The following is a 112,391-nucleotide window of genomic DNA, read 5'->3' on the forward strand; positions in this document are numbered from 1 at the left end:
AAGTTCATCACCTTTTTTAACATTTGCATAATCTGGTCGAATATCCATAAGGCTTGCAATTGACTTTCTCGACTTGCCAACTGCATAGCTTTGAAACAGTTCTCCAACTTGATAAAACAGCATAACTGCAACACCTTCAGGATACTCACCAATAAAAAATGCACCAATTGTTGCAATACTCATTAAAAAACTTTCATCGAAAACTTGACCTTTAAAAATATTTTTTACAGCTCTTTTTACAACATCTCCACCTACAATAATGTAACTTATTATAAAGAGAGCAATCTGTAACCATTCGTTATTTAAACTAAGCAATACTGCTGTAGCTAACACGGCTGCACCAATAATTATTCGCCATAGTCGTTTTGTCATACTAAATAGCCTCCTTTAAGCCTTTTTCATAGTTGTATCGGGTTCGATTTTTTTAACTATTTTTTCGGCCTCTGCTATTATTGTTGGCATTTTTTCATCCTCACCATCAATAACGAGTTTTGTGGTCATAAAGTTAACAGTAGCTTCTTTCACTCCATCAAGCTCATTAATAGCCTTTTCCATTTTTGCCGCGCAATTTGCACAATCTAAACCTTCAAGTATAAATTTCTTTTTCATTATTAAATCCTCCTAAATATTATTCGTTATTTAAACTAAGCAATACTGCTGTAGCTAACACGGCTGCACCAATAATTATTCGCCATAGTCGTTTTGTCATACTAAATAGCCTCCTTTAAGCCTTTTTCATAGTTGTATCGGGTTCGATTTTTTTAACTATTTTTTCGGCCTCTGCTATTATTGTTGGCATTTTTTCATCCTCACCATCAATAACGAGTTTTGTGGTCATAAAGTTAACAGTAGCTTCTTTCACTCCATCAAGCTCATTAATAGCCTTTTCCATTTTTGCCGCGCAATTTGCACAATCTAAACCTTCAAGTATAAATTTCTTTTTCATTATTAAATCCTCATAAATATTATTTGTAATTTTATTTTGAATACTACAAGTCTTTTTCAAATTTTCTTGAAGCATTGCTCATTTGAAATGAAGACTTAAATATATTCCCAAATATCTTCAAAAAATATTCTATTCTACCGCATTACTACTTCTCGTTGATATGAATTAGACCTTGGTCAAATATTTCTCTTACATGATCATCAACTAATGAATAATATACTACTTTGCCTTCTTTTCTGTTTTTCACTAAATTAGCTTGTTTTAAAACTCTCAGCTGATGGGAAATTGCTGATTGTGTCATGTTAAGTAATACAGCGATATCACAAACACACATTTCAGCTTCATGTAAAGCCCATAATATCCTGATTCGTGTTGAATCTCCAAATACTTTAAATAATTCTGCTAGATCATAAAGGCTTTCTTCTTGAGGCATTTTATCTCTAACTTGATTTACAATATCCTCATGAATTACATTGCAGTCACATCTTTCAATTGAATTAAATTTTTTAGTCATATTATGACCTCCTTTTAAATCATTTCATCTGAATACTTGGACAATCATTCATACGTTGTATATTTATTATATTATTGTTTTTCTCTTGTGTCAATAGTTATATGAGAATTTATTCAGGTGTTTTTTTATATTATTTAAAATATCTCAAAAACATCTACTAAGACATTTGTACAGTCCTTTCTCGGTATCCTGTTCCATACATATCCTTTAAACAAATCCTTAAAAATAAAGACTTCTCCTTCGTACAAGTTTTCGGTTTCTTTAATAGCTTCATCTAACAGCTTATTACATCACTCATGTGGTCAACTCCTTATCAATAACCTTATAAACAACATTTTTGATAATATCACATGTATAAATCATGTAAAAGTCAATGCAAAAACCGCCAATCAAGAGAACCTAACTCTTAATTGACGGTTTATATTAGTATTAAATCATACTTCCATTTCAATTCCAGATTTAAAGCATATTACAAAGTGGTCATCATAAACACTAACATTCTGGATAATCTTCCTTACTAGGGTATCATCATATGTTTAAAATATAAAACGAAATTTATTCAAACAAAACCATAAACTGAACTTTCAATCCAATCTTGTAGTAGGTCATATGTCATGTATTATATAAAGCAAAAACAGCCCTATATCTAGAGCTGTCTATTTGCTAATCTCGAATTCCAATCCTGATTTGAATATCACTTTAAGCTTCTTTTCATATACTACTATCTTATCTACTAGTTTCCTTACTAAATCTTCATCGTATCTTTCTATTTCTAATTCTTGATTGTCTAAAAATCCTTCTAATTCCTTTAGTCTACTTTGTTCATTCTTCTCCTCCGCTAAATCTAGAAGTATCTTTTCTTTCTCATTCCTTAGCTCTTCCACCCTATTTGCAAGGTCTGTGTAGTCTTTCTTGGCATTAGCAACTCTTAAAAGTTCTTCTTGAACCGCCAGCATTTCTTTGTCTATCTCTTCTATTCCACTACTTCCATCACCTGTGATGGCTTTTTCTATATTCTCTTTTATTATTTCTTTTAATTCACTACTTTCAGAAATAAGCTGATTGATGGCTTCCACAACCGCCTCTTGTAGATCAGTCTCTTTTATGGTTCTTGCATGGCAGGCATCTGGTCCATGGGTTACTCTTGTACAACATCTCCAAACAGTATATTTCTTTCCTCTATTATTCCATGCTATTCTCCTGTAAATATCCCCACATTTAGAGCAGTAGACAATACTTGAAAGAGCGTATTTGCTGGAATAAATTCTTCTCTTTCCTTTGCCGCTCACCATATTAGCTCGTCTATCCATTTCTTCTTGGACTCGCATGAAGATTTCTTTTGGTATGATGGCTTCGTGACTATTTTCTACATAATATTGAGGTGCAATTCCATCATTCTTTACCCTTTTCTTATTTAGGAAATCTACAGTATAAGTCTTTTGTAAGAGGGCATCCCCCATGTATTTCTCATTAGTTAATATTTGATTGAGGTTTGATATATGCCACTTCTTATTCCCTGCCCCATTTACTATCTTGTCTTTCTCAAGCCCTTCCTTTATATCTCGTAGGCTTGCTCCTTCTAAATATTCTCTGTAGATTCTTTTTATAATTTTTGCTTCTTCAGGAACGATGACAAGTTTTCCCTCTTCGTCTTTTGTATAGCCTAAAAACCTATTATGATTTACCTGGACTTGACCTTGTTGAAATCTATATTGAAAGCCTAGCTTCACATTTTGTGATAAGGACTGACTCTCCTGTTGGGCAAGAGATGCCATAATGGTAAGGAGGACTTCTCCCTTGGCATCCATAGTGTTGATGTTTTCTTTTTCAAAGTAAACTGGGATGTTATTCTCTTTTAGTTTTCTAATATACTTTAAGCAGTCTAGTGTATTTCTAGCAAACCTCGATATGGACTTTGTGATGATGTAGTCTATGTTTCCTTCCATGGCTTCTTCAATCATTTTATTAAAGCCAGCTCTTTTCTTGGTATAGGTTCCACTGATTCCTTCATCAGAAAAAACTCCCGCAAATTCCCATTCTGGATTTTTCTTAATATAGTTTGTGTAATGTTCTACTTGAGTGTCATAAGAAGTTGCCTGTTCATCACTATCTGTTGATACCCTTGCATAGGCAGCTACTCTTAGTTTCTTCTTTTCTGATTCCTTGATGGAATTTCCTTTTTTCTTCTTCGCTGGTATTACTATGACCTTGCTATTCATCATCTATCACCTCGATTAAATTGTACTTGTGGCTTGCTCGTTCAAAGGGATCTATGGGCAAATTCTCTTCCTTCTTATATCTAAACTTGCAAGGAACTTTAATAATCTCTTCTTCCTTTTCCCAAACTCGTCCCATGGCCACTGCCCTTTCCTTTAACATTTGACCTGCCTTTTCAAAACTTTCTCTATCTATTATCTTGGGATAGATTTCGTTTCCTAAATATTTTTCATTAGTCAACATTCTTTTGACACTGGAGCTGTTTTTCTTCAAGCCTGCAAGGTCTGCTGACTTTATAAGAGCATTGCCAGCAAGATAGTTTTTAAAGATTTTTCTTATATTCTCCGCTTCTGTTTCTTGAACTTCTAATCTTCCATCTCTTATGGTATAGCCATAGCATAACCTAGACATCTTCTTTCACTTCCTCTCTTAATACAAGTCCACACTTTAAATGAAAATCAAGAGTCTCTCTATTAACAACCTGAATGTGGTCTATAATTTCTTCAAACAAGTCACCTTCAAAGCGATCTGTCAGTTCACTTTTTCCTAAGATTCCTATTAGCTTTTCAAGTTCTCTTATTTCTTCATCATTTCCAAGGATGGCTTTTTTACTTCTTTCCTTTTCCCTGAGTAGATAACTTTCTTCACTTGAAATTTCACTGCTTTCTTTTGCGTAAATACTTGCATCTAAAACTCCCGAAGTTATTAGTTTATTTAGAACCTCTTTTCTTTCCTTTAGTTTTTCTAAGCTTTCTTCTATTTTATTTATCTTCTCTACTTCTTCCTTGCTGTCCACTCTCTTTAAGGATTCTAAAAGCGGTGTAAGGATATTATCTTTTCCAAAGATTAGCTTGTTTACTAAAGTCACAAATGCCAGTTTTATGTCCTTGTCTTTTATAAACTTCATAGAACACTTATTAATATTTTTAAGGTGTTCACTGCAAGTCCAAGCTATATATTTATTTTTGCCATTATAGTGGTGTCTTCTTTTAAAGGTTGAACCACACTCTCCACACTTGATTTTCCCCGATAGGCTATATCTATTTTGGTATCTTTTAGTGTTTTCTCCATTTCCTTTTGCTATAGCCCTTATCTTTATTAGGTCTTGTACTTTTTCAAAGTCCTCTCGACTTACAATGGCTTCATGGTTATCTATTATTTTATACTGGTCTTCTTCTCCCTTATTTTTATGCCTCTTGTAAGTATCGTCTGTATAGGTCTTTTGGTAGATGACGTCGCCTATATATTTTTCATTTTTTAAGATTCCATTTATAGTCGACCCGTGCCAGCTTGCTCCTTTTTGTCCTTTAATCTTTCTTTTATTTAGGTTCTCTGCTATTTTATGTGTTCCCTTACCTGCAAGATACTGTTCAAATATTTCTTTTATGATTTTTCCTTCTTCTTCATTCACTACCATCTTTCCGTCTATATTCTCATAGCCATAAGGTGGGCTTGAAATAATAAACGTTCCATTTTGAAATCTTTTCTTTATGGACCATTTGTTATTTTCTGATATAGACCTGGACTCACTTTCTGCAAGGGATGAAAGTATGGATAACATCAACTCGCTTTCCATGGTTCTTGTATCAATGTTTTCTTTTTCAAAATAGATACCAATGTTTAAATCAAGGAGTCTTCTTACGATTTCCAAACAATCTGTCGTGTTTCTTGCAAGCCTTGAGATGGATTTAGTTAGGATAAAGTCTATTTTTCCGTCTTCACAGTCTTTTAGCATTTTTAGAAGTCCATCCCTGCATTCTTTCTTGGTTCCAGTGATGCCTTCATCAAAGTATAAACCTGCAAAAGTATATGAATTGTCCTCTGCAATCATCTTTTCGTAGTGTGCCTTTTGCGTTTTAAGACTCACAAGCTGAGCTTCCTCATCAGTCGATACTCTTGCATAGGCAGCAACTCTTAATGTAGATTCTTCTTTTTGATTTGCTTCTATTTTTGTTATCTTTTTCATCCATTCAACCTCCTTTCTGCTAATGCTATATTCCCGTACAAATGAGTATATATCAAGTCTTATAGCAATAATTCTGAAAGAATAGGTCTGAATCTTTTAATGTTTTCTCTTCTAATTTTCCTATATTCTTCAAGGCTAATTTCATCTAAAAGAAAGAGATCCTGGATAAATTTATCCGATAGATAAAAGTTAAGCTCTGCCTTTAAATCACTTTCAGTATATTCAGTCTTTACAACTTCTTTTTCACCTTCAAACTTCTCTACTCTCATACTCCACCTCCTATATCACAGGCAAAGAAATCAAGCCTATTTTTAACCTAATTTTCTTTCCTCTATATTCCTTAGGACAAAGGAAGTGTTTTTGAGTAAAAATTAAATAATTAAAAAATTTAGATGAAAAAGATCTATCAGTATTCCTGTACGAATACCAATAGGTCAAATATAATATTTGATTTTTATGTAATGATTCTGTTCTTTAAGGAGGGTCTCAAACTTTCTCTATTTGGATACAATTTAATGCTTTATTTTTAGAATGAAATTTTGTGATTTTGCACATCCCTTTTTAAAAGTGTTAAAATGTATGTAAAATATTGATTTTTATCTACCAATATCAGATGAGTATTCTTTTACTATAAGGTTTTCTGTTTTTCAGTCTTCATGTATGCTTGTAAGTTCAAGGAACAAAAAAAGAGGACTCCTGCTCTTGGGCATGGTTAGTCCTCTAAAATGAATGAAACTCTTTCTGATAAGAATTATATTTAATTTTTTAACTGAGTTATCTAGCTTATAAACAGCGTAAACCAAAGAAAAAAGGTAAATTTACTTTAATTATATTTATTTGCATATTTCCCTCCATTCTTTTAAATAAACCCACTTATTATTCATTACTTGAATTTTTCAAACTAATTTTATCCATCCTATTTAATTCCCCAAACATCATTACTACACCAACTATTATCATAATTAAATCTACAAGTGGTTCTGCAAACCATACTGCTTTAACTCCAAATATCATTGGTAAAATAATCATAGCAGGTACGAATAAAAATAACTGCCTTAGCATGACTATTATGCCAGCTTTTTTAGCGTTTCCTATTGATTGGAAGAATGTTATAGTCATTACCATTACTCCATATAGGATAAAGATAGAATAAAATAGTCTAAAGTTCCCTATTCCCTGAGTTATAATACTTTCTTCTACTCCAAATAAAGAAAGTATATTCTTTGAAAATGCTAATGCTGGTATCCAAAATATTGATGCAAGAACTAATCCTCCGATAGAAAATACTTTCATAGCTTCTTTTACTCTGTCGGATTTTTTCGCTCCAAAATTTGTACCAACTACAGGTTGTAAACCTTGACTCATTCCCCAAAGTGGAATGAATGAAAAGGCATATATTCTAAGTGTTGCTGCCATCAAGATAGCATTTGTATCTCCGCCATATTTAAATGACATTTTATATAGCATTGTTTGTTGAATCATAAATAAAATTTGCATCATCATAGCAGATGACCCTACGCCAAACATTTCTTTTTTTATTTCCTGATCAGGTTTGATTTTATTTATTTTTACTGCTTTACTTTTATATTTGAAGTAATGGAGTGTTATTATCGCTTGAACAAATTGTGTTGTAATAGTTGCAAGTGCAGCCCCTTCTATTGCGTATTTTCCCATTAATTTCATTAGAATGGGATCAAGAATGATATTCAGTAAAGCTCCAAGTCCCATTATCATCATGGCTTTTTTCATTAATCCTTCTCCACGCATAACCATGTTTGCTGATTGAGTAAAGTTTACAAATAAAGAACCAATAAAAATTACTCGTAAATATCTGATACCATATTCTTTAATTTCTCCACTTGCTCCAACCATATCTAAAAAATGTGGTGCAAGTAAAATTCCGCCTATTGTAATAATTGATGAGAATAGAATAACCCAAAAGATTAAATTCCCCATAATTTTATCAACTGTTTTTTTGTCGCCCTTTCCTATAGCTCTTGATAAAACCGATGCTGAACCTACACCAATAAGTGTAGATACACCACTATTGAAAAATGTAAGTGGCATAGCTACACCACAGGGGGAAACGGACATTAGCGTGGAGGAATCCCGCCGCCTGCCCTACTTGCAAACCGGCGACGTCTTTATTTCCTCCTCGCACCTGGGCCGCACCACCTTCGCCCGCATCCGCATGGCGAGAACCACCTCCCCCCACACGGAAAATCCCTTCGACGAGCTGAAAAAGGTCAAGACCGCCTCCCAAGACCAACTCCTGAAAGCGGCGGCGGAACTCTTCCCCATCTCCACGGCCAACGACATCCTCGCCGTGCTGCCGGAGCTGGAAAAGCGCGGCCTCTCCTTTACCAGAGAAGGCCTTATCAGCGCCCTGGACCAATTGGCAGAAGAAGGAAAAATCCAACGCAGCGTGGATTTTTTAGGCAACAGCAAATACGAGATGGTGGAATAAGAAATAGCGTGGACAAACGGACATGGAGGGTGTCCGTTTTTTGTTGTAGAAAAGAAATCATGGGAATCATAGTAATAAGCAAATTTATTGACTATAATGGAGCTATCAAAGGAAGTGAAGGATAAGGAGGTAAAAATGAGAAAGTGGAGATTACTTGCGGTGATCTGCCTGTCATTATTTGTCATGGCGCCGCGTGCGGCATTTGCGACAAGCCATAAGGTAAGCACCGTCGATGAATTTAAACAGGCCGTCACAGATGCGGCAGATGGAGACGAGATCATCCTGAAAGACTTAAAACAACCGAAAGATTTTCAGGGTGTGGAAATTGCCATTAAAAAGAATCTGACCATTAAGGCAGAGTTGGAGTACGTGACCGAACCAACCATGTTTAAACCAATCAAAACAAACATCCAGGTGTGGGAGACGGCGATATTAAAAAATCTCAGCCTTGATGTTGCCGAAGGCAAGACATTGACTTTGTCTGCCGTGAAGATTTACGGAAATGAAGGCGTGGCCCCCATTCATGGTAAAGGGAATCTGACAGTCACCAATCTTTCCGGAATTATCGCCGCAAAGGACATGGCCGCCGTCAACCTTCCCGCCGGCACCGTAGAGGTGAAGGAAATTAAGGGAAAAAAGAATGTACCCACAGATTACAAAGAGATAATAGAAAAGGTCAAAGCAAGTGGTGTGACGGACTTTGGCTATCTTTATGTCAACAGAAAGAATATGGCTGATGTCAATAGAATCGTCGGCGGCGACGACGACACCAAGGCCAGCGAAGCCATTATCGCCAAGAACTTTATGATGACCGACACGAACAACCGAGGCTTTGAGATCAAAGCCGGAAACAGTAAGGAGGGCGAAGGAGCCTTTGCCATCCTTGCCGATAATGTAAATATAGACATTCGCCAGGCGAAACCGGGAGACTATACGAAAATTCTCATCAAAGGCGGTGACGGTCGCTACCCGGGAGGAGCCATTCGAGGGACGAATCTAAATATCGTCGCCGGCGGCACACCTACTGCCATGAACGGCATTCGCCCCGGTGCAGGCACCACGCCAAATCCTAGTATTGAACCGGGAAGCGACTATTATGTCGGCGTCGTGGAAGTGAAGGACGGCGGTAAGCTGGATCTTGGCAAGGGAATCGAAAAAAGCGGACAAAGCCATTTGGCGGGCTTCTATCAAAGTTACTTTCACGGTCCCACCATTCTCGCCAAGGGAAATGCCCAGGTGAACATCCACGGCGGCACCGTGACAGGCGCCTTGGGGAACCCGAAAAACGGCCAAGAGGCCCTCGCTCCTCGTGCCGTCATCGAAATGGATAAGGGAAAATTAAATGTGACATCGACAAATGTCGATACTGTCGTCGAGGGCGGATACGCGACCTTCGGAAACTTAGATGCCATGATTCTTTCTGAAGGCGACGTTCTTCTTTCCGGTGATAAGGTCTCCGTCATAGGGCCGGGTTTTCCCAACGTGCTCAATTCAGATGGTTACGCCGAGGCCAATGGGCCTAAGCGAGGTGCTGCCGGTGTAAAGACCACAGGCAATGTCACCGTCACTGAAGGTGCCAACGTCAAGGGCGGTACCATTAATAATCTTTTGATTGAAGACGACGCGCTTAAAAACGAGTATCGCACGGGCTCCGGCATCGTCGGTGCCAATAAGGTCACCATTAGTAATGGCGCCATCGTTCAAGGTGACGGCCTCTTCACCTATAAAAAGGGAGAATTAGAAGATGATTTAAAATATCGAGCATACAATCTATCCTCCGGCTACGGCGTAGAGGATGTCAAGGAACTGGTCGTCGTTGACGGCTTTGTCCATGGCGGCGATTCCAATTCGACAAAGGATCAATGTACGCCACAAAGTGTTTGTTCGGGACGCGGCACGGCGGGCAGCGGAATTAAAAACGTGCCTAAGGTCGAAATCAAAGGCGATAGCCTCGTCACCGGGGGCTCCTCTGTAGGGGATGTCAATGAAGATAACATTAGGAAATATTTCTTTTTCGGCAAGCTCGAGGCGGGTCACGGCATTGACAATAGTGGCATACAAAATGACGTCGTTAATATCTCCGGTTCCGCCAAGGTTTACGGCGGCAACAGCGGCACGAAAGCCGGCCACGGCATTGTCGGTTCGGATAAGATTGTAGTCGCAGATGATGCTCATATTTCCGGCGGTGCCTGCCGAAAACTGGTTGACGGAGCACCTGCAGGGAGCGGTATTTACGATGCTACTGACGTTACCGTCACCGGCGGCGTCGTAGAAGCGGGGAACCACGCCTTCCAAAACGACTACGACTACATGAAAAACATGATGGATAAAACGACGAAGGGAAAGGACTATGCAGGTGCCTCTTCCGATGCCGTGGCCATTCACGCCAAAGGTTTGGTCCTCGTCGACGGAACGGAGAAGAAGCCGGAAATAAAATCCCACTTCAAATCTGCGCCCGTCGTGAAACTCGTGAAGGATGATGCGACTTTTATTCTCGGAAAAGGCATGGCCAATGCGGGAAAAGATTCATCGAACTTAGTCGAAGGCGGACGTTACCACGTGGACATCTTTAAGGACAACGAAGTGAACACCGTCACGCTCGTCAATGGAGCGGACGAAACCCAAGGCCTTCGCTACAAGGACGCTTCCACCCCTCTCTACCGCGTCCTCGATAAAGACGGAGATAAATACGTGGACGCCACTGTGAACGGAGCGATACCCATCGAAGTAGCGGGCTATAAACTTTATGCTAAAGATACGCCCATGGATCTGAAATTCCTTTCCTACGGAAGGAAGATGAAAGATCAAAAGGAAGCTTACGGTTTTATCGAAGAGAAAGATGCAAGCAAAAAAGCCATCACAAAAATGGTGGGCGACAACTTGTTAATCGATAAACCGACGCCGCCCACACCTCCGACGCCGGATAAGCCGATAAATCCGGACAAACCGGTGACGCCTCCGACGCCGGGAACTCATTACAAAGGCGGATCCATGATTATGCCTGAAGTCAAGCTGAACACCAGGGATCACTTTGCCTATCTCTTCGGCTATCCGGACAGCACCTTCCGTCCCGACAAATCCATGACTCGGGCGGAAGTGGCGGCTATGTTCGTTCGCCTCATGGAAAAAGCACCGGATGCTTCCGCCGTGTCCTTTAAGGACGTGGCTCCCAGCGCCTGGTATTACGACTACATCGCCAAGGCAGAAGCGGCGGGCATATTAAAGGGCTACGAAGACGGCAGCTTCCGTCCCCAAGGAGAAATCACCCGGGCGGAATTTGCGGCCATCGCCACCCGATTCGACAAACTTAGCCCGGCGCCTATCGCCTTTACCGACGTGGCGAATGATTACTGGGCTCACGACGCCATCGCCGCCGCTTACGGCAAGGGGTGGATCGCAGGCTACGAAGACAACACCTTCCGTCCCGCACAAAATATTAAGCGCTCGGAAGTGGCGACCCTGACCAATCGGGTTTTGAATCGTTACGCCGATAAGGACTGGGTACAAGCCAATCGACAAGCCATCGTAAACTTTACGGATGTAAACGAAAACCACTGGGCCTTCTATCCCATTACGGAAGCCACCAATGGCCACGATTACACGAGAAAATCCGACGGCAAAAACGAAACGTGGATTCGATTAAATCACCTCGAACGTCGCTAATAAGAAACGGGCATCATCAGGTGCCCGTTTTTTGTATGAAGTTTTCATCCACGAAAAAAAGCGCCCCGCCGGACGCTTTATCGTGAAGAAAGAGTTATCATATGGCGCTTGAAGAATGAAATTTTCATAAAAAAAGTAGTGTAAATATATTTTTAGGGGGTAAAATCCTAATGTATGACGTGGGGGGCGGGTGAAAAAAGTCGAGAAATCCTGCAATTTTTCGAAAAAACAATGGTCGGAACGCCTTTACAACGGAAAAAGCCTGTGCTATAGTAAAACTATACACAAGCGGTACGGTTTGTTGTTCCGGTTAATTATCGTTGCCTTGTGGTCTTGATACTCTCTGTTATTTGCTTTCATATATGACGACAATCTATCAATGTATTCATTAATTCTGTTTCCCAACTCATTTGTTAAGTCCTTGTATTCTTCATCAGTCAAAAATATATTTTTATATATTCCATAAGGCTTTTGCCCTTTATTAAAATCATTATTTCTTAACTCATTATTACTAATATTGTTATAGTTACCTTCCGATTTTCGGAAATCTTGAAGTCTGTTATTCGGAGTTCTTGAATTCCGATTATCGGAAGTCTGGACTTCTGCTTTTCGGAAATCTGGATTTCTATTATTTGAATCATAGAAAACACTCATAAAATCCTTAACATATATCCTATTTGGTTTTCCAAGTCCTTGTCTTTTCTTTTCTATCAATCCAATTCCTGATTTTGTATCAAGCTCATTTATAATCTTTAATGCTTTATCATTAGCACAGTTAAATTGCTGTTTAATAGCATCCATTGTGTAGTAAATAAAGACTTTTCCATCTTCATCTATCCAGCCATTTTTATATGAAAGACCCATTCGATTAAGCATATATGAATACAAAACTTTAGCTTCAATAGAAATGCTCTCAAAAATCTCATCTTCCATTAATACCATAGGTAACCTAATGAAGTTATAAATCTCAGATTGCCTATTATAAAAATAATCAAAATTCATTCCTGCCTCCTTTCTTTGAAATAAAAAAAGAGCAGCCTTATTTAAGCTACTCTTGTAGAAAGTATAAAATGGGTTTTATCTTATTATATTTTTCTTTGTGTCTCCTCATACCAGTTGCAAAACTACTCTTACGTCCATGTAGTTTTTTTGGGTCTTTTTGACGTATCCTTCTTCATCTTTATCGAAGACAAAATGCTTATAAAACTGCTTAAAATGCAGGATTTCTATATTTACATCTTTTGTATCAACGCTATAGTCTCCACATGCCTCGAGTCGTCACTATGGATAAAAATTTCGTTTTTATGTTTTCGCAAACATATCATCGCCTTTTTTAGTATTTTCCTCGTATTGGCAAACATATCATGGATGTTTTTATACTAGTACGTATTCAGGAACATATCGAGTTTTATGTTTTTGATATATAATACACATTCTATAATGTAGAATTTACTCATTTACGATATTTTTTTATTTTATCTGCATATTTGCTTAGAAGCTCTTTTGAATATACTTTACTTTGGTTAGATTCTCTCACTTCGTTCCAAAGAATTGCAGCAACTTTCATCTTATTAGAAAATTTATCACTACGTTCATCTAAGTTAAAATCTTTTACAAACTGGTTCCATTGGTTAGTAGAATTATCATATTTTGCGTAATCAGAGTCTCCATTATATACATCAAACATATCTTTAATGGTAAAATTTTTGTCGTTCTTTCTTTTTACTTTTCGCCAAGCTTCTGCCATATTCGCATTAAATTTAAATGGCTTAATTCCAGTTTGCTCTGAAAAATAGTCCCTAAATTTTTGATTGAATGAAAATCCACATTCCAGTAATGGGGTATTTAGCGTTATATTATCAGTTATCTTTTTATTTTTATTCCTTGAAGATTTTTTTATTTTATTTCCCTTAAAATATTCTTCTATAATATGATTCAGTTCCTTTTTTGTTCCTCTATATTCTAATCCAAGAGTCTTGCAAACTTTTGATAACTCCTCTCGATACCAATAGTATCTGTTGAATTCTTCAAATGATTTTATATCTTTAAAGTCAGGTCTATTTTCTAACATACACTTTCCCTCAAATCTTTTTTTCTATTGGTTTGTCATCAATACTACCGCCTCCACATGGGCCGAACGCGGGAACATATCGATCGGTTGCACGTGCTCTACCCGATACGCATCGCCCAGCAGGCGAATGTCGCGCGCCAAGGTGGCGGGGTTGCAGCTGACGTAGATGACGCTGGCGGGAGCGGCTTCTTGTATGCTCTTGACGACGGTCTCATGCAGGCCCGCGCGGGGCGGATCGCATACGATGACGTCGATGGGGCCTTCTTCTACCAATCGAGGCAGTATGTCCTCCGCGGCACCGGCGATGTAGCGAACGTTTTTGACGCCGTTTTCTTCGGCGGTTTTGCGGGCGTAGTCGACGGAATCGGCGGAGATTTCGACGCCGACGACTTCTTTTGCCTCCTCGTGCAGGGGCAGGGTGATCATGCCGATGCCCGAGTAGAGTTCTACGACGGTATCCGCGCCTTTGACGGCATCGGCGACGCCGCGGATGATGGCTTCGGCGCCTTCAGGGTTTACCTGAAAGAAGTTGGTGCCGGCGATGCCGTAGCGGTAGCCTGCGAGTTCTTCGGTAATGGCCGCCTTTCCATAAATATGGGTGAGGCGTTCTCCGTAGTGGCCCTTTTTCGATTTGCGTTCGGAGTAGTAGAGGCCGCTTACGCCGTGCTCTACGGCAAAGGCGACGGCGGCGGTTTTGGTTTTTTCGCGCAAGGGTTGATCCCCTACGAGGATCAGGAGCACTTCGCCCGCCCGATTGGTGCGGATCCCCACAAAGGAAAGCGCGTCCAAGAATTTTTGTCCCGTAAGGGCGAAGAGGATGCGATTGCCGCTATCGGTCTGCATCATACAGCGCTTTACCGGCACGGATTCGCCGTTTTTGCCGTAGAGGCAGAGTTTGCGGTCGCGCACGTGAAACTGCATATGGTTTCGGTAGGCGCTGTCGCCGCCCCGCACCAGGACGTCCTCGACGTGTGTGGGCTCGTCGCCGATGCGCGCCAGGGCATCTTCGATGCGCTTTTTCTTCCACGCCAGTTCCGCCTCTCTGGAGAGTTCCAGAAACGCACAGCCGCCGCAGTCGGTGTACGGACAGGGGTTTTTGGCCCGCAAGGCCGACTTTATTAGGGTGCGGAGAATATGCGCCTCGTAGAAGCGCTTTTTCTTTTTGGTGATTTCGACTTCTACCACATCGCCGATATGGCCGCCGTCGAGGAAGACGACGGCGCCGTCTACCTTGCCGATTCCCCTTCCCCTATGGTCGTAGTCGACGATTTCGAGTTCCGCATGATCGAAAACTTCCATTATTTGCGTCTCGTTTCTTGTTTGCCGGGCACGGCTTTGCCTTCTTTGTAGAGTTTTCCGACGGCGCGCTTGAATGCCTTTTTCGTAAGGCCGGTGATGCGCATAATCTCTTCGGGATCGGATTTGTCGCCCACGGGCAAGACGCCGCCGTATTCGCCCATCATATCGTAGAGGACGTCGGAATCCTGCTGCATTTCGATATGAGCGTAGTCGCGGAGGCTCAGGGTGAGTTTGCCGTCGTCGAGGACGGTCTGTACCCGCGCCTCTACGGCATCTCCCGCGCGGTATATGCCCTTGAGCTCCTGCTTGGGCACCATGCCGTCGAAGGTGTCGTCCACCGCCACCAAGGCGCCCATGTCGCCGGTATGGTAGACGGTGCCTTTTACGGTATCGCCGCGCTTATAGGGGCTGTCGGTCCGTAGGGCGTCTTTGATCTGCATGCTCATCGCCAAACGCTCGGATTTGTCCACATACATGGTAAAGAGGTAGCGCTCTCCTTCGGCGATGCGCTCGGTGGCCTCGGAGAAGGGCAGCAGAATGTCCTTGGGCGCGCCGATGTCGACGAAGTAGCCGATTTTGGACTTATCCAATACTTTGAGGCGCTTTACCTCCCCCACCTGAATATAGGGGGTTTCGAGCATGCCGGCGATTTGTCCATTGTTTTCCCTATACAAAAATACCGGTCGGATCTCGCCGTCTTTTGCGCGCATTTTTCCGTGGATCGGCACTTCGTTTTCTCCTTCTCTCGCCCAGAGGTATTTTCCCTTTTGCACGAGCTCCATATCTTGTACGATTCCCAGTTTCATTTTCGTCCTTTCTCCAATAGCGCCTTCGCCATGGTCTCATAAATTTCTTTGCCCCGGCCCGTTAGCGTCGATCCCAATTCGTAAAATGCGTGGGTGGAATCGGCGCTCTTCAAGAGGGCGTCGAGGGCGTAGTAGCTGAATGCGTCGTGTCGGCCCAATTCTTCTACGATTTTCCGCGCCTGCGTCTTGTGGCTCAGGTCAGTGAATTGGGTCAGGTATATGCCGAATTTTACGGCTTCTGTTACTTCGCTGTCGCGCATTAGGAGGATGCTTAGGCCCAAAAAAGGGCGGTCCATTTGGTCAAAGGCGTAGAGCCAGTTTTCAAAATGGGATTTTGCCTCCATGGCGCGGTGCTTGCGAAAGTAGTTTTCGATGTGTGGAATGCTGAAGGGTTCCCGGGCAAAGTATTCCATTATGCCCACGTCCAAGGCGTCGGTGGACACACTTTGGACTGTCTCTTCGCCTTTTAGGACGGCGAGTTCGTAGCTGCCGTCCTCGGCGGAATCCAAGGGGATGTCTTTTACGACCTTTTCGTATACGGTCTTCGGCTTTTTTCTGAAAGTAAACATAGCGCCTCCTCGTATCATTTTCCCACAGCAAAGCCGCTTTTGCAATTCGCCCGCGCGCGTTCGAGGCGCCTTTGCCGACGCGTACCAAACCCTGCTTCGGGTATAGGTGAAATGTATCCCATACAGAAACAGAAAGAAGGAACCATGGAAGATCGAATCATTTTGGAGGGACTGACGCAGAACAACTTAAAAAACATCAGTCTGTCTCTTCCCAAAGAAAAGCTGATCGTCTTTTGCGGTCTATCGGGCTCCGGCAAGAGTTCGGTGGTGTTTTCCACCTTGGCGGCGGAGAGCCGGCGGCAAATGACGCGCAATTTTTCCCAGTATCTGCGGCGCCATATGCCGCTCTTTCCCCGCCCGGAGGCGGAGTCCCTTCGGAATCTGAGCCCCGCCTTGGTAGTGGAACAGAGGCCCATCGGCGCCAATGCACGCTCCGATCTGGGGAGCTATACCGAAATCGGCCCGCTGATCCGCCTGTTGTTTTCCCGTGCCGGGGTCCCCTCGTTGGGCTCGGCCACCGACTATTCCAAAAAATCCGCCGTGGGGCGCTGCCCGACTTGTGCGGGAAAGGGGCTGATTGTCGAGACGGATCTCTCGAAATTGGTGGATGAAGACAAGTCCTTACGCGACTACGCGGTGCGCTTTAAGCCGCTTTCCCCTTCCGGCTGGCAGGGGCGTTGGATGATCACCGGCGGCACCTTTGATCCCGATCTGCCGATCCGCGACTGGCCCGAAGAGAAGCGCCGGCTATTTTTTTATGGCCCCGAGGACGCGGAATATGTGATTATGCCCTTTCATACCAAAAACGGTCCCCATCAGGCGAAGTGGGACGGCCTGGTGCCGCGCTTCGAGCGGCTGTATGTGAACCGCGATATTTCGGATCTGAAGGAAGTCGATCGCGACGACGTACTCGCCATGACCCGGCACAGCACCTGCCCGACCTGCGGCGGAAGCGGGCTGAATCCCAAGCTCTTGACTTCGAAGGTCGCGGGCAAGCATATCGTCGAAGTCAACGAACTGGAACTCACCGAACTGGTGCGCTGGCTCGATGCCGTGGACGACCCGCTGGGCACGCCCATCGCCAGAGAAGCCGCCGAGACGACGCGACATCTGATCCGCCTGGGGCTCGGCTATCTGCGCCTTTCCCGCGCGGTGGCGACGCTTTCGGGCGGCGAATCGCAGCGGGTAAAGATCGCCCGCCAGCTGGCATCGAGTTTGAACAATCTTACCTTTATCTTCGACGAACCCACCACGGGCCTGCACGCGAGCGAGGTGGCGGGGCTCGTAAAGGTGCTGCGGGATCTGGTGGATAAGCACAATACGGTCGTGGTGGTGGAACACAATCCCATGGTGATCGAAGCCGCCGACGAATTGATCGAACTGGGCCCCGGCGCCGGCGACGAAGGGGGCGAGCTGCTCTTTCAAGGGCCGCCCGAACGCCTCCCCAAACAGACGCCCACGGGTGTCTATCGCAACCGGCCGCTTGCGCTCAAGCCGTCGTATCGCAGCGCGAAGGACGCGTTTTCGATCGAACACGCCCGGGTACACAATCTCAAGGATCTGTCCCTTACCATCCCCAAAGGTGTTTTCTTCGCCGTCTGCGGCGTTTCGGGCTCGGGCAAGAGTTCGCTGATTCTCGATGCCTTCTACCCCGCGCACAGCGAGGACACCGTGCGGATCGATCAGAAATCCATCGGCATTTCCTCCCGCTCTACCCTGGCGACCTATATGGGGATTATGGACGACATCCGCAAGATCTTTGCCAAAGCCACCGGCAAAGACCCCGGCCTGTTCTCCTTTAACTCCCTGGGCGCCTGCCCGGATTGCGGCGGCAAGGGCTATCACGAGCCGGATATGGCCTTTGCCGATCCCGTAAAGCTGGTGTGCGAAAGCTGCGGCGGCCTCCGATATTCCGACGAGGCGCTTTCCTATACCTACCGCGGCAAAAACATCGTCGACTTTTTGCGCCTCACCGCCAAAGAGGCCCTTGCCATCGCCGAAAACGACAAGATATTGCACCGCTTGAAGACCCTGGAGGCCGTGGGCCTCGACTATCTGCGGCTGGGACAATCGACGGCAGATCTTTCCGGCGGCGAGCTGCAGCGCTTAAAACTCGCGAGCCGCCTCCAATACGAAGGGAAGATCTATCTGATCGACGAACCCGCCACGGGGCTCCACCCCCGGGATGCGGAGCATATTCTGCGCCTGTTCGACACAATAGTCGATCGGGGCAACAGCCTGATCATTATGGAACACAATCTCCGCTTTCTCGCCGCGGCGGATTGGATCATAGAACTGGGCCCCGAAGGCGGAAAGCGCGGCGGGCATCTGCTCTTTGAAGGCACGCCCGAAGCGCTTCTCCGTGCCGATACGCCGACGGCGCATTGGTTCAAAAAGAGAGTGCGGCAAAAATAAAAGTGCTCCGGCAAAGGCCGAAGCACTTTTGTTTTTTATTCGCATTACATTCTCTGCGCCACATGTCCGATGGTATCGGCCACCCATTCCCGTATGTCGGGCATATGGTCCCGCGCATAGGCGACGGAACCCTCGGCGGCGCTCACTACGTCTTCTACCCGGGCGCCGTCGGTCTTGTAGTACAGTCTTTGCAATGTGCCGTTGGAAAATAAGTACGCCATCAGGAGAAAGAATACGAGCAGGCGGCGGATGCGGCGACGCCGTCTCTTTCTGCGCTTTTTCTCCCGTCTTTCGTCGATAAATCCGTAAGCGGTATCCATTTCTCTCCTCCTTTGCTATGAGTATAACAGACAATATCCAACAAATAGCAAAGAGAGGGAGAACCTCCTTCTACTTTGCCACATCCACCGCGCCTTCCGCGTCTATGGCTTCGATCAATTCATCGGGGCGAAAGCGACAGACGGCGTAGGCCGAGCCGCAGGCGGGGTAGACAATGTCGTAAGTGCGAAGGCTCTCGTCGACATAGAGCTTTACGCCTTCCTTTACGCCGAAGGGCGTGACGCCGCCGACTTCGTGGCCGATTTCGTCCGCCACCTCTTCGGGCGACAGCATTTTCGCCTTGGTGCCGAAGGTCGCCTTAAACTTTTTGTTGTCGACCCGCTTGTCCCCCGCCATCACGATCAAAATCGGCGTGCCGTCTTTGTCGCGAAAGGTAAGGGATTTGGCGATCTCGCCTTCGGTAACGCCCAGGACTTCTGCCGCCATAGAAACGGTGGCGGTCGAGTCTTCGGTTTCTATGAAATGTGCCGTGAGGCCCTTTTTTTCTAAGAATGCATAGGCTCTTTCCTTCGACATACTGCCCTCCTATTTGTTCTTGTTGGATTTGTACCGCCGGTTGGAATCGAGAATGGTCTTTCGAATGCGGAAAGACTTGGGGGTGATCTCGATCAGCTCGTCGTCTTCGATAAATTCGATCGCCTCTTCCAAGCTCAGGTCCTCGATGGGAGAAAGGCGCAGCGCATCGTCGCTGCCGGCGGCGCGGACGTTGGTCTGCTTCTTGGTTTTGGTGACGCTCACCTCGAGGTCGAGCCCCTTGGGGGAAGAGCCCACCACCATGCCCGCATACACTTCTTCGCCGGGCTCTACAAAGAGATCGCCGCGGTCTTGGGCGTTGTGCAGACCGTAGGCGGATGCCACGCCGGTGTCGAAGGAGATGATGGAGCCGGTCTTGCGGCGGGGAATGTCGCCCTTATAGGGGGCGTAGTTTTCGAATTCGGAGTTCATAATGCCGTTGCCCTTGGTGTCGGTCATAAATTCCTGGCGATAGCCGATCAGGCCGCGGGCGGGAATGCGAAATACCAAACGGCTGTACCCGCCGCTGGGTTCCTGCATGGTGAGCAGCTCGCCCTTTCTGCGGCCGAGTTTTTCGATGATGGAGCCGATAAATTCCTGCCCCACGTCGATGGTGACTTTTTCCATGGGCTCGTGGCGCTTGCCGTCGATTTCCTTAAACAGCACTTCGGGCTTGGAAACCTGAAATTCGTAGCCTTCCCGGCGCAGGTTTTCGATTAAGACCGAAAGGTGCAACTCGCCCCGGCCGCTGACCTTAAAGGCATCGGTGGAGTCGGTGTCTTCGACCTTGAGACTCACGTCGGTCTCCAGCTCCCGGTAAAGGCGGCTGCGAAGCTGTCTCGAGGTGCCAAATTCCCCTTCTCTGCCGGCAAAGGGAGAGTTGTTGACCGAGAAGGTCATCGCCAATGTCGGCTCGGAGATTTTGACGAATTCCAGCGCCTCGCCGTGTTCCGGATCGGTGATGGTGTCGCCGATATTGATGGATTCGATTCCGGTCACCGCGACGATATTGCCGGCGGAGGAGCCATCGGTCTCGACGCGGTCCAAACCTTCGAATTCGAAGATCTTGTTGATCTTCACCTTGCGTCTGAGCGTCGGCCGGGCGGCGTTTACGAGGAGCATTTCGTCGCCCTTGTCGATGGTTCCGTTTTCGATCTTGCCGACGCCGATTCGGCCCACATAGTCGTTGTAGTCGATGGTCGAGATCAAGAGCTGCGCGGGTTGATCGACATCGTCGGTGGGCGGGTCGATGTGCTCGAGGATCGCATCGAACAGGGGCTTCATATTTTCCCCTTTGGTTTCGGCGTCTTCGCTCGCCCAACCTTGTTTCGCCGAGGCGAAGATAAAGGGAGAGTCGAGCACGTCTTCGTCGGCTCCGAGTTCGATAAACAGATCCAGGACTTCGTTCACCACTTCGTCCGGACGGGCGCCGTCTCTGTCGACTTTGTTGATGCAGACGATCAAATCGAGGCCCAATTCAAAGGACTTTTTGAGGACGAATTTGGTCTGGGGCATGGGTCCTTCAAAGGCGTCGACCAAAAGCACCACGCCCGATACCATTTTGAGCACCCGCTCTACCTCGCCGCCGAAGTCGGCGTGGCCCGGGGTGTCGATGATGTTGATCTTCGTGTCCCCGTATCGGATGGCGGTATTCTTTGAAAGAATGGTGATGCCCCGCTCCTTTTCGATGTCGCCGGAATCCATAACCCGCTCGGCGACGACCTGGTTGTCCCGAAACACCCCGGACTGGCGGAGCAATACGTCGACCAATGTGGTCTTTCCGTGGTCGACGTGGGCGATGATGGCGATATTTCTGATTTCCCTGGATTCCATACAATTCCTTTCTCGGCAAAAGCCTCCATAAAAATAGGATCGGTCAAGCCAATCCTCTAACTCATCTATTATACAGCAACGGCCGCGTTTGTAAAAGATGCCGCACTAAATATTCATATGACAGCGAATGGTGTTGCCCTCGTATCGGACCGATTCGCAGATGGATTCCACCAAAAACAGACCCCGCCCGTTACATCGCGTGCTGGAACAATCGAAGGCCTCTCGCACCGTGTCGATGCCGCGCCCTTCGTCCCGCACGACGATGGAAACGGTCTCGGGACCGAGTTCCACGAGCAGATATACTTTTTTGTCGCTGTCCCAATCATTGCCGTGCTGCGCGCCGTTCAACAACAGCTCGTCGATGATCAGCCGAATGTCGTACTGTAAATCTATATCTGAAATATAAAAGGATACCTGTCGCATGGCTTCGGCGATAAAGCCGCGCAGCGAAAGCATATCGCTCTCGACAGATCCCTCGATGGTTCTTAGCTCTTTCAAAACTTCACCCCTAATTCTATTTTTATTGTACCCAATTCTGTGCTTCTTATACGGGATTATTTTTTTATTCTTTTCTGTTTTCTTTTCGGTCCCTGCGCGGCGATTTGTTTCGGTCTTCGGACGAGCGCGTAAAATATTTTTCCCTTCGGTTTTAAATTTTCGGTTTTAGAATTTCGGTCTCGAGGGTATAAAAGGAGTAAGACAAAGAGTTAACTTTTGAAAGGAGTTCTATTCATGGAAAAATACGAATGCACAGTTTGCGGATACATCTACGACCCGGCAGAAGGCGACCCGGACAATGGCGTAAAGCCCGGCACCGCTTTTAAAGACATTCCCGAAGACTGGGTATGTCCCCTCTGTGGCGCAGGCAAAGAAGACTTCGAAAAAGTCGACTAAGAAATACAGAAACGGCGTGTTCTACAACACGCCGTTTTTTTATTGCCGTTTTCGATGAAATTCCGCCATATTTTCGATGACGTCCCAGAGTTCGGGCACCGCCTTTTTGTCGACGGCGCTAAAGGGAAAGATCAGATCCGTGTTTTCTATGGAGAGCGTCTTCTTGATGACAGAAACGGCCTTTTGCCGCTGATTGTTCGACAATTTGTCCGCCTTGGTGGCCACCACCATGCCGGCAAATCCGCTCTCTATGATCCAATCGTACATCTGCCGATCCTTTGCCGAAGGCGCATGGCGCATATCCACCAGGAGGATCAGCTCCGAAAGATTCTCGCGCTCGGCCAGGTATTCGTTGATGGTCTTCGCCCAGGCGTCCATATCTTTCTTCGACGCCACGGCGTAGCCATAGCCCGGCAGGTCGACGAAGCGCAATGCGTCGTTGACCCGATAAAAGTTGATGGTGCGGGTCTTGCCCGGCTTGCCGCTGGTGCGGGCGAGGTTTTTTCGGCCGAACATGGCGTTAATAAAGCTGCTCTTTCCCACATTGGACCGTCCGCAGAACGCAAACTCCGGCAGATCCGCCGCGGGGTACTGCGCCGCCTTGACGGCGACGCGCTCGAGCTCCAGTTGTTTAATGACCATCGGCAATCGCCTCTTTGATGACTGCTTCCATGCTTTCGACGGGGATAATCGTAAGCCGCGCGATCGAAGGCGAATCCATTTCCTTGAGCTCCCGCTCGTTCGCCTTGGGGATGAGCACGGTCTTGACGCCCGCCCGCTGGGCGGCGAGGAGCTTTTCCTTGAGGCCGCCGATGGGGAGCACGCGCCCCCGTAAGGTGACCTCGCCGGTCATGGCGACCAGTCGGTTTACGGGCTTTTCCGTCAGCGCCGAATAGAGTGCGGTGGTCATGGCGATCCCGGCGCTGGGGCCGTCCTTGGGAGTGGCGCCGTCGGGAACGTGGATGTGGATGTCGTGTTTTTCCTTAAAGTCGGCGGGAATGCCGATCTCTTCGCTCTTGCTCCAAATATAGCTGAGCGCCGCCTGTGCGGATTCCTTCATGACATCGCCCAGCTGGCCGGTAAGCTGCATTTTGCCCTTGCCGGGGACGATATTGACTTCGATCCCCAAGAGCACGCCGCCGATCGAGGTCCACGCCAGGCCGTTTACATAGCCCACCAGATCTTCCTCTTCCACCGTATCGCGCAGCGCCTTTTTTTCGCCCAGATACTTGCTCAAGTTGCGATTGGTGATCTGCACGCGCTTTTTGTCGCGTTCCAGATATTCCAGCGTCACCTTGCGGACGATCTTCGCGAGTTCCTTGTCGAGCATGCGCACGCCCGCTTCGCCCGTATAGCTTTCGATTACGGTGTCGACGGCATTGTCCGAGATGGTGATCTCCTCGGGATCATAGCCCACGTCCTTGAGATGCTTGGGCCACAAGTGGCGCGTCGCGATCTCGCGCTTTTCCTCGGGGGTGTAGCCGCCGAGGCGAATGATCTCCATCCGGTCCAATAGCGGCGCGGGAATGGTCTTGGTGGTATTGGCGGTGGTGATAAAGAACACCTTGGAGAGGTCGAAGGGCACCTCCATATAGCGGTCGGTAAAGGTGTTGTTCTGTGCCGGGTCCAATACTTCCAACAGGCCCGATGCGGGGTCTCCGCGGTAGTCGTTGCCCACCTTGTCGATCTCGTCCAACAGAAAGAGCGGGTTGTTCTTCTTCGCCTGCTTCATCAAGGTAAGCACCCGCCCCGGCATAGAGCCGATATAGGTGCGTCTGTGGCCGCGAATTTCGCTCTCGTCGGTCATGCCGCCCAAGCTCATGCGCACATAGGGCTTTTTCAGCGCTTTGGCGACAGAGGCGGCGATGGAGGTCTTGCCGACCCCCGGCGGACCCACCAGGCACAGAATGGGCGACTTGGCATTGGAGGATTTTTTGCGCAGGGCGATAAACTCGAGGATCCGCTCTTTGATGTCCTTCAACCCGTAGTGCTCGTCGTCCAAGATCTTTCGGGCCTCGGCGAGTTCGTAGTCCTCCTCAGCCTCTTCACACCAGGGCAGATCGAGGACCCAATCCAAATAATTGGTGATGCCCGCGTATTCGGGGGAGGCGCTGTTCATGCGGCCGAGCTTCTGCAGTTCCTTCTCGGCCTTTTCCCGCACGGCGTCGGGGAGCGCCTTTTCCTCGAGCTTTTCCCGGTAATTGTCGATCTCTTCTTCCTCGTCTCCGCCTTCGCCCAGTTCCCGGCGGATCACCTTCATCTGCTCTTTGAGGAAGTACTCCTTCTGGCTCTGGCTCATATTCCGCTTTACCTTGTCGTCGATGGCGTTTTCGATGGTTAAAAGCTCGATCTCGCGCGAAAGCACCATATGCAGAGTGGTGAGCCGCGCCTTAATGTCGATCGCATCGAGAACCGACTGGGCGTCTTCCGCCCGTAAATTGACATAGCCCGCCACGGTATCGGCAAAAGTCTGCGGGGTGTCGTAATTAATCACCGAATCCAAAAGTCCCGGATAGATCTTGTTGTTTTTTTCGATATATTCGTCGAGATCCGCCTCTGCCATGCGCAAAAGCGCCTCCATTTCGGCGTCCATGTCTACTTCTTCTTCCTCGAAGACATCGACTTGCGCGCGAATATAGCTGTCGGAAAAATCCGACGCGACGATGCGTCCCCGCGCATGGCCTTCCACCAGCACGCGTACGATGTCGCCGGGCAGGCGCAGAATCTGGTTGATCTTAACCAGGGTGCCGATTTCGTACAGGTCGTCGATTTCCGGCTCTTCCACGTCGGGATCCTTTTGGGTGGTCAAAAACAGATAGCCGTCCCCGGCATCCGCCCGCTCGATGGCGGCGACGGATTTTTTGCGCGCGGCGTCGAAGTGGGTGATGACGTGGGGCAGAATGACCATGTCCCGAAGGGCGAGCAGGGGAAATGCCTCTCGTTTTTTTACTGTTGCCATAGATACTCCTTATACAAAAAGGCCCACCGCAGTGAGCCTTTCCCTTATTGGTCCGACGAGGTCTTCTGTAAGGGCTCGTCTCTGATTAGAACGGGGTCTTCCGTTCCCTCTACGCTCTCTTTGGTCACGATGACCCGCCGAATGTCTTCGAAGGAGGGAATCTCGAACATGGTGTCCATCATCACCTCTTCGATGGTGCCGCGCAGGCCCCGCGCACCGGATTTTTTGGCGATCGCCTTTTCGGCGATGGCTTCCAATGCGCTCTCCTCGAATTCCAGTTCCACATTGTCCATGGCAAACAGCGCTTCGTACTGTTTGACCAGGGCGTTTTTGGGCTCTGTAAGGATGTGCACCAGCGCGTCCTTGTCCAGCTCTTCTAAGGTCACGGTAACCGGCAGACGGCCGATAAACTCGGGAATCAAGCCGTATTTTAAGAGGTCTTCGCCTTCGAGATGCTTTAAGAGGTCGATCTCGTCGTGCTTGCTCCGCTTGATTTCCGTACCGAATCCGATGCCGCCTTTTCCCATGCGCGCCTCGATGATTTTGTCCAAGGAGTCGAAGGCGCCCCCGAGAATAAACAGGATATTGGTGGTATCCACCTGGATAAATTCCTGGTTCGGGTGCTTTCTGCCCCCTTGGGGCGGCACATTGGCGACGGTGCCTTCGATCATCTTGAGGAGGGCCTGTTGCACGCCCTCGCCGCTTACGTCGCGGGTGATCGAGACGTTTTCGGATTTGCGGGCGATCTTGTCGATCTCGTCGACATAGATGATGCCCTTTTCGGCGGCTTCGATGTCGTAATCCGCCGCCTGAATCAGCTTGAGGATGATATTTTCTACGTCCTCGCCCACATAGCCCGCCTCGGTAAGAGAGGTGGCGTCGGCGATGGCGAAGGGTACATCCAAGATCTTCGCCATGGTTTGCGCGAGAAGGGTCTTGCCGCTTCCGGTGGGGCCGACCATAAGGATGTTGCTCTTTTGGATCTCTACGCCGTCGTCGGACTGGGCGCGGTCCAAATTGCCGATCCGCTTATAGTGGTTGTATACCGCCACCGCCAAGGAGCGCTTGGCGCGTTCCTGGCGAATGACGTAATCGTCTAAGGTCTCTTTGATCTTCGCCGGGGTGGGCAGCTTTTCCTCGCGGGGAATCTCGCGAATGCGCGATTCCTCTTCCAAAATCTCATCGCACAGGCGGATGCATTCATTACAAATATACACATTCGGGCCTGCGATGAGGCGTTCTACCTGTTGTTGCGATTTGCCGCAAAAAGAGCAGCGCAAATCGTCCGAATTTTTCGACATGAATGCTCCTAACTATTTACGTTTTTCGATGACGTCATCGATAATGCCGTAGGCCTTCGCCTCTTCGGCGGACATAAAGAAGTCCCGATCGGTGTCGGTTTCCACCTTTTCCAGCGGTTGTCCGGTTCTTTCGGCGATAATCTTGTTCATCTGTTCCCGCGTCTTCAAAATCTTCTTCGCGTGGATTTGGATATCCGTCGCCTGTCCTTGGGCGCCGCCCAAGGGTTGGTGGATCATAATGTCGGCGTTGGGGAGCGCATAGCGCTTGCCTTCTTCGCCAGCGAGGAGCAAAAATGCCCCCATCGATGCCGCCAGGCCTACGCAAATGGTAGAGACGTGGGGTTTGATATATTGCATGGTATCGTAGATGGCAAAGCCCGCGCTCACCGAACCGCCCGGGGAGTTGATATAGATCTGAATGTCTTTATCGGGATCTTCGGACTCCAAAAACAGGAGTTGTGCCACGACCAAATCGGCGATCTGATCGTTGATCTCTCCGGTCAAAAAGATGATTCTGTCTTTGAGCAGTCTCGAATAAATATCGTAACTTCTCTCACCGCGATTGGTCTGTTCTACGACCATAGGTACTAATGCCATGATTGCCTCCTTATGCGAGGCCCGAGGCCTCGTTTATGCTTCTGTTGTTTCTTCTTCGTCTTTCTCTTCCGCTTCGACTTCTACGGCATGTTCTACCAAAAAGTCGACGGCTTTTCTGCGTTCCAGATCGCCGCGCAAAGCGTCGGTATTGGTTTCGAGCATGGTCTTGACCATCTCTTCTTGTTTATCTTCGTCGCCCTTGAAATAGTTTTTCGCCATTTCTCTGGCTTCTTTTTCGATCTCTTCGTCGTCGACGGCAAAGCCTTCTTTTGCGACCACCGCTTCCAGTGCGAGGGACTTGAGGACTTCTTTTTCCGCGTCGGGACGCATGCTCGCCTTAAATTCGTCGAGATCCTGGCCGAGCATACCCAGATATTGTTCCAGTTGAATGCCTTGGGAGCGCATATTGTAATCCATATTGCGAATTTGCTCTTCGATGGCCGCATCGACCATGACCGGCGGCAGTTCGACCTGCATATTTTCCGCCACTTTTTCCAGTACGCGGTTGGCGCGCAGGTTCTTGGCGTTGTTTACGACCTCTTCGGTCTTTTTGGTGCGGATGTCTTCGCGATATTCTTCGACGGTGTCGAATTCGGAGATGTCCTTAATAAATTCGTCGTCCAATTCCGGCAGCTCTTCGCGGCCGATGGAATTGAGCGTAATGTGGAATACCGCTTCTTTTCCCTTCAGATCTTCGGAGAAGTAGTCTTCGGGGAAGGTGACGTCGATGTCGAATTCGTCGCCGACTTCGTGTCCCACGATGCCTTCTTCAAAGCCGGGGATAAAGGAGCCGCTGCCGAGTTCGAGTTCCTGATCTTCCGCACTTCCGCCTTCAAAGGCTTCGCCGTCGACTTCGCCCTTAAAGTCGATATTGACCTTGTCGCCTTCTTCGGCGGCGCGGTCGTCGATGTTGATATGGCGCGCGTTCAGATGTCTTTGCTTGTCGATTTCGTTGTCGATCAGCTCTTCGCCCACTTCGGTGGGTACGGCTTCGATTTCGACGCCCTTGTACTCGCCGAGGGTGACCTCGGGACGCACGTCCACGTCGATTTGCACGGTGACGTCTTTGTTGCGGTCAAAGGTCTCTTCGTCGATCTCCACATTGGGTTGGTCGATGACCTTCAGGTCCAATTCTTCGACTGCTTTTTCGTAGTACTTGGGCAGAATTTCGTTCAACGCGTCTTCGAAGAAGATGCCTTCGCCGTAGAACTGCTCGATAATCTTCTTGGGCACATGTCCCTTCCGAAAACCGGGAACGTTGAAGTAGTTCTTGTTCTTTTTATAGATCTTGGTCTCCGCTTCCTTGATTTCGGCCGCGGGTACGACCACGTCAAAGTACACTTTATTCTTTTCTTGTTTTTTGATTTCTGTCATCGGTATCCCTCCATAATTTATATCCCAAGTATTATACCATAAGGGCTATAAAAGCAACAGTTGGCCACAATTTTCCCACCTTCGGCCACAAATCCGGTCCTTTCGCGCCCTACACGCGTCGTTCGTACCGAAAACCGCAGTGGGGACATCGGATGCGCACCTTGCCTTTTCCCTTGGGCACCTTGGCGAGTTGGTTGCAGGAGGGACAGTGTACGTATCGGTAGTATCGGCTGTTTTTGATGCGTGCCGCGAGTGCATATAGGGGCTTTGTGCCGTCGAGATATTTTTGGTTCTCCTTGCGACGCTTGCCGCGATCCTTCGAGAGGGCGCGAAAGACGCATAGCCCCAGCAGGATCGCCGAAAACAGCGACAAGGGCTCGCATTTGAAGACCAAAGAAATCACGAGGAGCACCAAACCCGCCGCATACAGGGCGCGGTTCAGCCGGTCCCAGCCGTATCTGTGTGCGAAGAAACGGCGAAGTTTTGCTTGAATTTCCTCGCGCTTCATGCTTCCACCCGGTACTTGCGGATGGTCTCGGCGCTCTCCCTATACCGCGCCAGCTCTTCTTCAGTCAGGGTGAGCTCCACCACTTCTTCGATGCCGGCTGTGCCCACCACGCAGGGCGTGGAGATAAACACATCGTCGACGCCGTATTCTCCCTGGTGGAGGGCCGATACCTGAAGCGTGCGCTTTTCGTCGTACAGCACCGCATCCAAGATGTCGTTTACCGTATTGGCGATGCCGTACTGGGTCGAACCCTTTCCGAAAAAGGCGCGGTGGCCCCGGTAGATGACCGACTCCTCGAATTCCGCTTTGTCCAATTCCATATAGTGCTTTTTGAGGTATTCGTCGAGCGCCATATGGTGAATGCGCACGCGGGAATAGGGCAGGAACTGGCTGTCGCCGTGTTCTCCGAGCATCATGCATGCGACCGAATCGGGGGCGACGCCCAAAATGCGAGCGAGCATCGTGCGGGCGCGCTCGCTGTCTAGGGCGGTGCCGCTTCCGATAATGCGGCATTTGTCGAAGCCCGAGTACTTCCACACATGGTATGCGATCGCATCGCAGGGATTGGTGACCACCACAAATACGCCGGTAAAGCCGTTCTTTACGATTTCGGGCACATAGTGCGCCACGTCTTCGTGATTGTTCTTGAACTCGTCGCGCCGCTGGGCGTTCTCGGGGATGCGCCCGCTGGCGATGACGATGATGTCCGCATCGGCGATCTGCTTGTAGTCCGCCGCAAAAAAATCGATATTGTGCGGATAAAATCGCGTCGCGTCTTCTAAGTCGCTCACCACGCCGTCGAGGCGTTTTTCGTCGACATCGCACAGGGCGATCTCTCGAAAGCCCCCACGGAGCGCCGCCGTATAGGCGACGATTTCGCCCACGTGGCCCGCGCCTACGATTCCGAGTTTTGCCATACGCCCCTCCTTATTTGACGAGTTCTCTTAAGGCTTCGAATTCCTCGGGCGTCATGGTAATGCCCTTGGTCATCTTGGTATGGTCCTCGTTCCAGGACCGAATGTCGAATTTCGGCGCCCCGCCGTTATACGACACCCTGTTCAATTCCTTCTTCCAAATGCCGGATTCGCCCAGCACGCCGATGTGTTCTACGATCTCAAATCGAAAATCTGCCATATTTCCTCCCGAAAGAAAAAAGCGCCGTGGGCGCTTTTCGCTTATCTTACGGATTTTACCGTATACCCTGCGTCTTCCACCGCTTTTTTCAACGCGTCCGCATCGAGGTTTTCCCCTTCGACGACGGCTTGTTGCGGATCCAGCGTAACCTGCGCCTTTACGCCCTCGAGGGCGTTTAATGCCTGATCGACTCTGCCGACACAGTGGTTACAGCTCATGCCGTCGAGTTCCAAAATCTTTTTATCCATTTGTATTTTCTCCTTTCCGCTTCCGCTGTATTTATGCGTATACCCCTTTTGCGGGTGAGAGGTAGCGTTTAATCGATAAATTTTTGCTTCGGGCGCCGCTTCCGCCTCCCGCTCGCCGCGATCGGTGTCCAATTTGGTAAAGTTCAGCCGAAGGGCGTTAGTCACCACAAAGACCGAACTCAGACTCATCGCCAAAGCGGCGATCATCGGGCTTAAGGTGAGGCCGAAGGGGATATAAAAGACCCCGGCCGCCACGGGAATACAGATGACATTGTAGAAAAACGCCCAGAACAGATTCTCCTTAATATTGCGGATGGTCGCCTCGGAGAGTTTGGTGGCGCTCACCACATCCAAGAGGTCGCTGTGCATCAAAACCACATCGGCGCTTTCCATGGCGATATCCGTGCCGGCGCCGATGGCGATACCCACATCCGCCCGCGCGAGTGCCGGGGCGTCGTTGATGCCGTCGCCGACCATGGCGACCTTGCCCGCTTCCTGATAGCGACGCACGACGCTTTCCTTTTCGTCGGGAAGGACCCCGGCGTGCACCGTATCGATGGGAAGGGAGGCGGCGATGACATGGGCCGTCTTTTCGTTGTCGCCGGTAAGCATCACGATCTTCTTGCCCAGCTTGCGCAGCGCTTCGAGGGCGCGCGGGGAATTTGCCTTCACGATGTCTTTGGCGGCGATAAAGCCGTACACTTCATCTTCATCGGCAAATACCAGGGGCGTCTTTCCCGCCGCAAGGGCTTCGTCCAGCGCCTGTTCGATCGGCGAGAGGTCTTGTCCCATCTCTTCCATAAGGGTGATATTGCCGCCGTAGATCCACCGCCCGTCGATCTTACCGCGCAGTCCCCTGCCGGGAAGCGATTCGAAATCCGTCACGCGATCGGCGGATGCGTTGGGGTAGCGCGCCTCAAAGCCGCGGATCACGCCTTCGGCCAAGGGGTGCTCGGAGGATTTTTCGAGCGCATAGGCCATGCGATAAAATGCCTCGGGATCGCGATCGAGTGCCACTACATCGGTCACAAAGGGTTTGCCCCGGGTGATGGTACCGGTTTTGTCCAAAATCAGGGTGTCGGCTTCGTGGAGCACCTCCAGCGATTCGGCGCTCTTATAGAGCACGCCCGCCTTGGCGCCCCGTCCCGTGCCGACCATAATCGCCACCGGCGTGGCAAGGCCCAGTGCACAGGGACAGCTGATGACGAGCACCGAGATCGCGAGACGCAGCGCAAATTCCGCGCCGTAGCCGAGCAGAAGCCATACGATGCCGACGATCGCCGCGATGGCGATGACCACGGGAACAAAGACGCCCGCCACGCGGTCCGCGATCTTCGAGATCGGCGCCTTGGTCGCATTGGCATCTTCTACCAAGGCGATGATTTTCGCGATGGTGGTGTCTTCCCCCACCCGGTCGGCGGTAAAGACCAGCCGGCCGGAGCCGTTGGTCGTCGCCGCCATCAGCGCGTCCCCCTCGGACTTTTCGACGGGGATCGACTCGCCGCTCAAGGCGGATTCGTCGACGGAGCTGATGCCTTCTACCACCGTGCCGTCCACCGGCACATTCTCACCGGGCTTTAATACGATTTTCTCGCCCAATGCGATCTCTGCCACGGAAACGCGCATTTCTGCGCCGTCTCTTATGACCGTCGCGGTCTTGGGCGTCAGGTCCATTAAGCCGCGAATGGCATCGGAGGTACGATGCTTGGCGCGGGATTCGAGCCACTTTCCGAAGTCGATCAAGACGACAATGGTCGCCGCCGATTCGAAATACAGTTCGTGGCCGAAGTGCATCACCCGTTCCATATCGCCGTGGCCGAAGCCGTAGGACAGCTGAAAGATGACGTAAATGCCGTAGAGAAAGGCCGCTCCCGATCCGATGGCGATGAGTGCGTCCATATTGGGGTGGCGCTTCCACAGGGACTTCAAGCCGTTTTTATAGTAGTGGCGATTGAGAAATAAGATCGCCGTTGTCAAAATCGCCTGTGCCAGCGCGAAGGAGAGCAGATTTTCCGTTCCCGCTAAAAATGCGGGGATCGGAAGTCCCATCATCGAGCCCATAGAGATATATAAAAGGGGAATCAGAAGCGCCACCGAGAAAATCAGTCGCCGCTTCTTCGCCTCCGCTTCTTTTTCAAAGGGATCCGCCGCTTCGCGCACCCCCTCGGGCGCATCGGCCGGCGTTGCGGTATAGCCCGCATCGTCCACCGCCTGCAAAATGGCGGGAATGCGGCTCTTGTCCGCCTCGAGTTTCATGGAGTTTGTGAGAAGGTTGACCGCCACAGAGGAAACCCCGTCCACCTTGGAGACTTCCCGCTCCACGGCGGCGGAGCAGGCGGAACAGGTCATACCCTGTACGTCGAATTTTAATTCCATATTGTCCTCCCTTTCCGCACAGATCACAGATTTGTCTACTTATATCCTACCAATCTGCTTGGTCATTGTCAATAAAAATTTTACCTTCTTTGATCTTAATGATACCCCGTTCGTTTCTCTGTAAAACTATCCCTTTAACATTTTTTCAATGCGCGTGATTTCCTCTGTCGTCAGTCGCACCTCGGTCTTTTTTCCGTCCGCCGGCGTATAGATATATAGCGTGGGAAATGTGCCGCGTATCTGCCGATACGCCATGCCGTAAAGGCCCAGTTGCAGGCGGTAAACCGCCATGGCGGGGCTTTCTGCGCCACGCGTGCCGGTCTTCATGTCGACGATGGCGATCTTTCCGTCGATCCTTCGAATCTGGTCGAAGGCCCCTTCCAATATAACCCGCGGAAAATCCACCACAAAGGGCACTTCGGCGGCGAGAATCTCGCCCCAGCCGAAGAGATCGTCATAGGCGTCGATATACGCCGAAAGCCGCGCCTCGTCCAAGCCCCGCCGGCGGGCCGATGCGAGCAAGTGCGCACGAAGACGCGCGTCGGGGCCCTGCGCCCGCTGCATATAGTGGTGAAACAACACCCCCAGGTGACGGCGGCGCGCCGCTTCTTTTTTTCCGAAGCCCGCCGACGCGTAGGGCGCCTCTACGGTTTGTAAGAGCGCACTCGCCGAGGTGACGGGTTTTCGGGAAGCTACCGAGACCGGCGCGGAAACGGCGTGGGCCGGGGGAACCGTTTGCGCGCGCTTCGGCGGCTTGGGCATTTTGGGATCGGCGGTAAATGCCACCGACTGCAAAAAGCCAGAGAATCCCTCGGTCTCCTTGCCCGACCGCAAGAGCACGAGGGCGCTCTTGGCGCGGGTCATGGCGACATAGAGGAGCCGGCGCGCCTCTTCTTCGCGAAAGCGCGCCATCGCATCGGCGTTTTGATCGAATGCGTAGCGCGCCCCGTCTCGGCAGAGGCCCGCGCCGTAGAGATCGGAATAGTTCCAATGGCCGCCGTCGCTTTTTTCTTTGGTAAACAGCGCCCCCAAATAGACCGTGTCGTACTCCAGCCCCTTCGCCTTATGAATGGTGGAAATCTCGATATCCGCATCGCCGCCGAAGCGCGCCTGTCCCTCGTCTTCCCACCGGGCGCGGCGTTCCATTTCGCCGACAAAGCCGTACAGCGTCGATCCCTCGGCGTCGTATTCCTTTGCCAACGCAAACAGGCGGTCCAGATTCGCGATGCCCTGCTCGCCGCGGCGTTCGCGCACATAGACGGCATATCCCGTCGCATACACCGCCGTCTGCAGGGCGTCGTAGGCGGAACCGTAGACGTCGATCTTCTGCAGCAGATCGAGACACGCCCGCTTTTTTTGTGTGCTATAATTCGGATCTTTCGCTTCCAAAAAGAGATCCTCGCGATTGTAGCCGACGAAGGGACCGCGAAGGGCTTCGGCATCGAAGATGCCTTTCGCCTTGGCGCGCAGTAGCGCGAGGAGATCGCGCACTTCTCGCGTCTCAAAGAATCCCCGGCCGCTCCGGTTGCGGTAGCGGATGCCGTAGGCCTGAAAGACCGCCTCGTAAATCGCCGCGTGGGTGGTGGTGCGCAAAAGGAGGGCGCGGCTTCCGCCTCCGCCTTCTTGTATATCGGCGGCGATCCATTCCGCCTCTTTGCGCACCCGCTCTTCTTGCGAAGCGGATTCGCCCAGGTCCACCGCTTCCAATCGTACATCGCCCGTCCCGTGGCCCGCGAGGGGCACATAGTCCGGCATCTGCGGCGCAAAGATCTCATTGATCGCATCCACCAGCGCGGCGTGGGAGCGGTAGTTGTTCGTCAGTTCCGCCACGACGCCCCCCGCTTCTTTCAGCTTGCGGCGAAATGCCGCGCTCTCGTCGAGATCCGCCCCGCGAAAGCCGTAAATCGACTGCTTCTTATCGCCCACCACAAAGACCGTACTCGATTCGGCCAGGCGCTCCAAAAAGCGGATCTGCAGGGGATTGGTATCCTGAAACTCGTCGACCAGAATATGGCCATAGGAAGCGCTAAGAGCCGGCTCGGCCTCGATCAGCGCCGTCGCCTTTTCCAACAGGTCCGCAAAATCCACCGCCCCCGCCGCGTCTTTGTGCTTGCGGTAGTTTTCGTCGAGGCGGCGAAAGATCTGCGCCAAAATTTCGGTATAGGGGCGATTTTCTTCTTCGCGCGCCATCATCATCTCGCGGCGCAATCGGTCGAACTTCTCCTGATCCTCGGGCCGAAAGGTGCTCTTTCCGCCGGGGGCCGGCAAACTTTCCAAAAATGCGGTCCGATCCGCCCCGGAAAGGGCGGATAGCGCCTCGTCGTCGATCGCCTTGAGCGCCTGTTGAAACTTGGTATTCCCCTTGGGGTAATTTTGCTTCATATATAAAACATGCCGCATGAGTTCGCCCTCGGGATCGGTCGCCGCAAACCGCTTGGTCCGAAAGGCATGCAGATTGCCCCGCGTGCGGAGCTCCTCGTAAAAATCCATTACCTCCGCAGAAAAGGCAGCGGGCCGCATATCGAGCGCGTGCATCAATGTATCCGCGCCGAGTGCTATCAGCGCCTCTTCGATCTCTCGATACGACGCCTCGAGCATCGCCCGCGCTTCCCCTTCCTGCAGCTGTTCCATGCCGCCCAAGGTCCCGGCGCGGTCGCTGTGTATATGGAGCAAGTGGCGACAGAATCCGTCGATGGTCGACACCTTCACCCGCCCGGGATCGAGATCATCCACCGCGGCCTCGATCCGCGCGCGCATCTCCTCGGCGGCGCGCACGGTGAAGGTGATGGCGAGCACCCGTTCGTCGGTGCGGGTGAGAATGTTGCGGATGCGCTCGGTCAGGACGCGGGTCTTTCCCGCCCCGGCGCCGGCGGAAACCGCCATCGACGCGTCGATCCCCTCTGCCGCCTTTCGCTGCATTTCGTCTAGTCGCATTCCGCTTCGTCCTTTCTACACACCGGCATATATTGACAATAGGTACAGACCGATTCCTTCGCAGGCTGTGCGGGAAATTCTCCCGATTGCATGTCCTTCAGCGCGCGTGCCACCGCCGCCTTCGCATCGTCGATCTTTTGCTGCCAGCCCGCATCGTCGGTCTTTCGCACCTTCCGGAGGCGCGTATACGATCCGATTCGCTCGGTATTTCTGAGCATGATCGATTCCTTCGCCCCTTCCACCGACACGTACTCGAGTCCCGCCACAGGGTGCCCCATATACATCCGCGCCATGGCGTAGATATAGAGCTGGAGCTTGGTATGGTTTTCAAATTCCGTAAAGACGGGCACGCCCCGAGACTTGTAGTCGATCAGAATTTCGTTCGCCGCTTCGTCGCGGTCGATCCGGTCGATCCGCCCGCGAATGGTATAGGCCCCGAAGGGGAGGGTAAAGTCGGTCTCAAAAAAGGCGGGGGCGAACCCACCGTTTTTGTCCGCGGACCGTAGGCGCTCCTCTTCGTTTTGAGCGGCGGCGCCGACAAATTCGACAAACCGCGCTTTATAATACGGCGCCATATAGGGCGGCAGGAGATCCGCCAGATGCGCATCAAAGTAGGCGCGCACCCTATCGGGGATGTCTTCTTGGTGGCAGGTTCCGGCGAAGTACGACTCCAACACCTTGTGGTACAAGTTTCCCCGCTCGATAAAGCGCCTTCTGCCCCGATCCTCTGCGCTTTCTTTTAACACATGATCCATAAAAAAGCGAAAGGGACAGGCGAGAAAGTCGTCGATCTGCGTCGTGGATACGGACTTTTGCTGCAAATGGGCAGAAAGCGCCGCCGCCCCCGCCGGCGAAAATCCCCGCGCATCCACGCCGAGATCCGCCGCCTGCACGTATGCCTCGCGCTTTTGGTCGAGATCTATCGTCCCCGCCGCTTCGGCGTATTTCGTAAAGGCGGCGGACGCCTCCTGGTCGCCGATGGTATAGAGCATGGCCCTGCCCGACGAGGCGATCAAATGGTCCAGGCGCATGGAATCCGTCTCCTTGCGGTGAAAATCCGCAAACAGCCCCAGTTCCTTTAACCGCGCTTCGTTGTCGTAGTGGATCAGACCGCTCTCCTTTTCGCGTTGCGGAAAGCGGCTGTCCAGGGAGTAGACGATCAAGAGGTCGTACGCGCCGCCCGATGCGCCGGCGAGGGAGAGCACCTCGACCCCGTCGGTCTCTTCGGCGGGCAGTTCTGCCGAAAGGAGCGCCTCGAATTCCCGGGCGTCCACATCGGCGCCGAAACCCTCCCGCAGTGCGGGGATCGCTTCGGCGAGCGCTTCGTCCAAATCCGCCTCTCCCGTGGGCAAGATGGATTCTATCGCGTCGAGAAAATCGGACGTCGTGCGCGGCCGATTGCGATACAATGTGCGGAGTGCGGGCAAGTTTCGGGACAATAACGCCCGATCCGCTTCCTCGCCCAACCAACGATACGAGAGCGCCTCCTGTGCCGCCCTGAGGCTGTCTGCTCCGACGGATTCGAGCACGCGGGCGAGTTCTTTTCCGTCCGCAATCCGCGAAAAGCGGGAGCGCAAATGCGCCAAAAGCCCTTCCATGCCCTCGTCGTAAAAGCGCAGGAAAATCCGCAGCTCGCCGGCCACAGGCGAAGTGTCCAGGACGTTGGTACACTTCGATACAAAAACGCCGTCCTTTTCGAGCGTGCTTTCGATCGCGTATCGATCCGCCTCGTGAAAGGCCACCACCGCCACGCGCGCGGCGGGATCGTCTTTGAGCGCCTCTCGTACGGTGTCACCGATATGCCGAAACATCCGCGCTTCGTCGAGCGAGGCAATACACCGTACCCCAGAAGCGGGCTCTTCCGGCACAAAGCGAAAGACCGTCACCGGGGAAACGGCGTCCAGCTTTTCGAGGAGCGCGCGTTCCGCTTCGGTAAACTCAAAAAAGCCGAATACATAATAGGCCCGCTTTACATAGACCTCCGCCTCCAGTGCGCGCGTAAAGATCTCGGGCGCCCCGACATAGTCTTCTTCGCGCCGCACTTCCTCGAACAGGCGCAGCAATTCGGGGTATTCTGGCTTCCAGGAATAGGGCAGTTCGCGATACGAAAAATCGACCCATCGGGCGCGATCCAAAAACGAAAACAACGCCTGCACCCGCTCCGGCTCCCCGATATGCGCAAGGGCGCTTTTTGTGCGGCGAAGGCGGTGGCGAAAGTGCAGATACGCCGCCCGCTCGTTGCGCACTTCTTCCATGGCGAGCTCTTCGGCCACGTCGGTGAGCGTCATACAGTCGATTCCCAGCGCCCCGCCCCGACGCGCCCAATATTCCTTGATACGCGCCAAACTTCTTCCGTTTTCCAATACATAGGTGGTGCGAAAAGGTCCGGAGGCGTATTGCTCTACGATCTCCGGACCCGTACCCACCGGTATCTCTACAATGCGCATCTATTGCGCCTCCTCTCTGGCGGCCTTTCCGAGAAGCGCCGCGCCGATCATGCCGGCGTCGTTTCCCTTGGTCGCGACGGCGATGCGGCCCCGGCAGTTGGCATTTCCCCGGGATCGCACCAATTCGGATAAGAGCCTGCCGATCTGCGGCGCGTACTCGGCGATTCCTCCGCCGATTACAATCCGCGCCGGATCGAAGGTGTTTTCCAGGCCGATACAAAAATCCGCGAGCCCCTCGAGATACGCCCGCGCCGCGGGATCTTCACTCGCAAGAAATGCCTGCGTGTCGGAAAAACCCGCCGCATCGCGCGCCGCCTTGAGCGCTCCCGCGCTGAAATACGCCTCGGCACAGCCCCTCTGCCCGCAGCTGCACCGCCTGCCGCCGCGCACCACGATGGTGTGCCCGATCTCGAGAGCGTGGCCGCGGTCGCCGCGAAAGAGCCCATCTTCGCCGTAATAGGCGCCGCCGATTCCCGTTCCGATCCCGATCCACAGCGTATGCGCCACCGCATCGGCGCCGTGCATTTCGCCGATCAACGCACAGTTCATGTCGTTTTCCAGCGCGTCCAGGCGCACGCCCCGCGCCGCCAGCGCGTCCTTTAGGGGGTAGTGGCCCCAGGCATTTACATTGCCGCCGAGGTCCGTGAGCGACAGCGTCTTTCTGTCCACCGTCCCGGCCGTAGAAATCCCCAGGCTCTCGACAGAAAATTCCGACACCGCCTCTCTAATCGCATCCGCCACCCCATCGGGCGTATCGGGGGTGTCTACACTGCGCTTCGCCGCAAGTGCGCCCGCCGCATTCAATACCCCGAGCTTGATCGTGGTGCCGCCGATGTCGATCCCGATATTACACATGCAGTTCCCTCCGAATCGCCCGAAACTTGCCGCCCGGCTCCGATAAATAGGTCTTTTTCGAGACCGCGGGAAACGCCTCGGTTTTGGGAAAGACTAACTTATAGGCATGCAAGAGCTGGTGATGGAGCGCGGGAAAGGCCGATGCCTTCTTGCCGTACTTCTGATCGCCCACGATGGGGTGCGCGATCGAGGCGAGTTGCTGGCGGATCTGGTGAGTGCGCCCGGTAATCAGCTCCGCTTCCACCAGCGTGCAGCCGTCCCCATAGGTGAGGGGCCGGTAAATGCCCCGGGCGTACTTGCCGTCCGCCGATTCGCGCATGCGGTTCTTCTCCCCTTCTTTTTCCAGGTAATTCTCCACCTCCCGCACATCCTCCAGCCGGCCTTCGACAATGGTGAGATAGTATTTTTTCAGCTTTCGTTCCCGAAGCCACAGATTGGCATGGCGAAGCCCTTCGGCGGTCTTTGCGCCGATGATCAGCCCGCCGGTGTTTCGATCCAGGCGGTTCGCCACCGAAGGCGTAAACGTGTGCTCCGCCCGGGGATTGTACGCCTCGGTATGAATCAAATACGCAATCATGCGATCGACCATATTATCCTCATACCGGCGTCCCGTGCCGTGGCTCAGCACCCCGACGGGCTTGTCCATAATCAAAAAGTCCTCGGTCTCGGCGACGATCTTCGGGAATTTGCCCGCCGCCGAGCGGGGCCTGCGGGAAAACTTCTCGATCGTCTCGTCGCTAAAAAACACCTCCACCGAATCGCCCGCCGTTAACATATCGTCTTCCTTGGCGCGCTTTCCGTTTACGGTAATATTCTTCTTGCGGATGGATTTATACAAGAGCGAGGGCTTGGCCTTGGGCAAAAGCTTTTTTAAGTAGCGATCCAGTCGCATTCCCGCATCGTTTGTGTCAATTTTGTAAGAGATCAAGTGCGATTCCCTTCCTTTCTCGCGGCTGTGGTATAATATAGCCATTCTCATTGATTATATCGAATTTACGCACAAAAAGGAAAAGAGGCAGTATGAAATATAGCGGAAGATTAGCGAGATCTCTGGTAAATGTACTGCGATTTTTGGGCATCGTCTGTGTCCTCGCCGTACTCCTGTTCGTCATCAAATGGCGCATGAACCACTTGTTCGGACTGACCGCCCCCGAAAACGCAAAAGACAGCGGCATCGTGGCGGAAATCGAGTCCTCCAAAGAGCAGTTCGGAAAGATCACCGATGCCGCCAAAAACGCGTCGAAAGAGACGACTTTACTTACCGTAGAAGACACGACGCCTGCGGCCATCGCCGCCCGGTTGAAAGAACTCGGCCTGATCAACGACGCCGAGGCCTTTCGCGCCATGGCGGTTCAATCCGGCGTCGCCAACTACTTTACCGAGGGCACCTTCGAGATCTCCGAAGGCGCATCTCCCGAGACCATTCTAAAACAACTCACCGAAGACGGACTGCAAAAGGCGACCCGCACCGTCACCATCGAAATCCCCTATAACGCCACCGACGAAATCGTCGCCAATATCGTCGCCAAGGAAAATCTGGTGCAGGACCGTTACACCTTCCTCACCATGCTCCAGGAACAAGGCGCCACGGCGAAAATCTTGCCCGGCGGCTACGAGATCCACGCCCCCATCAAGGCACAGGACTTGATCGACGCCATGACCCAATTCTCCGAACAGCCGCCCCAAGAAGCGGCACCGGCAGAAGAGGCGCCCCAAGAACCCGCCCCCGAAGAAGCGCCGGCGGAATAAATAGCGCCCGCGAAGATCTACAAATAGAAACGAGTACGTGCAATGCACGTACTCGCTTTTTTTGCGTCTATTGCTTTTGTTCGGCGACAAAAAAACCGAATCCTTCCGGACTCGGTTTCAGCTGAACTCGATTATTTGCAGTCCATATAGTAATTGTATCGAAACCGCAAAGGTAGCGGTCCCCAGGATTTTTCGTCCCACCGGGAGAGGATTCTGCGCTTTTCGTCATCCCCCTCCATAGTATTGGCCGTTTTCTCTATGCCTTCTACGACGCCCGCAAATTTATCTCCAGGAATGCCGACAGACATATCTTCTTTCGCCCATCCCGCTCGGTGTCGGGTGCCGATACACAACAGCGAAAGGTTGAGCGAACCGGTGGTCAAGGGCAAGGTGGTGGACTCATAGCACACCGCTTGATTCCCCAAGATCCGTAGCCCCTCCGGCTCGCCGTATTTATAGCCGTATCCCTGTACGATGCGCATAGCAATATATGGCACATCGAAGATCAGTACGACTTCCGGGCAGCGGTCCCACGCTTCCAAAGGGCGCACGACGACGCCGTAGTTGCCATCGGGGAGTGTGCGCTGGCCCGTTCGGATCGCTTCGGATACTTCTTTTTGTTCGTATAGACCCAATCTATGCCAATTTTCTCCGCGCGCATTTGCGGGATCGTCGGGATGAATGCCGAAGAAGCGCTCGGCGCTTTTGCAGCGGAATTTACCGCGGGAAATTTTGATGCCGTGTCCCCGCGTGGCTGCGCGCACCGCCCCGCAATAATTGATGGCATTTTGGATGGGCTGCGCGTCTTCCGCTTCAAAGGCTTCTCGATCTTTGAGCACCTCGACGCCTACAGCCTTGTACTTTAGATCCAAGAGGGCATACAGCTTTTGGGTCGCGACGAGAAAATCGTCCATTTATTTCGCCTCGTCGTCGCTGGTGTAGAATGTGAATACGCCGGGGAATTCTTCTTCGATTTTTTTCTGCGATGCGTCCGTGCGCATACTTTCGGCTAAGTCCACCGCCCATTGTGCCGCTTCATTTTCTTTTTTGACGATTACGCCCATGGGGTAGCGGATCATTACGGTATCTCTGGCGAGATAGGTGCTCGGATCCTTTCCGGCACTCGCCATATGCGTAAAAAATACACAGGCGGCATCCAAATCCTGAAGCGCCGTTACGGTCTGTGCCTGTTCCATTTCGACGATTTCGATGTTTTTCGGATTGTTCGTCACATCGGCTTTGGTGTAGAGATCCTTTCCTTCTTTTAGTTCGACCAATCCGTTTTCTTCCAAAATCCGCATGGCAATGTCTTCGTTCATGGGATCGTTCATAACCGCGATCTTCGCCCCGTCGGGAATTTTGTCCACGGCGTCGTACTTTTCGGAGTACAAACCGATGCCGGTATGGAATACATAGGGCTTTGCCATGGTCAGATCGCCGGATTTGTTGGCGTTAAAGGATTCGACGAACTTGAGGTGTTGGCCGATAGAAATATCCACATCGCCGCTGTTGCAGGCTTCCAATACGACGGGATTGGCGTCGAAGGGAACGAATTCGGTCTTGTATCCCTTTTTTTCAAAGTCGTCTTTGCAGGCTTCGTAGTAGATTTGAGAGACAGATGTTCCGCCGATGCGGATCAATTCTTTGTCTTCTGCGCCTGCGCCCGTATCGGCCTTCGTGCAGCCCACCGCCGCGATCATTACGGCGAGAAGCGCCGCTGCTGTAAATAGTTTCTTCATAATTTCCTCCTACTTCAATTTTTGGAATAACCACTTGCTCGTCCCCTGAATGGATAGGACGATGATCAACAGTATGATCACGATAAAGTACATAATGCCGTAGTCAAATCGCTGATAGCCATAGGTAAGTGCCACGGCGCCCAAGCCGCCCGCACCCACTGCGCCGGCGATGGTGGATACATTGAGCATATTGATCAATAGAATCGTATAATTGGAAACGATCGACGGCAGTGCCTCCACCAAGAGCACGCGGTAGATGATCTGAAAATTGCTCGCGCCGAAGGAGCGCGCCGCCTTGATCAGATTGGGATCTACGGTCTGAAGCGAGTTTTCGATCATGCGGGTGGCAAAGGGCGTACAGGCGACGCTGATGCCTACGATGGCGGCATCGGCCCCCACGGCGGTTCCCACTAACAGCCGGGTCATCGGCGCCAAGGAGACGATTAAGATCATCGTGGGAAAGGCGCGCAGCACGTCGGTAATTTTTCCGAGTACGGCGTGCAAGGCGGGTTTTTCCCACAGGCCGCCCCTCCCCGTAATAAAGAGGAGCACGCCGAATACCACACCCAAGGCCATAGAGATCAGGGCGGAAAAGAACATAATCTTGAAGGTGGCGAGAAGCGCCGGCACGATCACATCGGGCAGGTATTCCGCCAGTTGCGTGTTTTCAAACATATTACGCCTCCCCCTCTGTCAATCGTCGCAACGCTTCGGATTTGCCGGCAAAGATCGCCGACGGTTCGCCGCTTTCTACGATTTTTCCCTCTTCCAAGAGAATCATGCGATTGCACATCCGCTCCGCCAGCGCCATGTCGTGGGTGACGAGGAGAATGGTGACGTCTTGTTGTCTTCGGATCTCCTCCATTAGCGCCAAAATCGATTTGGTCGTGCTGGGATCCAAGGCCGAGGTAAACTCGTCGCAGACGATATATCGCGGCTCCAGGCTCAGCGCGCGGGCGATGGCGACGCGCTGTTTTTGCCCGCCGGAAAGCGCGCGGGGACGTTTATGTATATGCTCCCCCAGCCCCACGGTCTCTGCCAGTTGTCGGCTCCGCGTATCGATCGTATTTTTATCGTACTTCCAACACTGCATGGGAAGCGCGATGTTTTCGAGCACATTTCGCCGAGATAGGAGCGAAAAATGCTGAAACACAAAACCGATCTCTTTGCGAAGCATACGCGCCTCGTCGGCATCAAGGGCGGCGATTTCTTTGCCGTCGATGCGGATGCTCCCCGACTCAAAGGGCTGTAAGCCCGACAGACAATCCAGTAGGGTCGTCTTTCCGGATCCGCTCTTTCCGATAATGCCGAAGACGTCCTTGTCTTCGATGCGAAAACTGATGTCGTCCAACACCGTGTGTTCGCCGAAGGATTTTTTTAGATGGCTGACTTCAATCAAGATCTCAACTCCATTTTCTGATACTCTGCCTCTCAATATACCATAGGGCGATTTGCCCGAACAATCGGAATCCCCTGCTATCGAAAAATCAAATGGCAGATCGTCGGGCATACCGTTTGTGTATATGCCTTGACAAGGTCGCGTAGTGGATCGCGCCACAAAAAATCCCCCGACGAAATCGGGGGATTGCAAATAAATCTCTTATTTTTGTTCCCGCACGTGGTCCAGTGCCACCGCCATGGCGGCGGTACAGCCCTCGCCGCAAGCGTTGATGACCTGGCGGAACTTCTTTGCCACGATGTCGCCCGCGGCAAAGAGACCGGGAACGGCGGTGCGCTGTTCCGCATCCACGGGCACATAGCCGTTGTCGAGTTCTAAGACGTCGGCCAAAAATTCGGTGCGCGGCCGAGCGCCCACATAGATAAAGATGCCCAAGGGCTTGTCGTCTTTTTTTACGGTATAGCTTTTGTCCTCTTTGTTGTTGTAGAGGACGAGGCCGTCGGCGGTTACATCGCCGATGACTTCTTTGAGCTCTGTATTCCAGAGGATTTCGATGTTTTCGTCTTTTAGCGCCAAGTCGGCGAGATAGGCCTCTGCGCGGAGCTGATCCCTGCGGTGCACGATATGCACCTTGGCGCCGAGCCCGGACAGGTACAGCGCTTCTTCTACGGCGGAGTTGCCGCCGCCGATGACGTAGACGTCGCCGGTTTGGTAGAAGGCGCCGTCGCAAGTGGCGCAGTAGCTAATGCCGCGGGAGACGAATTTTTCCTCTCCCGGTATGCCGAGGGTATGGGGACGCGAGCCGGTGGCGGCGATTACGGCGCGGGCGCGGTATTCGCCGTCGGTAGTGGCGAGCACCTTGTCCTCTCCGTCCAATGTCAAGGATTCCACCGATGCACGGGCGAATTCCGCGCCGAAGGTGCGCGCCTGTTTGCCCATGCGCATGGCGAGATCCATGCCCGTGTCGTCCTCGTTGGCGCCGGGGTAGTTGGCGATCTCCATGGTCATGGCCATCTGTCCGCCTTCGAGTTCCGGTTCGAGCACCAAGGTCTTCAAGTTGGCCCGGCCGCAATAGATGGCCGCGGTCAGTCCCGCTGGTCCCCCGCCTACGATGATTACGTCGTACATTCTATCACCTCATGAGTTCGAGGAGGCGGCCCGTGGCACGCCAGGGCACCTCTCTCAGTTCCTGTATGTCTTTTGCCCCGACGAGCACCATCAGCACGCGCACTTTATAGAGCAAGTCTTCCAAATATACGGAGGCATAGTCCAACCCGCCGTGGATCAGATACTTCAAAATCTCTCCGCTGATTCCCACCATATCGGCACCGATCACCAGCGCCTTTACGACGTCGAGGCTGCTTCGAATGCCGCCCGACGCGGTGATGTGAAGGCCTTCTTTTTGAAGCGCCACCGCATTATACAGGGCGTAGGCGGTGGGGATGCCCCAGTCGTATAGATCGGTCATATCTACGGTGGAGCAACGCATATCTTCTACTTCGAAGAAATTGGTGCCGCCGAATCCCGATATATCGACGTAGCGCACGCCGATTGCATACAAAGATTCGATCACCGAAGCGTCCATGCCGAAACCCACTTCCTTGACCATAACGGGGACCTCCAGGGCCTCGGTGACCCGCGCAATGCGCTCGGTAATGCCGCGAAAATCCCGATCGCCTTCGCTCATGGCCAGTTCCTGCGCCGGGTTTAAGTGGATTTGCAGGGCGTCAGCATCGATTAAATCCACCGCACGCCGTGCGTCTTCTACGCGCAAATTGCCGTTTAAGTTCGCGAGTACGATGCCCGCTTCCCCGATGTTTCTGCGCACAATGCGAAAACTCTCTTCTGCCGAAGGATCTTCCAGGGCAATGGTTTCGCTGCCGACGGCCATGGGAAGCGCAAAGCGGCGCGCGAGTTCCGACAGATCGGCGTTGATATCTTCGGTAAAATCGGTGCCGCCGGTCATGGCGTTAATCATCAGCGGGAAGGGCACTTCCCGTCCCAGATAGCGCGTCGTCGTATCGATTTCCCCGATATTTACCTCCGGAAGGGAAATATGGGGCAGGAAAATATCCCCGAACAGCGGATCGCCCTGGTGTTCCGCCCTCAGGTAGTTTTCTACGTGTTCTCTTTTTCTGTATTTTCTCACATGCATCCCAGCCTTTATTTTGATGAATATATCATATCATCAAAATTGTTCTCCCTCAAATCATTTCCGCGGCGCAACAAAAAACCGCCCGCAGGCGGTTTTCCTCGTTTCTAGTCCGGGATGGGATGTGTGCTTTTATCTATCGGCGCCGCGGCAAGCCGATATGGGGCCGTATGCGATCCGCCGCAAGGGCCGCCGCCACGCACAAGGCGAAATCGGGGATCACGGTGCTGAAAAACCACACGGAGAATAGCTCCGAAAGGCCGATACCCGCGACGCCCGGCACGACGTAGTTAAACATGACAAAGTAATACACCAGTCCGCAGGCGTAATAGGCCATCTCTGCCGCAAATGCCGCCGCAATCATATGCCGAAGGGGCATGGCGCGCAGGTCTTTCGAGAGCCGCCCCACTACGTAAGCCGCCGCCGCAAATCCGATCAAAAAGCCGAAGGTGGGCCGCATTAAATAGCCCGGGCCGCCGCCATGGGCGAAGATCGGGATGCCGATCAAGCCGATAAATAAGTACAACAACACACTCATAAGGCCGTTTACGGGCCCCAGCAAAAAACCAGCCATCAGGGCGAAGAAGAATTGTAGCGAGAAGGTCACCGCAAAGGGCCCTAAGGGAATCATGATTTTTATAAAGGCGCCGACGGCAATCAGTGCCGTGAACAACGCGCAGGCGACCAATTCCTTCGTTCCGATTTTGCGAATCGAATCGTTCATTTTTCTTTCTACCTCCCGTTTTCCGTCCCGATCTTGGAAAGATTATTGTATCATAGTTTCCTTGTTTTTTCCCGAGACGACCCCCGCTTATCTATGCACAAAAAAAGCCGCACGCCTAAGCGCACAGCTTCTTTTCCGCTCGGCTACGAGCGTTACTCTTGTGTATCTTGGGGATGGCTTTGGTTGAAGCGAATAAACTTTTGAATTTCTCCGATCACTAAGGGGATCAAAGAAGAAATCAGCACGATGGCCCAGTCCTTCACGTTGAGGTCGACCAAGTGGAACAAGTTCTCCAGGAAGGGGACATAGAGTACGACCAAGACCAATGCCAAGGACAGGAGCACCGCCTGCACGAGGCGCTTGTTGCTGAAGAATCCGATCTTCCAGAGGGTATCGTCGATGCTCCGGGAGGAGAAGGAACGGAAGAGCTCGCAGAAGATCAGGGTGGTAAATGCCATGGTCCTCGAATACACGAGTCCCGCGCCGGTGTCTCCATGGGTCTTTAAGGCGTAGTAATACACGCCCAGGGTTGCCGCGGTAATGGCGATAGACTGGATGATAAGAGTGATGGTCACTTTGCGGTCGAGGATCGGCTCTTGGGGATCTCTCGGCGGCTCGAGCATGGTCTCTTCTTCGCCCTTTTCCACGCCCAGCGCGAGCGCCGGGAAGGAGTCGGTGACGAGGTTTAGCCATAGGAGCTGGATCGGCAAAAACGGGGTGGGCAAATTCAGGATGATGGCCAAAAATACGACCAGCACTTCGCCGATATTGCAGCTCAACAGGAAGGTGACGAATTTTTTGATATTCGCATAGATGATCCGCCCTTCTTCCACCGCTTGCACGATGGTGGCGAAGTTGTCGTCGGTGAGGATAACGTCGGCGGTATTTTTGGCGACATCGGTGCCGGTGATGCCCATGGCGATCCCGATATCCGCCTTTTTGATGGCGGGAGCGTCGTTTACGCCGTCGCCGGTCATGGCGGCGATCTCGCCGTTTTCCTTGAGGGCGGTTACGATTTGTACCTTATTTTGGGGCGATACGCGGGCAAAGACGCGGGTGGTCTTTACGATCTCGCGAATTTCTTCGGGCGATTTGCCGTTAAGTTCCTCGCCCATCATCGCATGGTCGCCTTCCCGCAGGATCCCGAGCTCTTCGGCAATCGCCTTGGCGGTCTCGAGATAGTCCCCGGTGATCATCACCGGCACGATGCCGGCGGTGCGGCATTCTTTGATGGCGTCTTTTACTTCGGGGCGGGCGGGGTCGATCATGCCGACGAGGCCCACAAATACCATATCCTGCTCGATGGCATCGGTGCTGATGTCGGAGGGCATGGCGTCGAAGTTGCGAAAGGCGAAGCCCAATACGCGGAGCGCCTGCTTGGCGAAGGCGGTGTTTTGATCCAGCACTTCTTGGCGCATGGCGTCGGTGAGTTCTATGATTTCGCCGTCTTTATAGATATGGCTGCATCGCTTCAAGATGACATCGGGCGCGCCCTTGGTAAAGGAAGAGATCTTGCCGTCGAAATAGTTTTCGTGGAAGGTACTCATCATCTTCCGATCGGAATCAAAGGGAATCTCCTCGAGGCGGGGATATGCCGCTTCGATCTCTTCTTCGTGGATGCCGTGTTTGCCCGCCAGGGTAATCAGTGCGCCCTCGGTGGGGTCGCCCACGATGCTGTAATTGCCGCCGGATTCGGAGAGGTCGGCGTCGTTGACGAGGCTCGCGACGGCGGTGAGCGCATCGAGGCCGGGCATGGATTCGGGGGCCACGGTTTCTCCGCCTCCGGTGATCTCACCGGTGGGGGCATAGCCGGATCCCGATACTTCGAGCACCTTACCGTCCACATAGACGCGGGTTACCGTCATTTCGTTTTGGGTGAGCGTCCCGGTCTTATCGGAGCAGATATAGGTGGTGGTGCCCAGGGTCTCTACCGCCAAAAGGCGCTTTACGATGGCATTGTGTCTCGCCATATTGCCCATGCCCATGGAAAGGACGATGGTGACGATGGCGGGCAGGCCTTCGGGAATCGCCGCCACGGCGAGGGATACCGAAGTCAAAAACATTTGCAGGGTTTCCCGCCCGTAGATCTTTCCGACTACAAATACCACGGCGCAGACCGCGAGGACCAGAATCCCCAACGTCTTGGAAAGGCCCGCCAGTTTCCTTTGCAGCGGCGTTTCTTCCTCTTCCATGGTGGAGAGTGTGGTCGCGATCTTTCCGATCTCGGTATTTAGGCCCGTCTCGGTGACGACGCCCTTGCCGCGGCCGTAGTTTACGATCGAAGCGGAGTAGGCGTAGTTCACGCGGTCGCCGATCCCCACTTCTTCATCCATGGTGACGGCGGCGTCCTTTTCCACCGCGACGGATTCCCCGGTCAGGGAGGATTCATCGATCTTTAAGTTGCTGCTTTCGATCAGGCGCATATCCGCCGGCACGATGTCGCCGGTCTCGAGGATGACGAGATCGCCCGGCACCAGTTCGGTGGACTGGATTTCCGATATTCTGCCGTCGCGCACCACTTTCACCGTAGGCGAACTCATCTTCTTTAAGGCGGCGATGGCCTCCTCCGCCTTCCCTTCCTGAAAAATGCTCAACAGGGCATTGACGATGACGATGGCGAGGATAATCACCGAGTCTACGGCTTCTCCCACCACGCCCGAGATGATTGCGGCGAGGAGCAAAATAATAATCATGGGGTCGAGGAATTGTTCCGCCAGCTTTTTGATAAAGGGCTTCTTTTTTTCCTCTTTCAATTCATTGCGGCCGTATTCCGAAAGCCGGGTCTCCACCGCCGATGCGCTGAGCCCCGCCTCGGGATCGGCGGATAATTCTTTGAGTACGTCCCGGGTACTCGTCCTATACCATTCCAAAGGTGCCTCCTTTTCGATAAAAAAGAGACTTTTGCCCATAGGACAAAAGTCTCACAACCGCAGATGCGGTACTTAGCCGGGCATAACCGAATTGACGACTAAGTGTTGCTGTTACTCCCTCTTGTGGGGATAGTATATCAAAGGCTTTTGGGGATCGTCAATTTATTTCTTTTCGATCCGTTCCTTAAAGCCCATATAGGGACGCAGGGGTTCGGGAATAAAGACCGTGCCGTCTTCCTGCAGGTGGTTTTCCAGATAGGCGATCAGCATTCTGGGCGGGGCGACGACGGTGTTGTTCAGGGTATGCGCCAAATACAATTTTCCGTCTTCGCCGCGGACGCGGATATTTAAGCGGCGCGCCTGGGCATCGCCCAAGTTGGAGCAGCTGCCGACTTCGAAGTATTTTTTCTGCCGCGGGGACCATGCTTCCACATCGACGCTCTTGACCTTCAGATCCGCCAAGTCGCCGGAGCAGCATTCCAGGGTGCGCACGGGGATCTCGAGGCTGCGGAAAAATTCCACGGTGTTGTTCCACAGTTCGTCATAGAATGCCATGCTCTCTTCGGGCTTACAGATAATGACCATTTCTTGCTTTTCGAATTGGTGAATTCGGTATACCCCTCTCTCCTCGATGCCGTGGGCGCCAACTTCCTTGCGGAAGCAGGGGGAATAGCTCGTCAAACGGTGCGGAAGGGTGTGTTCTTCGGTGATGGTGTTGATGTATTTTCCGATCATGGAGTGTTCGCTGGTGCCGATCAGATACAGATCTTCGCCTTCGATTTTATACATCATGTTTTCCATTTCCGCAAAGCTCATAACGCCGCTGACCACATTGCCGCGGATCATATAGGGCGGAATATGGTACTCATAGCCCTTGTCGATCATAAAATCGCGGGCATAGGAGAGGATCGCCGAGTGCAAGCGCGCCACATCGCCCTTCAGATAGTAAAAGCCGCTGCCGGAGGTATTGCGGGCGCTGTCGAGATCGACGCCGTTTAGGCTCTCCATAATGTCGATATGGTAGGGCACTTCGTAATCGGGCACCACCGGTTCGCCGAATCGATCCACTTCTACGTTTTCCGTGTCGTCTTTGCCGATGGGCACGGAATCGTCGATAATTTGGGGAATCGCCATTTGAATCTCGCGAATTCGTTCGGATTTTTCCCCTTCTTCTTTTTCCAACGCTTCGATGCGATCGTTGATCGCCTTTACCTTGGCCTTGGTTTCTTCGGCTTCGTCTTTTTTGCCCTGCCCCATCAGCGCGCCGATGGATTTGGACAGCTTATTTCTGTCGGAGCGCAGTTGGTCTCCTTCGGTCTTGGCCGAACGGTTTTCCACATCCAAGCGGATGAGCTCGTCGACCAAGGGAAGTTTGTCGTGTTGAAACTTCTTCTCCATATTTTTTTTGACCACGTCGGGATTTTCCCGAATAAAGCGAATGTCTAACATATTTCCTCCTCCAATAAAAAAAAGGCCGCCTGTCCCTAATGGGACGAGACGGACCCGCGTTGCCACCCAAATTAATCGCCGAGGCGATTCGCTTCCTTGCACAGACTCCGAGGTGGATTCACAAATGCCGCGTATCTGCTCACAGCTACCGCAGACTCTCTGGCACGCTTTCTTTGCTACTGCTCCTCATCTTCGTCGATATTCACTTGATACAAAATAAGTATACCACAGATCAATTTTCTTGCAAAGTTCTGCGTCGATCTTTGAAAACAGCACATAAAAAAAGACGCGTATCGCGCCTTTTTTTGTAATATTTATTCGGGTTGTGCAGCGCCGGTGGGGCAAACAGCTGCGCAGGAACCGCAGTCGATGCAAGCATTTTCATCGATGGAGTAGATGTCGCCTTCGCTGATGCAGTCTACGGGACATTCGGGTTTGCAAGCGCCGCAAGCGATGCATTCGCTGGTAATTTTATGTGCCATAATCAAATACCTCCAAAAAACTCAGTTATGTAATCGAAAAGTCGATCACATGATTCACTTCCTGATTTCATTATAGCATCCGCTATGAGAAATTCAAGACGAAAACGTAAATAATTTCGTTTTATAGGAATATTTTTTGCAAATCATAGTGTTTTACTTTGAATTTTGCAGCGCCTTTTCCCAAAAAAAGGAGCGGCAAAACCGCTCCGTTCTCAGCCTTTATGGCATTGTCCACTGCAACCTGCACAGCTGTCGCAACCGCCGCCGCTCTTTTTGACAGAGCGCACGGCCCATGCGATGGCCGCGATCAGCAATCCGCCTACCAGTATATTTCCCATCCTATCCTCCTTATGACAGCGCCCGGTCCACAGAAGGGCGCGCCGCCGGTTTCGCGGGTTTTCGAAAGATCGCCCACACTATGCCCGCGATCAAGACGAAGGCGATCGCCGTAAAGATGCCGAAGCCGCCGCCGGTAAAGAATACGCCCAGTTGATAAACGATCAGGGCGATTACATAGGCAAACAGCGTTTGGTACACGAGGGCAAAAGTCGTCCACTTTCTCGAGCGCATCTCCCCTTTGATGGCGCCGATGGCGGCAAAACAGGGGATATTCAGTTGGTTAAACAACATAAAGCTGATGGCACTCCACAGGGTAAACTGTCCGCCGATAAAGGCGAGAAGGCCCGCCCCGGCGGCCTCTTCTCCCAAGCCGCCGATCACGCCGTAGGTAGAGACCACCGCTTCTTTGGCGACCAGGCCCATGACGCTTGCGACGGTGGCCATCCAGTTGCCGAAGCCCAGGGGCGCAAAGATCGGCGCAAAGACCTGTCCCAAGGCGGCGAGAATGCTGTCGCTCGAATCGGCAAATTCGACGAATTCGCCGTGAATGGAGATATTTTGCAAAAGCCAAATGGCGACGCTCGCCAAGAGGATAATCGTACCCGCCTTTTTGACGAATGCCTTACAGCGACTCCAGACGCTCTTGAACACATTTTCTGCCGAGGGGATGTGGTACTCCGGCAGCTCCATAACAAAGGGCGCCGGCTCGCCTTGAAAGAGCGATGTCTTTTTGAGAATCAGCCCCGACAGAATGACCGCGAGGATTCCGCTGAAATAGGCGATGGGCGCCAGATACCAAATGCCGAAGGCGGCCACAAATAGCGTGATGATGTCGGTCTTGGCGCCGCAGGGCATAAAGCTCGCCACGATAATCGTCATACGGCGGTCTTGCTCATTTTCGATGGTTCGGGTGGCCATAATGCCCGGCACGGAACAGCCGGTGCCGATCAAGATGGGGATAAAGCTCTTGCCCGAAAGACCGAATTTTCTGAAGATCCGGTCGAGGATAAAGGCGATCCGGGACATATAGCCCACGTCTTCCAAAATCGCGAGGAAGAAATACAGCGTCGCGATCACCGGCAAAAAGCCCAATACGGCGCTGATCCCCGCCACCACCCCGTCGATGACGAGGGAGTGGAGCCAATCGGCGGTGTTCGCCGCCGTAAGCGCGTCGGACAAAAAGCCCGCGACATAGCCGCCCAAGAGCTCTTCGTTCACCCAGTCGGTGACGGCCCCGCCCACGACCTTGGCGCTTACAAAGTAGACAAAGGTCATAATGGCGGCAAAAATCGGCAGTGCCAACACGCGATTGGTGACGATGGCATCGATCTTGTCGCTTCGGGTGCCGCCCTTTCGCGCAGAGACGTAGTTTCCCGCGACGATATCTGCAATATACAGATACCGCGCTTCGGTGACGATTCCCTCGCCGTCGTCATCCAGCGCCTCTTCCAAGGACTCGATCCGCGCATCGAGGGCCGCGCGTTCCGAATCCGTCAACGTGAGGTCCAACTTTTCGTCGCCCTCTATGAGCTTCATGGCATAAAACCGTGCGGCGCCGGATTCGCCGATCGAGGGCACGGTCGCCAGAATATCGGCCGCCGCCTCTTCCACCTCGTCTTCGTAGACTGGATGCGGGGCGGCGTTTTCGATGGCCGCCTTTTTTGCCGCCTCGATCAGCCCGTCGAGGTTTTCTTTTTTGAGGGCCGAAATCTCGACCACCGGCGTCCGCAGTGCGGCTTCGATCTTTTCCGCATAGATCACATCGCCATTGGCGCGGACCACGTCCATGCGGTTTAAGGCGACGACCACCGGGATGCCCAGTTCCATCAACTGTGTGGTCAGATAGAGATTGCGCTCCAAGTTAACCGCATCGACGATGTTGATGATCACGTCGACTTCGCCGTCCAATAAGTACTCCCGGCTCACCACTTCTTCCAAGGTGTACGGGCTTAAGCTGTAGATGCCGGGCAGGTCGGTTATGGCGATGTCCGAATCTTTTCGATAGCTTCCTTCCTTTTTTTCGACGGTGACCCCGGGCCAGTTGCCCACATACTGGTGGGAGCCCGTCAGGGCGTTAAATAACGTGGTCTTTCCGCTATTGGGGTTTCCCGCCAACGCCATGCGAATCATGCTTTCGCCTCCTCTTCCCGCACCACAATCAGCGCGGCATCGGCCTTTCTCAGGCTCAACTCGTAGCCCCGCACCGTGACCTGAATGGGATCGCCTAAGGGGGCGAACTTGCGCACATAGATTTCGGTATGGCGCGTGATGCCCATATCCATAATGCGCCGCTTTACGGGGCCCTTTCCTTCGATTTTCTCGACGACATAATGTCTGTCTTGTGCCGCTTCGTTCAGTCGCATGCTTTCCTCCTTACGCCGCGACGCGGATGCACTCGGCGAGTTCTCTGCCGAGGCCGATGCGCGCGCCCTTTACCCGCACAATGACGGAACCGTCGACGTCGGAGATAACCCGTACGTCGGCACCTTCCACAAACCCGAGATTTTGCAAGTGGTTCAGCTGCTGTTTGTCCAAGCGCTTTGTGCGTATCTTTAAAACCTTTAGGTCTACGTCTTTGGGAGCCAATAATAGATTCATATGTACCTCTCCTGTATTGAAACAAATTATCAACGCTGCCGATTAAGAAAGGGCCGAAGCCCCTCAACTAATACTATTTATCATTGTCTATATTATAGCACCCCGTCCTCGCGGCTGCAAGTAATCAATACAGTTTCTCAATCCTTTTTGGCATGAAAAAGCCCCGCCAATTGTGCGGGGCGATGGTTTATTGAAATTGAAAGTACAAAAAGACGATGATTCCGAGGGCGATTCGATAGTAGCCGAAAATCTGAAAATCGCGCTTTCGGATATAGGCCATAAACTTTCGGATGACGAAGACCGCCACAAAAAAGCTCACTACGCCACCTAAGAGGATCAAGAACCATTGGTAGGCGGAAAAGAGCAATCCGTTCTTTACGGTCTTTAACAGCGTCGCGCCAAACATAGTGGGGATGGCGAGAAAGAACGAGAATTCCGCCGCAGCGCCCCTCCCTACGCCGAGGATCAATGCGCCCAAAATGGTGGCGGCACTTCGGGAAGTGCCGGGGATCATGGCGAGGCACTGAAACAGCCCGATCAAAAGCGCCATGCCGTAGGGAATATCCTCTACCCGCTGGATCCGCTTTTCGCCACGTCTTTTTTTGTTGCGCCGCTCGATGGCGAGGATCAGCGCCCCGTAGAGCACCAAGGTCACGGCGACGACTTCGGGCCGAAAGAGGTGGGCGTCGATAAAGTCGTCGAATAAAAAGCCCAATACGGCGGAAGGAATCACGCCGACGAGGACCCTAAGCCACAGCTGCATGGTCCGCGCGTCGATGCGCGTCTCGCCGCTGTCGTTTTTTCGGAAGGGCCACAGCTTCGAAAAATACAACAGGACCACCGCTAAAATGGCGCCCAGCTGGATGCACACGTCAAAGGCGTTTTGAAAACTTTGGGGATCCAAGGAGACGAATTCGTGGGCGAGGATCAAGTGCCCCGTCGACGAAATCGGCAGAAATTCCGTAACCCCTTCGATAATCCCTAAAAACAGTACTTTCAGTATATCCATAAATCCTCCGTTACACCTGTAGATTGACGAACTTGGTGTATTCGTTTTTAAACAAGAGTTCTACCGTCCCCGTGGGGCCGTTTCTGTGCTTGGCGATGATGACTTCTCCGAGCCCCTGCTTTTCGGTCTCGGGATTGTAGTACTCGTCCCGATACAAAAACATGACGATGTCCGCGTCCTGCTCGATGGCGCCGGATTCCCGCAAATCCGAGAGAATGGGCCTGTGGTCGGCGCGCATCTCGGGCGCACGGGAAAGTTGCGAGAGGGCGATGACGGGCACGTCGAGTTCTTTGGCGATGCCCTTGAGCTGTCGGGAAATGGCAGAGATCTCCTGTTGACGGGATTCCGCCCGGCCGCCGACTTCCATCAGCTGAAGGTAGTCGATGACCACCAGATCGAGCCCTTTTTCCGCCTTGAGGCGGCGACATTTCGCCTTGGCCTCCAGGGGGCTGATGCCCGCCGTGTCGTCGATCATAATGTGCATATCGTTGACATAGGTCATGGTCTCGATGACCTTGGTCCACTCCTCGGTGCTCAGATCCCCCGATATAATCTTCATCAGATCCACATGGCAGATCGACGAGAGAATCCGCTGAGAAAGCTGCTGGCGGCTCATCTCGAGTGAAAACATCGCCACCGTGGCACCCGCCTTGATGGCGGCGTTGGTAGAGATGTTCACCATCAGCGCGGTCTTTCCCATCGAAGGGCGGGCGGCGAGAAGCACGAGATCCGCCTTTTGAAGCCCCGAGAGTTTGCGGTCCAGGTCGATAAAACCCGTGGTGAGCCCCGTAAGTCCCCCTTTGTTGGCGGCGCGCTCCTGCATGGTGGTGAATGTATCCACCATGACCTCGGACATATCGACCAGACCGTTTCTCTGATTGTCCTGGGTGATGTCGAAAATGGTCTTTTCCGCCTTTTCGATAATCGCCCCCACCTCGTCGTCGTCGCGATAGCCGTCTTCGACGATTTGGCTGCCGGCGCGGATCAACTCGCGCAGCGTCGCTTTTTCCTTGACGATATTGGCGTAGGCTTCCGTATTGGAAGCGGCGCCTGCCCCGGTGGTCAGACGCCCCAAATAAGTATAGCCGCCGACGGCATCGATCTGCCCGCTCTTTTTGAGAAAAGCGGACAGCGTGATGAGGTCGGCCGGCTCGTTTTGATTGTAGAGGCTGAGGATGCCTTCGTAGATCGCCTTATGGCTATCGTAGTAGAAATCCTCCACCCGCAATATTTCTATGGCCGTGGTAATGGCGGATTTCTCCAAGAGCATGGCGCCGAGTACCGAAATCTCCGCCTGCTCGTCATACGGCGGCGTCCTTCCCACGTCCGGTCTGTCCATTATTCCGCTTCGACGACGACGGTCAGATCCGCGTTGATGTCACCGTGCAGTTTGACGGGAACGGTGTGGTTGCCGACGGTCTTGATATTGTCGGAAAGGTCGATCTTTTTCTTGTCGAGCTTTACGCCGAAGACTTCTTCGACCTTGCCGGCGATGTCTTTGGTGGTAATGGCGCCGAAGAGCTTTCCGCCTTCTCCGCCCTTTGCCATAAGCGCGATGCTCTTGGATTCGAGGAAGGCCTTGGTTTCTTGTGCCTTTTCGACGCGCGCTTGTTCGTCGGCGGCTTCCTTTGCCTTCATTTCTTTCCAGTTTTCCATGTTTTCGGGCGTCGCTTCTACAGCCATCTTCCGGGGAAAGAGGTAGTTACGGGCGTAACCGGGCTTGGCGTCTACGAGGTCGCCTTCCTTACCCAATTTGTTGATGTCTTCCAATAAGATGATTTTCATGATTCTTTCTCTCCTTTATCTAAATACCATTGTATCGATTCGACGAGGCGGTGTTCCACTTCGTCGATATCTTCCCCTTCGATTTGGGCGCCAGCCATATTGAGATGGCCGCCGCCGCCCAATCTTTCGAGAATCAGCTGTACGCTGATCTCGCCGAAACTGCGTCCGGATATGTGAACGACCCCTTTCTTCTGATTGAGAACAAAGGAGGCCTTAACACCGTGAATTCCCAAGAGCTCATCCGCCGCCTGGGCGCTGACGAGCACCGAATTGGGCATATCGTCGACCAGGCGAGAAATCGCAATGTTGTCGAAAACGATCCGCGCATTGTGTACCACTTCGGCGCGAGAGACGATGGTGTCGTAATCGTCTTCGAACAAAAAGCGGACCTTGGACATATCGGCGCCGCTGCGCTTTAGGGCGGAGGCCGCCTCGAAGGTGCGCACGCCGGTGCGGAAGGTAAAGTTCTTCGTATCCACTACAATGCCGCTCATCAAAGCGTCCGCTTCAAAATCCGTAAGCTCCACGTCCTTATACATATAGGTGAGCATCTCGGTGATCAGCTCGCAGGTCGAGGATGCGTAGGGCTCCACATAGGAAAGCACGGGGTCTGTGACAAACTCCTTGCCCCGCCGGTGGTGATCCACCACGACGACATTGACCGTCTTTTCCAAGATCGGCGGATACTCCGTAAACGAGGGCTTGTGGTTGTCGACGAGGATCAACAGATCCCCTTGGCGGATCAGCTCTTCCGCCCGCGTGCCGGGTATAATGCGTGCGTACAGTTCCGGCGCTTCCGCCTGCATGCGCTTCATCAGCACGTCGATGGAAGGATTGGATTCTTTGAGGACGATATAGCCCTCTTTCTTCTGATTGGCGACGGCACGCATTACGCCGACGGCGGCGCCGATGGAGTCCATATCGGGATTGGTATGGCCCATGACGAAGACACGGGGCGCTTTTTCGATCAGCTGGCGCAGGGCGATTCCCAGCACCCGCGCCTTCACCTTGTTTCGCTTTTCCACCGCCTTGCTCTTGCCGCCGAAATAGGCGTAGTTGTCTTCGGTCTGTACGACCACTTGGTCGCCGCCGCGGCCCAGCGCCACGTCGAGACAGGTGTCCGCCTCGCGATAGGCGTCGATAAAGGCTAGGCCCGGTCGGCTTACGCCGGCGGAGATGGTAACGCTGATTGTATTGCCCGCGTCGATTTCCCGCATGGTGTCCAAGATGTCGAACTTCTGCGCATACACCGACTCGAGATCCATCTCGCGCATTACGATCAAGTACATATCCTCCTGGAACTTGCGCACGAGGGCGTTGCGGGAGCGAAAGTACTCGTTGATGCTGTGGTCGATTTCTGCGATCAACAGGGGCCGCTTGGAGGTGGGGGCGCCGTCGACCACTTCGTCGAAATTGTCGACTTCCACCACCAAGACGACGCCGCGCGTGTCGGTATAGAGGAGCTCGAGATCCTTGTATTCCTTACGGTCGACGAAATAAAACAGACAGAGATTGTCCTCCTTGCCGTTTCGCGAGAGCGCCACCAAATTGCTGTAGGCGGCATAGGGATTTTCGGCGACGGTGATTTCCTCGCCCGATTCGATGGCCTTTAGGCCCTTTTCTTCGGTGGCGAGATCGTCGACGAGTTTGGGCAAGAATTCCCCTTGTAAACTGCTCGTATCCCATAACTTGGAAAAACGGGAATTGTGCCACAAAATCTTTCCCGCCTCGTCGGTGACCGCCATGGGAAAGGGCATGGCAAATACGGTCTGTTCGGTGACCTTCTCAAAGTCTTTATGCAGATATTTGATCCGGTCGTCGAGTTCCTGATTGTATCGCTTTGCGCTGTTATAGGCGTAATAGGCGCAGATCGCGGTGAGGATCAGGGCGACGGTGCCCAGAATCCGGTTGTAGGTAAACAGTGCCACCGCCGTGACGCCGCTTACCGCCAAATACAGGCGGAAGTCCTGTAAGCTAAATCTTTGTGGGTCCACCGTCGGTCACACTCCTTCTATGCCCCGAATGTCCAGCGCCTGATCCAACAGTCCCAGGGCGCTGAGTGCCATCTGTCCGATGGGCAGGATCGGAGTCAGGATCATAATCACGCCCCGCAAGATCGGGGAGGGCACAAAACGCAAGAGATAAAAGTTTACGATGCTCATCCCCTGAAAAGTCAGCAGTCCCGACAAAAGAACGATGCCGTTCAGCAAAAAAACCTGTATGCCTAAATCGAACAGAAGGTTCATAAGAAAAGCGGTCGCGAGTGCCGCCGCCCCCGCAAGGACCGGCATCTTGGGCACTCTGAGCAGAAAAAACGGCCCGGGACAAATGACCTTCTCGCCGAATGCGCGCATATTTCTGCCGCCCAGGCGATAGGACGTGTACGAGACGCCCAGCCCCGTCAGCAAAAAGAAGGCGGGTAGAAGATCGAAGACGCGGCGCAGGACGCCGCCCAGGTAGATCGCCATGCGGTTTTTTTCCATGGCGGAAAGCTCCGTCTCTCTGACTACGTCCTTTTGTACGGCGTAGATCTGCTTGAGCATCTCTCCGCTTCGAATGGAGGCGAGCGCGCCCGATCGGTATAGGACAAATCCGAGCCCGATCAGAAAGATCGCCGCGCCCGCGAGCAGCGTCTTATCCACGGGGCGGTCGGTGCGCATGCAGTAATCCAAGATCAAGATCAACGGCCCCATCGTCGTAAGGAGCGACAGCCCCAGCATGGGGTCCATAAGAAAGCCGACGATCACGCAGACGCCGACAAAAAGCGCGGAGACGGGCAATACGCCCTGCAGGCGCATTTCCGATACAAACAGTGCCGGTATAAATGCGAACAGCACGGGGAAAAACACCCCGCCCGCCGTCAGCAGTATGGCATATAAAAACAGCTTGGCCGCCCGCAAGCCGCGTATATCTCGAAACAATTTATCACCTCATACCGTATCAGTTTATCATATTCCGCGCAGGAGATCTATAAACTATTTGCGCCATGCACCCCTGTTGCCCTCAAAGTTTTGACAAAAAAACTCCGCAAATGCGGAGTGCTCTTTGTTCTGTATCAGTCTGCGCTGTAAGGCAACAAAGCGATTTGTCTTGCCCGTTTTACGGCGGTGGTAATCTTTCTTTGGTGCTTTGCACAAGCGCCGGTTACGCGACGGGGAAGGATCTTTCCGCGATCGGAAATAAATCTCTTCAAGGTTTGCGTATCCTTGTAGTCGATTGCCTTGTCCTTATCCGCACAGTAAATGCAGACTTTTTTTCTGGAACGGTATCTTCTTTGCATGTTCTCACCCCTTAACTATAGTTAAAATGGGATATCATTGTTGTCGATCGGGTAGTACCCTTCATCATCGGACTTGGGTCCGAAATTGTTGCGGGACGCGTCCTGTCCCTCGGATTGATAGGCCATATTGGTCGGCGTGTTTTGGTAATTGCCGCCGGCATTTCCCGCTTCCTGCGCAGATTCGATGAAATGCACCCGGTTCGCCACGATATCCGTGGTGTAAATGCGTTCGCCGTTTTTCTCGTAGCTGCCCGTATTGATGCGGCCTTCTACGGCAATGCGATTGCCCTTGTGGAAATAGTTCCCCAAGAGTTCCGCGGTCTTTCCGAAGGCCTTTACGGCGATAAAATCGGCGGTGGGTTGACCCGAGGCTTCCGCTTGTTGGCGCTTTTCTCGGCTCATGCCCCGATCCACGGCTATGGTAATAAATGTATTGGCAACGCCGCTTTGACTGTAACGTAATTCCGGTTCTCTGGTCAATCTTCCGTAGAGTACAACTAAATTCACGATATCACCAATCCCGTTTCTTATTCATCTACGCGGACGATCATATGACGCATTACGGAATCCAAAATGCCGGCGATACGCGCCAACTCTTTGATCGCTTCCGGTTGTGCCTCAAACTCCATGAGTACGTAATATGCTTCCTTGTAGTATTCGATTTCGTAAGCGAGTTTTCGGTTGCCCCATTCATCTGCCGTTTGGATGCTGCCGTTGTCTTCGATGATCTTCTTGAGCCTTTCCAAGTGCTTTTCGCGTACATCGGCATCGACGTCGGGATAGAACATAAGGACGATTTCGTATTTGTTCATGTTTCACCTCCTTGTGGACTGACGGCTCATTTCTGAGCAAGGATATCCATCTGATTTATTGTATTCGTCCGGGGCCCGAAAGTCAAGAAGAGAATAATCACAAAGCGCTGTTTTCCCTCTCGTCTCCGTGTTACCATGGAGGGGAAGGAGGTTTTTCATGCTGAAAGGATTATTTTACATTTCCCTATGTACCTTGCTGTGGGCACTCAACGGTAACGTCGGCGGTTACATATTCGAATACAAAAACTTTACGCCGGAAGTTTTGGTCGTAATCCGACTCACAGCCGTCGGCGTGGTACTTTTTTTAACGGACTTATTCCGCAGCGGCCGCTACGCCTTTCGCGTGGTCCGCAAACGCGAAAACTGGCCGCCCTTTGTGCTCTACGCCCTGGGCGGGATCCTGTGTATGCAGTTCGGCTATTTTTCCGCCATCTCCCATTCCAATGCGCCTTCGGCGACATTGATGCAATATGCGGGGCTGTTTATCATTATCGCCTATGCGTCGATTACGACCCGCACGGCGCCGCGACCCATCGTCTATTTTTCCCTTTTGCTCTGCTCGGCGGGGCTCTTCTTTATGGTCACCGGCGGCGATCCCTACAGCCTCGCCATCAGCAGACAGGCGCTCTTATGGGGCACGGTCTCGGCGGTGGGCTTCGCCAATTTTAACCTCGCTCCCACCGGCCTCTCGAAGACCTACCATTCTATGGAAATCTTGGGGCCGTCGATGCTCCTCGCCGGCGGCTTCTTGTTCCTCGCGACGCGACCGGATTTTTCCGCCGTCATCTGGGACAAGGAATCGATCGCGGCGGTGCTTTTTTGCATCTTCGGCGGCACCCTCGTCCCCTTCTGGAGCTTTATGGAAGGCGCGCGCCTCACCGGACCCACCCGCTCGGGCATCTTCTCCCTTTCGGAGCCGATTTTTTCGACCCTGGTGGCGGTCTTTATCTATCATCTGGCCTTTACGGCGACGGATCTATTGGGCATGGCGCTGATTTTGGTCTCGGTATTTTTATTGAATCTGCCCGACAAACGCAAGAAAAAAGAGCTATAGGCGGTCTGTGTAGACCCCTATGGCTCCTTTTTTTATCCATGCCTTGGCGGCATCGGCGTCGTTTACGGTGTGTACATAGTAGGGAATTTGCGCCCGGCGCAGTACATCGGCATAGCCCGCCTCCGCTTTTTGTTCCGACACGGTGATGGCATAGGGCCGCGCCGCGTCATAAAATGCCGCCACTTCTTGGGGCGTGTCTCCGGAAAGATAGAGGGTATAGAGAATCTTCTCAAAGCCCGCCTGGCGCACCGGCGCATATTCCGATTGGGCATAGATCTGGGGCAGAATGCGCGCCTTTAGGGCGGGTTCCACATCGGCGAAATCCCGCACGAGATGGCGCACATTGTCGGTCTTTATATCGGTAATCAAATACGCGTCTTTATGCGCCCGAAACCAGTCCAGCAACATGGAGAGGTCCATCTGGGTGTAGCCGTGGCGTTCTTTGAGCGCCAGAAATTCCGCCCGGCTCACCGGCGTCTCTTCGCTTCCGCCGTAGCCGAAAAACTTCTGCGTATAGCCGTCCCAGGAATGGATGCAGACCAGACGGTCGTCGGTGGTCTCCGACAGGTCGATCTCGAAGTACCGCTTACCCGCCGCATACTCTTTGTCCAGGGTTTCCTTGAAATTGGTGTAGCGCATGCCGTCTATGGTGCCGCCGGCGTGCATTACGGTTAGCGCCGCATCCAGCCGCTCTGTTCCCTCCATCGCCGCCCTTCGCATCTCGCCGATGCGGTCGGTCTCGCAAAGCGCATTGGAAAGGTCGATGGTTTCTTTCGCCGCGTCGCTTTTTTCCGCCGCCGTCTTTACGGCAAGCGGCTTTCTGTTCGTTCGGTCGATATAGCGCGAATTGGCGAAATGGCCGTCTCGGGTGATCTCAAAGAGTTCTGCTTGCGACAGATACGACCCTTTCAGCATATAGGTCTGCTGCAGGACGCGGTGTTCTTCCGTCTGCGGCTCCAAGAGATCTCTGCCGAAGAGGACGGCGATCTCGTCGTTCCAGCCCATAATGTTCGCGATGGTGGGCAGAAAATCCAGCTGCGAGCCTGTGGTTTTAACCGTCTCTCGTATATCCGCCCCCGGCACGTGCACGATCAGCGGAATATTCATCATATCGTCGTAGTCGTAGGGCCTGCCGTTAAAGGCGGTCATGTCCGCGGTCTGCTCCGGATCGTTTTTGGTCATGGCGAAGTGGTCGCCATAGAGCGCCACCACCGTATTTTCTAAGATCCCGGCCCGATCCAGTTCGTCGAGAAATTGCCCCAATGCTTCGTCGGTATAGTGAATGGCGTTTAGATAATTGCCGAGAATATGCCCTTCGATCGACGGATCGATCTCGAGCGCCTTGTATTTGTCGGGGCAGTAAAAGGGCGTGTGGCTCGAAAGGGTAATCATAAAGCCGAAAAAGGGGTCGGCGTCCGCGCCGCGGCGCTGGATCAGCTTCTCGGCGGATTGGCGAAAGAAACTGCCGTCCGAAAGCCCCATGCCCATCTTATCGTCCTGGGCATATGATTCGCCCAAGTCGATTTCGTCGAATCCCAGCTTCGGATAGACCGCATCGCGGTGGTAAAAGTCGCCCCGGTAGCCGTGCATGGCAAAGGTATCGTAGCCGCGATTTTTCGCCATATCGATCAGGCCGTATAAGTCTTTGTCGGCATAGAGACTGTAGGCGCCCTTGCGATTGTTGGGATATAGGCTAAAGAGCGAGACGAACTCCGCGTCCGAGGAGTTGCCGAGCCCCAACATCTGCATATAGTCCGTAAAGTAGAGGCTGCCCCGGTCGCGGATCAGGGCGTTTAAGTGCGGAGTGATTTCCTGTCCTTTGTATCGCTTCCCGATCACGTCGTTCTGCAGACTTTCGACCTGTATCACCAAAAGATTCTTGCCGCTTCCGATGCCGGTATAGGCGTTTTTGTGGTCGAGGCGCGTCAACAAATCGGGATAGGCCGCCGCGAGGTCGTCTTCTTCGGCGACCAGAGAGGCGACTTTTTGCGCCCGCCCGTAATCCGAAAGGCTCGCCGCCATCTGCCGTGCGGCGCCGCTATAAAGGCCGTAATCGGTGCCGGGAAGCGCCAACAAAATGCCGTAGAGGGCCGCCGCCGCGACAAAACACGCCGGCGATATGCGCTTTTTGGGCGCATCCGCATCCCGTAGAATAAAGACGAGTGCGGCGATCCCCAGCGCCAAATACAGCGGGTATAGCGGGTGTATGAGCTCCAGTACGACTTCCTTTACATCTTTTAGGTAGGTGACCTGGGTCATCTTGTAGATGTCGGGAAAGCTCCCGTAATAGCGGTAGTACATATGTAGGGCGAGTTTGGCGGCCATGCCGAATACGCCCAAGGTGGCGGCTAGCTTTTTCTTCGTATGAAGGGCAGTGAGCACGCCGTACTCGAAGGCGGCGGTCATGGCGGCGCTCAGTGCGGAAAGGGCCGCTTCGGTCTGCGCCATGGTGGCGTAGAGCACGAAGTTTTGCGCCCATAGGATTACAAATTGTACGATTTTTCTCACGGGTTCACCTCTTTCATTGACTCTACCATTCTACCGCATTTTTGTCGCAAGAAAAAGGCATCCCCGCTTTGGAGATGCCTTTTATGTAGCCGGGCGTGCCGGCTCTTATACCAATTCGATGATGGCGATTTCTGCGCTGTCGCCGACGCGGGGTCCCTTTTTCAGGATGCGGGTGTAGCCGCCTTGGCGTTCCGCGTAGTTCGGCGCAATTTCTTCAAACAGCTTGGTCACTACGTCTTCGTCGAAGATGTAGGCCAATGCCTGGCGTCTTGCGTGGAGATCGCCCCGTTTGGCGAGGGTGATCATTTTTTCCGCCATGCGCTTGGTTTCTTTTGCACGGGTCACTGTGGTTTCGATCCGGCCTTCGCGCAGAAGATCCGTGGTCAAATTACGCAACATGGCTCTTCTGTGCGGAGTCGTGCGGCCTAATTTTCTGAGTTTTGCCACAATGGATTCCTCCTTTATTCAACGTCTTCTTTGAGAGAGAGACCCAGTTCAGACAGCTTTTCCTGCACTTCTTCCAGGCTCTTCTTCCCGAGATTTCTAACTTTCATCATTTCGTCTTCGGTCTTATCCGTCAGCTCTTCGACGGTGTTGATGCCCGCGCGTTTCAGGCAGTTGAAGCTGCGAACGGACAGGTCGAGTTCCTCGACGGTCATTTCCAGGACCTTTTCCTTTTTGTCTTCCGGTTTTTCCACCATGATGTTGACGTCGTTTACGGTCTCGGTCATGGAGATAAACAGGTCCAGATGTTCCGTAAGGATCTTGGCCGCCAAAGACGTCGCCGCATCGGCAGACATGGATCCGTCGGTTTCGACTTCGAGGATCAGACGATCGTAGTCGGTACGGAGGCCGACCCGCGTGTTTTCTACGTTCCAATTGACCCTGCGAATGGGGGTGTAGTTGGAATCGACGGGAATCACGCCGATTTCGGTGATCTCGTCTTTTTTCAGTTCGCTGGGCTCGTATCCGCGGCCGCGTTCCGCGACGAGTTCCATATACAGGTCCGCGTCTTCGTTTAAGGTCGCGATATGATGGTCGGGATTGACGATTTCTACCCCGGCGGGCACTTCGATATCCGCCGCGGTCAACTCGCCCGCCCCGACTTTTTCTACGCTCAGACGAACGGGTTCGTCCTGGTCGCTGCGCAACACGATGCCTTTGACGTTTAGGATGATTTCCGGAACGTCTTCCAGTACGCCCTGGATGACGCTGAATTCGTGCTCTACGCCACGAATGTTGACAAAGGACACGGCGCATCCCGGCAGGGAGGAGAGCAGGACTCTCCGAAGGGAATTGCCCAAGGTGATTCCATAGCCGTTTTCCAGCGGTTCTACGACAAATCTTCCTTTATTGCCGTCGTCGTCTAATCGTTCAACTACAATACTAGGCTTTTCGATCTCGATCATGTTATCCGCCCTCCTATTGAATGGGTCACTGGAGACAATAATACGTTCAGGCTATCTGCCGTATTATCAGACTCTACGACGCTTCGGCGGACGGCAACCGTTGTGGGGAATGGGCGTAACGTCTTTGATCATGGTGACTTCCAAACCGGAAGCTTGCAGGGAACGGATGGCGGCTTCGCGTCCGCTGCCGGGTCCCTTTACGAAGACTTCTACGCTCTTTAGACCGTATTCTTTTGCCTTGTTGGCCGCTTCCTGCGCCGCTTCTTGAGCCGCGAAGGGAGTGGATTTTCTGGAGCCTCTGAAGCCGAGTTGTCCGGCACTCGCCCAGGAGATGACATTGCCGCTTGCGTCGGTCAAGGTCACCATGGTGTTGTTAAAGGAAGAAGCGATATGCGCTTGTCCTTTTTCGATGTTCTTGCGCACTCTCTTTTTGGAGCGCGTAGCTCTGGATTGTTTAGCCATTTAGCCCTCCTACTTCTTCTTTGCTACAAGCTTCTTCGGACCTTTTCTCGTTCTGGCGTTGGTCTTGGTCTTTTGACCGCGAACGGGGAGCCCTTTCTTATGGCGAATACCGCGATAGCAGTTGATTTCGCGCAGTCTCTTAATGTTTAAGGCGATTTCGCGACGGAGATCCCCTTCTACCGCATATGCGTCTACGATTTCACGGATGGATGCAACTTCCGCTTCGGTGAGGTCCTTAATGCGCGTGTCGAAGGAAACGCCCGCCTTCGTCAGGATTTCTTGCGCGCGAGGGCGACCGATTCCGTAAATATAGGTGAGCCCGATTTCAGCTCGTTTTTCTCTCGGTAAGTCAATACCTGCAATTCTTGCCATGCCTACACCCCCTTAGCCTTGTCTCTGTTTGTGTTTCGGGTTTTCGCAGATCACCATAACGCGTCCGTTGCGCTTAATGATCTTGCATTTATCGCACATCTTCTTTACTGAAGGTCTTACTTTCATTTCGTCCCCTCCTAATCCTATTTCTTTCTCCAGGTAATTCTTCCGCGGGTCAAGTCATAGGGACTGAGTTCTACGGTGACCTTGTCCCCCGGAAGAATGCGGATGTAGTGCATACGCAGCTTTCCGGAGATATGTGCCAAAATCTCGTGTCCGTTCTCTAACTTGACTTTAAAATTCGTGTTGGGCAGGGCATCGGTAACGACGCCTTCCACTTCGATTACATCTTGTTTTGCCATGAAAGCATCCTCCTTATGCCTCTTGGAAGCGAGACAGTTGTTTACGAATATAACTATCGTTTAACGTTCTATCTGCAGGATTCATATCCACACGCGAATTCGTCTTCTGCAGATGCATTGCTTTTTTCCGCTTCGGATTTTCCAATGTCCTTCTCTTGCCGTCTGCCAACAAAAGATATCTGTCGTCAATTACTTCCAAGACCACAAAAAAGCCGTCCTTGTCTCTGCCCGCCTTGGATATCACTACCTGACCCACTCTGATATCAGAGGTCCCTATCATCGAATTCAGACCTCTTGTTCCAGTCCGCTTCGAATGCTTTCGAATACCTCTTCAATCGCGCCGGAACCGTCGACATCCAGAAGCAGTCCCTGCGCTTTATAATAATCGATTAACGGGGACGTCTGTTTTTCGTAGACGCCGATACGCGTTTTTACCGTTTCTTCGGTATCGTCATCCCGCTGAATCAATGTCTCTCCGTCCGCGTCGCATTTGCCTTCCACCTTAGGCGGTTGGTTTACGACGTGATAGGTTCTACCACATTTGGGGCAGACTCTGCGTCCTACGGTGCGTTCTACGAGAAGATTTTTGTCTACGACGATATTAATGACGCGATCGAGCTTTTGGCCCATCGCTTCCAGGGCGGCATCCAATGCCACCGCCTGGTTTACCGTACGAGGAAATCCGTCTAAGAGAAATCCTTTTTGCACATCGTCCTTCTTCAGGCGATCTACGACGATTTCGTTGACGACTTCGTCGGGTACGAGTTCTCCCCGATCCATATAGCTCTTGGCTTTTTTTCCCAATTCCGTGTCGTTTTTGATGTTCTCGCGGAAGATGTCTCCCGTAGAGATGTGCACGACGTCGAATGTGTCTACGATGGATGCAGCTTGCGTACCCTTGCCGGCTCCCGGCGGGCCTAAAATGACCAGTCTCATATGATCCTCCTTATTTTAGGAATCCCTTATAGTGTCGCATCATTAATTGTTGTTCCAGTACTCTCGCCGTTTCGAGGATGACACCGACTACGATGATCAGACTCGTGCCGCCGAAACTGAAGTTCATGCCGGTGACCTTTTCCAAGATCGTCGGCAATACGGACAGGATGGCCAGGGCAATGGCACCGGGGAATACCAGTCGATTTACCGTGCGTTGCAGATAGTCGCTGGTGCTCTTTCCGGGACGAATCCCCGGAATAAATCCACCATTTTGTTGTAAGTTTTTGGAGTATTCTACGGTGTTAAACTGGATGGCGGTGTAGAAGAACGTAAAGAATACGATCAATAGCACCATAAATATGCTGTAGACGAAAATCCCTACATTGCCGGCCGGCGTAAACCACTTGGTCAAGAACTTCGCCGCATCGGACTCGCGTCCTTGAAACATGACGAAGATCGACGGAATACTCATAATGGTCTGTGCAAAGATGATGGGCATAACGCCGCTCATCAAAACTTTAATGGGAATATGGGTGCTCTGTCCGCCGTACATCTTGCGGCCGACCACGCGCTTCGCGTATTGAACGGGAATTCTGCGTTGGCCTTCATTCAGCAAGACGACGAATACCACGATGGCGACGGCGAGGATCAAAAATACCGCGACCCAAGCCCAGGATGTCATCCCGGCACTCGCCATGCGGATCGATGCCCATATATCGGCGGGGAATCTGGCTACGATCCCTGCAAAGATGAGTAAAGAGATCCCGTTTCCGATTCCGCGCTCCGTGATCATCTCGCCGATCCAGATCAGGAAGGTACTCCCCGCTACGACCGACGCGATGATGACGAAATCTTGGAACATATTGCTCGTGTTCACCGCTTGACGGTAAAAGCCGTAGGTGTAACCGATGGCCTGTACCGCAGCGAGAGCCACTGCTAAATACCTTGTGTACTGTGCGATCTTCTTGCGTCCCGTCTCCCCTTCTTTGCTCAGCGCTTCCAAGCTGGGAATCGCGATCGTCAGAAGTTGCAAGACGATGGACGCGGTAATATACGGATATATACTGGTGGCGAATATCGAGAAATGCCCGAAGTTACCGCCACTCATTAAATCCAAGAAGGACAGTATACCACCTTGGGACTGGTTAAAGATCTGGGCGATCGCCTCCCGGTTCATAAAGGGAACGGGGATGTGGCTGCCAAATCGGAATACGACCAGCATCAGCAAGGTGAAGAGAAGTTTTTTACGAATTTCCGGGATCTTCCAAGCGTCTCTAAAGGTCTGGATCATCTAGATCACCTCAGCCTTTCCCCCTGCCGCTTCGATCTTTTCGGCTGCGGATTTGGTGAAGTGTTCCGCCTTTACGTGAACGGATACGTTGATTTCTCCGTTTCCTAATACTCTCAAGCCGTCTTTGGCGTCGATCTTTTTGACGATGCCCTTTTCCAACAAGGTGTCTAAGGTAATTTCCGCACCGTTTTCAAATTGATTCAGAGCTTCCACATTTACAATGGCATATTGCTTCTTGAAAATGTTGGTAAAGCCTCTTTTAGGAAGACGACGGAACAGGGGCATTTGACCCCCTTCAAAACCGGGGCGTACGCCGCCGCCGCTACGGGCTTTTTGACCTTTGTGTCCGCGTCCGGCGGTCTTACCGGTACCGGATGCGATCCCGCGGCCGAGGCGTTTCTTTGCTTTGACTCCTCCACCTTCTTGAGGTCTTAAATCATGCAATTTCATTGCGTCCACCTCCTTAGTCGACGATTTCGACCATATGGCTTACTTTGCCGATCATACCGCGAATTTGCGGGGTGTCGCTCTTTTCGACGACCTGACCGACTTTGCGCAAGCCCAATGCTTTAATCGTGCGTCTGTGATTTTCAATGCTACCGATGGGGCTTCTCTTGAGTTTAATCTTAATGGTACTCATCGTATCCCCCTATCCTAAAATCTCGTCCACGCTCTTGCCGCGGAGTTTTGCCACATTTTCGGCGGTCTTCAGACCGGTGAGGCCTTCCATGGTGGCGTTGACGGTGTTTCTCGGATTCGAGGATCCGATGCTGTGGGTGTAGATGTCCTTAATGCCTGCGAGTTCGCATACGGCACGGACACTGCCGCCGGCGATAACACCGGTACCGGGACGAGCGGGTTTTAAGAATACGCGTCCGGCGCCGAATACCCCGGTGATTTCGTGGGGGATTGTGTTGCCGACGAGATTGATCTTCACCATGTTCTTTTTGGCAGCCTGGGTGCCCTTGCGGATCGCTTCGGGAACTTCCAGGGCCTTTCCCATGCCGATACCGACACTGCCGTTTCTGTCGCCTACGACGACGAGAGCGGAAAAGCGCATATTGCGGCCGCCCTTAACGGTCTTGGCAACACGGTTGATCGCTACTACTCTTTCTTCGAGTTCCGAGTCTCTCTCTCTGGTGTTCTTTCTGTTACGGTTCAAGCCATTCCCTCCTTTAGAACTTCAGTCCTGCTTCGCGGGCCGCTTCCGCGAGCGCGCTAATGCGTCCGTGGTATACATAACCGGAGCGATCGAAGACGACTTCTTCCACATCGTGTTCCTTTGCCTTTTCGGCGATGGATTTTCCGATGGCCTTGGCCGCTTCGAGATTTTTTGTGCTCTCCAGGTTCAAGGACTTATCCAAAGTAGAGGCACTGGCGATGGTCTTTCCGTTTACATCGTCGATCAGTTGCGCGTAAATGTGGTGCGCGCTGCGGTAAACGGCAAGACGAGGCTTGGATTCGGTTCCGTTAATTTTACGTCTGACGCGAGTTTGTCTCGCTTTGCGATTGCCGTGGCGGTCAATTTTCTTAAACAAAACACTCCACTCCTTTCTTACTTGCCGGTCTTACCGACTTTTCTGCGCACTTGTTCGCCCACATAACGGATGCCCTTGCCCTTGTAGGGTTCCGGACTTCTGAAACTGCGGATGTAAGCGGCATAAGCGCCGACTTTCTGTTTGTCGATCCCGGTGATGATGATGCTCGTGTTGGAAGGAACTTCCACTTCGATTCCTTCGGGATCTTCCAATTCGATCGGGTGGGAAAAACCGAGACTCAAGTTCAGCTTCTTGCCGGACTTTTGCGCACGGTATCCCGTACCGATGATTTCGAGTTCTTTTTTATACCCGTTGGTAACGCCTTCGATATTGTTCGCGATCAGCGTGCGGTAGAGACCGTGCAGGGCGCGGATGTTTTTGTCGTCGTTGGGACGGGTCAATACGACTTGCGTGTCATTGACTTCAACGCCGATAATGGGGTCGACTTCGGTTTGAAGGCTTCCCTTGGCCCCTTTGACTTCTACCACATTGCCGTTCTTCTTAACCTCTACGCCGGAGGGGATATCGATAGGGTTTTTTCCGATTCTAGACATCTTACCGCTCCTTCCTTACCAAACGTAGCAGAGAACTTCTCCGCCGACTTGTTCTTTACGGGCGTCGCGGTCGGTCATAATCCCCTTGGAAGTGGAGATGACGGCAATTCCCAAACCGCCCAATACCTTGGGGATTTCGGTGTGCTTTGCGTATACGCGAAGACCGGGTTTGGAAATTCTCTTAATACCGCTGATTACTTTTTCGTCGTTCTTGCCGTACTTTAATTCTACATTAATCTTGCCTTGCTGTTCGTCTTCGATCACTTCGTAGCTTTTAATATAGCCTTCCTCGAGAAGGATACGGGAGATTTCCGCCTTCATACCAGAAGCGGGAATCTGAACAGATTTATGTTTTGCATCGTTGCCGTTACGGATTCTCGTAAGCATATCTGCAATGGGGTCTGTCATCATTGTCAATTCCTCCTTTCGGTTAGCCTTACCAGCTTGCCTTTCTTACGCCGGGGATTTGTCCCGCGTAAGCGAGTTTACGGAAGCAAATTCTGCAAATGCCGTATTTTCTGAGCACGGCGTGAGGGCGTCCGCAAATTTTGCATCTGGTGTATTCTCTTGCGCTGTATTTCGCTTTTCTCTTTTGCTTAGCCACCATGGATTTCTTTGCCACAGTTTAACCCTCCTTCTTTGCAAAAGGCATACCCATCTTCGCGAGAAGGGATTTTGCCTCTTCATCCGTTTCGGCGGTCGTTACGATAATAATATCGAGACCGCGCAAGGCGTCGATCTTATCGTATTCGATCTCCGGGAAAATCAGTTGTTCTTTGAGTCCCAACGCGTAGTTTCCGCGACCGTCGAATGCGGTGGGCTTTACGCCGCGGAAGTCGCGCACGCGGGGCAGGGCGACATTCATCAGCTTGTCGAGAAAATCGTACATTCTCTCGCCGCGCAGGGTCACCTTGCAGCCGATATTGGAACCTTCTCTTAACTTGAAGTTCGCAATGCTCTTACGCGCCTTGGTGACGACGGGCTTTTGGCCGGAGATCAAGGTCAGGTCGTTTACGGCGCTTTCCAGTGCCTTGGGATTGTCCTTCGCTTCTCCTAAACCGATATTGATCACTACTTTTTCCAGGCGAGGAATTTGCATGACATTTTCATACTTGAACTCGTCCATCAAAGCAGGTGCGACTTCATTGATAATCTTTTCTTTTAATCTCGATGTCATCACAGACCTCCTTACTTATCAGAAATGGTAGCGCCGGAGGACTTGATTACTCGTACTTTCTTCCCGTCTTCCACGCGATAGCCGATGCGACTTCTCTTGTTGGTCTTGGTATCGTAGTACATGACGTTGGAAACGTGAATCGGCGCTTCACTCTTGGTGATGCCGCCGGGATTTTGGGGTCCTCTGGGCTTTTCGTGTCTGGTTACGATGTTGACACCTTCGACGACAATGCGGTCAAGTTTCGGGATGGTGCGGACGACCTTACCTTTTTTACCTTTGTCCTTGCCGGAAATGACTTCGACGGTATCTCCTTTTTTGATGCGCATTCTATGCCACCTCCTTAAAGAACTTCGGGAGCGAGGGAGATAATACGCATAAAGTTTTCTCCTCTAAGCTCGCGGGTTACGGGTCCGAAGATACGGGTACCTTGGGGGTTCTTGTCGTCTTTAATAACGACCGCAGCGTTCTCGTCGAACTTGATATAGGTTCCGTCGGAACGACGAATGCCCTTTTTGGAACGCACGATAACCGCTTTGACGACGGCACCTTTTTTAACAACGCCGCCGGGTGTTGCGTGTTTAACGGAGCAAATGACGATATCGCCGATATTTGCATAGTGGCGATTCGTACCGCCCAATACCTTGACGACGCCGAGTTCTCTTGCACCGGAGTTATCGGCGACTTTCAATCTGCTTTCTTGTTGAATCATTCCGAAGACCTCCCTTATTTCGCTCTTTCTACGATGCGGACGAGTCGGAATCTCTTATCCTTGGACAGGGGACGTGTCTCCATAGCGCGTACGGTATCGCCGATACCCGCTTCGTTATTCTCGTCGTGTACCTTATATTTTTGGGTGTTTTTGAATCTCTTTTTGTAGATCGGGTGGGTTTTGAAGGTCTCTACGGCCACGACAATGGTCTTGTCCATCTTGTCGCTTACGACCTTGCCGGAGATCACTTTGCGTTGATTTCTTTCCATACCTTACGCCTCCTTTTCCATATTGAGCTCGCGCTCTCTTTGGATGGTCTTTACGCGAGCAATGTCTTTTTTGACATTTTTAATGGTAGACGGATTGTCCAATTGACCGGTCGCCAGTTGAAAGCGAAGGTTAAAGAGTTCGTTTTTCAACTCGGACACCTTGTTATTCAGTTCCTCACTGGATAATTTACGGATGTCATTACTTTTCATTAGAGTCGCCCTCACTTTCTTCCGTATTTTTGGCGATAAATCTCGTCTTAATAGGAAGCTTCATGGAAGCAAGACGCATCGCTTCTCTCGCCACTTCTTCGGAAACGCCGCCCAATTCGAACAGGACGCGTCCCGGCTTAACGACGGCAACCCAGTACTCCGGAGAACCCTTACCGGAACCCATCCGGGTTTCAGCGGGCTTTTCGGTGACGGGCTTGTCGGGGAATACCTTGATCCAGATATTACCGCCACGGCGGATGTAACGGGTCATGGCACGACGTGCGGCCTCGATTTGATTGGAGGTGATCCAGGTCGGTTCCAATGCTTGGATGCCGTATTCACCGTAGGTCAAAGTGTTGCCTCTGTGGGCGACACCCTTCATTCTGCCACGATGTTGTCTCCGATATTTTACTCTTTTCGGCATTAACATATTGCTTTCCTCCTCACTTACCGTCTGTCTTGGCCTTGGCCTTGATTTCTACGGTTGCTGCCGCGACGATTGTCGTTGCCGCGACGTCTGTTGTCTCTGCGGTTTCTGCGTCCTTCCGGTCTTTGGGGAAGGATTTCGCCCTTATAGAGCCATACCTTTACGCCGATCTTGCCGTAGGTGGTGTCCGCTTCGGCAAATCCGAAGTCGATGTCGGCGCGCAGGGTTTGCAAGGGGATGGTACCTTCGCTGTAGCCTTCGCGGCGCGCCATATCGGCACCGCCGAGACGACCGGAACATTGGGTACGGATGCCCTTGACGCCGAGGCGCATAACGCGTTGGATGGTTTGTTTCATAGCGCGACGGAAAGCCACACGGCGTTCCAGTTGTTGCGCGATGTTTTCCGCGATCAGGGTTGCGTCCAGGTCGGGGTTTTTCACTTCGTCGACATTGATGACGACGCTTCTGCCGGTCAGCTTTTCGAGATCCTTACGCAGCTCTTCGACGCCGCTTCCGCCGCGTCCGATCACCATACCCGGCTTTGCCGTGGAAATAGAGATCTTGACCTTGTTGGCCGCGCGTTCGATTTCAATTCTGGCGATGCCCGCCTGATACAGATGCTTCTTTACGAATTTACGGATTTTATCGTCTTCGACGAGGAGATCTCCAAAGTCTTTTTTATCGGCATACCATTTGGAATCCCAATCTTTAATGATCCCTACACGAAGACCGTGCGGATTTACTTTTTGACCCATTCTTCTCCTCCTCCTTATTCTCTTTCGGAAACGACGACGCCGATGTGGCTAGAACGCTTCAGGATGGGATAAGCCATACCCTTCGCCTTGGGGCGATAGCGCTTCATCGTCGGACCGTCGTTGGCATATGCTTCTTTAACGATCAGATCTTCACGATCCAAATTCAGGTTGTTTTCCGCATTAGCGACGGCGGAGTGCAGAACCTTATACAGTTCACGGGCGCCGCGCTTGGGGGTAAATTTCAGAAGCGCCAGGGCTTCTTCGACTTGCTTGCCGCGAATTTCCGCACAAATGAAGTTTACCTTCAAAGGAGAAATCCGCACGTATTTTGCAATTGCTCTTGCTTCCATTCGTTCTTCCTCCTTATTTCAGCTTCGCTGCCTTTTCGCCGCTGGTGTGGCCGCGGAAAGTGCGGGTTAATACGAATTCGCCGAGCTTATGACCTACCATATCCTCGGTGATATAGATCGGAACGTGCTTTCTTCCGTCGTGAACGGCGATGGTGTGGGACACCATTTCCGGGAAGATCGTCGAACGACGAGACCATGTTTTGATAACTTCTTTTTTGTTTGCTTCGTTCAGGGCGTCTACCTTCTTCAGCAGGTGTTCATCTGCAAAAGGTCCCTTCTTAATGGATCTGGACATTGCTTCCTCCTCCCTTATTTCGTTCTGCGACGAATAATGTAGCGATCGCTCTTCTTGCTCTTTTGACGCGTCTTCAGGCCGAGCGTCTTCTTGCCCCAGGGGGACATCGGGGACGGACGACCGATCGGGGTACGACCTTCACCACCACCGTGGGGGTGATCGACGGGGTTCATTGCAGAACCGCGAACGTGGGGACGAATGCCGAGGTGGCGTTTGCGACCCGCCTTACCCAGGGTAACCAGTTCGTGGGAGATATTGCCGACGCTGCCTACCGTCGCTCTGCACTCGACGCTTACCAGACGGAACTCGCCGGAGGGCAGACGGAGTTGGGCCATCTTGCCTTCTTTTGCCATCAGCTGTGCGCCGCTTCCGGCTGCACGGGCCAATTGGCCACCCTTGCCGGGGGTCATTTCGATGTTGTGGACCGTGGTACCTACGGGGATAGCGCGCAGGGGCAGGGCGTTACCGATCTTGATATCCGCTTCTTCGCCGGATTCGATCTTATCGCCGACCTTCAGTCCCTTGGGCGCCAAGATGTAGCGCTTTTCGCCGTCCATGTAGTTGATCAGGGCGATGTATGCGGAACGGTTGGGGTCATATTCGATTTGTGCGACCTTTGCGGGGATGTTGTCCTTTTGACGCTTAAAGTCGATAATCCGGTACTTCTTGGTGGTACCGCCGCCTCTGTGACGACTGGTGATTCTACCGTGGACGTTTCGTCCGGCGGATTTATTTAAGGTGACCAGCAGACTCTTTTCGGGTCTGTTTCTCGTAATTTCTTCAAAGCTTGCGACAGTCATGCCTCTGCGGCCGTTGGTCGTCGCTTTATATCTTTTGATCTCCATTAGATTTCCCTCCTTAGGCTTTATTGCATGCTGTCGAAGAATTCAATCGGCTTGGAGTCGGCGGTGAGCTTGACGATGGCCTTTTTCCAGTCGGGACGCTTGCCCGAGTTCATGCCTTGGCGTTTCACCTTGCCGGTCATATTCATCGTATAGACCTTTTCCACCTTGACGGAGAAAATGGACTCGATGGCCTTTTTGATTTCCGATTTGTTGCTCTTCTTGGCGACTTCAAAGGTGTACTTGTTTTCTTCCATATCCATCATGGATTTTTCCGTAACCAGCGGACGGATAATGATATCAAAGTTTTTCATTAGTTATACACCTCCACGATTTTATCCAATGCTTCCTTCGTCAGGATCAGGGAGTCGTATTTCAAGATGTCGTAGACATTCATGGTGCCGACGGTGGCGGTCTTTACGCCTGCGAGGTTTCTTGCACTCAGCAACACATTGTTGTCGGCGCCTTCCGCGATTACCAGCGCCTTATTGGCCGCGCCCATCTTCTTTAAGCTCTGTACGAATTCTTTGGTCTTCGGCGCATCCATTTGGAATTTGTCGACGACGATCAATTCTTTTTCTTGTACCTTTGCGCTCAGAACGGACTTCATCGCCAGGCGACGAACCTTCTTCGGCGTGGTATAGCGATAGCTTCTCGGCTTCGGTGCAAACACGATGCCGCCGCCTCTCCATTGGGGTGCGCGGATGGAACCTTGTCTTGCACGACCGGTGCCCTTTTGTCTCCAGGGCTTTCTGCCGCCGCCGCGAACCTCAGCGCGAGTTTTTGCGGACTGTGTACCTTGGCGTCTGTTGGCGAGAATGTTCTTTACTACCAAATAGACGACGTGTTCGTTGATTTCTACGTTAAAGACCGCATCGGAAAGTTCGATCTCTTCGACCGAATTGCCCTGCATGTCGATCATTTGAAACTTAGTCATTCGTGTGTCCTCCTCTCGCTTATTTACTGTTCTTTACAGTAGCACGGACGCGAACGAGTCCGTTCTTCGGTCCGGGGATGGCGCCCTTGATCAAAAGGAAGTTGTTGTCCGCATCGACGCGGATAACTTCGAGGTTTTGAACCGTGACGCGTTCGTTGCCCATTCGGCCGGCCATGCGGTGGCCCTTGAAGACGCGTCCCGGATAGGAAGCCGCGCCCATACCGCCGGGCATTCTGTGGAACTTGGAACCGTGGGTTTCGCGACCGCGGCCGAAATTATGTCTTTTGATCAAGCCTGCGGTGCCCTTACCCTTGCTGGTGCCGACGACGTCTACGCGGTCGCCCGCTTCGAATACGTCGACTTTCAGCTCGTCGCCGACATTGTAGTCTTCGCCTTCTGCGAGGGGGAATTCACGCAAATACTTCTTGTATGCCACGCCGGCCTTGTCGTAGTGGCCTTTTACCGGTTTGTTGACGCGCTTTTCCTTTACCGAGCCGGTAGCGACTTGAATCGCATCGTATCCGTCGACTTCCTTCGTCTTTCTTTGAACGACCACTTGGGGTTCGACGGCCACGACCGTTACGGGAACCTGGGTTCCCTCTTCGGTAAAGATTTGGGTCATGCCAATCTTCTTACCTAGTGCATATTTCATAAAATACCTCCATTACAGCGGATTGCCAGGCAATCGTATAGTCCGACAGCTTACAGTTTTATCTCAATATCTACGCCTGCGGGCAGATTGAGTTTCATGAGAGAGTCCACGGTCTTTTGGTTGGGGCCCAGGATATCGATCAGACGCTTGTGCGTTCTTTGTTCGAATTGCTCTCTGGAATCCTTATGTTTGTGTACGGAACGAAGAATCGTGATGATCTCTTTTTCCGTGGGCAAGGGTACCGGACCCGATACTTCCGCGCCGCTGCCTTTGGCGGCTTCTACGATACGGTGAGCGGAGTTGTCCAGCAACTCGTGGTCATAAGCTTTCAAACGAATTCTGATTTTTTGTTTTACATTTGCAGACATTAAGTCCCTCCTATTGCATTTTCCTCAACATTTAGGGAAGAGCGCCGATCAACCGATCCGGGTGTTTTCTTTACCCCTTAAAAAAATATGGGCGCTCTGTCGCCCAATTCGCGATTGGACATTCTCGACAATAATTCCCTTTTCCATAGGCTGCCGGCGACGAATCGCCGCTTACGCATCGGCCTATTTCAAAGCCACCTATTGCTTCAACGCATGTCATACACATACCCGAGCATTATACATGAAAAGGCGCGCGAATACAAGGGTTGCGTTGAAATTCCTGTAATTTCTTCAAATCTCTCGCACCTCGCGGGGAGCGCCTCCTGCTCGGACAGCTTCCTGATAATACACGATGAACCCGTACTTTGCAAGGTTTTTTCAAATCCTTTGAAAACTTTACAAAGTGCGGACACAAAAAAAGATGCATACCGCAGTATGCATCTTTTGGCGCCGATGGGCGTTGTTTTATTTTTCTTCTATAGAATAGGGCCGCTTGTGCGCTTACAGAACGCTGAGGGCGTACTCGTCGCCCTCGTAGTCCACGCGTACGCGGTCGCCGTCGACGACATCGCCTGCGATCAACGCGCGGGAGAGTTTGGTTTCGATGTGGTTTTGAATATAGCGCTTTACGGGCCGTGCACCGTATTGTACGGTATAGGACTCTTTGAGCACTTGTTCCTTCGCCGCATCGGAAAGCTCGATGGCGATCTCCCGATCGGACAGGCGCGCTTGAATGTCGCGAACCGCCACGTCGACGATGCGCTTGATTTCGTCTTTTTCCAGCGGCGTAAAGAGCACGATCTCGTCGATCCGGTTTAAGAATTCCGGGCGGAAGTGCATCTTCATCATATCGGACACTTCTTCGCGAGAGCGTTCGGACAATTCGCCGTCCGCGTCGATCCCCTCGATCAAAGCCTGGGAACCGATATTCGAGGTCATAATGATGACGGTGTTTTTGAAGTCCACGGTGCGGCCCTGGTTGTCGGTCAATCGGCCGTCGTCCAAGACCTGCAACAGGATATTGAACACGTCGGGATGCGCTTTTTCGATCTCGTCGAAGAGGATCACCGAATAGGGCTTTCTGCGCACGGCCTCGGTGAGCTGTCCGCCTTCTTCGTATCCCACATAGCCCGGGGGCGAACCCACGAGTCGGGACACGGCGTGTTTTTCCATATACTCACTCATATCGATCCGGACCATATTGCGCTCGTCGTCGAAGAGGGCTTCGGTGAGCGCCTTTGCCGTTTCGGTCTTGCCGACGCCGGTGGGCCCCAAGAAGATAAAGCTCCCGATGGGCCGGTTTTCCGCCTTGAGGCCGGCGCGGGCACGGAGCACGGCATCGCTTACCGCCTTGGTGGCTTCTTCCTGCCCGATCACCCGTTGTCGCAAAATTTCATCGAGGCGAAGCAGCTTTTCGCGCTCGGTTTCGGCGAGCTTCGCGACGGGAATGCCCGTCCACTTACTGACGACCTCGGCGATCTCTTCTTCGGTCACTTCTTCTTTAATCAGACGGCCGTCCCGCTTTTCCTTTTGCTCCTCTGCCTTCAGCGCCTCTTCCAGGCGGGGCAGTTTGCCGTAGCGGAGTTCGGAGAGCTTTTCGAGATCGTAATTGCGCTCCGCCTCTTCGATTTCATGGCGAATGCGGTCGATCTCTTTTTTTAGGGATTTTTCGCCTTCCAGTTCTTTCTTCTCCGATTCCCAACGGGCAGTGAGCCGGTCGAAATCGGATTTTTCTTCGGAAAGTTCCCCTTCCAATTTTTCCAGCCGCTTAAAGGACGCCTCGTCGGTTTCCTTTTTCAGCGCCTCCCGCTCGATCTCCAGCTGCAAAATACGCCGACGGATCTCGTCGATTTCGGTGGGCATCGACTCGATCTCGGTGCGCACCATGGCGCAGGCCTCGTCCATCAGGTCGATCGCCTTGTCCGGCAAAAAGCGGTCGGTGATATAGCGATCGGAAAGCACCGCGGATTGAATCACCGCCGAGTCCGAAATGCGGATGCCGTGATAGATCTCGTACTTTTCTTTGAGCCCCCGCAAAATCGAAATCGTATCCTCTACGGTCGGCTCCTGCACGGTCACCTTTTGGAATCTACGCTCCAGCGCCGGGTCCTTTTCGATGTATTTTCGGTATTCGTCGAGGGTGGTCGCCCCGATGGCATGCAGTTCCCCCCGGGCGAGCATGGGCTTTAAGAGATTGCCCGCATCCATCGCCCCTTCGGATTTTCCGGCGCCGACGATATTGTGGATCTCGTCGATAAACAAGAGGATCTCGCCGTCGGATTCCTTGACTTCGTTGAGGACCGCCTTCAGTCGTTCTTCAAACTCGCCGCGGTATTTGGCGCCGGCGATCAGCGCCCCCATATCCAGCGAAAACACCGTCTTGTTCTTTAGGCCTTCGGGCACATCGCCCGCGATAATCCGCTGGGCGAGCCCTTCGACGATAGCGGTCTTTCCGACCCCCGGTTCTCCGATCAGCACGGGGTTGTTTTTCGTGCGGCGCGAGAGAATGCGGATCACATGGCGCACCTCTTCGTCGCGACCGATGACGGGGTCCATCTTGCCCTTTTTCGCCTCGACGGTAAGATCTCTGCCGTATTTTACCAGCGCTTCGTAGGTGTCTTCCGGATTGTCCGAGGTGACGCGCTGATTGCCCCGGATTTCTTTTAAGGCGGCCATAAAGGTGTCTTCGTCGATGCCGTGGTTTTCTAGCACGCGCCGGTTGTTCACCCCTTCGCCCTTTAGCATGGCGAGGTACAAGTGCTCCACACTGACATAGCTGTCGCCCAGGCGCTTCGCTTCTTTGAGCGCGTCGGTGAGTACCCCGTTGAGCGCATTCGAAGGCCGCGGTGTGGCGCCGGTCTGCCTGGAGAGGCGATTGATCTCCCGATCCACCGCATTTTCCACTTCGCGCCCGTCTACGTCCATATATTCCAGCACGCGGGGAATCAGCCCCTCGTCGTCCGCCAAGAGCGCTTTGTTCAGGTGGAGGACGTCGACTTCGGGGTTGCCGTATTCCTGCGCCAAATTTTGGGCGGCTTCGATGGCCGCTAAACTTTTTTGCGTAAATTTATCGATTTGCATGGCATTCCCTTTCTTATCTTAGTATTACTTATTGGGTGTATATCCTTTCATTAGTGCGTATTATTGATAGAGAACCGCCGTAAAAAATTATTGCCGATGCAGTTCTTGTAATTTTTGATAGAGTTCTTCTTCTTCCTTTGTAAGCGTGGCGGGGTTTACGATGACAAACTCGATATAGGCATCGCCGCTCTTCTGTTTGAGATCGCGAAATCCCTTATTTCTGAGCCGCAGTTTGGAGCCGCCCCGGGTTTTTTCGGGGACGCGGATGCGCATCTTGCCCGCCGGCAGATCCACCACGATCTTGTCGCCGAAGTACGCCTGCCAGGGATAGATCTCGGCTTTTTTATAGAGATCCAGCCCTTCCATGGCGGTGTCTTTCGGCATATCGATGCGGATCTCAAACAGAATATCGCCCTCGATGCCGAACTTTTCGCCCCGCACTTTGACTTTTTTGCGCTCGGTGATTCCGGCGGGCACCTTGACCAAAACGTCGACCTGCCGTCCGCCGATATTAAGCGTCACATTGCGGTTTACCCCACCATAGGCGTCGACGAGGGAGATATAGAGTTCCGTATTGTACTGCTGCCGCGGCGGCTTGCGCGCCCCCCGGGATCCGCGAAAATCGCCGAAGAGATCCGACATATTGAAGCTGCGGCTGCGGCCTCTTCCACCGCCCGCTGCACCTGTGGCGCCCGCGGCATCGGCGCCGAAGAACATTTCAAAGAAATCGCTGAAATCGCCCTCGCCGCCGGTGGTGGTATAGGTATAGCCGTATTGCGACGGGTCGAAGTTCATGCCCCCGGTAAAGTTGCCCGTCGAACCGAAGGTATCGTAGGTCTTTCTCTTTTCGGCATCGGAGAGCACTTCGTAGGCCTCGCCGATCTCTTTGAATTTTTCCTGTGCCACCTGATCATCCGGGTGTAGGTCGGGGTGATACTGTTTGGCCAGTTTTCGATATGCTTTTTTGATCGTCTTGTCGTCGGCGTCTTTATCTACGCCCAATATCTTATAGTAGTCTTTGTATTCCATAGATCACCTCAAACGCATTGACTTTCTTTGACCTTATTTAATTATATCTGATTTACAGAAAATCGCAAGCCTGATTTGATCTTAATTGACTTTTAATTTTCTCTGCACTTCAAAATAAACTATTTGTCGATTTCTACCCTTAGAATTCTTTGAAAAACAAATCGGGCAAGTAAATTTACTTGCCCGATTCAAGCTAACTTCTTTCAGTTTTTCTGAAATTTTGCTTATTGCTATTACAAATATTTACTTTTTCCCAAATTAATATTTTATACAGCAAGCTCCGAATAATATGAGAACAACGAGAGTAACAATACTCAATACACCACTTAAAAGAAAAGGAACATTAGCCATACTCCACTACTCCTTAGGGATTAAAAATTTGATTCTTCCCATTTTCCATTGCCATTTACAAATATTTTTACCCAATAGCGTCCTGCTGATACATTCTGGTATCCAGTATAGTTTACCGCGTACCAAGCATGGGTAGGATTAAGCCAGCCTTTCTTGAATCCGCTTGTATCTTCTTTTGCGGTGCCGCCTACTACATAATAAGCTTTTCCATATTGAGATGTTATTTTTGCCCTTCCAGTAGATGTATCCCTACTATAATTTACCTTAAATTCTAGGGTTAATAACACGATGCTTCTCTTCACACGAATTCCCTTTTTATTAACGATCGAAAGAGAAGTCATTCCATCGTCAGTCGCTTTAGAAGAGATCGGTTCATAAGTCTGAACAGCCACCGAACCATCAGGATAGATTGTCTTTTCGTAGTTTTCAGCAACGATTTGCGGTTTGAGATCCTGGTATTCCGGTTTCATCGAATCCCACACTTCGCCACGTCTTAATTTATCGATCAATTTAACAACGTCATTTTCACTAACGCCATAATCACGAAGCTGCTGCTCAATCTCAGGAATATCTTTCTCCAATTCAGCTGAAGCTGTTAAAGCTGTTTTTTCTGTCCCTAATAATAAGGAAACACATAACACAAACAACAACATAAACATGGTTCTTCTCATAATCTCCTCCTTCTACAACTAATTAAGATTAAGGTAACTACACAAAGCTTAGTATTTTAACAATTTATCAAGCTAAATGCTAAGCATTGTCATTGTTCTACCGTTTGTTAATGGTAAATGTCAATAAATAAAAACATTCGTTATTTTCTGTTTATTCTGAAATATTTTTCTTGTATATTTTATAAATATAAAATGTCTCTATTTGTTTGAGTTTCGAACATATTTCCTAAATGGGAATTTATAGCTATATCTTTAGAACTTCGATTTTTGTCCTTTTCTGACCTTTTTGTTCTCTCTCTTCTATTTTACACGAAACGGGCGCAAAAAAAGCCCGCCGAAGCGAGCCAATTCTCTATTTTCCAATTCTTAGAATCTGTTTAGATGTTCGATATAAGCTTCTACGAATTGTTCCAAGAGCGCCTTGGTGCGGTCGGACAGTTCGCCGCCGGCAAAAGAATTGTGGATTTGTGCCAAATACACTTCCGGCTTTTGCAGAAGGATCAGGTTGAGGCACACCAGGCCTTGGCGCAGGCCGAGATTCGCCGCCATGCCGCCGCCGGTACCGGGCGATGCGCTTACGACCGCAGCGGGCTTTCCGTCCCATACGTTTTTGCCGTAGGGGCGGCTGCCGACGTCGACGGCGTTTTTGATGGCGGGGGTAAAGGTGCGGTTGTATTCCGGCGTAAAGAAGATGATGCCGTCTTTTTCCTTTACCGCCTCGCGGAACGGTGCGTAGCTTTCGGGCTCTTCCAAATCCTTTTCAAAGTCCTCGTTAAAGAGGGGAAGGTCTTTGATCTCGATAAATTCCGCCTCGTATCCGTCGGGGAAGAGTTTTTGAACCACTTCCGCCACCTTGCGATTCCAGGAATTTTTTTGCAACGAACCTACGATCAAACCGGTTTTTTTAGACATAACTTACTCCTTTTATTCTGATATATACCATATCCTTTTGGAGGAGTATATATATATCCGCATTTTTCGATTCTAAACAATGTGGCCTCTAGCGATCGACATAGCGCGCCAAATTGCGCTCCACATCGCGCTTTTTTATCGATTCGCGCTTGTCGTAGAGCTTCTTGCCGCGGGCGGTGGCGATCTCGACCTTGACCCGCCCCCGGTTCAAGTAGACCTTGAGCGGCACGAGGGTGAATCCCTTTTGGTCAGCCTCCTTCCCCAGGCGGTAGATCTCTTTTTTGTGCATCAAGAGCTTGCGCTTTCTGAGAGGATCTTGGTTGTAGATATTGCCCTGCTCATAGGGCGCGATGTGCATGCCCTCGATAAACAGCTCGCCGTCTTCTACAAAGCAATAGGCTTCTTTGATATTCACCTGCCCCTTCCTTATGCTCTTCACTTCGGTGCCCTTTAGGGCGATGCCCGCCTCGTAGCGTTCTTCGATATGAAATTCATGAAAGGCCTTGCGATTATTGGCCAGTACGTTCAGGTTTGTCTTTTTTGCTATTTTCCTCACCTGCCATGCCGAAGTCGATCTTTCCCTTAATGGGATCGGTGCCGACCACGACGACTCGTATGGGATCTCCCATTTTGATCTCTCTATGCGTTCTCTCGCCCACGGCCGTATAATTGTCCTCGTCGAATCGGTAGAATTCGTCCAACGAAGCGTAGCTGATCAGGCCCTCCACGGTGTTCTCCAGCTGGGCAAAGATGCCGAAAGAAGTAATGCCCGATACCTTTGCGGGGAACTCTTCGCCGATAAAATCCGACATATACTGCGCCATCTTTACATCGACCACCTTGCGTTCCGCCTCCTGGGCGACCTTTTCGGTCTCGGAAATATGATCGGCAATGTCGGGAAAGCTCATCTTGTAGCGATCCACAAGACGCTGATCCAAGGTCTTGTTGAGATCCTGCTTAATGACGCGGTGAATGGTCAGATCCGCGTAGCGCCGAATGGGCGAAGTAAAGTGGGAGTAATATACCGCCGCCAGGCCGAAGTGGATGTCGCGCTGATCGCTGTATCGCGCCTTTTGCATGCTGCGCAGCACCATGGTTTGCACCAAGCTTTCCTCGTCCTTTCCGACCACCCCTTGGGTGATCTTTTGGATGTCCTTGGGCGTCACATCCCGCGTCAGGTCGATGTGATGGCCGAAGGGGCGAATGATCGAGTTTAAGAGCTCTAATTTTTCTTGGCTCGGCTCCTCGTGGATCCGGTAGATAAAGGGCAGTTTCTTCTTGGAATAGGTCTCGGAGACGGTTTCGTTGGCGAGGAGCATAAATTCCTCGATCAACTCGTTCGCCTCCCGGTGGTCGTAGAGGGTGATGGAGATCGGCCGGCCCTCGTCGTCGAGCTCGATATAGGGTTCTTCGAAGTAGAAGTCGATATTGCCCCGCTCGTTGCGCATTTTCTTGCGCGCCCGGGCGATCTCGTTGAGCTTGATCAAAGCCGCTTCCAGCCCCTCGAGGGAAGGATGGATTTTGCCGTCTTCCAAGAGGTCGCTGACATGGGTATAGACCAGGCGGCGATCGCTACGGATTACCGATTCACAGATGTCGAAGTCGTAGACCTTGCCGGCATCGTCCACTTCGGCGAGCAGCGTCAAGCAAAGGCGGTCCACCCCTTCGTTTAAGGAGCAGATGCCGTTCGAGAGCTCCTTCGGAAGCATGGGAATGACCTTATTCAACAGATACACGCTGTTGCCCCGCTTATAGGCTTCTTTGTCCAAATGGCTTCCCGCCACGACGTATTCTGCCACATCGGCGATGTGTACGCCCACCCGATAGCGGCCGTTTTCCAAAAATTCGATGCTCAGCGCGTCGTCGAAGTCCTTGGAATCCGCGCCGTCGATGGTAAAGGTGGGGATTTCGCGCAAATCGCGCCTGCCGGCGATGGCGGAGGTGGGCACCGTCTGGGGAATCGCCTCGGCCTCCTCTAAGACCTCCCGGGGAAATTCGAGGTCGATCCCCAGGGCGTAGGCGATACTCAATATATCGACGTTCTTTTCGTCGGGATAGCCCAAGATCTCGACGATCTTGCCCTCCGCCTTGCGATTGGGGGTGGGGAATTTTTCGATGTCGACGACGACCTTTTGCCCTTCCCGGGCGCCGGCGGTCCGCTTGCCGGGGATGTAGATGTCCATCGAGATCTTGCGCTCGTCGGGCTTTACAAAGCCGAATTTTCCGGCGTCGTCGAAGATGCCGACGATGCGGTGATTGGCGCGCTCGAGCACGGTGACGACGCGGCCCTCTTCGCCCTTTTCGGGGTCTTTGGGCGGGATTTTTTCCACCAGCACGCGGTCGTTGTGCATGGCGGTGTTCATTTTGGTGCCGTGAATATACAGATCCTCCAGGGTTTCGTCGTCGGGGACGAAAAAGCCGAAGCCCTTTTCGTTGCCCTGCAGCCGGCCCGCCATCAGGCCCTCTTTTTCGCTGGCGCGGTAGCGCTTATCCTCGTCGCGATACAAGACACCGTCTTTGACCATGTCTTTTAAGAGCGACTTCATCTCCTTTTCGAGATTGCCGTTTACCGCGAGGGCCCGAAAAATCTCCGCCTTGGATAGCGGCCCCTCCTCCTCTACGAGTGCCAACACATTGTTTCGAATGGACATACTGCCTCCTTAAAGCTTGCTTCCGTACCCGGTTTTTTCGAAGAGATGGGCGTCGTAGACATACATATTGCGGTTTTTGTCCGCAAAACGCCACTCTCCCAGGGCGATGACCTCGTTTAGGAGTTCCGTAAAGGAAATCCCCACGGGTTCCCAGAGATAAAAGCCCATCGAACCGGGAAGGGTGTTGATTTCATTGACAAATGTACCCGATTCCGTAACCAGAAAATCAATGCGCGCGGTGCCGCAGGCATCGATCGCCATAAAGGCGCGGGCGGCCAAAGACTCGATCTCCGCCTTTAGGGCATCGTCCACCGGCGCCGGACAGTTTCGGGGGTTTTCGCCCTTGGCGGCGGGTCCTTTTTTATTGCCCGATACGTATTTGTCCTCGAAGGTCAAGAGTTCTTTCCAGCCCATGGGTTCTTCCAAGGCGCTGGTCTTCACGTCTTTGCCGTACCCCAAGACGGCGCAGTTGATCTCGCGTGGGTTTTCCGCCGCCTTTTCTACGAGGATTTTGCGGTCATAGGAACAGGCGAGTTCCATGGCATCGGCGAGCTCCGCCGCTTCTTTGACCTTGGTGATTCCGATGGAAGAGCCGAGATTGGCGGGCTTTACGAATACGGGGTACCCCAGCGCGGCGATCTTCTCTTCTACCTGCTCCCGTGCTTCTTCCCACTCGCCGCGGAAAAAGCACTCGGCTTCGAGGACCGGCAGGCCATGGGCGATAAATACGTCTTTCATCATCTTTTTGTCCATCCCCACCGCGGCGCTCAGCGTCGAGCAGCCGATATAGGGGATATTCAGCGTGTCGAAAAATCCCTGAATCGAGCCGTCCTCGCCGAAGGTGCCGTGGAGTGCTACAAAGGCCATATGCACCTCGGCAAAGACCGCCTCGCGCACGCCGCCTTTGGAAAAGAGGCCTCCCTTTTCTTCGCGCATGGTGTAGAGCCGATTGTCCGACGGATCCGCCTTAAAATAGACTTCCTCGGTCTCGGAAAAGTCGCCGCTCTTAAAGGTCTTAAAATCCGCGAGCACTTCGCCGCCCAAAAACTTTCCTTCTTTGGTGATATAAACCGGAATGGCCTTGTATTGGCTCTTGTCCAGGTTTTCGATTACCTGCATGCCGGTAATGACGCTCACTTCGTGCTCGACGCTGCGACCGCCGAAAAACACCGCTATATTTTTCATACTATTCCTCCTGTTCAATATCTCCCTATTTTATCACAGCGCGGCCCTGTATCCGTCAAAGAATCGGATAAAACCCCGCGAAAAAAGGGCGAACCCGTCGTTCGCCCCCTCTTATTCTTCGTCGTAACTATCGGGCAGGTCGTTTTCGAAGAGCACCACATCGCCCCGCGCGGTGATCTTGGCGAGAGAAGCCGTCGCCTCCTCTAAGCTGTTTCGCACGATCATGCGGTCCTTCGAAAATCCGCCGGCGAGCAGGCCCTTTTGAATGGGGGCCGTACGCTTTTCGCCCACGAGAATGGCGTAATCCGCCACCCGAGCGATCTCCTCGCCCAGCTTGTAGTTCTCCTCGTCTTCCATATCGCCCAGTTCCACCATGCCCGGGGTGACGATGATCTTTTTTCCGCCTTCGAACTGTCCCAACACGTCGAGCGCCGCCCGGGCGCCCACGGGATTCGAGTTAAAGGCGTCGTCGATTACAATCACCCCGGTGGGGCTGTCGACGATATTGAGCCGGTGCTCCACGGGTTCCACCCGCGCGATGCCCTTTGCCACCGCCTCGGGATCCATGCCCAGCACATACCCTACCGATGCCGCCGCCAAAAGATTGGAGATATTGTGCCGCCCCAGCAGCTTGGTCTCTACCGCCGCCTCCCGGCCGCCTCGAAAGCCGAGGGTGAAGCGACTGCCCCGCTCAAAGACCGAGATGTCCTTCGCGTATACGTCCAACGCCTCGATGTGTTCCATGCCGTAGCGAATGGTGCGCTTTTTCGTCTGATCCGCCAGGGGTTTGACGTAGTCGTTGTCGTAGTTAAAGATCGCGATGCCCTTCTCGTCCAAACACTCGATCAGTTCGTATTTGGTCTTTTGAATGTTTTCGATGGTCTTAAACAGATGCATATGGGTGGGCCCGATGGCGGTAATAATGCCGATGGACGGCTGCACCAACTCCGCTACTTCGCGGATTTCTCCCGGCACCTTGGCGCCGAGCTCCGCCAAAAAGATTTCGTCCGATTCGTCCAATTCGTTGTTGATCACCTTCGAAAGGCCCATGGGCGTATTGTATGAAGACGGCGTGTTCTGCACCCGAAAGGCCTCTTCCAATACGGTCGAGGTGATAAACTTCGTCGAGGTCTTGCCGAAGCTTCCGGTGATGCCGACGACATTGAGCCCCTTTCCCTTCAATGCTCGAATCTTTTTTTGCGCCGCCACGAAAAACCCGCGATTGATCTCCATCTCCCGGGGGTAATTGATGCGGTTGGCGAGAATCAGGATCTTATATTGAAAGTAGTAGACCGCAAAGAGCCCCGCCGCCAAGAGAATCGCGGAGAGCAAGAGCCTTCCGCTAAAGAGAAAGGCGAGGCAAAAAACCGCCACCAAAAACAGACCCGTCAGACGGCGGTGTACGGCGAACAGGCGCTTTGCCCGGTCGGTCATTACCAGCGGCGTCTTTTCGGAGGTCTTGGTGTAGACGAGTTTTGTGATGCGGTCTTTGTGTTCGCCGATCCAGCGAAGAAATTCCGACTCCTCGTACCCCGACAGCTGCAGCATATGCAGGGGGTATTCCGCCCGCCGCCTCGCCAAAAAATACGTAATCGCTGCGAGCAGCGCATAGACGATCACCAGCGGCAGCAAATTCGATGCTTGTAAGATTTCCATTTTTACTCCTTAAAAAATGCGTCGAGTACGGCACAGAATTGGCCGTACGCATCTAAGTAACTGTAATGGCCCCCCGGCAAGACCGCAAGTCCCGCTTCGGGAATCTTCTCTTCGAAGACGCGCGCCATATACAGGGGCGTGGCGTCGTCGTCTTCGCCCCAGATCAAAAGCGTCGGGGCCGAAATCGCGGGAAAGAACGATTCGGTGGATTCGTTCACCACCTTGACAAAGACCTTGCGCATAATCCCTTGGGCGGCCTGATAGTCGTCGGATCCGAATTTGCGGTAAAACTTCTCGAGCACCGTCTCCCGATCCTGCCAAAAAAAGAGCTTCTCATAGAGAAAACGCAACAGCTTAAAACTGTATACCTTGTAGTAATAGGAAGCCTTGCGCTTGGGTAGGACCCCCGAGGCATCGATCAACACCAGCTTGTCCACCCGCTCGGGGCGGGTGGCGGCGAATTCGGTCAGGGTCTTTCCGCCGAAGGAGTGTCCGATACAATGCGCTCGCGCAATGCCATAGTGCGCAAAAATCGCCTCCAAAAGCGCGGCGTATTCCGCGCCGCCGATCACCGAATCGGGCTCGTCGCTTCCGCCGTGGCCGTAGCTGTCGTAGGCGATGACCCGGAATTTGTCCTTTAGACAGTTGACGATCGGCATCACCGACTCGACATTCGCCCCCCAGCCGTGTAAGACGATCGCAAATTCGTCTCCCTCTTTTGTATCGTATACCGCAATATTCTTCCCTGCGATGCGTATATGCTCTTTCTCCATGTACTCCTCCTCGAATCCTCATTATACCATAGCAACGCCCCTCGAGAACCTCCGATCCCGTTTTCCGAGGTCGCCTCTCTTTCGAAAACGCGTCTCGGTAGAAAATGTAGACATTGTTTTTTTCGAATGATATGATTGTATTCAATGTATCCGGCAAGGAGGAGGCTGAAAAAATGGAATTTTTATCCTTAAAAGATCACGTGTATAACTTTATTGCGGAGCAAATCCGCCTGGGCAAACTCAATTCCAACGAGAAGGTGAACGAGCAGGACATCTGCCAGCAATTAAATATCTCTCGGACGCCCGTTCGCGAAGCACTAATTCAGTTGGCGGCGGACGGGTTTTTGGACTCGGCGCCCCGTCGCGGCTTTCGGGTGAAGCCCTTGACCAAAAAAGAAGGCGAGGACATTTATCGCATCCTCGCTCCCCTCGATGCGCTGGCGGCGGAGCTTTCCATGAACCGCTTGAGCGAAGAGGACTTAAAGACCATGGACGATCTGGTGGAATTGATGAATTTTCACATCGACCGTTTTCAATTCGATGAGTACTTTGTCCTGCAGGAGCGCTTCCACGATACCTATATCGCAAAGACCGACAACGAGACTTTGATCCACACCATCGACCGCCTGCAGCGCCGGTTTATCCGCCAGGGTCACGGACTCGGCGAAAACACCGAATTGCAAAAGCTCCTGCACGATACCAATGAGCAACACGCCCATATTACCGAACTCTTTCGGGAAAAAAAGACCGAGGAATTAAAGGACTTCCTCGAAAACACCCACTGGACCTACCACTATACGGAAGTGGGCCGCACCGCCACCGACGACTGATATAGGACGCCTGCGGGCACAGAAGACGGGAGGACATCATGACGATTTATGTAAAAACCGTCCCCTACGGGACGCACGCATATGGGGAAGCCGCAGAACTCAGAGATCACATTCTCTACCGGCCCCGCGGTCTTAGACTGGATGCGGCGAGAAAAAGCCTCGATCGGGACCGCACCCTCTACGGCCTCTATAACGAAGAGGCGCTGATCGGCATCGCCGTTACAGAAGCGGATGCGGACGCGCTTTGCATTCATGAAGTGCTCATACAAGAAAACCACCGCAGAGAGGGGCTCGGTACCGCGCTTCTTTCTACGATCGAGCGACTCGAGGCGCCGGGCACGCGGATCACCGCTTCCGCACCGCTTTCTCTGCGCCCCTTCTTCGAGGCGGCGGGCTACCTTCCCGAAAACAAGCACCGCAGCGAAGACGACCTGCTGCAGATCGAGTTTTCGAAGGTCGTCGCAAAGAACACCCGCGGCGCCGCGCCCTTCTATGATCCCCGCCAGGAAAAGCCCCTGCTCTATATCACCACAAAGACCCGGGGCTTTTCCCTCTTACCCGTCCTCCGCAACCGCTTCCCCAAGGAGCACCTCTTCGTGCTCGATTTGCCCGAAGTGGATGCCATGTGGTTTTCCGTGGCCGAACGCGCCGGTGTCGAGGCGACGAAGTATGCGATGCTCGCCCCCGAGCTCGCCGGCGATCGCCGCTTCTACGGCATTCGCGACCTGGATCTGCCGAAAGCGGCGGCCCGGGCGGCGGACCGCACAAGTCGCAACAAGCGCGTATTGCTCCTCGGAACCGAAGAGGAACTCAAGGGCCGCGCCTATGAGGCGGCGTTCGAAGCACAAAACCCTTCCCTCTCGAGCGTACAAATGCTCCTTCCCACCGAGGGCATCTGCCCCGATGAAAGTCCCGATGCCGCTTTTTACGAGACCCTCACCGTACACGCCGAAGCCTTACAAGAAGAGGAGTTCGACGCCGTCGTCATCGTCGATTCCCTGCTCTCCACGCGCGCCGATGCCATTCGGACTTTTCTCGCCCGCAAACTGGAACGCACGCTTTTCGCGGTCGATGTCTTTGATCTGATGGCGGAGGCGCTGCGGCTCGATCTGATCGCGAACAACCGCATTCGCCACGCAGGGGATGTGGGCGAACTCAGAATCTTTACCGAGACGCCCGACCGGGCCAGAAAAGAATTGCGACGCTACCACCCCGCCGAGCGTTCCGCGCCCATCGAGACGCTGCGATGATCCTTCTTCTCCTCGCCGACAAAGACGGCGCCATCGCAAAGGACGGCAAGCAGATCCTCTTTATCCCCGAAGACCTGGCGCGCTTCAAGGCGCGCACCGCCGGTGGCGTGCTCGTTATGGGCCGAAAGACCTTCGAAAACACCGGCGCCCTCTCCGGCAGAATCAGCCTGGTAATGAGCCGTAGCGCGGGCGTGGAAAGCGACGAGGTGCACTATTTTTCGAGCGAATCGGAGCTCAATGCACATCTCGCCGCCTATGCGGACCGCCCCGTCTTTCTGGTCGGCGGAGCCACCACCGTACGGCGCCTCTACGATCGCATCGAAGAAGCCTATATCACCCGCGTCGACAGACACACCGGCGGCGAGGTCAAAATGCCCGATCTCGCGGCCGACTTCGTACTGTCGAGTGCGACGCTCATCGCAGAGGGCGCGATCGAGGAACACTGGGTACGCAAAGATCGATAAAAAGAAAAGGATCGAAGAGAAATTCTCTTCGATCCTTTTTTACATCCGCGATCAGTCGCTTTCTACCGGATATTCGGCATCCAACCAAGCGCCGATTCCGCCCGGTTGGCGGAGCACATTGGTGAATCCTTCTTCTTTGGCGATCATGGCGCCTACGTGGGAACGCTCACAGTCTACAAAGCCGCAGTAGAGCACGATGGTCTTTGCTTTGTCGGTGCCCAGCGCTTGGATAAAGGCTTCCTTTTGCTCGGGGGTCACCTCTTCCATCTTGACCGGCAACTCGGCGTTTACCGCGCCGGGGATGCGGTTTTTCTTAAAGGATTTTTCCGGCATGGTATCGACGATAACCATGTCTTCCTTAGCGTCGATCTTGCCCTTTAAGTCTTCGGTAGAGATCAATTCGTATTGGCCTTCTTCGACCGCCTTTACCAACTTCATGGAAGCGGATTCGATGGTCACTTCGTTTCCGTCTCTTGCGGAACCGGGACGATCGGCAGCGGCCCCTTCCTTTGCGCCGCCGGCGCTACAACCCGCCAAGAGGGCGAAGGACAGCACGGCAACGGCGATCAGTTTTAAATGTTTCATATTTGTACCTCCTTATATAATTATAGCAATGCGAAAATCGTTTCGCAAAACAATTTTTCTCGTTTCCCCGCCCCTTCTATTTTTCCCTCTATGTTCGCATTTCCATAAATCTGATAAAAAATAGTTATTTTTGAAAAAGTTTTCACAAAAGGAAACAAAGTCTTGTTTCTTTTGCGATACCGTGTATACTAATACGTGTAATGGAGGTGTAAAGTGAAAAAGTATGACGTGCGCGAGCTGGTTTTTACCGCACTGTTTATCGCATTGGTATACATATTTACCTGGCTCGTGAAAATCCAACTGCCTTTCGCACCCGACGGAGGGTTGATCCACTTGGGGAATGTCCCCTTCTTCTTGGCCTGCCTCTTCTTCGGAAGACGAGTCGGCATGCTCGCCGGCGCCTTAGGCATGGGACTGTTCGACGTAACCAGCGGCTGGGTGGCATGGGCGCCGATGACGGTGATCTCGGCTCTGATTATGGGCTATATCTTGGGCGGCCTCTACGAAGAGGAGTTCAAGATCAACCGCTATGCCGTCGCCATGGTGCTCTTGGCTATCGTCAAGGTGCTGACCTATTATATCGGCGAATCGATTATGTTTAAGTCGCTTTTGGTGCCCTTGGCATCCATTCCCGGCAATCTGATCCAAATCGGCGTCTCCGCCGTCATCGTCGCCATACTGATTCCGCCCATGACGCGGGTTATGAAAAACATCCGCCGATAGGCATAAAAAAACCGGTTCCCGAAGGAGCCGGCCTTTTTTTGTGTCTTTTTTATTTTCTCTTGCCGCCGAGAAAGGGCGACACGCGTTTATACAGAAGCAGCGTTACGATAGAGACCACGCAGCCCTTCACGAGATTAAAGGGGATGATGCAGTAAACCATCAAGTCCCACAGGCTGTGTACCTTGCTCGTAACGGCACGGCCCATTTCGAGGATCGCCTCCATGGGCATGATCTTCGCATAGAGCGGAAATACCACAAAGTAGTTGCTCAAGGTGGCGAGGGCGGTCATACCCACGACGCCCGCCAACAGGCCCGCCACCGCGCCTTTATAGGTGTTGTGCCGACGATAAAATGCCGCCGAGGTGCCGACGAATACGGCGCCCACGATAAAGTTCGACAGCTCGCCCACCCCGCCGGTGGCGGTGCCGCGCACGAAGACGGCGAGTACGCATTTGATCAGCTCGATGGTGATTCCCACCACCGGGCCCATGGCAAAGCCGCCGATCAACGCCGGGACATCCGACAGGTCGATCTTGATAAAAGGCGGCGCGATAAAGGCCAGCGGAAACTCTACATACATCAATAAAAACGCCACCACGGCGAGCATCGAGAGCTTGGTGAGGTTTTTCGTGGAATAAACGGACTTTCCTCGTTGAATTTGGTTCATAGATCCTCCCTAAACTAAGGGCATAAAAAAATGCCCGCAGTCTCCCGGGCTTGAACACATGAAAAAAGACATCTTCTTTCATCCGGACTATACCGTCGGTATCGGAATTGCACCGATTCAGTCAAAAGACGAGTGGACTTTACCACCGGTGAGGAATTGCACCTCGCCCTGAAGATTATTTCTATCTGTATTATACCACGTCGATCGCATTTGTAAACCGGCATGACAAAAAAATAACGCCCCGCAAGGGGCGCAATTTATATGGCGTGTTTTGCGGAATTGTATACGATCACGGGCATGCCCTTAAAGGCGTTCTTGTAGAAAGTGCCTGCGATCTTCGGCGGGGTGTTGACACAGCCGTGGCTGCCGCCGCCGCGATAGATATTGCCGCCGTAGCTGCCGCGCCAACTGGAATCGTGAATCCCGCAACCGGTCCAGTCGAAGGGCATCCAGTAGTTTACCCAGCTCTTCCAGGTATCGCCGGTGAGATAGCGGCCGGTTTCTTTCATCCAGACTTCCTGTACGCCGGTGGGCGTGCTGTTTCCGTCTAGGGGGTCGCCCGTCACCACGGGGGTGTCGACCACCAGCTCACCGTTGTTGTAGAGCCACATGTGTTGCCGGGCGATGTCGATTTCGATATACGAATTGCCCACATCGTCTACATTTCGGTGGAGCGCCTTACGCTTATAGACGGGCGTGAGTTCCTTGGTCGTCTTTTCCTTTAAGGCGGCGAGGAGTTCCTCGCGCGTCTTTTCGCGGTCGGTCTGCCAGCCGTAAATGCCGCCCTTAATGCGCATGGTCGCCCCGCCCGTCGCGGTAAAGTCGCGGGTAGAGCGGAAGGTGTCGTATTTGTCGGCGAGCATATCCACATAGTCCTTCACCTTTTCCTCGCTGGGGGAAAGGCTGCCGTCGGGATTGGAGCCGTAGAGGGCGATTAAGGGTTCTCCCGCCAATTCCTCGGTGCGATCCGAAAAATTATAGCTAAGGGTAAAGCCCTCGATCTCGTTTAGGCTCTTGACGTGATTTTCCATGGCGGATCTGTTTTCCGCCGGCTTGGCCTGCACATAGAGCTTCTTTTCGTCGAGGTCCAGATCCTCCTCTTGGCTGTGGAAGGCAGCGAGGACCGACTGTTTGAGCTTCGGGCCGTCGACGCGGGTGCCTTCTACGGCATCGGCGATGACATAGCCCGTGCCCGCCTTGTAGGAGATCTTTTCGGGTTCGGGATCGGTGATGTCCGAATCGGCGATCACATGGAGCGCGGCGAGGATCGATTCGAGCTTACTGTCGTCGTATTCGACCTTGGTCTCGATGGCATGGTCTTTTTTGACAAAGCTCAATACCGGCCACGCCCAGGGGTTGGCGTCGATATTCGAGACATTTTCTAAGGTTTCTTTGTAGCCGAAGTCCTTGGCGGAAATCTCGTCTTTTTTTCCGTCTTTGCCGCGAATTTGAAGCGCGTAGTCGGACCAGGAAGACGCAAACTCCTGCGGCAATTTGTTTTTGGAACGCATAGAAATATCCGCTCCGTTGATAAAGGTATTGGGCATATACACCTGCGAAAACGCGGCCACACCCAAGGCATACAGGAGCAGAAGCACGCCGGCGATCACGGCGAAGATCTTCCCTATTGTTCTCGTCATGATTACTCCCTTTCTAAACTTACTGACTTGGGTATTAGTCTACCAATAAAGTTCACGACTGACAAGATCATAATACCTCTTCCCACAAAGAATATTTCGGTATATCCTATAGGTAAAGTAAAGTATGAAATGAGGAGAAATATGGAAAAAAATCACAGAACGATTCAATCATTGGCCCGCGCCTTTTCAATCCTGGATTGCTTCGACTCCGTCCACCCTCGTTTGAGCCTGACGGAGATATCAAAAATCGTAAAATTGAATGTCAATACCACCCGCGGCCTCGTCAATACCCTGATGCACTACCACTATCTGAGCCGCGACGAAGAAGAAAATGTATACTACTTAGGCCTCGCGTTTATCCCCAAGGCGAATTTGGTGGAAGAGCACTACTTTTACCATATGAAAAATAAAATCTTCCCCGTTCTCCGCACCTGGGCCAACCGCTTCGGTTTGAGCGCGCGGCTGAATATGGTCGACGACGGCCAGTTGTTAACGGTGTTCACCGAAGTCCCCGACGCCTCCCGCTACCTCTTATTGACCCGCTCCCGCACGCCCTTTCCCCTACACGCCACCGCATCGGGAAAGGCATATCTCGCGTCCCTACCGCCGGGCCTCGTGCGCAAATATATCGAAGAGACGCGGCTGGTACGCTACACCGACCTCACCATTACCGACGAAAACGCGCTTCTCGAGGAACTCGAAAAGACCCGCGCGCGCGGCTACGCCTTAGAGATCGGCGAGATCAACGACGGCATCGGCTCCATCGCCATCCCCATGCTGAACAAGCGGGGCGAATGCATCGGCACCGTCTCCCTGTCGGGCGCCAACGAAGAGATCCTCGCCGAGGAAAAGGACGCCCGCGAAACCATCGGCCGCTTCCTCGAAGACCTAAAGCCCCTATGGCAACAATAAATCAAAAAGACCCCGTAACCGCCGCTTGCCGCCGCACGGTTTACGAGGTCTTTTTTGATTGTATCTACATCGATAAATAGGCCATCAAGCCGTAGTTGATTAAAAACAGTACGCTCGATCCCACGAGTATGGGATGCAGCCGCTCGGTTCTGCCCTTTACGAGCGAAACGACGCAATAGAAGATAAAGCCCGCGGCGATGCCGTTGCTGATGGAGTAGCTTAAGCCCATAAAGATCGAGGCGAAAAACGCGGGAATCGCGACATCGAGATTGGTCCACTCGATCTCTTGAAAGCTCGCACACATCATAATCCCGACGACGATCAACACCGGTGCCGTCGCCTGTGCGGGCACGAGCCCAGCGACGGGGGCGATAAAGATCGAGAGCAAAAACAAAATCGCGACCACAAGCGATGTGAGCCCCGTGCGACCGCCGGCGCCGATGCCCGCGGCACTTTCCACATAGGTGGTGGTGTTGCTGGTGCCAACGAAGGCGCCGATCACGGTGCCCACCGAGTCGGCAAAGAGCGCTTTGTCGAGTTTGGACTTAAAGCCCGAACTGTTTTGCATATTGCGGATGTCCTCTTCGCTGAAGATGCCGCTGCGGCGCCCGGTGCCGATAAAGGTCCCCAGGGTATCGAAGGTGTCGCTCAAGGAAAAGGCGAAGATCGTCATCAATACCAGCGGAATCCGCGCCGGGTCGGCAAATAAGCCCAAGAGTCCTTCCCTTCCCAAGGCGACGGTAAAGACCGTAGAGAGTTCGCCAAAGGACTGGGAGACCGATACGCCGTTTGCGAGTTTCGAAAGGTCCACCACGCCAAAGGGGATGCCCAATACGGTGGTGGCGAGGATGCTGATCAGGATCGCGCCCTTTACCCCGCGCACCACGAGCACGACGGTGATAATCAGGCCGAGTACGGCGAGCAGTACGCCGGGATCGGAAAAGTTTACCAACGCGGGCACCGCGGCGGACGAGCCGATCACGGTCTCGCCGACGGTTTGGTAGGTGCCGGGGTCTAAGGTAAAGTTCAAAAATCCCGCATTCTTCACGCCGATATAGGCGATAAACACGCCGATCCCGCCGCTAATGGCGTGTTGCAAAAATTCGGGGATCGAGGTGATGATCAATTTGCGGATCTTGGTGACGGTGATAAGTACATTGATCACCCCGCATAAAAATACCATCCCCAGCGCTTCTTGCCAGCTGAAGCCCAGGCCGAAGACCACCGTATAGGTGAAAAAGGCGTTGAGTCCCATGCCCGGCGCCAACGCGTAAGGTACATTGGCGAACAGACCCATCACCAAGGTCGCGACCACCGCGGCGATGATCGTCGCCAAGAACACGGCACCCCAGGGGATGCCGGTTTGGGAGAGGATGGCCGGGTTTACGAAGATGATATAGCTCATGGCGAAGAATGTGGTAAAACCCGCCAAAATCTCCGTGGAGAGATCCGTGCCGTTCTCCCGCAGTTTAAAAAATGATTCCATTGATTCCTCCTTGTTCCGTTGAAGTCAGCTTCAAGTATATCACGACACGGACTTAGAGGAAAACTCCCTGTATCAGAAACATATACAATCCCGTCCCCAATACGATCGAAAGGATCAGATTGTGCTTCGCCTTGTAGCTGATCGCGGTAATGGCCGATCCCGCGAGCAGGGGCACAAAGCCCGACGGATCCCGAAAGTGCATGGTGCGCAGGCAGTAGACGACCAACAGCGCCATCATGGAATACGGTAGCAGCGCCCCCAAGTCCGCCACGACGGCGGGGAGCTTTCGGTCTCCGGAAAAGAAGAATATGGGGAAGGTACGAATGGCAAAGGTGATGGCCGCCACGATGGCGATGGCGATAAAGATTTCTTTGTTACTCATATTTTCTCCTATAGATCAAATTGCCCGCCAAGATGATCGCCATGGCCGGCAATATAAATTTGTCCGGTCCGAAGACGAGAAGCGATGCGACAGAGGCGCCGAATCCCAAGAGCGTCGGCAGATGATGGTCGGTCTTTTCCCACTGGTCGATCACGGTGACGATAAACAGCGCCGTCATCAAAAAATCGATCCCCGTCGCGTCGATGGGCAGCAGAGTGCCGACCCAAACGCCGAGTACCGAGGCGACGACCCAATAGGCGAAGTTTAAGGCGCCGACGGCAAACATATAGTCCGCATCGGCCACCGAGCCGTCTTCCCCGCCGGTGACGTAGAGGGAAAATGTCTCGTCGCTCGCGAAATGGGCGATCAATGCCTGTTTCCAGAGCGGCGCCTTTTGTAAGGGCGTAAGGAGAGAAAGGGTGTAAAAGAGATAGCGCAGGTTCACCGATAGGGTGAGGATGACGAGGCCCAAGACGGAAAGGGGCTCGGCGAAGAGGCCCACGGTCGCAAATTGCATGGCGCCCGCACAGATAAAAAAGCTCATAAGAAAGCTGACGAGCCCAGACTGTCCTGCGGATTTTACCAATACGCCGAAGCCCATGCCCAAAAAGGCATAGGTGATCAATATGGGAACGGTTCGAGGGAACACCTTTCTGAACGCTTTCATGACTCCTCCTAAAAAAAGGTAATCAAAAACCGCCCCGAGGCGGGACGGTTTATCGCTTTACTTTACTTCGACGGTAGCGCCGACTTCTTCCAGTTTTGCCTTAATTTCTTCGGCTTCTTCCTTGCTTGCGCCTTCCTTAACGGGCTTCGGAGCGCCGTCTACGAGGGCTTTCGCGTCTTTCAAGCCGAGGCCGGTGATGTCTTTAACGGCCTTGATGACCTTTACTTTTTCTTGGCCGGCAGCTTCGAGAACGACGTCGAATTCGGTTTGTTCTTCAGCGGCTGCGGCTTCTCCGCCTGCTGCGGGTGCGCCTGCTGCGGCAACGGCTACGGGAGCGGCTGCGCTTACGCCGAATTCTTCTTCGAGTGCCTTTACGGTTTCGGCGAGTTCGATAACGGACAGGGTTTTAATCTCTTCAATAAGAGCGGTAACTTTTTCAGATGCCATGGTATTTATACCTCCATATACAATTTTTCTGTGCCCTTAGGCAGTTTCTTGTTCCTTCTTTTCGCGGATCTGATCCAGTGCAACTGCCAGACCCTTGATGTTTGCGGAAAGTACGGTAGCCAATCCTTGGATCGGTGCATTGAGGCCGCCGAGCAATTGCGCGATAAGAACTTCGCGAGACGGAAGTTTTGCAAGAGTTTCTACAGCCGCTACATCGACTGCTTTGCCGTCTAAGAAGCCGGCCTTAATCTCGATGCGGTCGTTGTCCTTGGCGAAGTCGAAGAGGATCTTGGCGGGTTGTACCGCATCCTCTAAGCCGAAGGCGACGGCGCTGGGGCCGACGAGGTGTTCCTTGACGTCTTCGTATCCCAAGGCGTCAAATGCACGTTTCAACATGGTGTTCTTGTAGACCTTATAGTCCACGCCGTTTTCGCGAAGTTGTTTTCTGAGTTCGGTCACTTGCTCAACGGTCATGCCCTTATTGTCGACGAACACGATGGATTGGGAATTTTCGATCTTTTCCTTGATCTCGTTGACCAGATCAATTTTTTGTTGGAGTAGCGCTTCTTTCACAGATTCACCTCCTTGTTTTTGAACATAAAAAAATCACATTGCAGACACAATGCGAGTACCAAATCGGATTCAGTCACCTCGGCAGGAAATTAAGGCGAACCACCTGCTGTCTGCGGTTTCAACGTGCTATATAATATCAGAGCCCGATCGGATTGTAAAGGTCTTTTGTGATTTTTTACGACATTTTTTTCAGCATATCGAGCGCCGCGCGCCGTGCCGAGGCCATGGCCCAGTGGATATTATAGCCGCCGCAGTCCCCGTCTACATCCAGCACTTCGCCGGCGGCGTAGACCCCGGGACAGAGGACGGATTCCAGCTGCGGCGTAAAGTCCGCGAGGTCGATCCCGCCGCAGGTTACCTGGGCAAAATCATAGCCACGCACGCCGGTGACGGGCATCGAAAAGGCGAACAGCGCATCCAAAAGGCGCATGCGGTCTTCGTAGTCCAAGGCGTCCATGGGCTCGTCTCGCCCGATCCCCGTCTCCTTTAAGACGACGTGCACCCATTTGTTGGACACAATCCCCTCGAGAAAGCCCTCCGCCGTATCGGCGAGATAGCTTCTGGATTCGATCCGCTCCCGGTACTTCGGAATCTGCTCGAGGTGGTTGAGCATGGGCACCGATACCGTAAATTGCCCCTTCTCTTGTCCCACCGCGCGGGCGAGGTCGAGCACCGGCGGGCCGCTGATCCCGTCTTTGGCAAAGAGGATCTCGCCCGTCTCCCGCTGCACTTCTTCGCCGTCTCTATACAAGACGACCGTGCCCTCTACCTTGGTGCCGCTTAAGTGCCGCAAATACGGGCTTTCGCAGACGAGGGCGCTGATGCCGGCAAAGGTGCGCGTCAGCTTATGCCCCAAATTCGTGAGGATTTGGTATCCCTTGCCGTCGCTTCCCGAAGCGGGCATGGCGCGTCCGCCCGTGGCCACCAGCACCCTATCGGCTGCATACACCTCGCCTTCTCCCTCCAGGCGCAGGGCGTTCTGTTCGGGATGTACGGCGCGGATAAAGCAGTCGGTCTTTTCCTCGCCCCCCGCCGAAGCGAAGTGGCGGCGCAGGGAGTTAAGGACCGTACGCGCCTGCAAAGTGGCCGGATACAGCTTGCCCCGGTCCTCCTCCACCAGATCGATCCCCAGGCTCGCAAAGAATTCGTCCCGCACCGCCGGCGAAAATTCGGCGAGGATCTCCTCTACAAACGCCGCACTGTGATGCCAGTGCCGCAGATCCAGATCCCGATTGCTCACATTGCAGCGCCCGTTTCCCGTGGCGAGGAGCTTTTTTCCCACGCGGTCCTTGCGCTCGTAGATGGTGACTTTTGCCCCGCCCCGTACGAGGTGCACGCCGGCACATAGGCCCGCCGCGCCGCCACCGATAATTGCGATCTCCACGATTTTCCCCCTCTCCGTATTTCTTCGAGAAGTATAACACGCCATTGTGCTACAATACAAGGGTATAAGAAAGGAGAAACTATGAACATCACAGAACGTTTGGAACAATACGTAAAGATACACACCACCAGCGACGAAAACTCCGACACCTTCCCCTCCACCGCCCGGCAGACGGATCTCGCGAAGGTCCTCGTCGAGCAGCTGAAGGAACTGGGGCTCCGCGATGCCGCCATCGACCCCAACGGCTATGTCATCGCGCATTTGGCGGCGAACACCGACAAGGATATGCCCGTGGTGGGACTCCTCGCCCATATGGACACTGCCCCCGCCATGAGCGGCAAAGACGTCAAGCCCCGCATCGTCCACTACGAAGGCGGCGACATCGCCTTAAACGAAGAGAAAAACATCGTCCTCAAAGCAGAGGACTTCCCCGCCTTAGAAGACGTCGTCGGATTGGATCTGATGGTGACAGACGGCACCACCCTCCTCGGCGCCGACGACAAGGCGGGCATCGCCATTATTATGGCGGCCCTCCAAGAAATCATCGAAAAGGACATCCCCCACGGCGAGCTCGCCATCGGCTTTTCGCCCGACGAGGAGATCGGCCGCGGCATGGACCACTTCGACGTAGAGGCCTTCGGCGCGGACTTCGCCTTCACCCTGGACGGATCCCGCCTGGGCGAGGTGCAGTACGAGTGCTTCCACGCCGTCAGCGCCAAGGTCGACATTCAGGGCGTAAGCGTCCACCCCGGAAGCGCCAAAAACAAAATGATCAACGCCATCGCCCTCGGCATGGAACTGGACCGTATGCTCCCCGAGCAGATGCGGCCCCAATACACCGAGGGCTATGAAGGCTTCTTCCACCTGGATCAGTTCCACGGCAGCGTCGATTCCGCCGAAATGGCGTATATCCTGCGGGACTTCGACGCCGAAAAGGTGCAGGCCATGGAAGAGATTTTGCGCGCGGCGGTGGAATTTTTGAACAAAAAATACGGCGAACGCATTACGCTCACACTACAAGAAAGCTATCGCAATATGCGCGAAAAAATCGAACCCCATATGGACACCATCGAACTCTGCGTCGAGGTGATGGAGAAGATGGGGATCGAACCCGTTATCGAACCGATCCGCGGCGGCACCGACGGCAGTCGCCTCTCTTGGATGGGGCTACCCACGCCGAACCTCTTTACCGGCGGCATGAACTTCCACGGCCCCTACGAATATATTCCCATCCAACACATGGAGGCGGCGCGGGACTTCCTCGTCGCCCTCCTCGCCGAGATGGAAAAGCGGGCATAGATTGCAACTCCTCTACGCCGCGGCCGGCGGCGCCTTGGGGGCGGCGTGTCGCTTTGCCCTCTCCTATCTTCCGGTATCGAATCGCAATCTGCCCCCGGCCACCCTGCTCGCCAATCTCATCGGGTGCTTTCTGATGGGCGTCCTTTCCGCTAAGGCAGAGGCGCGGGGCTGGCATCCGAATCTCGAGATCTTTTTACAGGCGGGGTTTTGCGGCGGGCTCACCACCTTCTCCGCCTTTAGCAAAGAGACCGTCTCCATGGCCCAAAAAGGACAGCTGCCGGCGGCGACTCTCTATATCGTTTCGACGGTGGCACTGGGCTTTTTGGCCTTCTATCTCGGCCAACAAGCGGCAAAATAAAAGACGACGGAGCGTACCTTGCTCCGCCGTCTTTTTTTAATCGGCGATTTTCACCGAGCCCAACATGGAATAGACGCCGTCGATGGCGTAGTTTCTCTCGGAGGGCGCTTCCCCTTGTTTTCGGGGATCTTTCTCCGCCACTTTTGCCGCCACATAGCCTCCCTTACTTTCCCCCAGGAGGTAGACGTTCCGGTCCGGAAGTTCTGCCGGCACCCGGAAGATGCGGGCGATCTCTTCTTGGGTTTGCTTCCGGACGAAGCGGATTTCCGCTTTGTCCTCGCGGATCTCGACCCCCGCGATCCCATCCTCGGGCACGCGCCAGGTCATGGAGAGGGCGGGGACTTTTTCTTCCGTCGTGATGTCCGCATATACCAATCCCGATCCGTCGTAGAAGTCGAAGATCGCGATGCGATTCTTCTCGTCCCACTTTACAGGGCGCCCCATCTTCTCGAGAAAGGCCCGTCCCGGAATGTAATAGGCCGCATCTTCCCGAAAAGCCGCCCCTTCTCCCTTCGCCTTTACGGCCACGGGATAGTGCTTCTCTCGAGTGTTCATCCAGTCCAAATTATTTCCCTCCGCCTTTAAGAGCAGAAACAGATGCGCCGATAGGGGGGCTTGGTGGATATAGACCCGGTCGTCCACCACCTGAAAATCCCCCTTGGGATCCAGGTGCGTGCCCCCTACATAGACGTCCATCTTTGCATCTTGAGCGAAGGCGGGAGCCGAAAGCCCCATCACGGCGGCGAGTGCCGCGGTAAGTACGATTCTTTTCATAGTTTGCCCCTTTCGATGCCACGGTATCGTAGTAAATAGAGTATATCAGGAAATAAAAAATAGGGCAATAGATACCAATGATTCTTATAAAAATCCTTGAAATGGGCATAAAAAAATGCGGCATCGCCGCATTTTTTTGAGTTAATCCATTAATTTGGAGCCGTTCAATTTAATTCCGGGACCCATGGTGGAGGACAGGGTAACGGAACGCAGGTAGCGACCTTTGGCCGCTGCCGGCTTGGAACGGATGATCGCGCTCATAAGCGTCTTGAAGTTTTCGGTCAATTTTTCGGTGCCGAAGGAAACTTTTCCGATGGGCACGTTGATGATGGCCGCTTTGTCTACGCGGTATTCAACCTTACCGGCTTTGATTTCTTCTACGGCTTGTTGAATGTCGAAGGTGACAGTGCCGGCCTTGGGGTTCGGCATCAATCCCTTGGGACCGAGCACCCGACCGATACGTCCGACGACGCCCATCATGTCGGGGGTCGCTACGACGACGTCGAAGTCAAACCAGTTTTCTTCCTGAATCTTCTTTACGAGTTCTTCGCCGCCTGCGTAATCAGCGCCGGCTTCTTCCGCTTCCTTGAGTTTGTCGCCCTTGGCGAATACGAGGATGCGTTCGGTACGTCCGGTTCCGTGGGGAAGGACGACGGTGCCGCGAACTTGTTGGTCCGCGTGGCGGGGATCGACGCCTAAGCGTACGGCCAGTTCTACGGTTTCGTCGAATTTGGCCGCGGCGGTCTTTTGTACCAACTCTACCGCTTCCGCTACATCATAGAGATGGGTGCGGTCTACGAGCTTTAAACTTTCTTGATATCTTTTCCCTCTTTTGGGCATAGTAAACCTCCTTGTGGTTCAAGCGAAATGGAATTTCTCCCACTAACCTTCTACTTCGACTCCCATGCTGCGTGCGGTACCGGCAACCATTCGCATGGCGGCTTCTACGTCTGCGGCATTCAAATCGGGCATCTTTGTCTCTGCGATTTCACGGCATTGTTCCTTGGTAATCTTGGCGACCTTTTTCTTGTTGGGTTCGCCGCTTGCCGTGTCGATGCCGGCTGCCTTTTTGATGAGGACTGCCGCCGGCGGGGTCTTGGTGATAAAGGTAAAGGAACGATCTTGGTAAACGGTCATAACCACGGGAATGATCATACCGGCTTGGTCTTGGGTCTTGGCGTTAAATTGTTTGGTAAACTCCATAATGTTGACGCCGTGGGGTCCCAATGCGGTACCTACCGGCGGTGCCGGGGTAGCTTTACCTGCGGGAATTTGTAGTTTGACAATTGCTATGACTTTCTTGGCCATAGTACACCTCCTAATGTGGTTCTGCGGGGTTTCCCTCCCACTCTTACGTGTTGCTTGCTTACGCCTCGGTGAGTTGGTCGTGATCCAACTCCACCAGGGTGTCGCGGCCGAACATGGAAATGGACACTTTTACCTTGCCCTTTTCCGCATCCAGCGCGTCGACGATGCCGACAAAGTCCTCGAAAGGCCCGGTGAGTACCTTCACCCGGTCGCCCACGGCAAACAGATCGCCGTAGTCCTCGACCTTCGAAACGCCCAGGTTCTTGACCTCTTCCTCGGAAAGGGGAATCGGCTTGGAACCGGGACCGACGAATCCGGTTACACCTCTCGTGTTTCTGACGACGTACCAGGATTTGTCGTTCATGATCATCTTTACCAGGACATAGGAAGGGAACATCTTGCGTTCCTTGATCTTGTTAACGCCGTCTTTGGTTTCGACGTATTCTTCCATGGGAACCTGCACATCAAAGATCATATCGCCGAGATCCTGGTTTTTAACCATGGATTCCATATTGTCCTTGACTTTGTTCTCGTGACCGGAATAGGTATGGATCACATACCACTTGGCCTCGTCTTCTCTCTCGAGATCTTCGCCGTCTCTCTGATTCAAATCATCTGTCAATGGAAATCCTCCAATACGCTTACAATCCGAATATCAAAGACATAAGGTGGCTGAAGACAAAATCAATGGCGTAGATAAACAGTGCAGTTATGATGCTTACGACGATGACGATCAGGCTGTACTGAAACAACTGCTTCTTGGTCGGCCAAACTACCCGCTTAAACTCGCTCTTTACACCGCGAAAGTACTTGGACAGCGACTTGGCGTCCTGTTCCTTCGGCGTGGTGGTTTTTTGAGCCATTGTATCTCTCCTTATTTCGTCTCCTTATGAACCGTATGGGTCTTGCAGAATTTGCAATACTTCTTCATTTCCATACGCTCCGGCGTATTCTTCTTGTTCTTAAACGTTACGTAGTTTCTTTGTTTGCACTCGGTGCATTCCAAAGTTACGCGATCTGCCATAGGGCACCTCCTCAAAAATGGAAATAAACTCAATAAAAAAGTGGCTTTGAAGCCACCCTTTCCCGGTAACCCGGATTTGGTTTACGTAGTGCATTCTACCACCTGAGCGCATATTTGTCAATCGGTATTGCCGCCTCCGTCGAGAATTTCTTCCCATCGAGCCAAGGCCGACAGTTGCTTTTCTTTGACCGATGCGCCTTCTTCTTCAAAGGCGCGGGTCTCGGCGTCGACCGACGCCTTTTTCTCCTCGCTCAAAGCGCGTTCGCCGAAGGGATAGACCACCTCGTTCTCCCGCGCAGCATGTGCTTCGAGCAGGCGTACGTAGGCATACAAGAGCCCGAAGATGTCCAAAAGATGCGCCGCGCTCGCCTCCGATTCATACGCGATGCGTGCCGCCTCCAGATCCCGCACGATGCCCCGCGCCTGGTCGTGCTCGACGAGCATCCCCTGGCGCACGATTTTTTCGGCGACGTCGCCCCCGTCTTCGAGCATATAGTGAAAGAGGATCTCCTCTTCCTTGCCGTGGTGATGGGCATCGGAATAGTTCCTGATAAAGTCGATCATGCCGCTCAATTCGTCGAGAAACAAGATCTCGCCGTCCATGGCACGCAAGAGATACCGGCGAATCACCCGCGTAAAGCGCAGTATATTGTCGTGTTCCCGTACCAGCACTTCAATCCCGTACATAAACTTTCTCCTTTTCGATGATTTTTTCCGCCACGCGTATGCCGTCGATGGCGGACGAAACGATGCCGCCGGCATAACCCGCGCCCTCTCCCGTAGGATATATATTCCCGTGCGAGATCGACGCCAAACGTTTCGGGTCCCTGAGGATCCGCACCGGCGACGACGATCGCGTCTCTGGCGCCGTAAGGAGGGCGTTTTCGAGAAAGGCGGGAAATTTCTCCCCGATCTTTCGCATTCCTTCTTCGAGGAGCGTATCCACCGCTTCCGGATAGATTTCGTGAAGATCCGCCCTATAGGTGCCGGGGCGATAGGTAGGCGCCACCGCCTCTTCCCCGCCCCTCTTCAGATATTCCGATGCGGGCATAATCGGAGCGCGATAGGAACCCGTCATCTGAAAGACCTTTTGTTCCACAGACCGCTGAAATTCCATGCCCGCCAAAACGCCCGCGCCGTATACCGACTCGTCTACGGTGGCGAGGATGGCGGCATTGGCGTTTTCGCCGCCCCGATCCTTATAGCTCATGCCGTTGGTCACCACGCCCCCAATCTCGGAGGCCGCCGCCACCACATAGCCGCCGGGGCACATACAGAAGCTGTATACGCCGTTCTCGCCGAGCTTTTGGGTCACGGCGTATTCCGCCGGAGGGAGAAGTGCAGCCGCCTCTTTGTATTGGGCCGCATTCATCGCCTGCTGATTCTGCTCGATGCGAAAACCCACGGCAAAGGGCTTGGCCGACATAGCAAAGCCACGTTCCAGCAGCATCTCAAAGCTGTTTCGCGCCGAATGTCCCAAGGCAAGCACGCCGTAGGGCGATGCCACTTCGCCCCGAGAGGTGTGGAAGAGATATTCGCCCTCGTGTTCTTCGATATCGTCCAGGCGCTCGTTAAAGCGAAAGATCGTCCCCATCTCCTCGAGCTCTCTCCTGAGGCGCACCAATACCTTCCGAAGCGCATCGGTGCCCACATGGGGTTTTTTCTTGTAGAGCAGGCTCTCGTCTTCCGCCAGGCGCGAAAAGAGCGAAAGCACCAGGCGCCCGCGGGGGTCTTTGGAGCGGCTGGTGAGCTTGCCGTCGGAGAAGGTGCCGGCGCCTCCTTCCCCGAACTGCACATTGCTTTCGGGATCCAGGGGACCGCCGTTCCAAAAGGCTTCGACTTTTCGGATGCGCGCCTCTACCGCATCGCCCCGCTCCAAGACGATGGCGGGCATCTTCGCCTTGGCGAGAACATAGGCGCAAAAGAGACCCGCCGGTCCCGCGCCGACGATCACCGGCCGCCGGGTCGTCTCGACGCTAGCAAAGCGATAGCCCTCGTCGTCCACGCGAAAAAGGCGCCCGCTCTCTTTGAGCGCGCGTTCGGTCTCGATGTCGACGGATGCGACGTAGCGGATCTCGCGGCCGCGGCGGGCGTCGACGGACTCCTGATGGCGGCGGTAGCGATAGTCGCCCCCTTTGAGGCCTGTGATGCGCTCGATCTCTTTCTCGTAATGCGACGGATCCGAATCGATCGGTCGATGTAAATTGTGAATTCTGTATTTCATACCCCGATTATCCCCGAGGACGGCGCCGCCGTCAAGGCGACAGTTTGCCCAAAAACAGGAAAAGGCCTTCGCCGAAGCGAAAGCCTTAGGGGGGGGGAACCCTTACTTATGAACAATTTGATTGTACCGAGGACAGATCATCGAAGGGTGATCCCCGTGTAAAGTTTGTGTTATGAATAGCGCTTTTACGCCTTTTTCTTTCCCTTGATATAGTCCACGCCGGCGCGGATAATGGGCATACTCTCCATGCCGGGAACATTCTTATACAGACCCGTATCGACGCGCTCCACATGGCCCATTTTGCCCAAAATCTTTCCGTCGGGACTCAACAGTCCTTCTATATTATAGGCGCTGCCGTTGGGATTGTCGCGGTAGATAAAAGCGATTTGATTGTCCTTTGCCAACCGCTCGGCTTCGGTTGCGCTGACCGCGAGACGTCCTTCGCCGTGGCTTATGGGGACGAGGTATTCCTCGCCCGGCTTCAGGTAGCGCAACCACGGAGAATCGTTGGTGACGACGGCGGTCTTTACCATGCGCGCCACGTGGCGGCCGTTGTCGTTAAAGGTCAAGGTCGGCGAATCTTCGGTTTGTACCCGTGCCTCTCCGTAGGGCAAATAGCCCGACTTGATCAGCGCCTGGAATCCGTTGCAGATCCCCAGTACCAGGCCGTCATTGTCCTCGAGCAGCACTTTCATCGCCGCCCGCATTTCGTCGGTGCGCAGGATATTGGCGATAAACTTCGCCGATCCGTCGGGCTCGTCGCTAAAGCTGAATCCGCCGGGGATGGCGAAAATATCCGCTTCTTTTACCTTTTCGGCGAGGGTGCGGATGGATTCGACGGTCTCTTCGGCGCTTTGGTTGCAGAAGACAAAGACCTCCGCCTCGGCGCCCGACTCGGTAAAGACATCGGCGGTGTCGTACTCGCTATTGGTGCCGGGGAAGCAAGCGATCAACACCTTGACGTCCTCTTTTCCGTCGCGCGTGCGAATCCGCGTATCGGCGTCCGTGATTTCGGCGATGTCTTCTTTTTTCGCGTGTTTTTCCGGTGGGAAGATTTCTGCAAGCCCTTCGGTATAGGCGCGGCGCACGGCATCCACATCGAGTGCCTTGCCGTTTACGATATAGCCGGCCTCGGTGAGGGTGCCGATCTTTTCCACTTCGGCGAAGTCGGTTTCGTATTCGACGAGGATGTCGCCATACAGGGGATTGTAGAGATCGTCGAGTTCTACCGTAAAGCCCAGGTCGTTTCCGAGGGCCGAGATAACGAGGCCTGGCAGCGTACCCGCGTGGGTGACGGCGAAGGCGCTCTTTACATTGCCGCTGTGGATTTCTTTATACAGCACTTCGGCGCGCGCTTTGAATGCCTCGGCGTCGATCTTTTCGCCGTCTCGCGGCGCCGTGATGCGCCCCAATTGGTTCCCCGCCGCGGTAAAGGCGTTTCCGATCACGTCGTCTACCGCCACCGGCGCGATGGCAAAGGAGACGAGGGTCGGCGGAACGTCTTTGTCGCGGAAGGTGCCGCTCATGGAGTCCTTGCCGCCGATGGGGGGTACATCCAGATCCATGCAGGCGTCAAAGGCACCCAAGAGCGCCTTAAAGGGCTTTTGCCAGCGGGTTTCGTCTTCGCCCAGCTTCTCGAAGTATTCCTGGAAGGTGAAGTACATATCCGGAATTCTCGCGCCGGTCGCGACGAGTTTCGTCACCGATTCCCACACGGCGTAGTAGGCGCCGAAGTATTGGTTTTCGCTCAAAAACTCGGGATTGCAGCCGAAGCTCATCACACTGGCGGTGTCGCTCCGCTTGCCTTCTACGGGAATCCGCCCCGCCATGGCCTGGGTCGGGGTCATCAGATCCTTGCCGCCCAAGGGCATAAGCACGGTGCCGCGGCCCACGGTGTTGTCGAATTTTTCGATCAAATTCTTTTGGCTCACCACATTCAAGTCGCCCATGCGGGTCAGAATGTTGTCTAGATCGTA

At 52.7% G+C, this 112,391-nt stretch carries 123 protein-coding genes, 1 pseudogene, 1 riboswitch and 2 other annotated features (2 of these 127 cut by a window edge); of the genes and pseudogenes, 13 read left to right on the top strand and 111 right to left on the bottom strand.

Annotated features, from left to right (window positions below):
• The 10 genes and pseudogenes from EL294_RS05760 to EL294_RS05805 all read right to left on the bottom strand — a co-directional run.
• Positions 1 to 372: the beginning of a heavy metal translocating P-type ATPase gene (locus EL294_RS05760; RefSeq protein ID WP_232006463.1), read on the bottom strand. Its footprint begins 1,473 nt before the window's first position; the window shows 372 of its 1,845 coding nt (coding positions 1-372); the start codon lies at positions 370 to 372; the stop codon falls past the left edge of the window.
• Positions 373 to 387: 15 nt separating this feature from the next.
• The gene (locus tag EL294_RS08060) at positions 388 to 609 is read right to left on the bottom strand and encodes a cation transporter (protein ID WP_003145146.1); all 222 of its coding nucleotides are present in this window, start codon (positions 607 to 609) and stop codon (positions 388 to 390) included.
• A gap of 115 nt (positions 610 to 724) precedes the next feature.
• Positions 725 to 946, bottom strand: a complete 222-nt coding sequence (locus EL294_RS05765; protein WP_003145146.1) for a cation transporter — start codon at positions 944 to 946, stop codon at positions 725 to 727.
• Positions 947 to 1,091: 145 nt separating this feature from the next.
• A complete protein-coding gene (locus EL294_RS05770) occupies positions 1,092 to 1,460 on the bottom strand; it encodes an ArsR/SmtB family transcription factor (RefSeq protein ID WP_003145044.1) in 369 nt (122 codons plus the stop codon).
• Between the two features lie 134 nt (positions 1,461 to 1,594).
• Entirely contained in the window at positions 1,595 to 1,741 is a 147-nt protein-coding gene (locus EL294_RS05775) for a DUF1413 domain-containing protein (protein WP_094754402.1), read from the bottom strand.
• A gap of 375 nt (positions 1,742 to 2,116) precedes the next feature.
• The gene (locus EL294_RS05785) at positions 2,117 to 3,679 is read right to left on the bottom strand and encodes a recombinase family protein (protein ID WP_126466323.1); all 1,563 of its coding nucleotides are present in this window, start codon (positions 3,677 to 3,679) and stop codon (positions 2,117 to 2,119) included.
• Positions 3,672 to 4,088, bottom strand: coding sequence for a recombinase family protein (locus EL294_RS05790; protein WP_126465725.1), 417 nt, complete (start codon positions 4,086 to 4,088; stop codon positions 3,672 to 3,674). The genes EL294_RS05785 and EL294_RS05790 overlap by 8 nt, the downstream gene beginning before the upstream one ends.
• A complete protein-coding gene (locus tag EL294_RS05795) occupies positions 4,081 to 5,643 on the bottom strand; it encodes a recombinase family protein (protein WP_126465726.1) in 1,563 nt (520 codons plus the stop codon). Before EL294_RS05795 ends, EL294_RS05790 begins: the two co-directional genes overlap by 8 nt.
• A gap of 59 nt (positions 5,644 to 5,702) precedes the next feature.
• Positions 5,703 to 5,912: an SHOCT domain-containing protein gene (locus EL294_RS05800; RefSeq protein WP_126465727.1), complete on the bottom strand. Its 210-nt coding sequence runs from the start codon at positions 5,910 to 5,912 to the stop codon at positions 5,703 to 5,705.
• Positions 5,913 to 6,519: 607 nt separating this feature from the next.
• Positions 6,520 to 7,734, bottom strand: a pseudogene (locus EL294_RS05805) (MATE family efflux transporter); the annotation flags it as partial.
• A gap of 7 nt (positions 7,735 to 7,741) precedes the next feature.
• Between EL294_RS05805 and EL294_RS05810 the strand changes: the two are divergent.
• Together EL294_RS05810 and EL294_RS05815 are read left to right on the top strand one after the other, a co-directional pair.
• Positions 7,742 to 8,110, top strand: a complete 369-nt coding sequence (locus EL294_RS05810; RefSeq protein ID WP_126465728.1) for a hypothetical protein — start codon at positions 7,742 to 7,744, stop codon at positions 8,108 to 8,110.
• Positions 8,111 to 8,245: 135 nt separating this feature from the next.
• Positions 8,246 to 11,773 carry an S-layer homology domain-containing protein gene (locus EL294_RS05815; RefSeq protein WP_164715242.1) on the top strand — a complete coding sequence of 1,176 codons (3,528 nt, stop codon included), beginning with the start codon at positions 8,246 to 8,248 and terminating at the stop codon, positions 11,771 to 11,773.
• 267 nt (positions 11,774 to 12,040) lie between these two features.
• Here EL294_RS05815 and EL294_RS05820 read toward each other — a convergent pair whose 3' ends face one another.
• The 5 genes from EL294_RS05820 to EL294_RS05840 all read right to left on the bottom strand — a co-directional run bounded on the left by EL294_RS05820 (position 12,041) and on the right by EL294_RS05840 (position 16,518).
• Positions 12,041 to 12,775: a replication initiator protein A gene (locus tag EL294_RS05820; protein WP_126465730.1), complete on the bottom strand. Its 735-nt coding sequence runs from the start codon at positions 12,773 to 12,775 to the stop codon at positions 12,041 to 12,043.
• A 451-nt stretch (positions 12,776 to 13,226) separates the two neighbouring features.
• Positions 13,227 to 13,844 (bottom strand): SAP domain-containing protein, encoded by a 618-nt coding sequence (locus EL294_RS05825; protein ID WP_126465731.1) that lies wholly within the window; start codon positions 13,842 to 13,844, stop codon positions 13,227 to 13,229.
• 24 nt (positions 13,845 to 13,868) lie between these two features.
• Positions 13,869 to 15,143 (bottom strand): 23S rRNA (uracil(1939)-C(5))-methyltransferase RlmD, encoded by a 1,275-nt coding sequence (gene rlmD, locus EL294_RS05830; RefSeq protein ID WP_126465732.1) that lies wholly within the window; start codon positions 15,141 to 15,143, stop codon positions 13,869 to 13,871.
• Entirely contained in the window at positions 15,143 to 15,949 is an 807-nt protein-coding gene (locus tag EL294_RS05835) for a CvfB family protein (protein WP_126465733.1), read from the bottom strand. The genes rlmD and EL294_RS05835 overlap by 1 nt, the downstream gene beginning before the upstream one ends.
• The gene (locus EL294_RS05840; protein WP_126465734.1) at positions 15,946 to 16,518 is read right to left on the bottom strand and encodes a hypothetical protein; all 573 of its coding nucleotides are present in this window, start codon (positions 16,516 to 16,518) and stop codon (positions 15,946 to 15,948) included. The genes EL294_RS05835 and EL294_RS05840 overlap by 4 nt, the downstream gene beginning before the upstream one ends.
• Before the next feature lie 144 nt (positions 16,519 to 16,662).
• On the opposite strand from EL294_RS05840, the gene EL294_RS05845 reads away from it, so the two are divergent.
• A complete protein-coding gene (locus EL294_RS05845; RefSeq protein ID WP_126465735.1) occupies positions 16,663 to 18,933 on the top strand; it encodes an ATP-binding cassette domain-containing protein in 2,271 nt (756 codons plus the stop codon).
• 44 nt (positions 18,934 to 18,977) lie between these two features.
• Here the strand turns inward: EL294_RS05845 and EL294_RS05850 are convergent, their stop codons facing one another.
• From EL294_RS05850 to EL294_RS05865, 4 genes are all read right to left on the bottom strand, one after another.
• Positions 18,978 to 19,253, bottom strand: coding sequence for a hypothetical protein (locus EL294_RS05850; RefSeq protein WP_126465736.1), 276 nt, complete (start codon positions 19,251 to 19,253; stop codon positions 18,978 to 18,980).
• A gap of 70 nt (positions 19,254 to 19,323) precedes the next feature.
• On the bottom strand, positions 19,324 to 19,788 hold the full coding sequence (locus tag EL294_RS05855) for a YbaK/EbsC family protein (protein WP_126465737.1): 465 nt from the start codon (positions 19,786 to 19,788) through the stop codon (positions 19,324 to 19,326).
• A 9-nt stretch (positions 19,789 to 19,797) separates the two neighbouring features.
• The gene (gene typA / locus EL294_RS05860) at positions 19,798 to 21,618 is read right to left on the bottom strand and encodes a translational GTPase TypA (protein ID WP_126465738.1); all 1,821 of its coding nucleotides are present in this window, start codon (positions 21,616 to 21,618) and stop codon (positions 19,798 to 19,800) included.
• Between the two features lie 105 nt (positions 21,619 to 21,723).
• Positions 21,724 to 22,116 carry an ATP-binding protein gene (locus EL294_RS05865; protein WP_126465739.1) on the bottom strand — a complete coding sequence of 131 codons (393 nt, stop codon included), beginning with the start codon at positions 22,114 to 22,116 and terminating at the stop codon, positions 21,724 to 21,726.
• Between the two features lie 234 nt (positions 22,117 to 22,350).
• Here EL294_RS05865 and rd point away from each other — a divergent pair, with 234 nt between their 5' ends.
• A complete protein-coding gene (gene rd / locus EL294_RS05870; protein WP_126465740.1) occupies positions 22,351 to 22,512 on the top strand; it encodes a rubredoxin in 162 nt (53 codons plus the stop codon).
• Positions 22,513 to 22,551: 39 nt separating this feature from the next.
• Here the strand turns inward: rd and yihA are convergent, their stop codons facing one another.
• The 13 genes from yihA to EL294_RS05935 all read right to left on the bottom strand — a co-directional run bounded on the left by yihA (position 22,552) and on the right by EL294_RS05935 (position 40,137).
• A complete protein-coding gene (yihA, locus tag EL294_RS05875; protein ID WP_126465741.1) occupies positions 22,552 to 23,154 on the bottom strand; it encodes a ribosome biogenesis GTP-binding protein YihA/YsxC in 603 nt (200 codons plus the stop codon).
• Positions 23,144 to 25,471, bottom strand: coding sequence for an endopeptidase La (gene lon / locus EL294_RS05880; protein WP_126465742.1), 2,328 nt, complete (start codon positions 25,469 to 25,471; stop codon positions 23,144 to 23,146). Before lon ends, yihA begins: the two co-directional genes overlap by 11 nt.
• A gap of 44 nt (positions 25,472 to 25,515) precedes the next feature.
• Positions 25,516 to 26,772 (bottom strand): ATP-dependent Clp protease ATP-binding subunit ClpX, encoded by a 1,257-nt coding sequence (gene clpX, locus EL294_RS05885; RefSeq protein WP_126465743.1) that lies wholly within the window; start codon positions 26,770 to 26,772, stop codon positions 25,516 to 25,518.
• Between the two features lie 12 nt (positions 26,773 to 26,784).
• Positions 26,785 to 27,369: an ATP-dependent Clp endopeptidase proteolytic subunit ClpP gene (gene clpP / locus EL294_RS05890; protein ID WP_126465744.1), complete on the bottom strand. Its 585-nt coding sequence runs from the start codon at positions 27,367 to 27,369 to the stop codon at positions 26,785 to 26,787.
• 33 nt (positions 27,370 to 27,402) lie between these two features.
• Positions 27,403 to 28,743 (bottom strand): trigger factor, encoded by a 1,341-nt coding sequence (gene tig / locus EL294_RS05895; RefSeq protein WP_126465745.1) that lies wholly within the window; start codon positions 28,741 to 28,743, stop codon positions 27,403 to 27,405.
• Positions 28,744 to 28,852: 109 nt separating this feature from the next.
• Positions 28,853 to 29,251: a hypothetical protein gene (locus tag EL294_RS05900; RefSeq protein ID WP_126465746.1), complete on the bottom strand. Its 399-nt coding sequence runs from the start codon at positions 29,249 to 29,251 to the stop codon at positions 28,853 to 28,855.
• The gene (locus EL294_RS05905; RefSeq protein ID WP_126465747.1) at positions 29,248 to 30,168 is read right to left on the bottom strand and encodes a lactate/malate family dehydrogenase; all 921 of its coding nucleotides are present in this window, start codon (positions 30,166 to 30,168) and stop codon (positions 29,248 to 29,250) included. Before EL294_RS05905 ends, EL294_RS05900 begins: the two co-directional genes overlap by 4 nt.
• 10 nt (positions 30,169 to 30,178) lie before the next feature.
• On the bottom strand, positions 30,179 to 30,385 hold the full coding sequence (locus EL294_RS05910; protein WP_126465748.1) for a YdbC family protein: 207 nt from the start codon (positions 30,383 to 30,385) through the stop codon (positions 30,179 to 30,181).
• A 41-nt stretch (positions 30,386 to 30,426) separates the two neighbouring features.
• On the bottom strand, positions 30,427 to 33,009 hold the full coding sequence (locus tag EL294_RS05915) for a heavy metal translocating P-type ATPase (protein WP_126465749.1): 2,583 nt from the start codon (positions 33,007 to 33,009) through the stop codon (positions 30,427 to 30,429).
• A 126-nt stretch (positions 33,010 to 33,135) separates the two neighbouring features.
• Entirely contained in the window at positions 33,136 to 35,943 is a 2,808-nt protein-coding gene (locus tag EL294_RS05920; RefSeq protein WP_126465750.1) for a UvrD-helicase domain-containing protein, read from the bottom strand.
• Positions 35,934 to 38,390, bottom strand: coding sequence for a PD-(D/E)XK nuclease family protein (locus EL294_RS05925; protein ID WP_126465751.1), 2,457 nt, complete (start codon positions 38,388 to 38,390; stop codon positions 35,934 to 35,936). Before EL294_RS05925 ends, EL294_RS05920 begins: the two co-directional genes overlap by 10 nt.
• Entirely contained in the window at positions 38,391 to 39,245 is an 855-nt protein-coding gene (locus EL294_RS05930; protein WP_126465752.1) for an ROK family protein, read from the bottom strand. It lies immediately after the preceding gene.
• Entirely contained in the window at positions 39,238 to 40,137 is a 900-nt protein-coding gene (locus EL294_RS05935) for an RluA family pseudouridine synthase (RefSeq protein WP_164715243.1), read from the bottom strand. Before EL294_RS05935 ends, EL294_RS05930 begins: the two co-directional genes overlap by 8 nt.
• A 128-nt stretch (positions 40,138 to 40,265) precedes the next feature.
• Between EL294_RS05935 and EL294_RS05940 the strand changes: the two genes are divergently transcribed.
• The gene (locus EL294_RS05940) at positions 40,266 to 40,994 is read left to right on the top strand and encodes an endolytic transglycosylase MltG (RefSeq protein ID WP_126465754.1); all 729 of its coding nucleotides are present in this window, start codon (positions 40,266 to 40,268) and stop codon (positions 40,992 to 40,994) included.
• A gap of 131 nt (positions 40,995 to 41,125) precedes the next feature.
• Here the strand turns inward: EL294_RS05940 and EL294_RS05945 are convergent, their stop codons facing one another.
• From EL294_RS05945 to rpsF, 22 genes are all read right to left on the bottom strand, one after another.
• Complete coding sequence (locus EL294_RS05945) at positions 41,126 to 41,908, bottom strand: DUF169 domain-containing protein (RefSeq protein ID WP_126465755.1); 783 nt, start codon at positions 41,906 to 41,908, stop codon at positions 41,126 to 41,128.
• Complete coding sequence (locus tag EL294_RS05950; protein WP_126465756.1) at positions 41,909 to 42,733, bottom strand: MetQ/NlpA family ABC transporter substrate-binding protein; 825 nt, start codon at positions 42,731 to 42,733, stop codon at positions 41,909 to 41,911.
• 9 nt (positions 42,734 to 42,742) lie between these two features.
• A complete protein-coding gene (locus EL294_RS05955) occupies positions 42,743 to 43,408 on the bottom strand; it encodes a methionine ABC transporter permease (RefSeq protein ID WP_126465757.1) in 666 nt (221 codons plus the stop codon).
• Between the two features lies 1 nt (position 43,409).
• Positions 43,410 to 44,132 (bottom strand): methionine ABC transporter ATP-binding protein, encoded by a 723-nt coding sequence (locus tag EL294_RS05960; protein ID WP_164715244.1) that lies wholly within the window; start codon positions 44,130 to 44,132, stop codon positions 43,410 to 43,412.
• A 201-nt stretch (positions 44,133 to 44,333) separates the two neighbouring features.
• Entirely contained in the window at positions 44,334 to 45,260 is a 927-nt protein-coding gene (gene trxB, locus EL294_RS05965; protein ID WP_126465759.1) for a thioredoxin-disulfide reductase, read from the bottom strand.
• A gap of 4 nt (positions 45,261 to 45,264) precedes the next feature.
• Complete coding sequence (gene fni, locus EL294_RS05970) at positions 45,265 to 46,287, bottom strand: type 2 isopentenyl-diphosphate Delta-isomerase (protein WP_331852443.1); 1,023 nt, start codon at positions 46,285 to 46,287, stop codon at positions 45,265 to 45,267.
• 133 nt (positions 46,288 to 46,420) lie between these two features.
• Positions 46,421 to 47,008 (bottom strand): biotin transporter BioY, encoded by a 588-nt coding sequence (locus EL294_RS05975; RefSeq protein ID WP_197721087.1) that lies wholly within the window; start codon positions 47,006 to 47,008, stop codon positions 46,421 to 46,423.
• 152 nt (positions 47,009 to 47,160) lie between these two features.
• Entirely contained in the window at positions 47,161 to 49,878 is a 2,718-nt protein-coding gene (locus EL294_RS05980) for a calcium-translocating P-type ATPase, SERCA-type (protein WP_232006464.1), read from the bottom strand.
• 162 nt (positions 49,879 to 50,040) lie between these two features.
• Positions 50,041 to 51,327, bottom strand: coding sequence for a serine--tRNA ligase (serS, locus tag EL294_RS05985; protein ID WP_126465764.1), 1,287 nt, complete (start codon positions 51,325 to 51,327; stop codon positions 50,041 to 50,043).
• Between the two features lie 36 nt (positions 51,328 to 51,363).
• Positions 51,364 to 51,529: a binding site (T-box leader), on the bottom strand.
• Positions 51,530 to 51,641: 112 nt separating this feature from the next.
• Positions 51,642 to 51,809, bottom strand: coding sequence for a 4Fe-4S ferredoxin (gene fdxA, locus EL294_RS05990; protein ID WP_126465766.1), 168 nt, complete (start codon positions 51,807 to 51,809; stop codon positions 51,642 to 51,644).
• Between the two features lie 212 nt (positions 51,810 to 52,021).
• Entirely contained in the window at positions 52,022 to 52,147 is a 126-nt protein-coding gene (locus EL294_RS05995) for a FeoB-associated Cys-rich membrane protein (RefSeq protein ID WP_126465768.1), read from the bottom strand.
• A gap of 10 nt (positions 52,148 to 52,157) precedes the next feature.
• The gene (gene feoB, locus EL294_RS06000; RefSeq protein ID WP_126465770.1) at positions 52,158 to 54,278 is read right to left on the bottom strand and encodes a ferrous iron transport protein B; all 2,121 of its coding nucleotides are present in this window, start codon (positions 54,276 to 54,278) and stop codon (positions 52,158 to 52,160) included.
• Positions 54,275 to 54,511 (bottom strand): FeoA family protein, encoded by a 237-nt coding sequence (locus EL294_RS06005; protein ID WP_126465772.1) that lies wholly within the window; start codon positions 54,509 to 54,511, stop codon positions 54,275 to 54,277. Before EL294_RS06005 ends, feoB begins: the two co-directional genes overlap by 4 nt.
• A gap of 10 nt (positions 54,512 to 54,521) precedes the next feature.
• Positions 54,522 to 54,746 carry a FeoA family protein gene (locus EL294_RS06010; RefSeq protein ID WP_126465774.1) on the bottom strand — a complete coding sequence of 75 codons (225 nt, stop codon included), beginning with the start codon at positions 54,744 to 54,746 and terminating at the stop codon, positions 54,522 to 54,524.
• Between the two features lie 187 nt (positions 54,747 to 54,933).
• Positions 54,934 to 55,755, bottom strand: a complete 822-nt coding sequence (locus EL294_RS06015; protein ID WP_126465776.1) for an undecaprenyl-diphosphate phosphatase — start codon at positions 55,753 to 55,755, stop codon at positions 54,934 to 54,936.
• A gap of 10 nt (positions 55,756 to 55,765) precedes the next feature.
• Positions 55,766 to 57,094 carry a replicative DNA helicase gene (gene dnaB / locus EL294_RS06020; protein ID WP_126465778.1) on the bottom strand — a complete coding sequence of 443 codons (1,329 nt, stop codon included), beginning with the start codon at positions 57,092 to 57,094 and terminating at the stop codon, positions 55,766 to 55,768.
• Positions 57,094 to 57,540, bottom strand: coding sequence for a 50S ribosomal protein L9 (gene rplI, locus EL294_RS06025; protein ID WP_126465780.1), 447 nt, complete (start codon positions 57,538 to 57,540; stop codon positions 57,094 to 57,096). The genes dnaB and rplI overlap by 1 nt, the downstream gene beginning before the upstream one ends.
• Positions 57,537 to 59,534 carry a DHH family phosphoesterase gene (locus tag EL294_RS06030; protein ID WP_126465782.1) on the bottom strand — a complete coding sequence of 666 codons (1,998 nt, stop codon included), beginning with the start codon at positions 59,532 to 59,534 and terminating at the stop codon, positions 57,537 to 57,539. Before EL294_RS06030 ends, rplI begins: the two co-directional genes overlap by 4 nt.
• A 6-nt stretch (positions 59,535 to 59,540) precedes the next feature.
• The gene (locus EL294_RS06035; protein WP_126465783.1) at positions 59,541 to 60,461 is read right to left on the bottom strand and encodes a DUF2232 domain-containing protein; all 921 of its coding nucleotides are present in this window, start codon (positions 60,459 to 60,461) and stop codon (positions 59,541 to 59,543) included.
• A gap of 134 nt (positions 60,462 to 60,595) precedes the next feature.
• Positions 60,596 to 60,820 (bottom strand): 30S ribosomal protein S18, encoded by a 225-nt coding sequence (gene rpsR, locus EL294_RS06040; RefSeq protein ID WP_126465785.1) that lies wholly within the window; start codon positions 60,818 to 60,820, stop codon positions 60,596 to 60,598.
• A 21-nt stretch (positions 60,821 to 60,841) separates the two neighbouring features.
• Positions 60,842 to 61,327: a single-stranded DNA-binding protein gene (locus tag EL294_RS06045; RefSeq protein WP_126465788.1), complete on the bottom strand. Its 486-nt coding sequence runs from the start codon at positions 61,325 to 61,327 to the stop codon at positions 60,842 to 60,844.
• A gap of 20 nt (positions 61,328 to 61,347) precedes the next feature.
• On the bottom strand, positions 61,348 to 61,632 hold the full coding sequence (rpsF, locus tag EL294_RS06050) for a 30S ribosomal protein S6 (protein WP_126465790.1): 285 nt from the start codon (positions 61,630 to 61,632) through the stop codon (positions 61,348 to 61,350).
• 157 nt (positions 61,633 to 61,789) lie between these two features.
• Between rpsF and EL294_RS06055 the strand changes: the two genes are divergently transcribed.
• Entirely contained in the window at positions 61,790 to 62,686 is an 897-nt protein-coding gene (locus EL294_RS06055; protein ID WP_126465792.1) for a DMT family transporter, read from the top strand.
• Here EL294_RS06055 and EL294_RS06060 read toward each other — a convergent pair.
• From EL294_RS06060 to EL294_RS06255, 39 genes are all read right to left on the bottom strand, one after another.
• A complete protein-coding gene (locus EL294_RS06060; protein ID WP_126465793.1) occupies positions 62,681 to 65,194 on the bottom strand; it encodes a sulfatase-like hydrolase/transferase in 2,514 nt (837 codons plus the stop codon). The genes EL294_RS06055 and EL294_RS06060 overlap by 6 nt on opposite strands.
• A gap of 105 nt (positions 65,195 to 65,299) precedes the next feature.
• Complete coding sequence (gene rplQ, locus EL294_RS06065; protein ID WP_126465795.1) at positions 65,300 to 65,641, bottom strand: 50S ribosomal protein L17; 342 nt, start codon at positions 65,639 to 65,641, stop codon at positions 65,300 to 65,302.
• Positions 65,642 to 65,655: 14 nt separating this feature from the next.
• Positions 65,656 to 66,603 (bottom strand): DNA-directed RNA polymerase subunit alpha, encoded by a 948-nt coding sequence (locus EL294_RS06070; protein ID WP_126465797.1) that lies wholly within the window; start codon positions 66,601 to 66,603, stop codon positions 65,656 to 65,658.
• Between the two features lie 66 nt (positions 66,604 to 66,669).
• The gene (gene rpsK, locus EL294_RS06075) at positions 66,670 to 67,065 is read right to left on the bottom strand and encodes a 30S ribosomal protein S11 (RefSeq protein ID WP_126465799.1); all 396 of its coding nucleotides are present in this window, start codon (positions 67,063 to 67,065) and stop codon (positions 66,670 to 66,672) included.
• A 9-nt stretch (positions 67,066 to 67,074) separates the two neighbouring features.
• Entirely contained in the window at positions 67,075 to 67,437 is a 363-nt protein-coding gene (rpsM, locus tag EL294_RS06080; protein WP_126465801.1) for a 30S ribosomal protein S13, read from the bottom strand.
• A gap of 12 nt (positions 67,438 to 67,449) precedes the next feature.
• Positions 67,450 to 67,563, bottom strand: coding sequence for a 50S ribosomal protein L36 (rpmJ, locus tag EL294_RS06085; protein WP_126465803.1), 114 nt, complete (start codon positions 67,561 to 67,563; stop codon positions 67,450 to 67,452).
• Between the two features lie 17 nt (positions 67,564 to 67,580).
• On the bottom strand, positions 67,581 to 67,799 hold the full coding sequence (gene infA, locus EL294_RS06090; RefSeq protein WP_126465804.1) for a translation initiation factor IF-1: 219 nt from the start codon (positions 67,797 to 67,799) through the stop codon (positions 67,581 to 67,583).
• A 285-nt stretch (positions 67,800 to 68,084) separates the two neighbouring features.
• Positions 68,085 to 68,735, bottom strand: coding sequence for an adenylate kinase (locus EL294_RS06100; RefSeq protein WP_126465808.1), 651 nt, complete (start codon positions 68,733 to 68,735; stop codon positions 68,085 to 68,087).
• Positions 68,736 to 68,745: 10 nt separating this feature from the next.
• Positions 68,746 to 70,026, bottom strand: coding sequence for a preprotein translocase subunit SecY (secY, locus tag EL294_RS06105; RefSeq protein ID WP_126465810.1), 1,281 nt, complete (start codon positions 70,024 to 70,026; stop codon positions 68,746 to 68,748).
• On the bottom strand, positions 70,027 to 70,476 hold the full coding sequence (gene rplO, locus EL294_RS06110) for a 50S ribosomal protein L15 (RefSeq protein ID WP_126465812.1): 450 nt from the start codon (positions 70,474 to 70,476) through the stop codon (positions 70,027 to 70,029).
• 13 nt (positions 70,477 to 70,489) lie between these two features.
• Positions 70,490 to 70,666, bottom strand: coding sequence for a 50S ribosomal protein L30 (gene rpmD / locus EL294_RS06115; RefSeq protein WP_126465814.1), 177 nt, complete (start codon positions 70,664 to 70,666; stop codon positions 70,490 to 70,492).
• A gap of 9 nt (positions 70,667 to 70,675) precedes the next feature.
• Positions 70,676 to 71,188 (bottom strand): 30S ribosomal protein S5, encoded by a 513-nt coding sequence (gene rpsE / locus EL294_RS06120; RefSeq protein WP_126465816.1) that lies wholly within the window; start codon positions 71,186 to 71,188, stop codon positions 70,676 to 70,678.
• Positions 71,189 to 71,201: 13 nt separating this feature from the next.
• Positions 71,202 to 71,564 (bottom strand): 50S ribosomal protein L18, encoded by a 363-nt coding sequence (rplR, locus tag EL294_RS06125; RefSeq protein WP_126465818.1) that lies wholly within the window; start codon positions 71,562 to 71,564, stop codon positions 71,202 to 71,204.
• Between the two features lie 17 nt (positions 71,565 to 71,581).
• Entirely contained in the window at positions 71,582 to 72,118 is a 537-nt protein-coding gene (rplF, locus tag EL294_RS06130) for a 50S ribosomal protein L6 (protein ID WP_126465820.1), read from the bottom strand.
• Positions 72,119 to 72,133: 15 nt separating this feature from the next.
• Positions 72,134 to 72,529, bottom strand: coding sequence for a 30S ribosomal protein S8 (gene rpsH, locus EL294_RS06135; RefSeq protein ID WP_126465822.1), 396 nt, complete (start codon positions 72,527 to 72,529; stop codon positions 72,134 to 72,136).
• Positions 72,530 to 72,554: 25 nt separating this feature from the next.
• Complete coding sequence (locus EL294_RS06140) at positions 72,555 to 72,740, bottom strand: type Z 30S ribosomal protein S14 (RefSeq protein ID WP_126465824.1); 186 nt, start codon at positions 72,738 to 72,740, stop codon at positions 72,555 to 72,557.
• Positions 72,741 to 72,743: 3 nt separating this feature from the next.
• Positions 72,744 to 73,295: a 50S ribosomal protein L5 gene (rplE, locus tag EL294_RS06145; protein ID WP_126465826.1), complete on the bottom strand. Its 552-nt coding sequence runs from the start codon at positions 73,293 to 73,295 to the stop codon at positions 72,744 to 72,746.
• Between the two features lie 11 nt (positions 73,296 to 73,306).
• Positions 73,307 to 73,621, bottom strand: coding sequence for a 50S ribosomal protein L24 (rplX, locus tag EL294_RS06150; RefSeq protein ID WP_126465827.1), 315 nt, complete (start codon positions 73,619 to 73,621; stop codon positions 73,307 to 73,309).
• 14 nt (positions 73,622 to 73,635) lie between these two features.
• Positions 73,636 to 74,004, bottom strand: a complete 369-nt coding sequence (gene rplN / locus EL294_RS06155) for a 50S ribosomal protein L14 (protein WP_126465829.1) — start codon at positions 74,002 to 74,004, stop codon at positions 73,636 to 73,638.
• A gap of 14 nt (positions 74,005 to 74,018) precedes the next feature.
• Positions 74,019 to 74,273 carry a 30S ribosomal protein S17 gene (rpsQ, locus tag EL294_RS06160; RefSeq protein WP_126465831.1) on the bottom strand — a complete coding sequence of 85 codons (255 nt, stop codon included), beginning with the start codon at positions 74,271 to 74,273 and terminating at the stop codon, positions 74,019 to 74,021.
• A 3-nt stretch (positions 74,274 to 74,276) separates the two neighbouring features.
• Entirely contained in the window at positions 74,277 to 74,483 is a 207-nt protein-coding gene (gene rpmC, locus EL294_RS06165; protein WP_126465834.1) for a 50S ribosomal protein L29, read from the bottom strand.
• Positions 74,473 to 74,913 carry a 50S ribosomal protein L16 gene (gene rplP, locus EL294_RS06170; protein ID WP_126465836.1) on the bottom strand — a complete coding sequence of 147 codons (441 nt, stop codon included), beginning with the start codon at positions 74,911 to 74,913 and terminating at the stop codon, positions 74,473 to 74,475. Before rplP ends, rpmC begins: the two co-directional genes overlap by 11 nt.
• Before the next feature lie 17 nt (positions 74,914 to 74,930).
• The gene (gene rpsC, locus EL294_RS06175; RefSeq protein WP_126465838.1) at positions 74,931 to 75,665 is read right to left on the bottom strand and encodes a 30S ribosomal protein S3; all 735 of its coding nucleotides are present in this window, start codon (positions 75,663 to 75,665) and stop codon (positions 74,931 to 74,933) included.
• 14 nt (positions 75,666 to 75,679) lie between these two features.
• Positions 75,680 to 76,015, bottom strand: a complete 336-nt coding sequence (gene rplV / locus EL294_RS06180; protein ID WP_126465840.1) for a 50S ribosomal protein L22 — start codon at positions 76,013 to 76,015, stop codon at positions 75,680 to 75,682.
• A 13-nt stretch (positions 76,016 to 76,028) separates the two neighbouring features.
• Positions 76,029 to 76,310 carry a 30S ribosomal protein S19 gene (gene rpsS / locus EL294_RS06185; RefSeq protein WP_126465842.1) on the bottom strand — a complete coding sequence of 94 codons (282 nt, stop codon included), beginning with the start codon at positions 76,308 to 76,310 and terminating at the stop codon, positions 76,029 to 76,031.
• A 14-nt stretch (positions 76,311 to 76,324) separates the two neighbouring features.
• Entirely contained in the window at positions 76,325 to 77,155 is an 831-nt protein-coding gene (rplB, locus tag EL294_RS06190) for a 50S ribosomal protein L2 (protein ID WP_126465844.1), read from the bottom strand.
• A gap of 20 nt (positions 77,156 to 77,175) precedes the next feature.
• Positions 77,176 to 77,466, bottom strand: a complete 291-nt coding sequence (gene rplW, locus EL294_RS06195; protein ID WP_126465846.1) for a 50S ribosomal protein L23 — start codon at positions 77,464 to 77,466, stop codon at positions 77,176 to 77,178.
• A complete protein-coding gene (gene rplD / locus EL294_RS06200) occupies positions 77,466 to 78,089 on the bottom strand; it encodes a 50S ribosomal protein L4 (protein WP_126465848.1) in 624 nt (207 codons plus the stop codon). The genes rplW and rplD overlap by 1 nt, the downstream gene beginning before the upstream one ends.
• Positions 78,090 to 78,108: 19 nt before the next feature.
• Positions 78,109 to 78,741 carry a 50S ribosomal protein L3 gene (rplC, locus tag EL294_RS06205; RefSeq protein WP_126465850.1) on the bottom strand — a complete coding sequence of 211 codons (633 nt, stop codon included), beginning with the start codon at positions 78,739 to 78,741 and terminating at the stop codon, positions 78,109 to 78,111.
• A gap of 50 nt (positions 78,742 to 78,791) precedes the next feature.
• Entirely contained in the window at positions 78,792 to 79,109 is a 318-nt protein-coding gene (gene rpsJ, locus EL294_RS06210; protein WP_126465852.1) for a 30S ribosomal protein S10, read from the bottom strand.
• 501 nt (positions 79,110 to 79,610) lie between these two features.
• Positions 79,611 to 82,190: an ATP-dependent chaperone ClpB gene (clpB, locus tag EL294_RS06215; protein ID WP_126465854.1), complete on the bottom strand. Its 2,580-nt coding sequence runs from the start codon at positions 82,188 to 82,190 to the stop codon at positions 79,611 to 79,613.
• Between the two features lie 87 nt (positions 82,191 to 82,277).
• Positions 82,278 to 83,219, bottom strand: coding sequence for a DnaJ domain-containing protein (locus EL294_RS06220; protein WP_126465856.1), 942 nt, complete (start codon positions 83,217 to 83,219; stop codon positions 82,278 to 82,280).
• A gap of 371 nt (positions 83,220 to 83,590) precedes the next feature.
• Positions 83,591 to 84,241, bottom strand: coding sequence for a hypothetical protein (locus tag EL294_RS06225; RefSeq protein ID WP_126465858.1), 651 nt, complete (start codon positions 84,239 to 84,241; stop codon positions 83,591 to 83,593).
• 366 nt (positions 84,242 to 84,607) lie between these two features.
• Positions 84,608 to 85,153 (bottom strand): NADPH-dependent FMN reductase, encoded by a 546-nt coding sequence (locus EL294_RS06230; protein WP_126465860.1) that lies wholly within the window; start codon positions 85,151 to 85,153, stop codon positions 84,608 to 84,610.
• Positions 85,154 to 85,241: 88 nt separating this feature from the next.
• The gene (smpB, locus tag EL294_RS06235) at positions 85,242 to 85,709 is read right to left on the bottom strand and encodes an SsrA-binding protein SmpB (RefSeq protein WP_126465861.1); all 468 of its coding nucleotides are present in this window, start codon (positions 85,707 to 85,709) and stop codon (positions 85,242 to 85,244) included.
• Entirely contained in the window at positions 85,663 to 87,804 is a 2,142-nt protein-coding gene (gene rnr / locus EL294_RS06240) for a ribonuclease R (RefSeq protein WP_126465863.1), read from the bottom strand. The genes smpB and rnr overlap by 47 nt, the downstream gene beginning before the upstream one ends.
• Before the next feature lie 9 nt (positions 87,805 to 87,813).
• Positions 87,814 to 88,989: a D-alanine--D-alanine ligase family protein gene (locus EL294_RS06245; RefSeq protein ID WP_126465865.1), complete on the bottom strand. Its 1,176-nt coding sequence runs from the start codon at positions 88,987 to 88,989 to the stop codon at positions 87,814 to 87,816.
• A 111-nt stretch (positions 88,990 to 89,100) separates the two neighbouring features.
• Entirely contained in the window at positions 89,101 to 90,645 is a 1,545-nt protein-coding gene (locus tag EL294_RS06250; protein ID WP_126465867.1) for a UDP-N-acetylmuramoyl-tripeptide--D-alanyl-D-alanine ligase, read from the bottom strand.
• 2 nt (positions 90,646 to 90,647) lie between these two features.
• Positions 90,648 to 91,418 carry an alpha/beta fold hydrolase gene (locus EL294_RS06255; RefSeq protein WP_126465869.1) on the bottom strand — a complete coding sequence of 257 codons (771 nt, stop codon included), beginning with the start codon at positions 91,416 to 91,418 and terminating at the stop codon, positions 90,648 to 90,650.
• A 173-nt stretch (positions 91,419 to 91,591) separates the two neighbouring features.
• On the opposite strand from EL294_RS06255, the gene EL294_RS06260 reads away from it, so the two are divergent.
• From EL294_RS06260 to EL294_RS06270, 3 genes are read left to right on the top strand one after another with little or no spacing between them, the layout of a single operon-like run.
• Positions 91,592 to 92,248 carry a GntR family transcriptional regulator gene (locus EL294_RS06260; protein WP_164715245.1) on the top strand — a complete coding sequence of 219 codons (657 nt, stop codon included), beginning with the start codon at positions 91,592 to 91,594 and terminating at the stop codon, positions 92,246 to 92,248.
• A gap of 38 nt (positions 92,249 to 92,286) precedes the next feature.
• On the top strand, positions 92,287 to 93,498 hold the full coding sequence (locus EL294_RS06265) for a GNAT family N-acetyltransferase (protein WP_126465873.1): 1,212 nt from the start codon (positions 92,287 to 92,289) through the stop codon (positions 93,496 to 93,498).
• On the top strand, positions 93,495 to 93,962 hold the full coding sequence (locus tag EL294_RS06270; RefSeq protein ID WP_126465875.1) for a dihydrofolate reductase: 468 nt from the start codon (positions 93,495 to 93,497) through the stop codon (positions 93,960 to 93,962). Before EL294_RS06265 ends, EL294_RS06270 begins: the two co-directional genes overlap by 4 nt.
• A 51-nt stretch (positions 93,963 to 94,013) precedes the next feature.
• Here the strand turns inward: EL294_RS06270 and EL294_RS06275 are convergent, their stop codons facing one another.
• Positions 94,014 to 94,547 (bottom strand): rhodanese-like domain-containing protein, encoded by a 534-nt coding sequence (locus tag EL294_RS06275; protein WP_126465877.1) that lies wholly within the window; start codon positions 94,545 to 94,547, stop codon positions 94,014 to 94,016.
• Between the two features lie 213 nt (positions 94,548 to 94,760).
• On the opposite strand from EL294_RS06275, the gene EL294_RS06280 reads away from it, so the two are divergent.
• Positions 94,761 to 95,270, top strand: a complete 510-nt coding sequence (locus EL294_RS06280; protein WP_126465879.1) for an ECF transporter S component — start codon at positions 94,761 to 94,763, stop codon at positions 95,268 to 95,270.
• Between the two features lie 49 nt (positions 95,271 to 95,319).
• Here EL294_RS06280 and EL294_RS06285 read toward each other — a convergent pair whose 3' ends face one another.
• Both EL294_RS06285 and EL294_RS06290 read right to left on the bottom strand, forming a co-directional pair.
• Positions 95,320 to 95,937, bottom strand: a complete 618-nt coding sequence (locus EL294_RS06285; protein ID WP_126465881.1) for an ECF transporter S component — start codon at positions 95,935 to 95,937, stop codon at positions 95,320 to 95,322.
• A 66-nt stretch (positions 95,938 to 96,003) separates the two neighbouring features.
• A riboswitch (FMN riboswitch) is annotated at positions 96,004 to 96,117 on the bottom strand.
• A gap of 77 nt (positions 96,118 to 96,194) precedes the next feature.
• Entirely contained in the window at positions 96,195 to 97,577 is a 1,383-nt protein-coding gene (locus tag EL294_RS06290) for a L,D-transpeptidase family protein (protein WP_126465883.1), read from the bottom strand.
• A gap of 141 nt (positions 97,578 to 97,718) precedes the next feature.
• Here EL294_RS06290 and EL294_RS06295 point away from each other — a divergent pair, with 141 nt between their 5' ends.
• Positions 97,719 to 98,489, top strand: coding sequence for an IclR family transcriptional regulator (locus tag EL294_RS06295; RefSeq protein ID WP_164715246.1), 771 nt, complete (start codon positions 97,719 to 97,721; stop codon positions 98,487 to 98,489).
• 64 nt (positions 98,490 to 98,553) lie between these two features.
• Here the strand turns inward: EL294_RS06295 and EL294_RS06300 are convergent, their stop codons facing one another.
• The 6 genes from EL294_RS06300 to EL294_RS06325 all read right to left on the bottom strand — a co-directional run bounded on the left by EL294_RS06300 (position 98,554) and on the right by EL294_RS06325 (position 103,428).
• Positions 98,554 to 99,975 (bottom strand): NCS2 family permease, encoded by a 1,422-nt coding sequence (locus tag EL294_RS06300; protein WP_126465887.1) that lies wholly within the window; start codon positions 99,973 to 99,975, stop codon positions 98,554 to 98,556.
• Positions 99,976 to 100,027: 52 nt separating this feature from the next.
• Positions 100,028 to 100,357 (bottom strand): branched-chain amino acid transporter permease, encoded by a 330-nt coding sequence (locus EL294_RS06305; protein WP_126465889.1) that lies wholly within the window; start codon positions 100,355 to 100,357, stop codon positions 100,028 to 100,030.
• Positions 100,350 to 101,024, bottom strand: coding sequence for an AzlC family ABC transporter permease (locus EL294_RS06310; protein ID WP_126465891.1), 675 nt, complete (start codon positions 101,022 to 101,024; stop codon positions 100,350 to 100,352). The genes EL294_RS06305 and EL294_RS06310 overlap by 8 nt, the downstream gene beginning before the upstream one ends.
• A gap of 57 nt (positions 101,025 to 101,081) precedes the next feature.
• The gene (gene rplL / locus EL294_RS06315) at positions 101,082 to 101,471 is read right to left on the bottom strand and encodes a 50S ribosomal protein L7/L12 (protein ID WP_126465893.1); all 390 of its coding nucleotides are present in this window, start codon (positions 101,469 to 101,471) and stop codon (positions 101,082 to 101,084) included.
• 36 nt (positions 101,472 to 101,507) lie between these two features.
• The gene (rplJ, locus tag EL294_RS06320; RefSeq protein WP_126465895.1) at positions 101,508 to 102,044 is read right to left on the bottom strand and encodes a 50S ribosomal protein L10; all 537 of its coding nucleotides are present in this window, start codon (positions 102,042 to 102,044) and stop codon (positions 101,508 to 101,510) included.
• Between the two features lie 18 nt (positions 102,045 to 102,062).
• Positions 102,063 to 102,178 (bottom strand) — a sequence feature (ribosomal protein L10 leader region).
• A 41-nt stretch (positions 102,179 to 102,219) separates the two neighbouring features.
• Positions 102,220 to 103,428: a BaiN/RdsA family NAD(P)/FAD-dependent oxidoreductase gene (locus EL294_RS06325; protein WP_164715247.1), complete on the bottom strand. Its 1,209-nt coding sequence runs from the start codon at positions 103,426 to 103,428 to the stop codon at positions 102,220 to 102,222.
• A gap of 81 nt (positions 103,429 to 103,509) precedes the next feature.
• On the opposite strand from EL294_RS06325, the gene pepT reads away from it, so the two are divergent.
• Together pepT and crcB are read left to right on the top strand one after the other, a co-directional pair.
• Positions 103,510 to 104,727, top strand: a complete 1,218-nt coding sequence (gene pepT, locus EL294_RS06330) for a peptidase T (protein ID WP_126465899.1) — start codon at positions 103,510 to 103,512, stop codon at positions 104,725 to 104,727.
• Position 104,728: 1 nt separating this feature from the next.
• On the top strand, positions 104,729 to 105,085 hold the full coding sequence (gene crcB, locus EL294_RS06335) for a fluoride efflux transporter CrcB (protein WP_164715248.1): 357 nt from the start codon (positions 104,729 to 104,731) through the stop codon (positions 105,083 to 105,085).
• 36 nt (positions 105,086 to 105,121) lie between these two features.
• On the opposite strand, the gene EL294_RS06340 is transcribed toward crcB, so the two are convergent.
• The 9 genes from EL294_RS06340 to EL294_RS06380 all read right to left on the bottom strand — a co-directional run.
• Positions 105,122 to 105,859 (bottom strand): hypothetical protein, encoded by a 738-nt coding sequence (locus EL294_RS06340; protein ID WP_126465903.1) that lies wholly within the window; start codon positions 105,857 to 105,859, stop codon positions 105,122 to 105,124.
• 141 nt (positions 105,860 to 106,000) lie between these two features.
• Positions 106,001 to 106,699 carry a 50S ribosomal protein L1 gene (gene rplA / locus EL294_RS06345; RefSeq protein WP_126465905.1) on the bottom strand — a complete coding sequence of 233 codons (699 nt, stop codon included), beginning with the start codon at positions 106,697 to 106,699 and terminating at the stop codon, positions 106,001 to 106,003.
• 42 nt (positions 106,700 to 106,741) lie between these two features.
• Complete coding sequence (rplK, locus tag EL294_RS06350) at positions 106,742 to 107,167, bottom strand: 50S ribosomal protein L11 (protein ID WP_126465908.1); 426 nt, start codon at positions 107,165 to 107,167, stop codon at positions 106,742 to 106,744.
• 58 nt (positions 107,168 to 107,225) lie between these two features.
• Positions 107,226 to 107,789: a transcription termination/antitermination protein NusG gene (nusG, locus tag EL294_RS06355; protein WP_232006466.1), complete on the bottom strand. Its 564-nt coding sequence runs from the start codon at positions 107,787 to 107,789 to the stop codon at positions 107,226 to 107,228.
• Positions 107,790 to 107,808: 19 nt separating this feature from the next.
• Positions 107,809 to 108,030, bottom strand: a complete 222-nt coding sequence (secE, locus tag EL294_RS06360; RefSeq protein WP_126465910.1) for a preprotein translocase subunit SecE — start codon at positions 108,028 to 108,030, stop codon at positions 107,809 to 107,811.
• An 11-nt stretch (positions 108,031 to 108,041) separates the two neighbouring features.
• Positions 108,042 to 108,191, bottom strand: coding sequence for a 50S ribosomal protein L33 (gene rpmG / locus EL294_RS06365; protein WP_126465912.1), 150 nt, complete (start codon positions 108,189 to 108,191; stop codon positions 108,042 to 108,044).
• 117 nt (positions 108,192 to 108,308) lie between these two features.
• Positions 108,309 to 108,878 carry a hemerythrin domain-containing protein gene (locus EL294_RS06370; RefSeq protein WP_126465914.1) on the bottom strand — a complete coding sequence of 190 codons (570 nt, stop codon included), beginning with the start codon at positions 108,876 to 108,878 and terminating at the stop codon, positions 108,309 to 108,311.
• Positions 108,865 to 110,415 (bottom strand): NAD(P)/FAD-dependent oxidoreductase, encoded by a 1,551-nt coding sequence (locus tag EL294_RS06375; RefSeq protein ID WP_126465916.1) that lies wholly within the window; start codon positions 110,413 to 110,415, stop codon positions 108,865 to 108,867. Before EL294_RS06375 ends, EL294_RS06370 begins: the two co-directional genes overlap by 14 nt.
• Positions 110,416 to 110,600: 185 nt before the next feature.
• Positions 110,601 to 112,391, bottom strand: partial view of a phosphoribosylformylglycinamidine synthase gene (locus EL294_RS06380; RefSeq protein ID WP_126465918.1) — the 3' end only. 3,150 nt of this gene lie beyond the right edge of the window; 1,791 of the gene's 4,941 nt are visible here — the last part of the coding sequence; the start codon falls outside the window, past its right edge; it ends in the stop codon at positions 110,601 to 110,603.

This window comes from Aedoeadaptatus ivorii (genome assembly GCF_900638585.1).
GTDB lineage: Bacteria > Bacillota > Clostridia > Tissierellales > Peptoniphilaceae > Aedoeadaptatus > Aedoeadaptatus ivorii.

Excerpts from the sequence above, each read along its gene's own strand:
- tig (WP_126465745.1), bottom strand. The coding sequence starts at position 28,743 with ATGACAGAAATCAAAAAACAAGAAAAGAATAAAGTGTACTTTGACGTG.
- rlmD (WP_126465732.1), bottom strand. The coding sequence starts at position 15,143 with ATGGAAGTTTTCGATCATGCGGAACTCGAAATCGTCGACTACGACCAT.
- EL294_RS08060 (WP_003145146.1), bottom strand. The coding sequence starts at position 609 with ATGAAAAAGAAATTTATACTTGAAGGTTTAGATTGTGCAAATTGCGCG.
- rplI (WP_126465780.1), bottom strand. The coding sequence starts at position 57,540 with ATGAAAATCATCTTATTGGAAGACATCAACAAATTGGGTAAGGAAGGC.
- feoB (WP_126465770.1), bottom strand. The coding sequence starts at position 54,278 with ATGATTCGCATGGCGTTGGCGGGAAACCCCAATAGCGGAAAGACCACG.
- EL294_RS06010 (WP_126465774.1), bottom strand. The coding sequence starts at position 54,746 with ATGAATCTATTATTGGCTCCCAAAGACGTAGACCTAAAGGTTTTAAAG.
- trxB (WP_126465759.1), bottom strand. The coding sequence starts at position 45,260 with ATGTACGACGTAATCATCGTAGGCGGGGGACCAGCGGGACTGACCGCG.
- EL294_RS06250 (WP_126465867.1), bottom strand. The coding sequence starts at position 90,645 with ATGGAAATCTTACAAGCATCGAATTTGCTGCCGCTGGTGATCGTCTAT.
- secY (WP_126465810.1), bottom strand. The coding sequence starts at position 70,026 with ATGATCCAGACCTTTAGAGACGCTTGGAAGATCCCGGAAATTCGTAAA.
- fni (WP_331852443.1), bottom strand. The coding sequence starts at position 46,287 with ATGCATGTGAGAAAATACAGAAAAAGAGAACACGTAGAAAACTACCTG.
- lon (WP_126465742.1), bottom strand. The coding sequence starts at position 25,471 with ATGGCAACAGTAAAAAAACGAGAGGCATTTCCCCTGCTCGCCCTTCGG.
- EL294_RS06285 (WP_126465881.1), bottom strand. The coding sequence starts at position 95,937 with ATGAACCAAATTCAACGAGGAAAGTCCGTTTATTCCACGAAAAACCTC.
- EL294_RS05950 (WP_126465756.1), bottom strand. The coding sequence starts at position 42,733 with ATGAAGAAACTATTTACAGCAGCGGCGCTTCTCGCCGTAATGATCGCG.
- EL294_RS06015 (WP_126465776.1), bottom strand. The coding sequence starts at position 55,755 with ATGGATATACTGAAAGTACTGTTTTTAGGGATTATCGAAGGGGTTACG.
- EL294_RS05975 (WP_197721087.1), bottom strand. The coding sequence starts at position 47,008 with ATGAACGATTCGATTCGCAAAATCGGAACGAAGGAATTGGTCGCCTGC.
- EL294_RS05840 (WP_126465734.1), bottom strand. The coding sequence starts at position 16,518 with ATGTTTACTTTCAGAAAAAAGCCGAAGACCGTATACGAAAAGGTCGTA.
- EL294_RS05785 (WP_126466323.1), bottom strand. The coding sequence starts at position 3,679 with ATGAATAGCAAGGTCATAGTAATACCAGCGAAGAAGAAAAAAGGAAAT.
- fdxA (WP_126465766.1), bottom strand. The coding sequence starts at position 51,809 with ATGGCACATAAAATTACCAGCGAATGCATCGCTTGCGGCGCTTGCAAA.
- rplN (WP_126465829.1), bottom strand. The coding sequence starts at position 74,004 with ATGATTCAACAAGAAAGCAGATTGAAAGTCGCCGATAACTCCGGTGCA.
- EL294_RS05925 (WP_126465751.1), bottom strand. The coding sequence starts at position 38,390 with ATGCGCATTGTAGAGATACCGGTGGGTACGGGTCCGGAGATCGTAGAG.
- rpsJ (WP_126465852.1), bottom strand. The coding sequence starts at position 79,109 with ATGTCTGCAAATGTAAAACAAAAAATCAGAATTCGTTTGAAAGCTTAT.
- rplD (WP_126465848.1), bottom strand. The coding sequence starts at position 78,089 with ATGACTAAGTTTCAAATGATCGACATGCAGGGCAATTCGGTCGAAGAG.
- EL294_RS05915 (WP_126465749.1), bottom strand. The coding sequence starts at position 33,009 with ATGGAATTAAAATTCGACGTACAGGGTATGACCTGTTCCGCCTGCTCC.
- rplV (WP_126465840.1), bottom strand. The coding sequence starts at position 76,015 with ATGGAAGCAAGAGCAATTGCAAAATACGTGCGGATTTCTCCTTTGAAG.
- EL294_RS06245 (WP_126465865.1), bottom strand. The coding sequence starts at position 88,989 with ATGAAAAATATAGCGGTGTTTTTCGGCGGTCGCAGCGTCGAGCACGAA.
- rpsH (WP_126465822.1), bottom strand. The coding sequence starts at position 72,529 with ATGATGACAGACCCCATTGCAGATATGCTTACGAGAATCCGTAACGGC.
- EL294_RS05815 (WP_164715242.1), top strand. The coding sequence starts at position 8,246 with ATGAGAAAGTGGAGATTACTTGCGGTGATCTGCCTGTCATTATTTGTC.
- EL294_RS05790 (WP_126465725.1), bottom strand. The coding sequence starts at position 4,088 with ATGTCTAGGTTATGCTATGGCTATACCATAAGAGATGGAAGATTAGAA.
- clpP (WP_126465744.1), bottom strand. The coding sequence starts at position 27,369 with ATGGCATTAGTACCTATGGTCGTAGAACAGACCAATCGCGGTGAGAGA.
- EL294_RS06265 (WP_126465873.1), top strand. The coding sequence starts at position 92,287 with ATGACGATTTATGTAAAAACCGTCCCCTACGGGACGCACGCATATGGG.
- rnr (WP_126465863.1), bottom strand. The coding sequence starts at position 87,804 with ATGTCCATTCGAAACAATGTGTTGGCACTCGTAGAGGAGGAGGGGCCG.
- EL294_RS06270 (WP_126465875.1), top strand. The coding sequence starts at position 93,495 with ATGATCCTTCTTCTCCTCGCCGACAAAGACGGCGCCATCGCAAAGGAC.
- EL294_RS06230 (WP_126465860.1), bottom strand. The coding sequence starts at position 85,153 with ATGTCTAAAAAAACCGGTTTGATCGTAGGTTCGTTGCAAAAAAATTCC.
- rpsF (WP_126465790.1), bottom strand. The coding sequence starts at position 61,632 with ATGAACAAATACGAAATCGTCCTTATGTTCTATCCCGACGTCGATGCC.
- rpmC (WP_126465834.1), bottom strand. The coding sequence starts at position 74,483 with ATGAAAAGTAATGACATCCGTAAATTATCCAGTGAGGAACTGAATAAC.
- clpX (WP_126465743.1), bottom strand. The coding sequence starts at position 26,772 with ATGTCGAAAAATTCGGACGATTTGCGCTGCTCTTTTTGCGGCAAATCG.
- serS (WP_126465764.1), bottom strand. The coding sequence starts at position 51,327 with ATGTTAGACATTCGCTTTATTCGGGAAAATCCCGACGTGGTCAAAAAA.
- EL294_RS05770 (WP_003145044.1), bottom strand. The coding sequence starts at position 1,460 with ATGACTAAAAAATTTAATTCAATTGAAAGATGTGACTGCAATGTAATT.
- rpsC (WP_126465838.1), bottom strand. The coding sequence starts at position 75,665 with ATGGGTCAAAAAGTAAATCCGCACGGTCTTCGTGTAGGGATCATTAAA.
- EL294_RS05825 (WP_126465731.1), bottom strand. The coding sequence starts at position 13,844 with ATGTTAGAAAATAGACCTGACTTTAAAGATATAAAATCATTTGAAGAA.
- EL294_RS05905 (WP_126465747.1), bottom strand. The coding sequence starts at position 30,168 with ATGGCAAAACTCGGAATCGTAGGCGCGGGCCACGTGGGCGAAATCGTC.
- EL294_RS05955 (WP_126465757.1), bottom strand. The coding sequence starts at position 43,408 with ATGTTTGAAAACACGCAACTGGCGGAATACCTGCCCGATGTGATCGTG.
- EL294_RS06375 (WP_126465916.1), bottom strand. The coding sequence starts at position 110,415 with ATGAAATACAGAATTCACAATTTACATCGACCGATCGATTCGGATCCG.
- EL294_RS06100 (WP_126465808.1), bottom strand. The coding sequence starts at position 68,735 with ATGAGACTGGTCATTTTAGGCCCGCCGGGAGCCGGCAAGGGTACGCAA.
- rplE (WP_126465826.1), bottom strand. The coding sequence starts at position 73,295 with ATGACATCGAGATTAAAAGAAAAGATTATCAATGAAGTCGCACCTGCT.
- EL294_RS05940 (WP_126465754.1), top strand. The coding sequence starts at position 40,266 with ATGAAATATAGCGGAAGATTAGCGAGATCTCTGGTAAATGTACTGCGA.
- yihA (WP_126465741.1), bottom strand. The coding sequence starts at position 23,154 with ATGGTCATTAAACAACTGGAGCTCGAGCGCGTCGCCGTCAAGGCGGCG.
- clpB (WP_126465854.1), bottom strand. The coding sequence starts at position 82,190 with ATGCAAATCGATAAATTTACGCAAAAAAGTTTAGCGGCCATCGAAGCC.
- rpmJ (WP_126465803.1), bottom strand. The coding sequence starts at position 67,563 with ATGAAAGTAAGACCTTCAGTAAAGAAGATGTGCGATAAATGCAAGATC.
- EL294_RS06340 (WP_126465903.1), bottom strand. The coding sequence starts at position 105,859 with ATGAAAAGAATCGTACTTACCGCGGCACTCGCCGCCGTGATGGGGCTT.
- EL294_RS06290 (WP_126465883.1), bottom strand. The coding sequence starts at position 97,577 with ATGACGAGAACAATAGGGAAGATCTTCGCCGTGATCGCCGGCGTGCTT.
- rplW (WP_126465846.1), bottom strand. The coding sequence starts at position 77,466 with ATGAAAAACTTTGATATCATTATCCGTCCGCTGGTTACGGAAAAATCC.
- EL294_RS06310 (WP_126465891.1), bottom strand. The coding sequence starts at position 101,024 with ATGAAAGCGTTCAGAAAGGTGTTCCCTCGAACCGTTCCCATATTGATC.
- rplK (WP_126465908.1), bottom strand. The coding sequence starts at position 107,167 with ATGGCCAAGAAAGTCATAGCAATTGTCAAACTACAAATTCCCGCAGGT.
- rpmD (WP_126465814.1), bottom strand. The coding sequence starts at position 70,666 with ATGAGTACCATTAAGATTAAACTCAAGAGAAGCCCCATCGGTAGCATT.
- rplP (WP_126465836.1), bottom strand. The coding sequence starts at position 74,913 with ATGTTAATGCCGAAAAGAGTAAAATATCGGAGACAACATCGTGGCAGA.
- rpsS (WP_126465842.1), bottom strand. The coding sequence starts at position 76,310 with ATGTCCAGATCCATTAAGAAGGGACCTTTTGCAGATGAACACCTGCTG.
- dnaB (WP_126465778.1), bottom strand. The coding sequence starts at position 57,094 with ATGGACAGACCGGACGTGGGAAGGACGCCGCCGTATGACGAGCAGGCG.
- EL294_RS06370 (WP_126465914.1), bottom strand. The coding sequence starts at position 108,878 with ATGTACGGGATTGAAGTGCTGGTACGGGAACACGACAATATACTGCGC.
- EL294_RS06225 (WP_126465858.1), bottom strand. The coding sequence starts at position 84,241 with ATGAGAAGAACCATGTTTATGTTGTTGTTTGTGTTATGTGTTTCCTTA.
- rpmG (WP_126465912.1), bottom strand. The coding sequence starts at position 108,191 with ATGGCAGATCGCGTAACTTTGGAATGCACCGAGTGCAAACAAAGAAAC.
- EL294_RS06305 (WP_126465889.1), bottom strand. The coding sequence starts at position 100,357 with ATGAGTAACAAAGAAATCTTTATCGCCATCGCCATCGTGGCGGCCATC.
- EL294_RS06220 (WP_126465856.1), bottom strand. The coding sequence starts at position 83,219 with ATGGAATACAAAGACTACTATAAGATATTGGGCGTAGATAAAGACGCC.
- EL294_RS05995 (WP_126465768.1), bottom strand. The coding sequence starts at position 52,147 with ATGGGAAATATACTGGTAGGCGGATTGCTGATCGCGGCCATCGCATGG.
- EL294_RS06275 (WP_126465877.1), bottom strand. The coding sequence starts at position 94,547 with ATGAAACATTTAAAACTGATCGCCGTTGCCGTGCTGTCCTTCGCCCTC.
- EL294_RS06055 (WP_126465792.1), top strand. The coding sequence starts at position 61,790 with ATGCTGAAAGGATTATTTTACATTTCCCTATGTACCTTGCTGTGGGCA.
- EL294_RS05845 (WP_126465735.1), top strand. The coding sequence starts at position 16,663 with ATGGAAGATCGAATCATTTTGGAGGGACTGACGCAGAACAACTTAAAA.
- pepT (WP_126465899.1), top strand. The coding sequence starts at position 103,510 with ATGAACATCACAGAACGTTTGGAACAATACGTAAAGATACACACCACC.
- rplA (WP_126465905.1), bottom strand. The coding sequence starts at position 106,699 with ATGCCCAAAAGAGGGAAAAGATATCAAGAAAGTTTAAAGCTCGTAGAC.
- rpsM (WP_126465801.1), bottom strand. The coding sequence starts at position 67,437 with ATGGCAAGAATTGCAGGTATTGACTTACCGAGAGAAAAACGAGCTGAA.
- EL294_RS05850 (WP_126465736.1), bottom strand. The coding sequence starts at position 19,253 with ATGGATACCGCTTACGGATTTATCGACGAAAGACGGGAGAAAAAGCGC.
- EL294_RS05930 (WP_126465752.1), bottom strand. The coding sequence starts at position 39,245 with ATGTGTAATATCGGGATCGACATCGGCGGCACCACGATCAAGCTCGGG.
- rpsQ (WP_126465831.1), bottom strand. The coding sequence starts at position 74,273 with ATGGAAAGAAATCAACGCAAAGTGATCTCCGGCAAGGTCGTAAGCGAC.
- rd (WP_126465740.1), top strand. The coding sequence starts at position 22,351 with ATGGAAAAATACGAATGCACAGTTTGCGGATACATCTACGACCCGGCA.
- rplF (WP_126465820.1), bottom strand. The coding sequence starts at position 72,118 with ATGTCTAGAATCGGAAAAAACCCTATCGATATCCCCTCCGGCGTAGAG.
- rpsR (WP_126465785.1), bottom strand. The coding sequence starts at position 60,820 with ATGCAAAGAAGATACCGTTCCAGAAAAAAAGTCTGCATTTACTGTGCG.
- secE (WP_126465910.1), bottom strand. The coding sequence starts at position 108,030 with ATGGCTCAAAAAACCACCACGCCGAAGGAACAGGACGCCAAGTCGCTG.
- EL294_RS05900 (WP_126465746.1), bottom strand. The coding sequence starts at position 29,251 with ATGAAGCGCGAGGAAATTCAAGCAAAACTTCGCCGTTTCTTCGCACAC.
- rplX (WP_126465827.1), bottom strand. The coding sequence starts at position 73,621 with ATGCGCATCAAAAAAGGAGATACCGTCGAAGTCATTTCCGGCAAGGAC.
- rplL (WP_126465893.1), bottom strand. The coding sequence starts at position 101,471 with ATGGCATCTGAAAAAGTTACCGCTCTTATTGAAGAGATTAAAACCCTG.
- EL294_RS05945 (WP_126465755.1), bottom strand. The coding sequence starts at position 41,908 with ATGGACGATTTTCTCGTCGCGACCCAAAAGCTGTATGCCCTCTTGGAT.
- EL294_RS05910 (WP_126465748.1), bottom strand. The coding sequence starts at position 30,385 with ATGGCAGATTTTCGATTTGAGATCGTAGAACACATCGGCGTGCTGGGC.
- EL294_RS06295 (WP_164715246.1), top strand. The coding sequence starts at position 97,719 with ATGGAAAAAAATCACAGAACGATTCAATCATTGGCCCGCGCCTTTTCA.
- EL294_RS05800 (WP_126465727.1), bottom strand. The coding sequence starts at position 5,912 with ATGAGAGTAGAGAAGTTTGAAGGTGAAAAAGAAGTTGTAAAGACTGAA.
- EL294_RS06070 (WP_126465797.1), bottom strand. The coding sequence starts at position 66,603 with ATGATCGAGATCGAAAAGCCTAGTATTGTAGTTGAACGATTAGACGAC.
- EL294_RS05765 (WP_003145146.1), bottom strand. The coding sequence starts at position 946 with ATGAAAAAGAAATTTATACTTGAAGGTTTAGATTGTGCAAATTGCGCG.
- infA (WP_126465804.1), bottom strand. The coding sequence starts at position 67,799 with ATGGCAAAACAAGATGTAATCGAAGTGGAAGGCGTCGTTACCGATGCC.
- typA (WP_126465738.1), bottom strand. The coding sequence starts at position 21,618 with ATGGAATCCAGGGAAATCAGAAATATCGCCATCATCGCCCACGTCGAC.
- rplO (WP_126465812.1), bottom strand. The coding sequence starts at position 70,476 with ATGAAATTGCATGATTTAAGACCTCAAGAAGGTGGAGGAGTCAAAGCA.
- EL294_RS05920 (WP_126465750.1), bottom strand. The coding sequence starts at position 35,943 with ATGCGACTAGACGAAATGCAGCGAAAGGCGGCAGAGGGGATCGACGCG.
- EL294_RS05935 (WP_164715243.1), bottom strand. The coding sequence starts at position 40,137 with ATGCGACTGGATCGCTACTTAAAAAAGCTTTTGCCCAAGGCCAAGCCC.
- rplB (WP_126465844.1), bottom strand. The coding sequence starts at position 77,155 with ATGGAGATCAAAAGATATAAAGCGACGACCAACGGCCGCAGAGGCATG.
- EL294_RS06260 (WP_164715245.1), top strand. The coding sequence starts at position 91,592 with ATGGAATTTTTATCCTTAAAAGATCACGTGTATAACTTTATTGCGGAG.
- EL294_RS06005 (WP_126465772.1), bottom strand. The coding sequence starts at position 54,511 with ATGCGACTGAACGAAGCGGCACAAGACAGACATTATGTCGTCGAGAAA.
- EL294_RS05835 (WP_126465733.1), bottom strand. The coding sequence starts at position 15,949 with ATGAAACTGGGAATCGTACAAGATATGGAGCTCGTGCAAAAGGGAAAA.
- rplC (WP_126465850.1), bottom strand. The coding sequence starts at position 78,741 with ATGAAATATGCACTAGGTAAGAAGATTGGCATGACCCAAATCTTTACC.
- EL294_RS06300 (WP_126465887.1), bottom strand. The coding sequence starts at position 99,975 with ATGGAATCATTTTTTAAACTGCGGGAGAACGGCACGGATCTCTCCACG.
- EL294_RS05795 (WP_126465726.1), bottom strand. The coding sequence starts at position 5,643 with ATGAAAAAGATAACAAAAATAGAAGCAAATCAAAAAGAAGAATCTACA.
- EL294_RS05820 (WP_126465730.1), bottom strand. The coding sequence starts at position 12,775 with ATGAATTTTGATTATTTTTATAATAGGCAATCTGAGATTTATAACTTC.
- rpsK (WP_126465799.1), bottom strand. The coding sequence starts at position 67,065 with ATGGCTAAACAATCCAGAGCTACGCGCTCCAAAAAGAGAGTGCGCAAG.
- EL294_RS06255 (WP_126465869.1), bottom strand. The coding sequence starts at position 91,418 with ATGGAGAAAGAGCATATACGCATCGCAGGGAAGAATATTGCGGTATAC.
- EL294_RS05855 (WP_126465737.1), bottom strand. The coding sequence starts at position 19,788 with ATGTCGAAGGAAAGAGCCTATGCATTCTTAGAAAAAAAGGGCCTCACG.